Here is a 112,727-nt window from a genome sequence, read left to right as displayed (position 1 = left end):
GGTCCGCCGGCTCCTCGGGCGCCGGCGGCGCGGGCGAGGCCGAGCGCGAGCCGGCCGGCGGCGGGACGGACGCGGGGCGCGAGGCGGGCGGCGGCGCCGCTCCCGGCGGGGGCGCGGGCGGGGACCGCGAGCGGCCGGAGGCGCACGCGGAGGGCGGACGGGACGAACGGGCCGGGGAGCAGGGCGGGGACACCTCGCGCGGCGGCAGGCACCGCGGCGACCCGGACCCGGCGGAGGCGGACCGGGCGGGCGAGGCGGGCGGTGGGCGGCACGCGGACCGCCACGAGGTCCGGCGGGGGGACACGCTGTCCGCCATCGCGGTGGAGTACGGGGTGACCGGCGGCTGGCAGGCCCTGCACGCCGCGAACGAAACGGTCATTGGTGATGATCCGGACTACATACTTCCTGGTCAGATGCTCGATCTGAGTGTCACGAGCCGTTAGGAGCCGGGTCGCGGAGGCGATCTCACGGCCGGTCAAGTGTGACCATCATCTCCCCGTTGGGTCGCAAGTGTCCGACTCGTCCCCCCGCTCGCGCCACCGCTGACCTGCGGCAATAAAGATCAACGCGCGTCAAGCCCCGGCGCGCCGGTGATCTTCTTCGTTCTTGAATCGTTAGCTGCCGTGTGATTAGTGTCCCTGCGCCCGGTGCGATACCGGGCGCCGGAGCCGTAACGCCGAATCCTGCCGACGGCCCCGGGTACCACCACGCGCAGCACCGCAGGCAGGAGCGGGGGACCCAGGCCACGGGCCGGCCGACGCCGGACCGCGGATGCCGCGAAGGACCCGAGGAACGCGAGGGACCCGAGCGGCTTGGGGTGAAGCCCCGGGCGCCGCAAGGCACTCGGGGCCGGGCAACTCACCTGACCCGAACCCGACAGCTCACCTCGCAGGCGTCGGTGAGAAGGAACGTCATGCTGTTCACGGGCAAGGGCCGTCACCGCCGTCCGTCCACACCGGCCCGCCTCGCCACGGCGGCCACCGTCACCGGCGCCGCGGTCGCCATCCCGCTGATCGGCGCCACCGGCGCGAACGCCGCCTCCGTCGACACCTGGGACGCCGTCGCCCAGTGCGAGTCGGGCGGCGACTGGTCCATCAACACCGGCAACGGCTTCTACGGCGGCCTCCAGTTCACCCAGTCGAGCTGGGAGGCGGCGGGCGGCACCCAGTACGCCCCGCGCGCCGACCAGGCCACCAAGGAGCAGCAGATCTCGGCCGCCGAGCAGCTGCTGTCCATGCAGGGCCCGGGCGCCTGGCCCACCTGCGGCCCCCAGGCCGGCCTGTCCGCCGGCGGCCCGGCCGCCGACGTGGACCCCGGCGGGTCGGCGCAGACCCCCGAGGCCCCCGAGCAGGAGCAGCGGGAGCAGCCCGAGGCCGTTCCGCAGTCGGCTCCCCCGGCCCGTGAGGAGGAGGCACCCGCCCCGGCGTCCGGCGACCAGTACACCGTCGAGTCCGGCGACACGCTGTCCCGCATCGCCGACGCGCACGGCACCACCTGGCAGCAGCTGCACGCCGACAACGAGTCCGTCATCGGCGACGACCCGAACCTGATCTACCCCGGGCAGCAGCTGAGCGTCTGACCGGTCCGCACGCCCGGTGCGGCCGGGGCCACCCGGCCGCACCGGGTTTTCTTCACCTTGTAAACAAAAAGATGAGGCGCCTCGCGGGCCCGCTGAGCTGCGCGTTCGGCGTGCCCCCGGGGGCCGGTGGGCCGGGTGAGGGTGGCGTTGTCCCTGGGCGGGGTTAGGCTCAGAGGGCTGAAAACGCCACGGAAGATCCACTCGGACCCAAAGGAGACCCTCGTGCCGTCCATCGACGTCGTCGTAGCCCGCGAGATCCTCGACTCGCGAGGCAATCCCACGGTCGAGGTCGAGGTCGGCCTCGACGACGGGAGCACCGGCCGCGCCGCGGTGCCGTCCGGGGCCTCCACCGGCGCCTTCGAGGCGCTCGAACTGCGCGACGGGGACCAGGACCGGTACCTCGGCAAGGGCGTGGAGAAGGCCGTTCTCGCGGTCATCGAGCAGATCGGCCCCGAGCTGGTCGGCTACGACGCGACCGAGCAGCGGCTGATCGACCAGGCGATGTTCGACCTGGACGCCACCTCGGACAAGTCCTCTCTCGGCGCCAACGCCATCCTGGGCGTGTCCCTGGCCGTCGCGCACGCCGCGTCCGAGTCCCGCGACCTGCCGCTGTTCCGCTACCTCGGCGGCCCGAACGCGCACCAGCTGCCCGTGCCGATGATGAACATCCTCAACGGCGGCGCCCACGCGGACTCCAACGTCGACATCCAGGAGTTCATGATCGCCCCCATCGGGGCCGAGTCGTTCTCCGAGGCCGTCCGCTGGGGCGCGGAGACCTACCACACCCTCAAGAAGGTGCTCAAGGAGCGCGGTCTCGGCACCGGCCTGGGCGACGAGGGCGGCTTCGCGCCGAACCTGTCCTCCAACCGCGAGGCGCTCGACCTGATCGTCGAGGCCATCCAGAAGGCCGGCTACACCCCGGGCCAGGACATCGCGCTGGCCCTCGACGTGGCGGCCACCGAGTTCTACCAGGACGGCGTCTACACCTTCGAGGGCAAGAGCCTCAGCGCCCGCGAGCTGACCGCCTACTACGCCGAACTGGCCGCGGCCTACCCGCTGGTCTCCATCGAGGACCCGCTGAGCGAGGACGACTGGGAGGGCTGGCAGGCCCTCACCGCCGAGCTGGGCGACAAGGTGCAGATCGTCGGCGACGACCTGTTCGTCACCAACCCCGAGCGGCTCCAGCGCGGCATCGACTCCGCCGCCGCCAACGCGCTGCTGGTCAAGGTCAACCAGATCGGCTCCCTGACCGAGACCCTGGACGCCGTCGAGCTGGCCCAGCGCAACGGCTTCAAGTGCATGATGTCCCACCGCTCCGGCGAGACCGAGGACGTCACCATCGCCGACCTGGCCGTCGCCACCAACTGCGGCCAGATCAAGACCGGTGCCCCCGCCCGTTCCGAGCGGGTCGCCAAGTACAACCAGCTGATGCGCATCGAGGAGATCCTCGACGACGCCGCCGTGTACGCCGGACGCAGCGCGTTCCCGCGCTTCCGCGGCTGACAGCCTGCTCCCTGCCCACGTCCCCGCCGTCCGTCCCGTACGGTGGCGGGGACAGGCAACGGTGAAGGCCGGGGCCGCCGACCGGCCCGCGCCTTCCGGACCCGGCGGCGGACCCCGAGGGCGAACAGGGAGGCGATGTGGCCGCGGACCGGGACCGGTTCTCCACCGCCACCAGGCTCAGGGCCCTGGGCGAGCAGGCCGCCGAGCGCGTGTACCGCGCGCAGAACCGGCGGCTGCGCCGCCCGCCCCGGCGCAGCCGGCTCACCGGCCGGGCCGCCGTTCTCGCGCTCGTCGTCTGCACGTTGATCGTCGCCCTCGCGTACCCGCTGCGGCAGTACATCCAGCAGCGCGCCGACATCGACGAGCTGCGCCGGCAGACGGAGGAGGAACGCGCGCGCGTGGCCGAACTCCGGGACGACAAGGCGCGTTGGCAGGACCCCTCCTTCGTGGAGCAGCAGGCCCGTGAGCGGCTGAACTTCCTGCGCCCCGGCGAGGTCGGCTACGTTCTCCCGCAGGAGGAGGAAGCGGCGGACGGCGAGGAGGACGAGGACGGCCGCCGCACCCGCGGCGCGCCCGCCCCCGGGCCCTGGTACGACTCCCTGTGGGAGACCATCGACCGCGCCGACCGCGCCGACCGCGCCGACGGGGCCCGACCGACCCGCTGACCGCGCCGGGACCGCCACGCAGGCGACGGCGCCGAGCACAGACGCCGGAGAGACGAAGACTTCCGTGGAAACCCCGACCCCGACCGACACCGAGGCGATCCGCAGCCAGCTGAACCGGCCGCCGCGCGGCCTGCGCGCGGTCGCGCACCGCTGCCCCTGCGGCAACCCCGACGTGGTGGAGACCGCGCCGCGGCTGCCGGACGGCACGCCGTTCCCCACGACCTACTACCTGACCTGCCCGCGCGCGGCGTCGGCCATCGGCACGCTGGAGGCCGAGGGCATGATGAAGGACATGACCGCCCGGCTGGCCGCGGACCCGGACCTGGCCGCCGCGTACCGGGCCGCGCACGAGGACTACCTGGCGCGCAGGGACGCCATCGAGGTGCTGCCGGGGTTCCCCAGCGCGGGCGGCATGCCCGACCGGGTCAAGTGCCTGCACGTGCTGGTCGCGCACGCGCTCGCGGCCGGTCCCGGCGTCAACCCGCTGGGCGACGAGGCGCTGGCCGCGCTGCCCGAGTGGTGGCGCAAGGGGCCCTGCGTCGCGGTCGGCGGCCAGGACCGGGGCGGGGACGGCACAGGTCCCGAGACCGGTGCGGACACCGACGCGGACACCGATGGAACGGCTTCCCGGGGGGACGACGCATGACGAAGGCCGCCGCGATCGACTGCGGCACCAACTCGATCCGCCTGCTGATCGCCGACGCCGATCCGGTCACCGGCCGGCTGACGGACCTCGACCGGCGCATGGAGATCGTGCGCCTGGGCCAGGGCGTCGACCGCACGGGACGGCTCGCCCCCGAGGCGCTTGAGCGGACGTTCGGCGCCTGCCGGGCCTACGCCGAGGCCATCGCGCGGCACGGCGTCACGCCCGACCGGATCCGGTTCGCCGCCACCTCGGCCACGCGCGACGCGGAGAACCGGGAGGAGTTCACCCGCGGGGTGCGCGACATCCTCGGGGTCGAGCCCGAGGTGATCACGGGCGACCAGGAGGCCGCGTTCTCCTTCGACGGCGCCACGCGCGGACTGGCGGGCCGGGACGGCATGGCACCGCCCTACCTGGTGCTGGACATCGGCGGCGGCTCGACGGAGTTCGTGCTCGGCGACGAGGAGGTGCGGGCCGCCCGCAGCGTGGACATCGGCTGCGTCCGGCTGACGGAACGGCACCTCGTGCGCGACGGCCGGGTCACCGACCCGCCCGCGCCCGAGCAGATCGCCGCCATGACCGCCGACATCGACGCGGCCATCGACCTGGCGGCGGAACGCGTGCCGCTCGGCGGGACGGCGACCCTGGTAGGACTCGCGGGCTCGGTCACCACCGTCGCGGGCATCGCGCTCGGCCTGCCCGCGTACGACTCGGCCGCCATCCACCACACGCGGCTGACCGCGGCGCGGGTGCGCGAGGTCAGCGACCGCCTGCTCGCCGCCACGCACGCCGAGCGCGCCGCGATCCCCGTCATGCACCCCGGGCGGACCGACGTCATCGGCGCGGGCGCGCTGGTGCTCGCCCGCGTCATGGAACGCACCGGCGCGGCCGAGGTCGTCGTCAGCGAGCACGACATCCTGGACGGCCTGGCCCACTACGCGGCGAGCGGGACGCGCTGAGGACCTGCCGCGCCGCGGGTGCGGCGCCGGCCGGGGCGTCACAGGTTCCGGTGGACATCCCGCCGGTCGCCCACCTCGCGGCACGGAGGACGTCACACCGCCTCGCCCTTCCGCTCGGTGAACAGGTCGGCCAGCACCTCCGCCATCGGCACAGTGGGGCCGCCCGCGGCCAGCACCGCTTCGGCTTCGCGCGCCAGCACGATGTCGGCCGCCTCCTCCAGCGCCTCGTAGTCCGCGATCGGCACCACGGCGGCCACCGGGGCGCCGTGGCGCGTGATGACGGTCGGGACGCCTTCCTCGGCCCGGTCGATGTGGTCGGTGAGGTGCGCGCGGGCCTCCCGCACGGTCACGGTCATCTGAGTCATAGGGGTACGCCTTCGCGTGGACATCGGTGTTCGCGGGTGTGTGTACGGCCTTCGGTGGCTCGGGCGCCGGGCCGGGGGCGGCGGCGCGGGCCGCCGTTCCTGTGCGTCGCCCGTACGGTGACATTCTCTCGTGAAGTTTTTCACATGAGGTGCCGCCGGGGTGTCCTGAACCGGCCCCCGCAGAGGCGTTCCGGGCCCCCGCGACACGCTTCAAACCCGCGCGGGCCGGGTTTTCCCGGCCGTCCCGCCGGTGGCGCGCGTCGGGGAAGTACCGGCACGAACCGGGCGCGACCTGCGACGTTGCCGTCCGGGCGGGAACGGGCGCCAGCGCGCATCGGAGGCAAAGGGGCGGATTGTAGCAGAAACGGCCACCTGGCTTGTGAAGCCCCTCACGAGCTGCCCCCCGGGGTCGGGTGGATACTCGATGGCATGAGCACCACGGAGCGTCCCCGCATTCTCGTCGTTGGTGGCGGGTACGTCGGACTGTACGCGGCCCGCCGCATCCTGAAGAAGATGCGCTACGGCGAGGCAACCGTCACCGTCGTCGACCCGCGTTCGTACATGACCTACCAGCCCTTCCTCCCCGAGGCGGCGGCCGGCAGCATCTCCCCGCGCCACGTCGTGGTGCCGCTGCGGCGCGTGCTGCCCAAGGCCGAGGTCCTCACCGGCCGGGTCACCTCCATCGACCAGGACCGCAAGGTCGCCTCCGTCGCGCCGCTCGTCGGCCGGTCCTACGAGGTGCCGTTCGACTACCTGGTCGTGGCCCTCGGCGCGGTCTCCCGCACGTTCCCCATCCCGGGGCTCGCCGAGCAGGGCATCGGCATGAAGGGCGTCGAGGAGGCCATCGGGCTGCGCAACCACGTGCTCGAACAGCTCGACAAGGCCGACTCGACCACGGACGAGGAGGTCCGCCGCAAGGCGCTGACGTTCGTCTTCGTGGGCGGCGGCTTCGCGGGTGCCGAGACCATCGGCGAGGTCGAGGACATGGCCCGCGACGCGACCAAGTACTACCCGAACATCACGCGGGACGACATGCGCTTCGTGCTCGTCGACGTCGCGGACAAGATCCTCCCCGAGGTCGGGCCCAAGCTCGGCGAGTGGGGCCTAGAACACCTCAAGAAGCGCGGCGTCGAGGTGCACCTGAAGACCTCGCTGACCTCGTGCGTCGACGGCCACGTGGAGCTGAGCAACGGGGTCACCGCCGACTCGCACACCATCGTGTGGACGGCCGGCGTCAAGCCCAACCCCGCGGTCGCCCGTTTCGGCCTGCCGCTCGGGCCGCGCGGCCACGTGGACACCACGCCGACGCTCCAGGTCGCGGGCACCGACTACATCTGGTCGGCCGGCGACAACGCGCAGGTGCCCGACCTGGCCGCGCGCGCCGCGGGCCAGGAGAACGCCTGGTGCCCGCCCAACGCCCAGCACGCGCTGCGCCAGGCCAAGGTGCTCGGCGACAACGTGATCTCCGGCATGCGCGGCTTCCCGCAGAAGGAGTACAAGCACGCCAGCATGGGCGCGGTGGCCGGGCTCGGCCTGCGCAAGGGCGTCGCGATGATCAAGCTGGGCCGGATGACCTTCCGCTTCCGCGGGCGGCTCGGCTGGTACCTGCACCGCGGCTACCACGGGATGGCCGTGCCCACGTGGAACCGCAAGATCCGGGTGTTCGCGGACTGGACCCTGGGCCTGTTCCTCAAGCGCGAGGTCGTCTCGCTCGGTGCCATGGAGCACCCGCGCGAGGAGTTCTACGAGGCGGCGGCCCCCGTCAGCGCGGCGGCGGCCGAGCGGGCCGGCGGCGCGTCCGGCGCGAACGAGAAGGCGAAGGCGAAGGCCGGCTGAGGCCGGGAGCGCGGGAGCACGGAAGGCGGGCGGCCACGGGCCGCCCGCCTTTCTCCGTGCTCCGGCTCCGCGCGCACCTGCCCGGCGCACGACGCGTCTCGCGCGTTCCTCCGCTCTCTTTGTGCTGTCTCCTTACGCCAGTTGGCGGTATAGGCGCGGGAATCGACCGGTGGAGGAAGGCGTTGCCCGGGGGCACGATGCCAAGGTGACGAGGATGATTTGTCCTCATTCATGGAGGTGTGTCTGCATGGTTGTCGCCCCTCGGCTCGCCGCGCTGATCGAGCAGCTGCTCGGCACGGCGCTCCCCCTCCGCCTCCGCGCGTGGGACGGTTCCGAAACCGGCCCCCCGGGCGGCCCCGTGCTCGTGGTGCGGCACCGCAGGGCGTTGCGGCGGCTGCTGTTCAAGCCCGGGGAGATGGGCCTCGCCCGGGCCTGGGTGGCCGGGGAGCTCGACGTCGAGGGCGACCTGTACGCCGCGCTCGACCTGCTCCTGGCACCGGTCCAGGCCCACCGCGCCATCCCCGCGCGGCAGCGGCTCGCGGTCGCGGGCGAACTGCTGCGCCTGGCGGGCCCGGTCGTTCCGGTCCCGCCGCCACCGCCCCGCGAGGAGGTGCGCCGCCGCACCGGGCCGCTGCACTCGCCGCGCCGGGACCGGGCGGCCATCAGCCACCACTACGACGTGGGCAACGCGTTCTACGAACTGGTCATCGGCCCCTCCCTGGTCTACTCGTGCGCCGTGTGGGAGGAGGACACCGCGAGCCTTGAGGACGCGCAGGCCGCCAAGCTCGACCTGATCTGCCGCAAGCTCGGTCTGCGCCCCGGGCAGCGGCTCCTCGACGTCGGCTGCGGCTGGGGGTCCCTGGCGCTGCACGCGGCCCGGCACCACGGGGTACGGGCGGTCGGCATCACCCTGTCCGCGGAGCAGGCCGCCCTGGCCAGGGAACGGGTGGCGCGCGCGGGCCTGGCGGACCGTGTGGAGATCCGGGTGCAGGACTACCGGGAGACGGCGGACGGCCCGTTCGACGCCATCGCCTCGGTCGGCATGGCCGAGCACGTCGGCGCCGACCGCTACCGCGAGTACGCCGAACGCCTGCTCGCCCTGCTGCGGCCGGGCGGCCGGCTGCTCAACCACCAGATCGCGCGGCCCCCGGTGGCCGACGAACGGGCCTACCGGGTGGACCCGTTCATCGACGCCTACGTCTTCCCCGACGGCGAGCTGGCGCCGCTGGGCCGCACCGTCGGGCAGCTGGAGCGGGCCGGGTTCGAGGTCAGGGACGTCGAGTCGCTGCGCGAGCACTACGCGCTCACGCTGCGCCGCTGGGTGCGCAACCTTGAGGACAACTGGGCCGAGGCCGTCCGCCTCACCAGTCCGGGCCGCGCACGGGTCTGGCGGCTCTACATGGCCGCGTCCGCCGTGAACTTCGAACGCGGCGGCATCGGCGTCAACCAGGTCCTGGCGGTCCGTCCGACCGCGACGGGCACCTCCGTGCTGCCGCTGCGGCCCCGCGCCTGGACCGAACGCGCGACCGGCCGGGACCGCAGCCCCGACCCCGCGCGCCAGGCGCAGCCGCACTGACGCGCCGGCGCGGAGTCCGGCGACGGGGTCACTCCGCCTTGATCGCCGCCAGCATGTTCAGCCGGGCCGCGTGCCGCGCGGGCCACAGCGCGGCCAGCACGCCCACCAGCGCCGCGAGGCCCAGGAAGATCCCGATCCGGCCCCACGGCAGGATCAGCTCGTACGTCGGCAGGTAGGTGCGCAGCATCTCGCCGACGGCCCAGCCGAAGAACACGCCGAGCCCGATCCCGAGCACCCCGCCGAACAGCGCGATCACCAGGGACTCAAGCCGCACCATTCGTTTCGTTCCGGCCCGTTCCAGACCGACGGCGCGCAGCATTCCGATCTCCTGGCGGCGTTCGAAGACCGACATCGCCAGCGTGTTGATCACGCCCAGGACGGCCACGACCACGGCCATGGCCAGCAGCGCGTACATCACGTTCAGCAGCAGGGTGAACATGTAGGCGATGTCCTCGGAGACGTCGTCCTTGTCCTGCACGAGCACCGCGGGGTTGTCGCCCAGCGCCGCCGCGAGCGCGTCGCGGGTCTCCTCGCTCGGCCCGTCCGCGGTGCGCACCATGACCTGGAAGTCGCTCGGCCGCTCCATGTGCGGGTCGAGGGTCGCGGCGTCCAGGAGGATGCCCTGGATCATCTGGTTGCCCTCGAACAGCCCGGCCACGGTCAGGCTGCCGTGCTCGCCGTCCTCGAACTCGATGGGGAACGTGTCGCCGAGGCCCAGCCCGAGCCGTTCCGCCGTGTCCGTGTCGATGACCGCGCTCTCGCCGCCGAGCTCCGCGAAGGACCCGGACTCGAAGTCGAGGTCGACCAACTCGCCCATCGCGGCGCCGTTCACGCCGTTGACGTACAGCACGGACGTCTCCTCAGCGACGAGCGCGGGGGAGATGCTCAGACCGGTGGCGGCCGTGACCTCGGGGTGCCGGGCCAGCGTCTCCTCCACCTCGGGTGCCAGCTGGGAGAAGTTGGCCATGGAGACGACGTAGTCCGACCGCAGCGACTCGGCCGCCATCCGGTCGACCCCGCGGGCCAGCGAGTCCACGATCACCGTGATCCCGGTGATCAGCGTCAGACCGATCATCAGCGCCGACGCGGTCGCGGCCGTGCGCCTGGGGTTGCGCACCGCGTTCAGGCGGGCCAGCTTCCCCGGGACGCCGAACACCCGCAGCAGCGGCGCGGCGGCGGCGATGAGCGGCCGGGACAGCAGCGGGGTCAGGACGAACACGCCCACCACGAGCAGCGCCGCGCCCAACCCCATCGTCGCGCCGTCGTCGTCGGCGCCGATGCCCGCGACCACGAGCGCGCCGCCGGCCGCGGCGAACAGCGCGCCGATGACGTTGCGGACGATCAGGCGGCGCCCGGCGGGCGCGGCGTGCACGCTGCTCATGGCCGCGACCGGCGGGATCTTCGCGGCGCGGCGCGCGGGCAGGTAGGCGGCGAGCACGGTGACCACGACGCCGACGAGCAGGGACGCGAGCACCGCGGAGCCGGGGACGACCAGCGAGCCCTCGGGGACGGCCACGTCGAAGGTGCTCATGAGGGAACGCAGCCCGGCGGCGATGCCGATGCCGAGCGCGAGCCCCGCGGTGCCCGCGACCGCGCCCACCGCGAACGCCTCGATCAGCACAGAACGCGTCACCTGGCGGCGGCTGGCGCCGACGGCGCGCAGCAGCGCCAGTTCCCTGGTGCGCTGCGCGACCAGCATGGTGAAGGTGTTGGCGATGATGAACACGCCGACGAACAGGGAGATGCCCGCGAACGCGAGGAGCGCCGTGCGCATGCCCGCGGTCTGCGCCTCGATGTCGGCGGCCTGCTCCTCGGCGAGTTCCGCGCCGGTGACGGCCTCCGCGTCGCCGGGCAGCAGCGGCGCGACGGCGTCGGCGAGGTCCCGTTGGGAGGTGCCGGCCTCGGCCGTGAGCGTGATGCGGTTGTACTCGCCCGGCGCGGTGAACAGCTCCTGCGCGGTGGCGGTGTCGAACAGCACGAGCGAACCGCCCGCGGCCACCGTGCCGTCCTCGGTGTCGAAGACGCCGGTGATCGTCTCCTCGCGCACGGGCCCGTCGACGGAGAGCCTGGCCGTGTCGCCGACCGCGTACCCGGTGCGTTCCGCCGTGGCGGAGTCGAGCGCGATCTCGCCGGCCCGCTCGGGCGCGCGGCCGTCGCGCATCGGGTAGCGCTGGTCCGTTCCCGTGCCGTCCCGGCCCGCGTCGTAGTTGCCGCCGCTGGTGTCCCAGCCGGCGCCGACCAGGTCGCCGTCCTTGTCGGCCAGCGCGGCGAAACCGGTGGCCTCGCCGGTCGCCGTCGCCACGCCGGGCAGTCCTGAGGCGGCGTCGAGCAGGTCCTGCGGAAGATCGGCCGCGCCCCCGGGGCCGCTCTCGGCCGCGTCGGTGTCCTGATCGGGCCGAATGGCCAGGTCGACGTGGTCGAGGCCCTCCTCGGAGCTGCGCTGGAACGCCTCCGAGAGCGTCGAGGTGAACACGAGCGTGCCGGAGACGAACGCGACGCCGAGCAGGACGGCGAGGGTGGTCATCAACAGCCTGGCCTTGTGCGCGAGCACGTTGCGCAGGGCGGTTCTGAGCATGGGGCACCTGGGAGGGGGATCGGTCCGGCCCCGACGGGGCCGGTGAGAGGTACAGGGGGGCAGCGCGGGTGGACGAAGGCAGGGGTGGGCCGCGCCGCGGCCGGCGCCGGGCGCGGCGGGGGCGCGCGGCGTTGGGAGGAGCGACGATGTGGAAGGGGGCGAGGCGCGCCGCGCGGGCGCGTGGGTCAGCTGGTGCGCCCCTTGGCGTCGTAACGCTTCATGTGTTCGAGAACGCTCTCCGCCGTCGGGTTCGCCATGTCGTCGACGACGCGGCCGTCGGCGAGGAAGACGACGCGGTCGGCGTAGCCGGCGGCGACGGGGTCGTGGGTGACCATGACGACGGTCTGGCCCAGCTCGCGGACCGAGTTCCGTAGGAAGCCGAGCACTTCGGCACCGGCGCGGGAGTCCAGGTTGCCCGTGGGCTCGTCCCCGAAGATGATGTCGGGCCGGCCGGCGAGCGCGCGGGCCACGGCGACGCGTTGCTGCTGACCGCCGGAGAGCTGCGCGGGCCTGTGCTTGAGCCGGTCGCCGAGCCCGACGGTGCTGATGACCCGGTCGAGCCACTCCGGGTCCGGCTTGCGGCCCGCGATGTCCATGGGCAGCCGGATGTTCTCCAGGGCGTTGAGCGTGGGCAGCAGGTTGAACGACTGGAAGATGAACCCGATCCGGTCACGCCGCAGCTGGGTCAGCCGCTTGTCGCCGAGGCCGGTCAACTCGGTGTCACCGATGCGGGCCGAGCCGCCCGACACCGAGTCGAGCCCGGCCATGCAGTGCATCAGCGTCGACTTGCCTGACCCGGAAGGGCCCATGATGGCGGTGTACTCGGCCTGCCGGAACTCGACGGAGACGTGGTCGAGGGCGACGACCTTGGTCTCACCCTCCCCGTAGACCTTGGTGAGGTCGGTGGCCTTGGCGGCCGCCGCACCGTTCGGGGTGAACGCGGCCGGGGCGGAGAAGGTGGACACGAGCGGGCCTCCTGTCGGGCGTGGGGAGTCGGCGTGTTCCCATCCTTCTCCCCGCCGAACGCCGGGGGATCCCTCCCGATGATTGTTCCGTGGAGTTCTCGCGGGGGACACGGCGGCGCAAGCCGTCATACCTGAGGAGGACCATCAGCCCTGAGTACCTAAGTGGATGCGGAGGGTTGATTTGCGTCATTCCCAGGAGGGTGCCCAAGCCCCCGCGTTTGACGCGGACGGCCTGTGACCGGGCAGTAGCTCTTTGATGAGCCATCAGGGGCTCATAAAATCAGACAACATCGGCCCGGGGCACCGGTGTTCGGGCGAATCCGCCGGATAAGCTCGGACGAGACACTGGCGCGTAGCGCCCGGTACGGCTTGGGATCTGTGCCCGGATGGTGGAATGCAGACACGGTGAGCTTAAAACTCGCTGGCCTTCGGGCCGTGCCGGTTCAAGTCCGGCTCCGGGCACCCCAGAGCATACAGCCGCTGACCAGCCGTAACGGCCACGCTTCGCCCTGAACGACCGCCTCGCTCCCGCCACACCGCCCGCGCAGGGCCCCCGGGCGGGAGCGTTCTGCGTCATGCCTCCAGGGTGGGGCGGTGATCACGTGCGTGGCCTCCGACCTCCGGGCTGAGGCCGGTTCACCTGTGCAGGTGGCGCGCGGTGTTGTCCAGGCGGGTGGTGAAGCCGCCGACGGTGTCGCGGGTGAGCAGCAGCAGTGGCTCGGTGGCGGTGAGGTCGGGTGTGTCGGTGATGCCGCCGACTTTGCGGGTGGTGGTGACGATGATGAGGTCGCCGCCGGGGGCGAGACCGTCGAGGTAGGCGGTGTTGCGTTGGCCGCGCTTGCCGTCGAGGAGGCATTTGGCGGCGCCGAGAACGCCGAGGGTGAGGCAGCCGCCGAGCAGGATTACGGTGGTGCCCCGGTCGAGGATGAGTCGGGTGATGACCGTCAGGTCCGCCAGCAGTTCGCCCTCGGGCGTCCAGCTGGGGGCCAGGCGGATGCCGCCGTGGCCGGAGAAGGTGATGCCCGTGTCCGGGGCGATGTGATACGGCAGCTGCGGGCCGAACTCGGCGTAGAAGCCGTTGCGGTGTGGGGCGCCGAGGACGATCAGGCAGTCGGGGTCGCCGGGGTAGTACTCGCCGGGGTAAAAGTCGCGGATGGCCGCGGTGGGGAACCGCTGGGCAAGCCGGACGCGCACATAGAAGAGTGCGTCGAGGTCGGCGAAGCCGGCGTACCGGGCGTAGGACAGCGGGTCGGTGGGTCGCTGCCGACCGGAGCTTCGAGGCAGGGCGGAGCAGACCACGTGCACGGTGGCCGCGCGGGTGATGCCGAAAAAGCACTCCGTCCCATCAGGTTGTGTCGCAGCGTTTCCGACGGGGGCGGCGTCAGCGGACGGGGGCTGTTCGGCGAGGTAACTGCCGTCGGAGATGAGCAGGGCGAGAGTGTCCAGCGCCTGTCCGGCATGGCGGCGGACGGTTTTGGCCGAGCAGCCCAGGACCCGGGCGAGAGATTCCTGGCGCTCGGTCAGGGTGGGCCATGAGTCCGGCAGCAGGTTGAAGTCGGCGGTGGCGTAGCGGCGCTCGTGCGGAGTCAGCCCGTCGATCGCCCGACGCAATGCCGCCACCAGGCGGGTGGTCTCGCTGGCCGCGGGGGACAGCGGTGGCTGGCGGGCAAGCAGCAGGGCGCGGAGGGAGTCGCTGAGCGTGGTGACTGCCCCGGGCCGACCGAGGGCGGGTCCTTGGCGGAGCCGCAGCAGTTCGGCGCGTACGTCCTGAAGCGAAAGCCGGGGCGGCGGGTTGGCCATGTGTCCAAGGGTTGTCCACGAGGGCTGGGTCTGTCCGGGTTTTGGGGCTACTGGCGGGATGTCGACCGGGTCGGTACGGCAGTGACCATTGCGGAACGCTGCCGCCCAACTCTGGAAGGTGACCTGTGCAATCGGCTCCCACACGACGCGTGGTCAGCACGTTGGTACTCAATCCTGATGAGCTCGGACCCGATCCGGTGCCGGGGATGGACCTGGCGGTGGCGTTGGGGATCGGGCATCTGGAAATCCGTTCGGCCGAGGGCGCCAACGTCCTGGCGCTGCCCGACGACCGGCTGAAGCACATCCGTGCCCTGGCCGACGAGCGGGGCCTCACGGTAGCGGCGCTGGCCTCACCACTGTGGAAGTGGTGTCGACCCGAGGCGACGCCGGGCCGGGTGGACTCCTTCGGCTTCCCCACCCGGGTCCCGCCCCAAGAGCGGCTGGGCTGGATCGAGCGGGCTATCGCCGCCGCACGGATTCTCGGCGCCCCGGTGGTGCGGGTCTTCTCCCACCTGCGCGTGGAGCCGGGGCTGACCGAGCAACTGCTCGGTGACCCGCTGCTGTCCATGGCCTTGGACACGGCGAACATTGCGGGGATTCGGTTGCTGCTGGAGAACGAGCCGGTGTGCACCGTTGCCCACGCCGAGCCGCTGTTGGAAGTGTTGGAGCGATACCACGGGCAGGGGTTGGGGCTGTGGCTGGACGTGGCGAACCTGCACGAGGTCGGCCAGGCCACACCTGCCACGGTGCGGGCCCTGGCCCGGTACGTCGGGTACGTGCACGTCAAGGACTACCGGCCCGTGCCCGGCGGGGGCCGGGTCTTCTGCCCGGCCGGCACCGGATGTGTGCCGTACGGCGAAGTGCTGCCGCTGCTGCACGCCGCCTGCCCGGCGTTGCCGTACGCGCTGGAGACCCACGTTCGTGACACCCCGGCCGACGCCCTGAGCGAGGGTGCCGCCTTCATGCGCTCGGCCGTCCCGGGCGGTGTGGCGTGAGGCGTGCGCTGCTGATCGGGGCCGGGGAAGTCGGCGCCAAGCACCTGGCGGCGTTGGCGGCCACTTCCCGGTTGGTGGTGGCCGCTGTCGCCGACCCGGCCCCGCGGGCGCCGCTGCCATCGGACGTGCGGCTGTTCGCCAGCTGGCAGCACGCGCTGGCGCAGGTCCGGCCCGAACTGGTGGTGGTGGCCGCCCCGCCCGGCATCGCGCTGGCCGCCGCGAGGGACGCCGCCGAATCGGGCGCGGCGGTGCTGGTGGAGAAGCCCGTCGTCACCAGCCCCGGCGCCCTGACGCGACAGGCCGGGGACGAGCGGGTTTTCGTCGCCTTCCAGCCGCACTTCGCGCCGGGCGTCGCCGCGCTGCTGGCCGCCCCGCCCCCGGTGGTGCGGGCCGAGGTGTACCTGTCCTGCCGCCGCGACCCCGCTTACTTCCGGGACTGGCGCCGCACCCGGGCGGGTGCCGGGGGCGTGCTGCACCAGCAGGCCATCCACGGCCTGGCCCTGGCCCTGCGGCTGATGGACGCCCCCGTGACCAGGGTGGACGCCGATGTGGAGCACCGCCGGGGCTTGGCCGAGACCGAGGACTACATCGCCGCCGACATCACCCTGGAGGGGAACCGACTGGTCCGCATCGACGCGCGGGTGGCTGCCGCCGAAGGGCACCGCCACGAGGTGCTGCTGCACACCGCCGACGGGGGCCGTCTCGTGGTGCGCGGCCGGAATCTGGAAGCCGGACTCGGCGCGCTGACCGCCGCGCCGACCCACCACGAACTGCGCATGCGCATGTATGCCGCGGTGCTTGAGGCCGGCGCCGGGGGCGCGGCCCATCCCTGTCTGTTCCCGCTGTCGGCGCTGCGGCGCCCACTGGAGGTGATCGACCGTGTCTACCGCGACGCGCGCGTGGTCCGGGCCGCGGACGCCGCTGCCGCATGAGCTGCCCGCCGAGGTCGTCGAACGCAAGGGCATCGGCCATCCCGACACCCTCGCCGACGGGATCGCCGAGCTCGCCTCCATCCGCTACAGCCGGCACTGCCTGGACGTGGCGGGGGCGGTGCTGCACCACAATCTGGACAAGGTCGCCGTGCTCGGCGGCCGGGTCGCGTTCACCGACGTAGGTGGCACGTACGACCGGCCGCTGCGAGTCGTCTTCGGCGGCCGGATCTCTACCAGCTTCGCCGGGAGGGCGCTGCCGGTGCGGGAAATTCTTCAGCAGGCGGCCGTCGACCAGCTGCGCACCGCCCTGCCGGGCTTCGATCGGGTGACACTGGAGGTGAGGCACGAGACGACGGATTCCTCCAAGTTCACCCACTGGTTCGCCCCCCGCTCCTTGGCGGACCTCCCGGAACGGCCGAAGGCGTTCTCCAACGACACGGCCTACCTTGTCGGTTCGGCTCCGCGCACGGCCACGGAGACCGCGGTGCTGCTGGCCGAGGCGTGGTTCCGGCGCCATGTGTGGGCGGGCAGCGACATCAAGGCCCTCGCCGTCCGTGACGGTGACGCCTTCACCATCACGGTGTGCGTGCCCGCGCTCGCAGGGCACCTGACTACCTCGGCCGAGTTCGATGATGCGGTCACCGACGCGTCGCGGGAGCTGGCCGAGCTGCTTCGAGAGCGGCTTCCGGGCCGGGTGGCGGTGGTGTGCAACACCCGCGGCAGTCGCACCGGGCCGCTTTCCGGGCAGTACTTCACGCTGTCGGGCTCCGCCGTCGACTACGGCGAGGACGGCCTCGTGGGCCGGGGAAACGCCCGCACCGGCGTGATCAGTGGTGCCCATCTGGCGGGCAACGAAGCGGCGTTCGGGAAGAATGCGGCCTACCACGTCGGCAAGGTCGGCGGCTGGCTCGCCGACACCGCCGCCCGCACGGTCGCCGCCGTGTTCGGCCCGTGCCGGATCGCCTTGCTGTGGCGCAACGGCGCCCGGTACGACGAGCCCGCCTCGATCGAAATCACCACCGCGAAGGCGGCGCCACCCGGCGAAGCGGAGGAGTTGGTGCGCACCGTGCTGTCCCGTACCGACTGGATGGAGGATCTGCTTACCGGCCGGTATCTGCCCGCCATCGAACCGGTCGAGGATCTACTGGCCGACCTCGACCGGGCGGTTGGATGAGCGTGCACCGGCTCGTCACCGGCCATGTCTCCGCCCACCTCACGCTGCCCGACGGCCTGGACACCTCGCCCGCGCGGGCGGCCGGCTCCTCCCTGCCCGGCGGCTGGCACCTGGAACCGGCCCCGGCGGGGACGGCGGCTGTGGAGGTCACCGTGGGCACGCCGACCCTCGCTGCGGACGTGGACACTGTGCGCGTGACGCTGCCCCGCCCGGCGGTGGAGGCGGAGACGCTGGCGTACGTCACCTACACCGCGACCGAGCGCGCCCGCCAACAGCAGCACAGGGTCACCGTGCACGCCACCGCTCTGATCGCGCCCGGCGGCCGGGCCGTGCTACTGCTCGGCGACAAGGGCGCCGGGAAGACGTCCACCGCGCTCGCGCTCGCGATGCGTGGCTGGGTCCACGCCGGAGACGACCTGGTCGTCCTCGGAGAGATGGGCGACGGCCTGGCGGTGTGGCCGGGCAAGCCCACCGCCGCCGTCCGCGACCCGGCCCAGCCGCTCGCGCCGAAGCCTCAGTACGCTCTGGAGCCTTTTGCCACCGCCCCGGCCCCGCTGGCCCACGTCGTGCGCCTGGCCGTTCACCCTGCGCTCACCACGGCCGCGCTGACACCGGCGGTGCCGCTGCCGGTGAACGAGCGGCTGCGGCTGCACGAGCTGCTGGCCCGCTACATCTCCGGCCTGCCCACACCGCTGAACGGCGTCACCTGCATCCCGTACGGGCCGGTGTGGCCGCTGGACACCCCCGAACTCGCGTGCTGGCGCCACCATCTCATCGGCCGGCTCGCCGAGGGCCGGTTCGACTACCTGTACGCGCCCGGCCCCGAGACGGCCGCCGACCTGCTCATCAAGGAGGCCGACGCCGGATGAACACCGCCGCGATCCTCCCCAGCCGCAACGAGCCGACCACCATCGCCGCCGTCACGCGCGCCGTCGACACCGCCTTCGGCGAGACGGGCGCGGTCATCGTCCACGCCGACTCCTCCGATGCCCCGGCCACCGCCGAGCACTTCGCGGCCACCGCCACCCGGGCGGCGAAGGTGCCGCTGACCGGCCTGGTGCGGGGCAAGGGCGCTCAGATCCTGGCCGCCGCCCGCCGCCCGGAAATCGCTGCCCTCGACGCGGTGCTGATCGCCGACACCGACACCCAGGGCCCCGACCCTGCCGTCTACGCCGCGCTGCTGGACCGCGTACGGGGCGGGGCCGCCGTGGCGGTCGCCGACTACCCGCGGTACTGGGACGAGGCCAACCTCACCAACCACCTCGCCCGGCCGCTGATCGCCGCGGTCACCGGCCACGACGTCCCCCAGCCTCTCGCCGGCGACCTCGCTCTCTCCCGCGCCGCCATGGCCGCCGCCCTGCGCGCCGTCGAGGTCCTGCCCGCCCAGGTGTCGGCGTGTGTGGACGGGTACGGCATCGACGCGTTCCTGCTGCTGTCCGCCGCCACCGTGGGGCCCGTCGTTTCCGTGCGGGTCGACGGCCCGAAGCGGCACGCCGGCTCCTTCCCGCACCTGCCGGCCATCTACCACCAGGCCGTGCCCGTCCTGCTGCACCTGACCGCCACGTGGAACCCGCAGCCGGGCCCTGCGGGCCGGGCGCAGGCGCTGTACCGGGTCGCCGACCGGCCGGTCGAGCCCGACCGCCTCCGAACCATGGTCACCACCTTGGCAGGCTTCGGCCCGTACCCGGCCGGATACGATGACCACGCATGGCCGCTGCCCGCCGCAGGCGCCTGGCGCGCCGTCAAGTCCGCCACTCCGGCCTTGGAAGCGGCCCGACGGCTGTGGCCGCACTACCTCAAGCGCGTGACCGACTGGCTCACCGGCGGACAGCACGCCTCCACCAGGCAGCGGGCCGAACGGCTCGCCGCCGCGCACGCCCGTCTCCACACCGCCGTCCTCACTCCCGCAGGAGCCTCGTGATGACCGCCCCGACCTCCGGCTTCTCCGCTTTCTCCCTGGAGCCCTTCCCGGAACTCCAGCCAGGCGACGACCTCGCAGGCGCCATCACCGACGTCCTCACGCGTACCGGCACCGAACTGGAGGACGGGGATGTGGTCGTCGTGGCCTCCAAGGTCGTGTCCATCACGGAGAAGCGGTATGTCGACCTGGCCAGCGTCGCCCCCGGCCCCGAGGCCGTGGAACTGTCTGGCCGAACAGGCAAGCCCGCCGAGATCGTGCAACTGATCCTGGACGCCTCCAGCGAGTACTTCCTGGCCACCGAGACGGGTCCGATCATCGCCCGGCACACGCTCGGCCACCAGCTCACATCGGCCGGGATCGACCGCGCAGGCACCGAGGGCGCCTGGCTGCTGCCGGTGGACCCCGACGCCTCCGCGCGCGCCCTGCGCGACACCCTGACCACCTACACCGGCGCAGATGTCGCGGTCGTCATCGCGGACTCCGACGGCCGCGCCGACCGGCGCGGCGCCACCGTCATCTCCATCGGCGCCGCCGGGATCGCCCCGCTGCGGACGACCGAGCACGGCGGCAAGAAGCAGGAGGAGACCCTCACCGACCTGGTCGCCGCCGCCGCGGGAATCATCCTCGGCCAGCGTGGTCGCGGCGCCCCTGTCGCAGTCCTGCGCGGCATCAACTACACCTCCAGCAGCGACGCCGGCGTGGCCACGATGCTCCACCACCGGCCATGAATCTGTCGCTCGGCCTGCTCACCCCAGCCCACCGGCGCGCCCTGACCTCGCTGTCCCATAGCCACGTCCGACCCGAGAGCGAGGTGTAGCTGGGTCTGGGCTTCGGCCTGGAGATCGGTGCACCGCCCTGGGGGCCGGGCTGAACGGGGGACGGTCCGTTCTCCCAGGTGGTCGGCCGATCGCTTCGGACGGCGAGGCACGAGGGCCGCAGCGGACTCTACGATGGGCCGGTGACCGAGACGCTGCCCCCCGCGGGCATCGAGCTCTTCGAGGTCGAACGGGTCTTGCTGGCCGAAGCCGCGGAGCCGCCGGTGTCGACCCGGGACGCCGAGGCCCGGGACCGGGTGTGGGACTTGGCGGTGCGGGCCAACCCTGCTCTCTTCGACGGGCCCGTGGTGGCATGTGCCGGGCTGGAGCCGGGGCCGCGCGTCCTGCGGCTGTCGTGGGTACGTGTGACGTACCGGCATTACGCTTTGCGTCGCGTTCCCGGTGCCACCGCGCTGCCTTCGTTGTTCGTGAACGTGATTCAGCCGGCTGACGACGGCCGTGTGCTGGTGGCGAGGATGTCGCCCTCCACGGCCACCCCGGGCCGCTGGCAGCTGCCAGGGGGATCGGTGGAGCCTCCCCAGGGCGGGGCGCTGCTGGACGAGTCGGCACTGGCCGGCCAGGCCGCGCGGGAACTCGTCGAGGAGGTGGGGATCAGCGTGGCTTCCGAGACCCTGAGGCTGTGGGTGGTCACCCGTGGCAAGCACAGCAGCGTCGGCCTGACCTACCTGGCGCCGCCCCTTCCCGAGGCAACGCTGCGCGCTACGTTCACCGCTGCTGCGGCAGCGGAGCGCGCCGAGGGCCGTGAACCTGAGCTCGACGGGCTTGCCCTGGTGCGTTCACCGGACGAACTGGCCGGTCTGCCCGGGCCGCACGCCGACTACCTGGAGCCGGTCGTCCGCCGTTTCTCCGGGCGCAGCTGAGGTCAGACGAGCGCTTCCCGGCTACGGGTCACGTCAGGCGCCAGGCACCTCGGGCCATACAGCTGCTGACCAGCCGTAACGGCTCCACTTTGCTCCCGCCACACCGCCCGCGCAGGGCCCCCGGGCGGGAGCGTTCTGCGTCATGCCTCCAGGGTGGGGCGGACGCGTCTGGTCACAGGCGGCCCCGAGCCGGCTCCGGCCATCGGCCGGGTCGGGGCCCTCGCCGACTACCGTGGTGGGGCGGCGCAAGGGGGACGCTCGGGGCGGGAGCCGGCTGACGGCCCGTGCAGCCCGTGGGCCGCGGCTTCGTGACGTCGGACGGCAGGGGCTGATGGTGTATGAGCGGGAACCCCGGAACGGCTCGAATCCGCGGGCGTTCCGCCGAATCGCCGTCCACGGCCCGGCTCGTGGGGCTCGACCTGGCCCGCGGGCTCGCGGTGATCGGGATGTTCACCGCGCATCTCGCACCTGACCCCGCCTACGGCGGCGGCGCGGCGTTCTTCGCGGAGCTGAGCAGGGGACGTTCCTCGGCGCTGTTCGCCGTGCTCGCGGGCGTGACCCTGGCCTTTCTCACCGGCCGCACCACCCCGAGGACCGGAACGGCGGGAGCGCGCGCCGCCGCCGGGGTCGTGATCAGGGCCGCGGTGCTGATCGCTTTGGGCACCCTGCTGACGCGGATGGACACGCCGATAGCGGTCATCCTCCCGTACTACGGGCTGTGCCTCCTGCTGGCCCTGCCCCTCGCCCGGCTGTCCGCGCGGGCGCTCGCGGTGACCGCCGCGGTCGCGGCGCTCGCGGGCCCGCAACTGCTCTTCGTGCTGCGCGATCTGACGTACACGGAAACCGGCGGGCTCGCCGACTGGGCCGGAGCCGTGGACGAACTCGACCCGCTCAGCGGGGTCGAGGGGGACGGCCTCATCGACCTGCTGATCACGGGCAACTACCCCATACCCGCCTGGCTGCCGCTCGTCCTCGCGGGCATGGCGCTGGGCCGCCTCGACCTCGCCTCGGCGGCGGTGCGCGCCCGGCTCCTGCGCGTCGGCGCCGCACTCGCGGTCCTCGGCTACGGAGGCTCGTGGCTCGCGATGCAGCTCTTCCCCGTCATCGTGCGGACCACCGGCGCGCCGAGCGCCTGGTGGTCCGAGGCCGGGTTCACGCAGCCGGGCGACGACCCGGCCTGGCTCCTGGTCGCCGCCCCGCACACCGAGACCACACCGGCGACCATCGGCAACGCGGGAGTCGCGATCTGCGTGATAGCCGCCGCGCTCCTGCTGCTCGCCCGCCGCCCGGACGCCCGCCGCCCGGCCGCCCCCCTGATCGCGATCGGCAGTATGTCGCTGAGCGCGTACACCGGCCACCTGCTGGCCATCGAGTTCTTCATGGCGGGCGAACTGGACCGCCGACTGCCCGTGCTGGCCGTCTTCGTGGCCGTCACCGCGGTCTGCGCGCTGCTCTGGCGGCCGTGGTCCCGTCGCGGGCCGCTGGAGTACCTCATGCACATCCTGACCGGCCCGGTGCGCGAACGGCGGTCCGTTCCGGGATGAACGAGGAGGCGGAAGGCGCCGCCCCGGCCCTTGCACGGCAGCGCTCGCCGGGCCCGCCACGTCACGCTTCGTGGAGTCCCGCCCACTTGGCGAGTATCGCGAGTTCCGGCTTCGACCGCCGGTGCAGCGACACCAGGACGCGCAGCACCTCCCGGGCCATGGGGTGAATCCGCGCCATCTGCGGCGCCGCTTCCCGTGCGCGGAGCAGCGACTGGAGCGCCTCGTCACGGTCGCCCGCCGCCAAGTGGGCGCGCGCCGCGTCGATATGAAGGTGCCCGATACGGGTCGGCGCGAGTCCCGGGAGAGAGACGCCGACGAGGTCGCCCACTATCGCGACCGCGCGGCGCGGGCGTTCCAGCTCGATGTGAGTGGCGAGTTCATGCAGCACGACGTTGCCCGGGCCGAACGTCAAGTTGTGCCGGTACACGTCGGCGTCGCGGAGGCGCCCGGCCAGTCGTTCGGCCTTCTCCAAGTGGTACCTGGTGGTGGCCTCGTCCCGTGCCCGGGAGGCCAGGGTGACGGCGCGGAGGTGCAGCGACCCGGCGGCCACGACACCGGCGACGCTGTCGGTGGCGGTGGCACTCATGGCGGTCAGCGCCCGATCGGTGACGGCGAGCCCTTCGAGGTAGTCGCCCGCCGACTGGTAGCAGCCCGCCTCCGTCCAGGCCGCGGCCAACTGCGCGACGGGTGTCCAGCTCTGGTGGGCCGCCCACTCCTGCCGGGCGGCCACGAGGTCGGCGAGATCCGGGTACCCGAGCCGGTGGGCGACGGTGAACGCGCAGCTGTAGGCATCGACCAGCAGTTCCCAGGCCGCTGGGTCCTGTGTGTCGTGTGCGTGTGCGACGGCCCGGGCGATCAGTCCGGGCAGTACCGGGAGGAGGCGCGCGTAGTCGGTCGACGCGCGCATGCGGGAGGCGGCCTCGATGTCGGCGGTCAGCCGGTCGGCGCGCACTTCGGTGACGGCCGGGTGCCGGTGCCGTCGGACGGCTGAGCGCAGGGCGTCGATGAGTTGGGGGTCGGCGGATTCGGCGTAGGGCTGGCCGTAGAGGACGGTGAGGGGGACGCCGAGCGCGGCGGCGATGGAGGCGGCGACGGCTGGACGGCATGCCCGGTCGCCGATCTCGATCTTCGCGAGAAGGGACTTGGAGATCTTCGCCCGGTTGGCCAGCGCCTGTTGCGAGAGTTCCCGCGCCTTGCGCTGGACGGCGATGTTCCCCCCGACGGCGGTAGGTGCTGTGGCGACCTGCATGCCCTGAGTGTTCCCCACAACGCCGGGTGCGCGTCCTGTATCCGGGTGTGACCGGCGGGCGGTCGTTCGACGGGCGGAATCCGATCCCGTCGGTTCCGGTCGCGGAGGGTCGGGCGTCGGGTCGGGCGAAACGTTCGTCGTGTGCCGCGCGCCTCTACGCTGTGGCGGTGATCAAGTGCGTGGCGTTCGACATCGGCGAGACGCTTGTCCGCGACGACCGGTACTGGGCGGCGTGGGCTGACTGGCTCGGCGTGCCACGGCACACGCTGTCCGCTCTGGTCGGAGCCGTGGTCGCACGCGGCGAGGACAACGCGGAGGCCGTCCGACTCCTGCGGCCGGGCATCGATCTGAACGCGGAATACGCGGCACGCGAGGCAGCAGGACACGGCGAGTCGCTGGAGGAGAGCGATCTGTACGACGACGTGCGGTCCGCTCTCTCGGCGTTGCGCGGCCTCGGCGTACGCGTGGCCGTGGCGGGCAACCAGACGTCACGGGCGGGGGCATTGCTGCGAGGACTGGCCCTGCCGGTGGACGCGGTCGCGGTGTCCGGGGATTGGGGGGTGGCCAAACCCCATGAGGACTTCTTCCGCCGGGTGGTGGATCTCGCGGGGGCGGAACCCCGCGAAGTCCTCTATGTAGGTGATCACCCGGCGAACGATGTGTTTCCCGCGCGCGACTCGGGCCTGTTGACGGCCCACCTGCGGCGCGGCCCCTGGGGGCACCTGTGGGCGGATGCCCCGGACGTGCGGGCGGCGGCGGACTGGTCGATCACCGGACTGAACGAGCTGGCGGACATCGTCACGCACGCGTGAACGGCCCCGGCGTCCGCGCGGGTCCGTGTGGGCGCGGATCACACGTGTGAGAGCTGCCAGTCCCGCGCCCGCTCGTCCAGCTCAGCCGCCCGGCGAGCACCGCGGCGCAGTAGCGGGCCCAGCGTCCTGCGCATTCCCGAGACCGCGTCTGCCGCACGGGAGGACCGCACCCCGTCCAGCATCGTCAGTGCTCTGTCCCATGTCGCGCATGCCTGCTCGACGTGGCCCTGCCGCGCCTGCTCCCGCCCCTGGGCGGCGATGGTCAGAGCCGTGATCCGGGTGTATTCGGGGGACGGGCGGGAGCGGGCGGAGATCGCGTAATGCCGTTCCGCTGCCGCGTGATCCTTCATGGCCACCATGGTTTTCGCGCTGTGCGAGCTGATGCAGGCGCGGGCCGATCCCCACAACGCGGCCCAGTGCGGCAGTTCGGCCTCGTCGCCGCGGAGGACGCGGTCCTGGGCTTGGCGCAGTTGGGCGGTCGCCTCCGGACGGCGCCCCGCGTTCGCCAGTGCCCGCGCCCGGGTGACCTCGAACAACGCCAGGGTGCAGGGGTCCGCGCGCCGGGCGCGCTCAAGCGCGGCGTCCGCCAGGTCGAGCGTGTGTTCCGGGCGCCGGATGTCCATTCCGTTGTGCGCCAGGATGCGCAGGATGAACGCCTGATGGAGATCGTCGCCGGCTTCCTTCGTCAATTGGTACGCCTGGAGGTAGTAGCGCTGCGCGAGGCTTATCTAGAGTTGTCAAGCGAACGCACAGGTAGATAGCCCATACCTCTGTCTGTTACGTGAGGCACGTTCCCCTGCGGGGCGCACCCCCGAGCGGACTGGCACCCCGCATGGAGGCAGTCGCCGATCAAGGACCGATCAGTGAGTAGCCCTCGGGCGCGGCTGTCACTCACGGCGGGTCCTGAGCACCTGTGATGGAGGCAGGGGCCGCGGCGCACTCCCTGACTTGGGCGATTACGGCCGGGCGCGCTGTCTCCGCTGGTATAAGGGAAGGATGACTACTCGGGGTGGGATTCGGTCGATCACCGTTAACAGGTATGAGGATGCTGCGGATCAGATGCTCCAACGGACTGCGGCTGAGCACGGTGACCGCTTGATGCTCAAGGTTGGCTTGGCGGATGCTATCGACATTGACGGTATGGACGATCTGAGCGGACGGGCCAAATCGTACGCTCTACGTGCTCATCTGGACTTTCTCATGGTCGACACCGCCACGGGTTTGGGCCGCTTCGCTGTGGAGTTGGATGGCAGGCAGCATTGGAACGACCATAGGACTCGCGAACGGGACCGACTCAAGAATGATCTGTGCGCTCGCGCCGGTCTGCCGCTACTGCGAATCACCAGTAATTTTGCACGAAAGATCGGATGCTGGCCAGTGCTGACCTATCTGACAGATGCCTTCTATCTGTCGGAGTCCTTCCATGAGACTCAAGAGCGCGGGGATATCCCCTTCGATGAGTCGTTTGACATACAGAATTTCTTTGAGTTTGACGCCAGCGGAAGGGTGACGTTCCGCGCGACGGATCTCCGAGTCCGCCAGGCACTTCGAGAGCACTGCTATGCCGGTCGTCTTCCTGCCCCGTGCCCGGATCTCTTCTGCACCAAACTGGTGGACGAGGGAGCCGTCCAGGCCCACGCCTGGATGTCTGTCGCCCCCGACCGATATCTAATCAGCAAGGTGGAAGTCAGAGACTTTCAATTCCCCGGAATTGCTCCGTTCGAACTGCTTGAGCAGCTCGCAATGGGTGAAATTGGGGAATTGGTAGATCAGTGGTTCCGGGGAGAAGGCGTGGCCCAGAATGGCAGAGACCTTGGCAAGGCTGTGGGCGAAGTCCAGGAAGCGATCGATGCTGTCGGGAGAACGGAACGCATCGTCTATGGTCCGGCATTGAAAGCCGGTGATACCAGCGCGGTTCTTCGGTTCCCTTCCGGGAATCTTCATCTCCCCTACGGGGGCAATGTTAGTGCGGGAACATACGGAGATTAGCCACTCCTCCCTCCCTCTCGTTCGGAGTGCAAGTATTGCTTGGCCGCCCGCGAGCGCTTCAGGTAGCGGTGCTGGAAGAACAAGGTGGCCGGTCAGGCAAGATTGCGGACCGGCCACCTTCGTTCACTCGGTCCGGTATGTGTTTTCCGCGCGGATCATTCTGCGGAGGCTGGTGCGGGTGGCCCCGAGATCTTCCTCTGTCTCGGCGAGCTTTGCCTCAAGCTCAGCCTTTTCCCGTTCAAGGGCGTCCCGCTCAGCGATCAGCCGTTGGTTCTGCTGGGTCAGCTCGTTGATCCGGGCGATCAGGTCGCCAGCGGCCACTTGGTCGAGCTGCTGGCCGAGTTGACGTTGCAGGGCGCCTTTGAGCTTATCTCGCTCGGCCCGCAGCAACGCGATTTCCTGACGAGCCAGCTCCAAGTCGGTCTTCAGGCCGCTTGCGCTGACCGCAGTGCCAGCAAGGCGACCACGCTGAACTCGGGCGGCTTGCTTGTCTCTTGCCGTTTGGATGTGTTCGCGTACTCCATCGGCATAGACGAGCCAGTTCGACACTCCCGCGGTCTTCGCCACTGCCGCGAACGTCACCGGCTGGTCGCTGCTGACCATGGCATCGACGGTCTCGAGTACCTTGGCTCGCTTGCGGCGGCTGTCGCGCCGACGGGAGTCGACGAGGACTTCGGCGGGGGTGCGCTTGACGCTCATGCGCCGGGCTCCTGACGCTGGATGACGGTCAGTGGCAGCGTGGTGCGGCCGTTCGCGGCCCGAGTCTTGCGAAGAATCTTGCTCGCTTCCTCGATCTCGGCCCGCTCGGCGGGGTCCAGCTTGTCCATCTGTTCCTTCATCTGCTCGGCAACGTCCTTGAATGACGCCACCTGTTCGGCCATGTTGCGCACGACCCATTCCTCGGCGTCCATGGCTTCGGCGGTTTCCCGGTCGGCCTTCAGCGATCGGATGTGGTCCTCGATCGCGGGCAGGTAGGAGGGATCGGGACGGTAGAAGCCGCATCCGGCACACTGGAAGCGGATCGGGCAGGCATGTCCTCCCGCCTTGACGTTGCTAGGCTCGACGCAGCCTCCGAACGGGACCGCGACGGAACGTCGCTCGTAGGAGATGTTGGACGCCATTGGGGCCGGGAGTCCGGAGCGGTCGACGACGTGCAGTCGCATCGTCTTCACGGCCTGCCGCTTCCTCTTCAAGGACACCTTGTAGTAGCCCATGGTGGTCGAGGCGTCTCGGTGATCCATAAGCTCTTTGAGCACGTCAAGTTGAGTGCCCGCGTCCGCATGTCGCTGGGCGTATGAATGCCGGAAGGCATAGGGATAGATCAACGAGCGGTCGAATGGCAGCGGGGTGCCGTCCTTGTCTAGGACCTCCGAGTCCAGGTGCGGGATCGCGTCGGCCCACTGACGAATCACCCTGGAGATCGCCAGTGTGGGGATGTACCTATCGGCGCTTCGATCGGTCGGGGCAGGGAAGAGATAGCGGCCACCGTGCTCGCTCCGCGGCATCCGCCTGCGCACGTCGAGCCAGTCCTGGACGGTCTTCACGGTGCCGGAGTCGATCGGGAGCCGGCGTCGCAGGCGTTTACCTTTGTGGTTGTCCCAGATGAGGTTGTAGTCGCCGTCAATGTGCTCCAGGCAGTCCACCTTCAGCGATGCGATCTCGCGAGGGCGGCGGCCTGTGTCTCGCAGCAGCATGTAGATCGTGCGGAACAGCTTCCTGATGTCAGCGGGCTCCAGAGCACCGTAGGTTGCCCCATCTGCCAACTGATCGATGTGGGCGTCGAGTTGACGGATTACGGACTCGGGTATCGCCTTGCCGATGTCGTCCTCGTTCGGATCGTCCTCGACGATCCGGTGCGAACTGTGGCGGGAGAATCCGCCGGGAACGTCATCCATCAGTCCGGCCTGGCGGCCGAATTCGAGGACCTGCCAGAAGCCCGTCAGCAGGCCGCTGCGGTACTTACTGGTGTACTCGGTGCCGTCAGCCCTGTTCAGGGTGCTGAAGTAGTCGGCGATCGCGGTCATGTCGGCGAACTGCATGGCCGAGGCGTCCATGCCCTCGCCGGGGCGTACTGACAGTGCCCGCGAGGCGTGCGTGCAGGCGGTGAGCCGGACCGACAGCCGATGCGCGGTGGGACGGGTGCTGCGGGCCCACTCCATGGTCACCTCCCGGAGCCAGGGCTGCCGGATCTGGGTGAAATCGATGGTTCCTGAGCGTCGGCGTCCTCGCTTGGTGGCGGAGGCGATGCCCAGTGCTGCGACGTCCCAGACGGGACGCTGGGTGGGGTCGATGCCGTTGAACTCGTCGAAGGCGATGCGGAGGTAGCGCAGTGTCTGGCCGCAGAAGTGAATGCCGTTGGTCTGGCCCTCGATGGCCTGCATGACCTCCGCCTCGCTCGCGCCCAGGATCAGGCTCGGGAAGCTGGTCAGTCTCGTGGCGAGTGACCGGATGACCCGTGGTACGACTCTTCCGGCGATGGCGTCACGCCGTTGCAGGCCGAAGAGTATCTCCAGCCGCACCGCTGGGCTGAGCCCGGCCAGGGAGAACTGTGCTCCCGTCAGATACGGGACCGCGGTCACCGCCCAGGTCTCCGCCGGCACCGGTTCCGGGGACTGGGACATCGCCTTCTTCCACCGCTCGTAGTGGGTGCCGCAGAGGCCCGAACTCACGACACCGTCCAGCGGGCAGCCGCTGACGATGCAGGACGGTGCGGCGTCCAGGCCCGGCACCCTGGCGGCCCATTCGACGAGATTCTCGTCCGTGTCTGCCAAGGCATCGCGGCGGAATACCCGGTGCCAGCGGGCATGATGGGAGCGGCAGAGCCCTCGGCTGGCGGCCGAGCGGCGGCACCGGTTTGCGCTGATGCCGGCGATGCACTGGCTTGGCCGGGTATAGACAAGGTATCGCTGCGGGTCGCGGCTGTAGCTGGCGTCGAACTCCGCCTCGCTCATACCGCTGTCCTGCAGAGCCTCCTTGCAGAACTGGCACCTGCTGTGCGGGGACGGAAGCACCGTGAGACATGAGGGAGTGCAGCACTGATAGGCGGCGGTGTGCGGGTTGTCCAGGTCGCCGGTGAACAGCCAGGTCGTGCTGTCCCACTCGCCATCTCGCCAGGCCGGGTCGATCTTCCCGGCGAGGAAGATCCGCCACTGCTCGAGCCGGTCGTCGTCCGCAGGCCGTGAGGGGATGGGGGTAATGGACGCGAGGCTGCTGTTCACGCCTTCACCTCCTGGCGGCGCTTGGCCGCGAGACGGTCGACGGCGGCTCGCTTGTCGGCCTCAGTGGCGTGAACGTACGGATCCATGGAGGAGGGCGAGACATGACCGAGGAGGTTCTGCACGACATCGCGGGGGGTGTCGCTGCGGATCCATCGAGTCGCGGCAGTGTGCCGCAGCATGTGCGGGCGAGCCGCGAAACCCGCCTTGACCGCCAGGCGGTCGAACAGGTCCTTGGCGTTGGGGTAACTCATGGGCTTGCCGAGCGGGGCCCGGAAGAGGTTGACGAACACCATGTCGCAGTCGGCGGCCTCGGGTATATGCTCCCGCTCATAGGAGTACTCGGCGTAAAGCGACGCCAGGTTCTCATCCACGGGAATCCACCGCGGCATACGGGACTTGGCCAGGGCGCCGTTGGCATTCTGCCGACGCCGGACGTGAATATGTGGGCCGAGCACCTGGCAGCCCAGCGAGGCCGAGGTGGACAGCAGATGCATATCCTGCCGGTGCAGGCCCAGAGCCTCACCGATCCGGATTCCGGTAGCCCCCAGCAGACAGACGAGGAAGCGGTCGCGGGCCCGGGTCGTGACGTTGACCAGCTGCTCGAACTGCTCGTCGCTCAGCCATTCATAGCCCGGCACCGCGACGTTGAACTTGATGGTCTTCGCGTTGATGACGCGGTACTGGCCGTCCTCACCCGCGCTGTACCCCGGAGGCAAGAACGACAGGTACTTCTCCTCCGACAGCATCGCGGCCGTCTCCGGCCGAACCCACCCGTTCGGGACGCCGAACCGCAGGAACTCACCGACCGTGGTCAGGATCTGGTTCGCCGTCGTCCTCGAGCGATGACGCGGCTCCGTTCGCTTCTGGCGCCCCAGCGACGGCAGTGGCTCCTCCACCAGCCAGTGCAGGAAACGGGACAGCGCAGCGAAGCCCGGCGCGGCCCAGTCTAGGCCGTTGGCCGCACAGTACGTCAGGTACAGCGCGACCCGGCCCGCATACACGCGCTCCGTGTTGATCGAGCGGTCCCGTGACCGCAGCGACGCCAAATAGGCACTCGCCTCCGAGTGCAGCTCGTACTCGTCGGACGCGATGACCCAGCGGACGGAACCATCGGCAGAGACAGCCTTCTCGGCCTTGAAAGTACGCGCAGGAGCGTACGTAACAGACGTGCCAAACACCTAGCAGATACCTCTCAGGAACAGAGTCACAGGCACACGATTCTCATGTGCCTCAAGAGTCCTAAGAGCTATAGATAACGAGGCCGTGTTCACCGGCGTCGTAGGCTTTCCAGCCGCACAGGTAGGCCACTTCGGCGGCGCTGCCGAGCATCGCCGCGCGGTCCGCCTCGCGTGCGTAGCCGGCGCGGCAGAGACGGGCGACATCGCTGGTGAGGTACTGGACCACTGCGGCGCGGCCGTGCTGTCCGCCGTGCCGCTCGTCGATGCGGGTGTACATCTCGGTCATGTCCCGGACGGCCTCGATCTCCGCCCGCCCGGCGCGGTACGTGCTCGCCCGCTGCTGGTACTCGACGGCCTGCTCGGCGCCGAGCGGCAACGCGGCGGCTGCCACGCTGTAGGCGGCCCCGGTCAGTATTCCCCGGCGCTCGATGTCAGCCGCTCCGAGACGGCGCAGCATGGCAACGGGGTCAGATCCCAAGCGCAACCCCAGTTGTCCCGGGGGCTGTTGATCTGGGCCGTGCGCCAGGCCGAGATCGGCCGGGTCCACGTGCCGCCCGAGCGCCCTCGACAGGGCCTCGGCCACGTAGGAGGCGGTTCTGGGTGTCGGCGGTCTGCCTGCGACCCAGTGGGCGACGGCTGAACGGTTGGTCTTCAGGGCGTCGCCGGACTCGGCGGCGATCGCGCGTACCGCGCGGGCCAATGCGTCGTAACTCAGTTTGGATTCTGCGAGTGCTGTTCGAAGCGCCTCGTTGGGCGCACGCCTGTTCGTCACCATGTGTGCACGCTCCTGAGCAGGGCGTTGAACGGGTTGAACGGACTCGCCTTCGTCACGGCTGGTCATGCCCAGCTTACGCCCGGTTGCATCGGTGCCGTTCCGGTCAAGACGACGTACAGGAGACTGATGTGACGATCCATCGCCCAGGTTCACGGTCTGTGCCCTGGTGGGTGATCCCCGTGAACGCCACGTGCTTGACCGACGCGGCCGTGCCGCTCGATGTGTCGAAGCGTGCCCGGTGACCCCGGCCGGTCGTGCGCGGCATCGGCGTCGTCCGTGCCGCCTGGCCCGGGCCGTCGCGTGGCTCGGTGCGCGCGCCTGTGAGCCGCTGATCGCGGTCACCTGCGGTGTCCTCTTCTTTCTGCCTGTCGCCCACTTCGTTCTCGCCGCGTAGGAGCATGTGGTGTCCACATCCGGATGTCTTCACCGCGGTGAGCTGGTGTTGCGGCGGGACGGGAAGCACTGTCCGTCGTGCGGTGCCCTGATCTACCCGGCGGATGTCTGCATCGGCCTCCGGCCGCCCCCGCCCTCGCCCGCGCCCGTTTCGGGTGAGGAGGGCGGGCGGTGAGGGGGGTGGTCGTCGCCGTGGAGATCGACGCCCGCACGGTCGCCGTCGGGGACCAGGTCATGATCGGGGGACAGGGCTTCGTCGTGCGGGACCTGACCGCGTTGGGGGCGGGGCGCAAGCGGCTTGAGTTCGAGACGGGCGAGACGTTCGTCATGAACCGCGCGACGGTGCTGTGGGCCGCGCGCCGCCATGATCCCCGCATTTCCCGGGGGCGCCCGGGAGGGCCGTCGCGTAACTAAAATGCTCACTCTTCGCCGCTCGTCCATACCCCTGGAGCGATGATGCGTCCCGACAGGTTCCAGCAGTTCGCCATCGACGCCTACCGGGGCGCGGGGCTCCAGGCCGAGGCGTGGACCGAGGGCACCAAGCGCCCGTTCGGGGTCGTGGTGACGCTGCCCGGAGGCGCGCGGCTGTGGCACGCGATCACCGTGCAGTCCGCCGAGGGGGAGCGGTACGACCAGGACGAGCAGCCGGTCGAGAAGGAGGCTCCCGCGCCGGTGCCCGTTCCCGAGTTGGGCGCCGGGCGCGTGCGCCTGGGCGTGCTTGAGGAGTACCTGGCGGCGCTGTTGACCAACACCGGGTCGCCCGAGATCGCGAAGACGTGGCGCTACTCCGACCGGGAGCAGGCGGGCACGACGCCGGGGCTCGGCGTGGAGTTCTGGAGCGGGGCGCGGGCGTATGCCCCGTTCGTGCTCGCCGCCCGGGCCGGCGGGTCGCCCGGTGCCCCGTTCGACCTGCCCGCGGAGGTGTGACCCGGCGGTCGTTCCGCGCCGTCCTGGCCCCGGGTGGGCGGGGCGCGTGGGGGTGATCGTTCGAACGGGTCAGCGGCCTCCCGGGGGAGTGCGGCGGGGAGACGTGGGGAATGCGCGGAAGCGTGTCGGTGTTCGTCCTGGTGAGGGCCGCGGCGGCCGGAGGGGCGGGCTCGTTCACCGGCCGTGCGCGACGGCCCGTTGACAGCTCTATGAAAGAGGCCGATCGGGAACCGGCGCACCCCTTTCGCTCGTTTCTACGAGTGCACTACCGTGCGGTCTTTGCGAACGCATTACTCTGGTAGTCAAGGTCGTGCCGTGCGGCCATGGAGGAGTGAGATGAGGAGCAGCAACCCGGTCTTCACGCGTCGGGGGTTCACTCGGGACGGTGGCTACGCCGGCTTCAACGCCGCACCGCAGCCGCAGACCGGGAATCCGTACGCGGGGAGCCCGTCCAACCCCTACGCGCAGCCGGGGAACCCGTACGCGCAACCGCAGGCGGGTCCCCACGGCGGTGCTGTGCCGCCCGTCGCGCCCCCGCGCGCCGGTGTGATGACGATCGACAGTGTCGTCTCCCGCACCGCGATCACCCTGGGCACCGTCGTCGCCGCCGCCGCGGTGGCGTGGATCACGGACCTGCCGCTCGCCCTCGGTTTCGTGTTCGCGCTCGTCGCGCTCGGCCTGGGCCTGTGGCAGTCGTTCAAGCGTGAGGCGTCGCCCGCGCTGATCATGGGCTACGCGGTCGCCGAGGGTCTGTTCCTCGGCACCATCAGCAGCGCGATCAACGCGGTGGCCCCTGGCGCGGCGATGCAGGCCGTGATCGGCACGATGGCGGTGTTCGCCGGTGTGCTGTTCATGTACAAGCAGCGGATCATCCGGGTCAACGCCCGGTTCACCAAGTTCGTGCTGGCCGCCGCGGTGGGCTTCCTGCTGCTCTCGCTGGTCAACCTCGTGGTCGCCATGATCGGTGGCGGCAACGGTCTCGGCCTGCGTGACGGCGGCCTCGGCATCCTCTTCGGCATCGCCGGTGTCGTGCTCGGCGCCTGCTTCCTCGCCCTGGACTTCAAGATGGTCGAGGACGGCATCGCCTACGGCGCTCCCGAGAAGGAGTCCTGGCTGGCCGCCTTCGGGCTGACCCTCACCCTGGTGTGGATCTACCTGGAGTTCCTGCGGCTGGTCGCCATCCTTCAGGGCGATTGACGTCCTCCCGCCGCCCGGCCGTAGGGGCGCGGGCAGATGAGGACGAGGGGCCCCGGCGGAGCAACGCTCTCCGCCGGGGCCCCTCGCGTGTGCGCGGGGCACGGGAACGCCCTTGCGCCTCAGGGGGTCCGGCGCCGCGGGCGTTCCCGCGCCGGGCGCGCGCCCCGCGCGGTCCGGCGTGCGCCTCAGACGCGCGCGCCGGGGGCGGGCGTTCCCGTGCCGGGCGCCGTGGGCGGGGGGTGCCGGGGTGTCAGGTGAGGTCGGCGCGCAGCAGGTCGAGGGCGGCGGTCAGCTCCTCGCCGGCCGCCGCCGGGTCGGCGGTCGCGGTCTCGCGCAGCGCCTGCGCCAGGTCGTGCCCCGCGACGGCGACCTGGTCGCCCACCGAGTAGATCCCCGCGTCCGGCAGCTGTCTGACGGGCGCTCCCGGGCGTTCGAGGCGCTGGGCGCGTTCGGCCAGGGCTCTGGCCAGTTCGAGTCCCCGCGCTGCCGCGCCGCGCCGCAGGCGGCTCTCCGGCAGCGTGCGCAGCCGGTCCGCCGCCGCGTCGACGGCCGCGTCGAGCGCGGCGATGTCCGGCGCGGTCATTCGCCGCTCGAATGCGTGGTGGCGACGACGCGGTCGGCCAGCAGGTAGACGCTGTCCTGGCCGCAGGCGAACGTCAGCGCGTAGGCGCCCGAGACGCCTGAACCGCCCATGAGCACCGGCTGTTCGCCCGCCCGCACGGCCGTCGCGAGGCGTTCCGCGGCCTCCTGGTGGCTCGGCGACAGGCACAGGGTCGTGCCGTCGGCGAACAGGAAGAGGTCGAGCGTGCCGAGCGGCCCGTGGCGCACGTCCGCCAGCGGGGTGCGGGCCTCGGCCAGCCGCGAGAGCCGGTCCGCGGTGTGCCGGTGCTCCTCGCTCTGCGGCCGGCCGGGCGCGTCGCGGCCGGCCGGCTCGCCCGACAGCGTGAACCCGGGGTGGGAGGGGTGCCGGCGGCGGGCCGCGGCGAGTTCGGCCGCGTCGCCGTCCTCGGAGGAGTCGCGCGCCGGCTCCCCGCCGTCGCCCGGCTCGTCCCCGCCGCAGCGCGGCGCGGCCGGGGTGCCGTCGCGGCCCGTGGCCGGGAAGCCCGAGTCGCTGAGCAGGTAGCGTTCGAGGAGCGCGTCGAGCAGCTCCTCGTCGGCGTCCGCCACCTCGTAGCCGAGGCCGCGGCCGGCGAGCAGCGCGCCGGGGCCCTCGCCCTCGCGGGCCTCCTGTTCGGCCCAGTAGGCGCGCGCCTCGGCCAGCTCGCGCTCCCGTTCCTCCTCAAGCGCCTCCGCGACCGCGCCGCGGATCTCCTCCCGCGGGACGGGCCTGGCGGCCGGCACCGTGCGTCCGGCCAGCTCGCCGCGCAGCGTCGCCAGCTCGGCACGCAGCCGGCGAACGGTGTGCAGGGCCAGCGCACCCAGGACGACGGCGGTGCCTGCGGCCACCAGCAGAATGACGGATATGGCGCTCACGGACTCGCTCCCAGTGTCTTGGTCCCTGACTTCTTATCTCAGGTTTCCTGGGCGCGGCCACGGCGTGCAGTGCACAACGTCACGAGCCGGGCAGGTCTTTGGTCGGCAGCGCGCCATCCGCAGGTCTCTGACCTGCGACTTCGCGGGCGTTGCCGGGATGGATCACATCCCGGGCCCGCTTCGGTCTCGCCCGGATATACCGGGTGAGCTGGGTCACTTCCGGCCCGTGTGCCTCACGTACCACGCTCAGGACAGTCGTTCGATCACCATGGCCATGCCCTGCCCGCCGCCGACACACATCGTTTCGAGGCCGATCTGCTTGTCGTGCCGTTGCAGGGAGTTGATCAGCGTAGTCGCGATCCGGGCCCCCGTCATGCCGAACGGGTGACCGACGGCGATGGCGCCCCCGTTGACGTTGAGGCGGTCGAGGTCGAGGCCCAGGTCCTGGTAGGAGGGGATCACCTGGGCGGCGAACGCCTCGTTGATCTCGGCGAGATCGATGTCGCCGATCGTCATCCCGGCCCGGTCGAGCGCCTGCCGCGTCGCCGCCACGGGCCCGTACCCCATGATCTCGGGGGAGAGCGCCGAGACGCCCGTGGACACGATCCTGGCCAACGGCGTGATCCCGAGGGCGCGCGCCCGGGTGTCGGACATCACGACGAGCGCCGCGGCGCCGTCGTTGAGCGGGCAGCAGTTGCCCGCGGTGACCCGCCCGTCGGGGCGGAAGACGGGCTTCAGCGCGCTCACCGCCTCAAGCGTGACGCCGGGGCGCGGCCCGTCGTCCGCCGTCACCACCGTGCCGTCCGGCGCGGTGACGGGAGTGATCTCGCGCTGCCAGAAGCCGTCGGCGATGGCCTGCTCCGCGAGGTTCTGGGAGCGCACGGCGAACGCGTCCATGTCCGCGCGGGTCACGTCCATGGCCTGGGCCAGGTTCTCCGCGGTCTGGCCCATGGCGATGTAGACGTCCGGGAGTTCGCCGTCCTCGCGCGGGTCGTGCCACGTGGGCGCGCCGCCGGTGGCGCGCGCCTCGGTGCGCGCCTGGGCGGACGCGAACCGCGGGTTCTGGGTGCCGGGTATGCCGTCGGACGAGCCGCGCTCGCGCCGGGAGACCATCTCGACGCCGGCCGAGACGAACGCGTCGCCCTCGCCCGCCTTGATCGCGTGGAACGCCATCCGCGTGGTCTGGAGCGAGGAGGCGCAGTACCGGGTGACGGTGGCGCCCGGCAGCCGGTCGAGCCCGAGCTGCACGGCGACCACGCGGGCCAGGTTGTGCCCCTGCTCGCCGCCTGGCATGCCGCAGCCGAGCAGCAGGTCGTCCAGCTCCTCCGGGTCGAGCTCAGGAACGCGGTCGAGCGCGGCCCGGACGATGGTCGCGGTCAGGTCGTCGGGGCGGAAGTCCTTCAGCGAGCCCTTGCGCGCCCGGCCGATGGGGGAGCGGGCGGCGGAGACGATCACTGCTTCTGGCACGGAGGACCTCCCGGCGGCGGTGCGCGGCATCCGCGCGGTGGGTCCGCGCGGCACTGACCTTCGAAGTTACCCGCAAGTAGGGGAGGTGTCACGTGCCGGCTCCTGCGGGGGCGCGTCCTCGGCCGCGGGCAGGGGGCGCCTGCGCCGGCGGTGCAGCATCGCGCCCAGCGCTCGCCGCCCCGCGCCGGCGTCCGGGGTCGGGCTGTCCGCCGCGCTCACTTCCGTGCCTCCCTCCGTGACCGCGCGCGCCGCAGCGTCCGCGACGGGCAGCAGCCGTTCGCGGCGGGCGGCCTCGTCCCGTTCCTCGGCGGGCCAGGCGCCCACCGCGGCGCAGAGCGTGGGCAGGATCGCCATCGCCGCCGTCTGGTAGCCCTCGGCCGAGGGGTGGTAGCGGTCGGGGCCGAACAGCTCGCGCGGGTTCGCCGCGAACTCCGGCCCCAGCAGCGCCCCCAGCGACACCGTCCGCCCGCCCAGCTCGACCACCGCGATGGTCTGCGCGGCGGCGAGCTGGCGGCACAGCCGCCTGGCGACCCACCGCAGCGGCTGCCCCACCGGCTCGACCGAGCCGAGGTCGGGGCAGGTGCCGACGACCACCTGGCAGCCCGCCGTGCGCAACCGCGCGACCGCCTCGGCCAGGTGCTTCACCGAACGGGCCGGCGGCACGTGGCCGGTGATGTCGTTCGCCCCGATCATGATCACGCTCACGTCAGGCACCGGCGCCCGGCCCGGCTCGGTCAGCAGCAGCGACACCTGCCGTTCCAGATCCGCGGAAACGGCCCCCGGCAGGGCGACGCTGTGCAGCTCGACCGGGCGTTCCGACACCGCGGCGAGGCCCGAGGCCAGCAGCGCGCCCGGCGTCTGGCCCGCGCGCCGCACACCGAGGCCGGCGGCCGTGGAGTCCCCCAGCATCGCCAGCCGCCACGGCGGTCCCGCGCAGGCCGCGAACGCAGTGCCGTACACGCCGTCCGTGAGCGGCGGCTCCCCGGCGGCTGCCCGGCCGACGCGACGGCGGGCGTACCGCATCTCGGTGAAGATCAGCCCGGCCGCCGCGCCGCCGAGCACGCTGATCCCGCCGCCCCCGTAGGCCGCGGCGGTCGCGATCCTCCGTGCCACCCTCGCCCTCGACATGACCCGCTCCCCGCCTCCCGTGGTCCCGCGCCTCCACTTGTGTGGTGCCCAGCACGGGAGGTCCCGCAACGCAATAGGGTGCTGTCCGGCAGGCGGACGAACCCGCCCCTGATATGCGGAGACCCAGGTGCAGTTTCACGAGTCGATGATCGATCTTGTCGGCAACACCCCTCTGGTCCGGCTGACCAGTGTGACCGAGGGCATCGAGGCCACCGTGCTCGCCAAGGTTGAGTACTTCAACCCCGGCGGCTCGGTGAAGGACCGGATCGCGCTGCGGATGATCGAGGCCGCCGAACGGTCGGGCGAACTCCGGCCCGGCGGCGTGATCGTCGAGCCGACCTCGGGCAACACCGGCGTCGGTCTGGCGATCGTCGCCCAGCGCAAGGGATACCGGTGCATCTTCGTGTGCCCGGACAAGGTGTCCCTCGACAAGATCAACGTCCTGCGGGCGTACGGCGCCGAGGTCGTCGTGTGCCCCACCGCCGTCGACCCCCAGCACCCCGACTCGTACTACAACGTGTCCGACCGGCTGGTCCGCGAGACGCCGGGAGCCTGGAAGCCCGACCAGTACAGCAACCCCAACAACCCGCTCTCGCACTACGAGACGACCGGGCCCGAGCTGTGGAAGCAGACCGAGGGCCGCATCACGCACTTCGTGGCGGGCGTGGGCACCGGCGGCACCATCAGCGGCACGGGCCGCTACCTCAAGGAGGTCAGCGGCGGCCGGGTGCGCGTCGTCGGCGCCGACCCCGAGGGCTCGGTGTACTCGGGCGGCTCGGGGCGCCCCTACCTGGTCGAGGGGGTCGGCGAGGACTTCTGGCCCACGGCCTACGACCCCGAGGTGGCGGACGAGATCGTCGCCGTCTCCGACCGCGACTCGTTCCGGATGACGCGGCGGCTGGCCCGCGAGGAAGGGCTGCTCGTCGGCGGCTCGTGCGGCATGGCCGTCGTGGGCGCCCTGGAGGTGGCCAGGCGGCTCGGCCCCGACGACGTGGTGGTGGTGCTGCTCCCGGACGGGGGGCGCGGCTACCTCAGCAAGATCTTCAACGACGAGTGGATGGCCGACTACGGCTTCCTTGAGGACGGCGGCCCGCAGACCCGGGTCGGCGACGTCCTGCGGCGCAAGGACGGCGGGCTGCCGTCCCTGGTGCACATGCACCCGGACGAGACGGTGGGGCAGGCCATCGAGGTGCTGCGCGAGTACGGCGTCTCGCAGATGCCCGTGGTCAAGCCGGGCGCCGGGCACCCGGACGTGATGGCCGCGGAGATCGTCGGCTCCGTCGTCGAACGAGAGCTGCTCGACGCGCTGTTCACGCAGCGGGCCGCGCTCGACGACCCGCTGGAACGCCACCTGTGCGCGCCGCTGCCGCACGTCGGCTCGGGCGAGCCGGTGGCCGACCTGATGGCGGTCCTCCAGGAGGCCGACGCGGCGGTCGTGCTCGTGGACGGCAAGCCGACGGGTGTGGTGAGCCGGCAGGACCTGCTGTCGTTCCTCGCCTCGGAGTAGGCCGGCCGGCGCCCTCGGGGGCGCGTGCTCTCAAGGCGCGCCCCCGGCGGTGGGGCCGGTGTGAACGGGCGGGACCGGTGTGAACGGGTGAGGCCGCTGCGGCGGGCCGGGCGAACGGGGCCGGGGCGCCGGGTCGGACGCAGGTCGGGCAAGCGATCCCGAAGTGTCACGGCTGGGCAACGCGTCGTTAACACCGGCCGTGCAGAGTACAGATGTCGGCACCAAGGACCTCCGGAGCGGCTCCCGGACCTCCCTGGTCGCCCGGACACGAGGCCCCGACCCGGCCCGTGTCCCCGCGGGGACCGCCGTCGTCCCGCCCCTGGTGACTTCACCGGGGTGCGGCGGTCCCCGCCAGTATCCTTCCGGCCCCGGCGGCCGGCCCGCGTTCCCCGGCCGGGCCGCCGCGGCGGCCCGGCCGCGGCGCGGCCCCCGCGGCCGTTCAGTCCCAGTCGTCGGCGTCCCGGCCCTGACGCAGCAGGCCGCGCGCGGCGTAGCAGGCGTTGACCCCGACGATGCCTCCCCAGCACACCAGCAGTCCGGCCAGGCCCGTCTGCACCGCGGCGATGGCCGACAGCGGGATCGCCAGCACCAGCGAGAGCGCCGCGAGACCGAAGGCCGGCCCCGGGCTGCGGCTGTCGTCCGTCCCCTGCGTCGGCCGCCCGCCGCGCGCGATGACCATCTGCTGCTCGGCGAGCTGCCGCCGCACCCGCTTCTCCACGGTGGTGTCGATGCGTTCCTCGACCTTCTCCAGGAACGACTCGACCAGCTCGGACTCGTAGGCCTCACCGAGCTCTTTGCGTGTCTGCACGACGGCGTCGAGATCCCTCCGGAGGCCGGAGTCACGATTCAGCTCGGATTCACGACCACTCATCATGGACGCAACGGTAGGCGCTGCCGGGCGCGGGCGGCACTGGGGGTAGCCCCCCATTTCGCTGCATAGGATGATGCGGATGAGTGAGGCGAGCGCCCGGCTGGCCCGGCTTTTCGAGGGCCACCGGCTGACCCCGACGCAGCGCCGCATCGCGCAGTGCCTGCTCCGCAGGCCGCGGGAGGCGCCGTTCCTGTCCAGCGTGGAGCTGGCCGGGCTCGCGGGGGTGAGCCAGCCGTCGGTGACCCGCTTCGCCGTGGCCCTGGGGTTCGACGGGTACCCGGCGCTGCGCAGGCGGCTGCGGGAGTGCGTGGGCGAGGACCGGGACGAGCGCGGCGACCGGGAGGACGCCCCGGGCGGCGACCGGGCGGCCGGGGGCGGCGGTGCCCCGCGGGCGAACGCCTACCAGCGCGCCGTCCTGGCCGAGATCGACCACCTGCGGCAGCTGGCCGCGGCCCTGGCGGACCCGGCAGGCGTCGAGGCGGCGGGCCGGCTGCTCGCCGCGTCCCGGCCGCTTCCCGTGCTCGGCCTGCGGGCCGCGGCGGGCGAGGCGCACGGCTTCGCCTACTTCGCCGCCAAGGTGCACCCGGACGTGCGGCTGCTCGACGAGGGCGGCTCCGCGCTCGCCGACCGCATCGAGGCCGCGGCGGACGCGGGCGCGAGCGCGCTGCTGTGCTTCGCGCTGCCCCGCCACCCGCGCGAGGTCGCGGACGCCCTGGCCGTGGCCAGGGCGGCGGGGCTGCGCGCGGTCGTGATCGCGGACAGCGCCCTCGCGCCGGTCGCGGCGCCGGGGGACCTGCTGCTCGCGGCCGGGGTGGGCACCGGCCTGTCGTTCGACACCGCGAGCGCGCCCGCCCTGCTGGCGCGGGCGGTGCTCGAAGCCATGCTCGACGCGCTGCCGGACGCGCAGGCGAGGCTGGAGCGGTTCGACGCCCGCGCGGCCGACCGCGGCATCTTCCTGAATTGAGGGTTTCCCGCCCGGTGCCGGCCCGTTCCCCTGCCGCTGCCCGCGGGGGAACGGGCCGTGCCGCGGCCGTCAGCAGTCGCCGCCGTACTCCGCGACCAGTTCGGCCATCGTCTGCGGGCGGCGCAGGGTGGTGAGCACCGCGGGCCCGTCGCCGTCGGCCGAGTAGCCGTAGACGCCGGGGCGCGGCAGCGCGTTGTAGCCGAACGCGTTGGAGAAGTAGTAGGCGCCCGTGTCGAGCAGCGCCACCAGGTCGCCCGGCTCCAGCTCGGGCAGCGGCCGGTCGCGGGCCACCAGGTCACCGGCGAAGCAGCACGGCCCCGCCACGTCCTGCCGCACCGGCGGGCCGTCGGTCTTGGGGCTGCCGTCGGCGCGGTAGGCGGCGACGCGCAGCGGCCACGACTCGGGAACGAACACGGTGCGCACCGCGACCTGCGCCCCCGCGTGCGTCACGGCGATGGGCCGGCCGCCGGCGGACTTCGTGTACTCGACGCGGGCCAGGATGAAGCCCGACTTGGCGAGCAGGGCCCGGCCGAACTCGGTGACAAGACCGTAGCGGCCGTCGAACAGGCCGGGCACGGTGCGCCGCAGCAGGCGCGCGTAGTCGCGGAACGACGGTGTGTGCTCGTCGGAGGCGAAGTTCACCGGCAGGCCGCCGCCGATGTCGAGGGTGTCGACCTGGCGCCTGCCGGCCGCCGCGTTGATCTCCTCGGCCAGCTCCCAGGTGGCCAGGACGCCGGCGGCCATCCGCTCCAGCGGCATGCCCTGCGAACCCACGTGGCAGTGCAGCCGCGTCAGCCAGGGGCGGTCGGCGAACGCGCGGAGCACCCACGCGCGGGCGCCGGGATCGCCCAGCGCGACGCCGAACTTCGAGGTGGCGGTGGCCGTACTCATCGCGTCGATGGCGCCGCCGCCGACCTGCGGGTTGACGCGCACGCCGACCGGCCCGGCCGGTGGCCGGCCGGCCGTGAGCGCGTCGAGGCGGGCCAGCTCCTGCGGGTTGTCCACGTTCAGCGCGATGCCGAGGGCGAGTGCCTCGGCCAGTTCCGTCGGCGTCTTGGCGGGGGAGTCGAGGACGATGCGGTCGGGGGCGAGCCCGGCGGCGCGGGCCAGGGCCAGCTCGCCCGGGCTCGCGACCTCGCAGCCGATGCCGAAGCCGTCGAGCAGCCGCAGCACGGGGACGAGCGAGCCGGCCTTGACGGCGAACGTGTGCAGCACCGGCTGCTCCGGCGCGGTCACCTCGTCGAAGGCCGCGCGGAGTTCGGCCGCGGCGTCGCGGACGCCCTGGAGGTCGAGCAGGGCGGCGAGCGGTTCGTGGTCGGTCAGCGGATGCCGGGCGAGCAGCGCGCGCACGGCCCGGTCGCGTCGGGTGGGCGAAACCATGCCCCAAGCCAAACACGCGCGGCGCCCGGGCGGCCACGGTGCTGTTGACTGAAAATATTCAGCACCTAGAGTGAATGAATGGCTCTCACCGGGGAGGCTGGCCATGACAGGACCTCGACCCGTCCGCGCCCCGCGCGGCACCGCGCCGACCGCGCGCGGCTGGCCGCAGGAAGCGGCCCTGCGCATGCTCCAGAACAACCTGGACCCCGAGGTCGCCGAGCATCCCGACCAGCTCGTCGTCTACGGCGGAACGGGCCGGGCCGCGCGTGACTGGGCGTCGTTCGACGCGATGACCGCCACGCTGCGCACGCTCGGACCCGACGAGACGATGCTCGTCCAGTCGGGGCGGCCGGTCGGGGTGATGACCACGCACGAGTGGGCGCCGCGGGTGCTGATCGCGAACTCCAACCTGGTCGGCGACTGGGCGAACTGGGAGGAGTTCCGCCGCCTCGAACGCCTGGGGCTGACCATGTACGGCCAGATGACCGCCGGTTCGTGGATCTACATTGGTACCCAGGGCATCCTCCAGGGGACGTACGAGACGTTCGCCGCGGTCGCGGCCAAGCGCTTCGGCGGCACGCTGGCCGGGACCGTGACGCTGACCGCCGGCCTCGGCGGCATGGGCGGCGCCCAGCCGCTGGCCGTCACCATGAACGGCGGTGTCGCCGTCTGCGTCGACTGCGACCCGCGCGCGATCGAGCGGCGCATCGCCCACGGCTTCCTCGACGTCCGGGCCGACTCGCTGGCCGAGGCGATGGACCTGGCCGCCGAGGCCAGGTCCGCGCGCCGGCCGCTGTCCATCGGCGTGCTCGGCAACGCGGCCGAGGTGCTGCCGCACCTCCTCGCCACGGGCGCGCCGGTGGACATCGTCACCGACCAGACCAGCGCGCACGACCCGCTGGCCTACCTGCCCGTCGGCGTCGACTTCGCCGGCATGGCCGACTACGCCGCCCGCGCTCCCGAGGACTTCACCCGCAGGGCCAGGGAGTCGATGGCGCGGCACGTGGAGGCGATGGTCGGCTTCCAGGACGCCGGCGCCGAGGTCTTCGACTACGGGAACTCGATCCGCGGCGAGGCCCGGCTGGCCGGCTACGACCGCGCGTTCGACTTCCCCGGCTTCGTGCCCGCCTACATCCGCCCGCTGTTCTGCGAGGGCAAGGGGCCCTTCCGGTGGGCGGCGCTCAGCGGGGACCCCCGGGACATCGCCGCCACCGACCGCGCCGTCCTCGACCTGTTCCCCGGGAACGAGTCGCTGGCCCGCTGGATCACCCTGGCCGGGGAACGCGTCCGCTTCCAGGGCCTGCCCGCGCGGATCTGCTGGCTCGGCTACGGAGAGCGGGAACGCGCGGGCGAGCGGTTCAACGACATGGTCGCCGCCGGTGAGCTGGCCGCGCCCGTGGTCATCGGGCGCGACCACCTGGACTGCGGCTCCGTCGCCTCCCCCTACCGCGAGACCGAGGGCATGCGGGACGGCTCGGACGCCATCGCCGACTGGCCGCTGCTGAACGCCATGGTCAACGTGGCCTCCGGCGCCTCGTGGGTCTCCATCCACCACGGGGGCGGCGTCGGCATGGGCCGCTCCCTCCACGCCGGCCAGGTCACGGTGGCCGACGGCACCGCCCTCGCGGGGCAGAAGATCCAGCGCGTGCTGACCAACGACCCGGGCATGGGCGTGATCCGGCACGTCGACGCGGGCTACCCGGAGGCGGAGGCGGTCGCCGCGGAACGCGGTGTCCGCGTCCCCATGCGGGAGGCGCCGTGACCGGCCGGGCCCGCCGGGACGATGTGCCGGTGGGTGTGCCGGCGGAGGCACCGGCGCCCGCGCCCGCCGCGGGCGCGGGAGCGGACGCCTTCCGCGCCATGTGGGAGGAACTGCGGCCGATCGGGCGCGAGGCGTCGACGGGCGGGTACCGGCGGTACGCCTGGACGGCGGCCGACGGGGAACTGCGCGCCTGGTTCCGCGACCAGGCCGCCCGGCGCGGCCTGCGGTACGAGGTGGACCGCAACGGCAACCAGTGGGCGTGGGCGGGCGACCCGGCGGCGGGCGACGCCGTCGTCACCGGCTCGCACCTGGACTCGGTGCCCGACGGCGGCGCCTTCGACGGGCCGCTCGGCGTGGTCTCCGCGTTCGCCGCGCTCGACGTGCTGCGGGAGCGCGGCGCGGTCGCCGCCCGCCCGGTCGGCGTGGCCGGCTTCGCCGACGAGGAGGGCGCCCGGTTCGGTGTGGCCTGCCTCGGCTCCCGGCTGTCCTGCGGGCTGTTCGACCCGGACCGGGCGCGCGGGCTGCGCGACGCGGACGGCGTGCCGCTGCACCGGGCGATGGAGCGGGCCGGCCTCGACCCGGACGCCATCGGCCCCGACCCGGAACGCCTGGCGGGCATCGGCGCGTTCGTCGAACTGCACGTCGAGCAGGGCCGCGCGCTCGCAGGTCTCGGCCGGCCCGTCGGCGTGGGCTCGGTCATCCGCCCGCACGGCAGGTGGCGGTTCGACTTCCGCGGCCGGGCCGACCACGCGGGCACCACCCGCATCGAGGACCGCCGCGACCCGATGCTCACGTACGCCCACACGGTGCTCGCCGCCAGGAAGCGGGCCCGCCTGGCCGGCGCGCTCGCCACGTTCGGCAAGGTCGACACGGAGCCGAACGCGGTCAACGCCGTGCCCGCCCGCGTCACGGCCTGGCTCGACTGCCGCGCCGACGACCCCGACGCCCTCGACGCGCTGGTGGCGGAGATCGGGCGGTCCGCCGCCGAACGCGGCGAACGGGACGGTGTGTCCTTCACCCTCACCCGGGAGTCGCACACGCCGGGCGTGGCCTTCGCGCCCGGGTTGCGCGACGACATCGCGGCCCGGCTCGGCGGCGCCCCCGCCCTGCCGACCGGCGCGGGACACGACGCCGGCATCCTCGCCTCGGCCGTCCCCACCGCCATGCTGTACGTACGCAATCCGACCGGCGTCTCGCACGCACCGGACGAGCACGCCGACGAGGCCGACTGCCTGGCCGGGGTGACCGCGCTGGCCGACGTACTGGAGGGCCTGGCGTGCCGCTGACGGAGCAGACCTACTGGGCCGAGTACGCCTGGCTCGGCGGACCGGTCGAGGCCGGGGTGGTCATCGCCACCTCCCCCGACGGCCGCATCAGGTCCGTGACGCCGGGCGCCGGAGGGCCGCCGGCGGGCTGCGTCCCGCTGCGCGGCCTGACCCTGCCCGGCCTCGCCAACGCGCACAGCCACGCGTTCCACCGGGGCCTGCGGGCCACCGCGCAGGCCGGCGGCGGCACCTTCTGGACGTGGCGGCACGCCATGTACGAGCTGGCCGCCCGGCTCGACCCCGACCTCTACCGCGCGCTGGCCCGCGCGGTCTACGCGGAGATGGCGCTCGCGGGGGTCACGTGCGTCGGCGAGTTCCACTACGTGCACCACGCGCCGGGCGGCACCCGCTACGGCGAGAAGACCGCGATGGGCGAGGCCCTCATCGCCGGCGCGGCGGAGGCCGGCATCCGGATCACGCTCCTCGACACCTGCTACCTCTCCGCCGGCTTCGGCCGCGACCCGGAAGGGGTGCAGCTGCGCTTCTCCGACGGCGGCGCGGACGCCTGGGCCGAACGGGCCGCCGCCCTGCGCGGCGACGCCACCACCCGCATCGGCGCCGCCGTCCACTCCGTCCGCGCGGTGCCGGCGCGGGCGCTGGAGACCGTCGCCGCCTGGGCGGCGCTGCGGGACGCCCCGCTGCACGTCCACCTCTCCGAGCAGCCCAAGGAGAACGAGGACTGCCTGCGCGCCCACGGCCGCACCCCCGCGCGGCTCCTCGCCGACCACGGTGTACTCGGACCGCGCACCACCGCCGTGCACGCCACCCACCTCACGCCCGAGGACATCGCGCTGCTCGGGGAGAGCGGCACCGCGGTCTGCCTGTGCCCCACGACCGAGAGCGACCTCGCCGACGGGATCGGGCCCGCCACCGGTCTGCGCGCCGCCGGCAGCCCGCTGTGCCTGGGCAGCGACAGCCACGCCGCGATCGACCTGCTCGGCGAGGCCAGGGCACTCGAACTGCACGAGCGGCTGCGCACCGGGACCCGCGGCCACTGGAGCGCGGACCAGCTCCTGCGGTCCGCCGCCGAGCACGGCCACGCCGCGCTCGGCTGGCCCGAGGCCGGCCGCATCGAACCCGGCGCCCTGGCCGACCTCACGACCGTGGCGCTCGACAGCGTCCGCACCGCGGGCGCCCCGGCGCGGATGGCGCCGTACACCGCCGTGTTCGCCGCGACGGCCGCCGACGTGCGGCACACCGTCGTCGGGGGCCGGCACATCGTCAGGGACGGCGTCCACCAACTCGTGCCCGAGGTCCCGCGGGCCCTCGCGGACGCCGTCGGAGCCCTGCGCGCCGCCCGGTGAAGGACAGCTCGCAGGACAGAAGCCCGCAGGACAGGAGCCGCCCGTGACCCAGCCCCCCACCGCCGCGACCGGAGCGCCCGAACCCGGCGGTGCGGACGGCCCGGCGGCGGCCCCCAGCAGCCGCGCCCACCCGGCCCGCAGTGCCCACCCGGCCCGCAGCACGGCGGTCACCAACATCGGTGTCCTCATCACCAACGACCCCTCCCTCGGTCCTGGTCCCCTCGGCCCGGTGCGGGACGCGGCCGTCGTCATCGAGGACGGCCGCGTCGTCTGGACCGGCACGACCAGTAGAGCACCCGCCACTGACAGTCACCACGACGCGGGCGGCCGGGCGGTCGTTCCCGGCTTCGTCGACTCCCACGCGCACCTGGTGTTCGCGGGCGACCGCACCGCCGAGTTCCACGCCCGGATGTCCGGCCGCCCCTACACGGCGGGCGGCATCGCGACCACGGTCGCGGCCACCCGCCGCGCCACCGACGCGGAACTGGACGCCAACCTCGCCGCGCTGCTGCGCGAGATGCTGCGGCAGGGCACCACGACGGCGGAGACCAAGTCGGGCTACGGCCTCACCGTCGAGGACGAGGCGCGCGCCCTGCGCGTCGCCGCCGCGCGCACGGACGAGGTGACCTACCTCGGGGCCCACGTCGTGCCGCCCGAGTACGCGGGCGCGCCGGACGACTACGTCGCGCTGGTCACCGGGCCGATGCTGGACGCCTGCGCGCCGCACGCGCGGTGGATCGACGTGTTCTGCGAACGCGGCGCGTTCGACGCGGACCAGGCGCGGGCCGTCCTCGCCGCGGGCCGGGCGCGCGGGCTCGTCCCGCGCGTGCACGCGAACCAGCTCGGCCCGGGCCCCGGCGTCCTGCTCGCCGTCGAGGCCGGGGCCAGGTCGGCCGACCACTGCACGCATCTGACGGACGCCGACATCGACGCCCTCGCGGCGAGCGGCACGGTGGCGACCCTGCTGCCCGGCTGCGAGTTCTCCACCCGCGCGCCCTACCCGGACGCGCGCCGGCTGCTCGACGCGGGGGTCGTCGTCGCGCTGGCCACGGACTGCAACCCGGGCTCGTCGTTCACCAGCTCCATGCCGTTCTGCGTGGCCGTGGCCGTCCGGGAGATGGGCATGACGCCCGACGAGGCCCTGTGGTCCGCGACCGCGGGCGGCGCGGCGGCCCTGGACCGCGCCGACATCGGCAGCCTCGCGCCCGGGGCGCGCGCCGACCTGGTCCTGCTCGACGCGCCCTCGCCCGTCCACCTCGCCTACCGGCCGGGCGTGCCGCTGGTCGCGGCCGTGTGGCGCGCCGGCCGGCGCGAGGCCTGACCGCCGCGCGCCCCCGGGCTCAGCCCGGGGCGCCCTCGGCCGCCGCGGCCCACGCGCGGGCCAGCTTGTACTCCTCGGCGTGCAGGGCCTCGCCCGCCGCGATGACCCGGGGGCGCAGTTCGGGCCGCGTGGTCAGGGCCAGGAACAGGAAGGCGACGCTCACCTCGTGGTCCGGCCGGTCGATGACCTCGACGGGGTCGCCCGCCCTGATCACGCCCGGCCGGATCACGCGGAAGTAGGCGCCGGGCGCGGCGTCCTGGGTGAACCGCTTGACCCAGCCCTTCTCGCCCAGCCAGTCGCCGAACGTGCGGCACGGGATGCGCGCGGAGGTGGCCTCGATGACCAGCTCGCCGCCGACGCGCCAGCGTTCGCCGATCCGCACGTCGCTGACGTCGATGCCGCCGGTGGTGAGGTTCTCGCCGAAGACGCCGTTGGCCAGGCTCCTGCCCAGCGCGGCCTCCCAGCGGTCGAGGTCCTCGCGGGCGAACGCGTACACCGCCTGGTCGTCGCCGCCGTGGTGGCGGCGGTCGCACACCATGTCGCCGGCGAGGCCGCTGCCGCCGACTCCCTTGGGGCCCGGCGCCGCCACCTCGACGGGACCGGCGAAGGGCCGCTTGTCGATGCCGGTCAGGCCGCTCGGCGCGTCGGTGTACGCGTCGGCGCCGCCTCGGCCGAGGTTGACGGACAGTACGGTTCGCAGCATGCCCGCACGATAATCGCCCCTCGCGGTGGGGCGCCACGCCGTTAGCGGCGCGAAGCGCGCGGGCGGAGCGGGCGCGCCGGGCAGCGCGCCCGCTGCGCGCCGCCGGTCAGTCGGCCGGGGGCAGGTCGAGCACGGCCTTCCCCCGCACTTTGCCCGCCGCGAGCGCCGCGGTGGCCTCGGGGGCGCGGCTCCACTCGCCGCGCCAGCCGATCTGCGGGTCGAGCTCGCCCGCGGCCACCAGCCCGCCGAGCCAGGACAGGTCGTCGCCGAGCCCTTCGAGGTCCTGGAGCAGGAAGAACGTCGAGATGCTGCGGTTGTCGCCGAGGGACCCGTAGAACGCCTTGAACGGGAACGACTCGCCCTGCCCCGCGCTGTGCCCCATGGCGATCAGCGTGCCCTCGCGGACCAGCGTCGCGAACGCGGCCGTCATGTGGTCGCCGCCGACCGTGTCGATCACGCCGTGCACAGGACCGGTCAGGCCTGCGATGCCCTCGGTGCCGAACACGACCTCGTTCGCACCGAGTTCGCGCAGCGTCGCCTCCTTCGACGGATCGGTGGTCGAGGCGATCACGTGGGCGCCGCCGCGCGCGGCGAGCTGGATCGCGAACCGGCCGAGGCCGCTGCCCCCTCCCGTGATCATGACCCGCCGGCCGAGCAGCGGGCCTATGCGGTGCAGGCCGCGCAGCGCGGAACCGGCCGCCACCGGCAGGGTGCTGACGGCGGCCGAGGTCGGCGCCCCCGGGCACGGCGCCCAGCAGGGCCGTGTCGACGGCGCGCAGCTCCGCCCACCCGCCGCTCGCCGCGAACGACACCACCGGGGTGCCCACCGCGGGGCCCGAGCCGTCCGCCGCGGCGCGTACGACCACGCCGGCCGCGTCCCAGCCGGGCACCGTTCCGCTCTCGCCCTCGGGCAGGGCGGCGATGACCTCGCCGTAGTTGACGGAGAACGCGGCGACCCGGATGAGCGCCTGGTTCGGCCCGGGAACGGGGTCGGGCACCTCCGTCAGGCTCAGGTGCTCCGGGCTGTCGTGGTCGATGGTCCAGGCGCGCATGCGTCTCATCCCTCTGTCGGGCCCCGGGGCCGGGCCGGCGGACGCGGGCCCGGCCCTGAGGCGCGTTCCGGCAGCGCGCACCGGCCGGTCCCCCGGCGGTCCGCGCGGCATCGCCGAGAAATATGCCAGTCACCGGCATAAGTCGGCAACAGGCACTTGCCTGGCGCTGGCTCATTGCTCGCGGGTAGACTCCGCGTCGTGAACGACGGACCGCATTCCGGACGCGGCGGTACCGAGGCCGCCGGCCTCGGCCTGCGGGAGCGCAAGAAGCTCCGCACGCGGCGCGCCCTGGTGGACGAGGCGCTGCGGCTGTTCACGGAGAAGGGGTTCGCGGAGGCGACGCTGGACGAGCTGGTCGACGCGGTCGAGGTCTCCCAGCGCACGTTCTTCCGCAACTTCGGCTGCAAGGAGGACGTCGCGCTCGCCCCGGAGAAGGAGCTGTGGGCCGCCTACGTCGCGGACATCGAGAGCCGCCCGCCCGGGTCGGCCCGTCCCGTGGACTTCGCGGACGCGCTGTTCGCCGCGGTGCGGGACATGGCCGAGGGGTGGGAGAGCCGGTTCCTCGCCAGCCGCGCCCTGTGCGACAGGACCCCGGCGCTCGTCGCGCACAGCCTGCGGCACTGCGCGGAGGTGACCGACCACCTGCTGAACGTGCTCGCGGAACGCCGCCCCGGCGCGTTCGCTGAAGGCGGGCAGGGCACGGCGGGGGCCGCACCCGGGGGCGCGGCGGACCGGGCGGCCGTGGACCGGGCGGCCGTGGACCCCGAGGCGCGGCTGCGGTTGTTCCTGCGGCTCGAAGCGACGCTCGCCGCCTGGCGGTGGGCCGTCAGGGAATGGTCGGCGCAAGGGGCGGCGGCGGACCGGGAGGCGCTGTACGGGCACATGCGTGCCGCGTTCGCCGCCCTGCCCGATCCGCCTGGTCCACCCGACCCGTCCGGCCCGCCGGATGGCGACCGCCGGGCCGGCGCCTGACCGCACGGGCCCCGTACCGAGGTACCGCGCGGCGCCGGGCCCGCGCGCCCGATCCGCGCCCCGGCGCGCGCATGGGGAAGGGCCCGGCACGGCGCTCGGAGCGCGCGTACCGGGCCCCGCGGACCGGTGCTCCCGGCCGGCGCGTGCCGGCTCGGTGCCGGGGCGCCTACTCCTCCACCATCAGGCCGCGGCGCAGCTTGCCGAGTGTCCTGGCCAGGAGCCGGGAGACGTGCATCTGCGAGATGCCGAGCTCCTCGCCGATCTCCGACTGGGTCATGTTCGCGACGAAGCGCAGCGAGAGGATCGTCCGGTCGCGCGGCGCCAGCTCCGCGATGAGGGGCTTGAGGGACTCGATGTACTCGATGCCCTCAAGGCCGTGGTCCTCATATCCGATGCGGTCGGCCAGCGTGCCCTCGGTGTCGTCCTCCTCGGGCTGCGCGTCCAGCGAGCTGGCCGTGTACGCGTTGGACGCGGCCATGCCCTCGACGACCTCGTCCTCGCCGATGCCCAGCCGCTCGGCGAGCTCGGCGACGGTGGGGGAGCGGTCCAGCTGCTGGGCCAGCTCGTCGCCCGCCTTGGCCAGGTCGAGGCGCAGCTCCTGGAGCCGCCGGGGCACCCGGACCGACCAGGAGGTGTCGCGGAAGAAGCGCTTGATCTCGCCGACGATCGTCGGCATCGCGAACGTGGGGAACTCCACACCGCGGTCGGCCTCGAACCGGTCGATCGCCTTGATCAGACCTATCGTGCCGACCTGGACGATGTCCTCCATCGGTTCGCTGCGGGAGCGGAACCGCGACGCGGCGAACTTCACCAGCGCCAGGTTCAGCTCGACCAGGGTGTTGCGTACGTAGGCGTACTCGTGCGTGCCTTCGTCGAGGGTGCGCAGCCGGTTGAAGAGGCTCTTCGACAGGGCGCGCGCGTCGTCCGGCGCGACCTCCGCGTAGGGCGGGATCTCGGGCAGTGACGCGAGCACGTCGTCCGCCGCCGGGTCAGTGGCGGGGGAGGACGCGGCGTCGGCTGTGGTGACGCCGGAGCGCGGTTCGTGAGTACGAGGGGCCGGTGACATGTGTGTGTCCTCCGTAAGTGTCTCGGCATATGGCTGCCGAAGCCGTGACGTGCACTGCGGGGTGCGGCGCCTCCAAAGCCGGCTGGGAAAGTGACGCCTCTAGACCTACCGGTCACAAAGCGGCCATGGCAAGTCTGCTACGCACTAATTCCGAATAATGTCCGGGTTGTTCGGCTGTCGGGCGGTCGCCCTTCGGGCTAAGGTTTCGAACCTAGCCAGGAACGAGCTCCGATATGAAGGGGGCTGCATGGACCGTGGGATGCCGGACGAGGCGAACCGGCGACGCCTGGCGGTCGATGTGCGTCGCACGGACTCGGGAGCGGTGATCACGCCGGCCGGAGAGCTTGATCACCACTCGGCCGAATTGCTGCGCGAATCGCTCGATCAGTGCGTTGCCGACGGCCGTTTCCGGATCGTTATTGACTGTTCGCGGTTGGAGTTCTGTGACTCCACCGGGCTCAATGTGCTTCTCACCACACGTGGTGAGGTCGAGGAGGCGGGAGGGGAGGTCCATTTGGCCGGAATGCGACCAAATGTCGCCCGCGTCTTCGAGATAACGGGCGCCGGGGCGGTCTTCACCCTGCACAAGAACCTCGATGACGCGCTCGCGGCACTGCCCGCGGACTGATCAGCACACCGGCCTGCTGTACGCGGTGGCCGTGGGCGGGTCACACTATTGCCTGGATCGGACGGGTGTGGTCACCGCTCGGCAGGGCAGGAGATCAGTCACGCCGGATCACAGACAGGTTCGGCCAGGGCCAGGCCGGCCAGCGGCGTTGCGGTGAGGGGAGGCGCGCATGGGTACCACCCGGCCCTATCCGGCAGGCGACCAGAACCCGGAGCAGCAGGCGTCGGCGACGGTGGCCGACGCCATGCTCCAGGTGCGCAGGCTCCGGCTCGCCGGGGCTCCCGGCGTGGTGTCCCGGGCCAGGGAGTTCACGCGTGCGGCCCTGCACGACTGGGACTGGCTGCCCGCCGCCTCGGAAGAGGTGCGGGCGGCGGCCGAGGACGTGCTCCTCGTCGTCTCCGAGCTGGTCACGAACGCCTGCCTGCACGCGGGCGGACCCGATGAGCTGCGGATAGGCCGGGGCGCGAAGCTGCTGCGCGTGGAGGTGCTCGACCGCGGCGACGGCGTTCCCGCGCTGCGCACGGCCCGACGGCCGGGGCGCCCGGGCGGGCACGGCATGTTCATCGTGCAGCGCCTCTGCCTGGACTGGGGAGTGACGCACGAGCCGGGGGCCGAGGGCAAAACGGTCTGGGCCGAGCTGGCCGCCCCGCCGGACGCCTGACCCGAGCCGCCGGACGCCTGACCCGGACCCGCAGCGGCCCGCCCGCGCCGCCCCGCCGGCCGTCACCCGCCGCGCCCGGCGCGGGCCGCCGACCGCGCGCCCCTGGCGCGCCCCTGCTCCGCGCAGCGCGTTCGCCGCGCCGTGCCCGCCCGCGCCACGGGTCCCGTGCGCCGGGGTGCTGCCGCGCGGTCGCACGGACCGCCCCCGCCGCTCAGCCGCCTGCGTCTACCATCGGGCCATGACCCGAGTACTGCTCGCCGAGGACGACGCGTCCATCTCGGAGCCGCTGGCGCGGGCGCTGCGCCGCGAGGGATACGAGGTCGAGGTGCGCGAGGACGGGCCCGGCGCGCTGCGGGCCGGGCTGCGGGGCGACGTCGACCTGGTCGTGCTCGACCTCGGCCTGCCGGGCATGGACGGGCTCGAAGTGTGCCGCCGGCTGCGCACCGAGGGGCTCGGGCTCCCCGTCCTCGTGCTGACCGCCCGCGCCGACGAGGTCGACACCGTCGTCGGGCTCGACGCGGGCGCCGACGACTACGTGACCAAGCCGTTCCGCCTGGCCGAGCTGCTGGCCCGGGTCCGCGCCCTGCTGCGGCGCGGCGCGGCGGAGAGCGCTCCCGCGCCCACCGTGCACGGCATCCGCATCGACGTCGAGTCGCACCGCGCGTGGATGGGGGAGGACGAGCTGCACCTGACCGCCAAGGAGTTCGACCTGCTGCGGGTCCTGGTGCGCGACGCGGGCCGGGTCGTGACCCGCGAGCAGCTGATGCGCGAGGTCTGGGACACCACCTGGTGGTCCTCGACCAAGACCCTCGACATGCACATCTCCTGGCTGCGCAAGAAGCTCGGCGACGACGCGGCCAACCCCCGGTACATCGCCACGGTCAGGGGCGTGGGGTTCCGGTTCGAGAAGAGCTGACGGGCATGGGGTACCGGTTGTGCGCCGGAGGCTGATCAGCTCCACGCTCGCGGTGGTGCTCATCGTGATCGCGGTGTTCGGCGTCTCCCTGTTCGTCGTGGAGACCCGCACCATCACATCGAGCGCCCGCGACCGCCTGGAGGCCGACGCCGCCCGCGTGCTCGCGGAGGTCGAGAGCCGCATCGCGGCGGGCGAGCCCGTCACCGAGGAGGAGCTGCGCGGCTCCGCGCCCGCCGACCGGCACGTGCGCATCCAGCTGCCGGGACAGCCGCCGGTGCTGCTCGGGGAGCCGCCGGACGGCGACGCCATGCGCGCCGAGCAGAGCGGGGGGCGCGGCGAGCACGTCAGCGTCGAGCAGCCGAGCAGTGTGGTCAGCGACGAGATCGGCCGGATGCTGACGATCCTGCTGATCGTCTCGCTGCTCGCCGTGGCCGCCGCGGCCCTGCTCGCGGTGCGCCAGGCCCGCCGCGTCGCCGCCCCGCTCACCGACCTGGCCGAGACGGCCGAACGGCTCGGCTCCGGCGATCCGCGCCCCCGCCACCGCAGGTACGGCGTCGCGGAGCTGGACCGCGTCGCGGACGTGCTCGACGCCAGCGCGGAACGCATCGCCCGCATGCTCACCGCGGAACGCCGCCTCGCCGCGGACGCCTCCCACCAGCTGCGCACGCCGCTGACCGCGCTGTCCATGCGCCTTGAGGAGATCATGACGACCGAGGACCGGGACACCATCAAGGAGGAGGCGGCCATCGGCCTCGCCCAGGTGGAACGGCTCACCGACGTCGTCCAGCGGCTGCTCACCAACTCGCGCGACCCCAGGCTCGGCTCCGCGGTCGGCTTCGACCTCGACGAGGTCGTCGTGCAGCAGGTGGAGGAGTGGCGGCCCGCCTACCGCAGCGCGGGGCGCGCCATCGTGCACTCGGGGCGGCCCGGCCTGCGCGCGGTCGGCACGCCGGGCGCGGTCGCGCAGGTGCTGGCCTGCCTCGTGGAGAACTCGCTGATGCACGGCTCCGGCACCGTGGCGATGCGCACCAGGACCACGGGCAACCAGGTGGTCGTGGAGGTCACGGACGAGGGCCCGGGAGTGCCGGGCGAGCTGGGCTCCCGCGTGTTCGAACGCACGGTGAGCGGCCGGAACTCCACGGGCCTCGGCCTGGCCGTGGCGCGCGACCTGGCGGAGGCGGACGGCGGGCGGCTCGAACTGCTCCAGCAGCGCCCGCCGGTGTTCGCGCTGTTCCTCAGCCGCGAGGCGGAGCAGGGGCAGGCCGCCACCTGAGCGCCGCGTGACCGCGGCGGGCGCGTCCATCCGGCGCGTTCACCGGCTCACCGCGCGCGTTCACCGGCTCACCGCGCGGGTTCGTCCGCGGCCCCCCGGCCGGCGGGGACGGCCGCCGCGGGCGGCGGCCCGTCGGCCTCGGGCAGCCGGAACACCCACGTGCGGTAGGACCAGAAGCGGAACAGCGAACCGATGCCGAGCCCGATCACGTTCTTCGCGATGTTGTCCGCGAGCGGCGAGGTGAAGCCGAAACCGTAGTGGGACAGCGCGAGCACGCCGTTCTCGATCACCATGCCCACGCACGAGAACAGCAGGAACAGCCCCGCCTCGCGCCTGCGGCCCGACTTGTCGCGGTGCCGGTAGGTCCAGTAGCGGTTGCCGACGTAGTTGGTGCAGATGGCCGCCGAGGTGGCGATCACTCCTGACCGGATCGGGGCGAGACCGAACGCCTGACTGCACAGGTTGAACACCGCGACGTTGACGAGGAAGCCGAACGCCCCGACCGTGCCGAACTTCGCCAGCTCGCGGGCCACGCCGCGCAGGCGCGCTTGCGGCGTGCGGCGCTCGTTCATCCCGCCATGCTAACCACGCCGCCGCGGCGGCATAACCGCCTCGCGCGTCCCGGCCGACGGGCCGCGCGGGGGCGGCGGCTACGCTGGGTGCGTGACATTTCCCGTGGTCGGCATGGTCGGGGGCGGTCAGCTCGCCCGGATGACGCATGAGGCGGGCATCCCGCTCGGTATCAGGTTCAAGCTGCTCAGCGACTCGCCGCGGGACTCCGCGGCCCTCGTCGCCGGTGAGGTCGTGGTCGGCGACCACCGCGATCTGGACACCCTGCGCGCGTTCGCGAAAGGCTGCGACGTGATCACGTTCGATCACGAACACGTACCCACCGAACACCTCCGGGCGCTCGAAGCGGACGGCATCGCGGTCCGTCCCGGCCCCGACGCGCTCGTGCACGCGCAGGACAAGGCCGTGATGCGGGCCCGCCTCACGGCGCTCGGCGTGCCCTGCCCGCGCCACCGCGTCGTCGAGGACCCGGCCGACGTGCGCCGTTTCGCCGAGGCCGAGGCCGGCGGCTTCCCCGTCGTGCTGAAGACGGCGCGCGGCGGCTACGACGGCAAGGGCGTGTGGGTCGTCGGCTCGGCCGAGGAGGCGGAACGCGTCACCGAGCCGTTCCTGGCCGGGGTGCCCGTGCTGGCCGAGGAGAAGGTCGACTTCGTGCGCGAGCTGGCCGCCAACGTGGTGCGCTCCCCGCACGGCCAGGCCGTCGCCTACCCGGTGGTGGAGTCCGTGCAGGTGGACGGCGTCTGCGACACCGTGATCGCGCCCGCGCCCGGCCTGCCGGCGGCCACGGCGGTCGCCGCCCAGGAGCTGGCCCTGACGATCGCGCGCGAGCTGGGGGTGACCGGGCACCTGGCGGTGGAGCTGTTCGAGACGGCGGACGGCCGGGTCCTGGTCAACGAGCTGGCGATGCGCCCCCACAACTCCGGCCACTGGACGCAGGACGGCGCGGTCACCTCGCAGTTCGCCAACCACGTGCGCGCCGTCCTCGACCTGCCGCTCGGCGACCCGCGCCCGCGCGCGCCCTGGACGGTCATGGCCAACGTGCTCGGCGGCGACTTCCCCGACATGTACCCGGCCTACCTGCACTGCATGGCGCGCGACCCGGGGCTGAAGATCCACATGTACGGCAAGGACGTGAAGCCGGGCCGCAAGGTCGGCCACGTCACCACCTACGGCGACGACCTGGCCGACGTGCGGGAACGCGCCCGGCACGCCGCCGACTACCTGCGAGGGATCATCGACGAATGAGCAGCGCCCAGCCCTCTTCCCCGGAGTCCCAGCCGCCCCGGCCGTCCCAGCCGCCGCGCGTCGGCATCGTCATGGGCTCCGACTCCGACTGGCCGGTGATGCGCGCCGCGGCGGACGTGCTGACGGAGTTCGGCGTCCCGCACGAAGTGGACGTCGTCTCGGCGCACCGCATGCCGCGCGCGATGGTGGCCTACGGCGAGGAGGCGGCGGGCCGCGGGCTCAAGGCCGTCATCGCGGGGGCCGGCGGCGCCGCCCACCTGCCCGGCATGCTGGCCGCGCTGACCCCGCTGCCCGTGATCGGCGTTCCCGTGCCGCTCACCCACCTCGACGGGATGGACTCCCTGCTGTCGATCGTGCAGATGCCGGGCGGGGTGCCGGTCGCGACCGTGTCCGTCGGCGGCGCGAAGAACGCCGGGCTGCTGGCCGTGCGCATCCTCGCCGCCCACGACGAGGACCTGCGCGCGCGCATGCTCGACTACCAGGACGGGCTGCGGCGGCAGGCCGAGGAGAAGGGGCGCCTGCTGCGCGCCGCCGTGGTCACCGGCGGCCAGGAGTGACGGCCGCGGCGGACCCCGCGACGCTGGCCAGGGCCGCCGAGCTGCTGGCGGAGCACCCGGTGTTCGACGGCCACAACGACCTGCCGTGGGCGCTGCGCGAACAGGTCGGCTACGACCTGGACCGCCGGGACATCGCCACCGACCAGGGCGCCCACCTGCACACCGACCTGCCGCGGCTGCGCGCCGGCGGCGTGGGCGCGCAGTTCTGGTCGGTGTACGTGCGCACCGACCTGCGCGGCGACGCCGCGGTGAGCGCCTGCCTGGAGCAGATCGACGTCGTGGACGCGCTCATCCGGCGCTACCCGGACCACCTGGGGCGCGCGCTGACCGCGGACGACGTGGAACGGGCGCGGGCCGAGGGGCGGGTCGCGTCGCTGATGGGGGCCGAGGGCGGCCACTCCATCAACAACTCGCTGGCGACGCTCCGCGCGTTCCACCGGCTCGGCGTCCGGTACATGACGCTGACGCACAACGACACCATCGACTGGGCCGACTCGGCCACCGACGAGCCGCGGCACGACGGGCTGAGCGCGTTCGGCGAAGAGGTGGTCCGCGAGATGAACCGGGTCGGCATGCTCGTCGACCTCTCGCACGTCGCGCCCGCCACGATGCGCGACGCGCTGCGCGTGACCGAGGCGCCCGTGATCTTCTCGCACTCCTCGGCGCGCGCTGTGTGCGACCACCCGCGCAACGTTCCGGACGACGTGCTGGCCGCGCTCCCGGGCAACGGGGGTGTCGCGATGGCGACGTTCGTGCCGAAGTTCGTGCTGCCGGGGGCCGTGGACTGGGACCGGCGCGCGGCGGAGAACCTCGCGGCCCACGGGCTGCACCCGCTGGACACGACCGAGCGGGGGATGGCGGTGCACCGGGCGTTCGAGGCGGAGCACCCGCGCCCGCGCGCCACGGTGGCCACGGTGGCCGACCACCTGGACCACATGCGCGAGGTGGCCGGCATCGACCACGTCGGGATCGGCGGCGACTACGACGGAACGGCGTTCCTGCCGGACGGCCTCGAAAGCGTCGCGGGGTACCCGCGGCTGGTGGCCGAGCTGCTGGCGCGGCGCTGGTCGGCGGCCGACCTCGCGAAGCTGACCTGGCACAACGCGGTCCGCGTGCTGCGGGACGCCGAGGCCGTGGCCCGGGACCTGTCGGCCCGGCGGGGTCCGTCGCTTGCGACGATCGGGCAGCTGGACGGCGCCGGGGCGGCCGGTTCCTGAACGGGCGGTGCTCGAACGGGCGGTGCCTGAACGGGCGGTGCGGGCCGTTGGCGCGCCGGCGGCGTGCGCGGTTCGCGGCGCGGTCGTGCGCGGGGGAGCGCCGGGAAGCGCCGGGGCGTGCGATCTCCCGGCCTGGCGCTGGCATTTCGGGCATAGCGCCTGTTTCGGGCTGGCTCCGGATCCCGTGACCGAGTTCACTCGGCCCCGGGCCCCGTCGTCGCGCCGAATGGCGGCGGGGTGCTCGCGGGGCCGTCAAGTGCCCCTGGCTCAGGGCGAGTTGACGCGCTGTGACCCGGGGCGGCGGTCGCCCTCCGTGTGCCGGCGGGCGCGGAGGGTGCCGGGGGCGTGCCGGTGGGTATTTTCCGTCACACGGCTTGTGCCCGGACTTTCTTGTCCTGCCCGAATTCTTCGGCTTACCGTTCTGCCCGCGCCGCATTCGCGGCGTTCCGCGCCGGACGCCGAATCCTGTCACCCGGTCGTGGAAACGATGCACTTCCGTGTGACAGGAGCGGGGGACCCACTCTTCCGCCGGGGCGCGGCCCGACCGCGCACCGGCTCGGGGTGAAGTCACCGCCGCGTCCGGGCCGCCGTGCCCGGGGGCGACGGTGGCCGGGCATCTCCGGCCCGAACCCGACAGCTCACCTCGCAGGCGATGGAGAGGAGCACACCTATGTCCGCACGCGGACGTCACCGCCGTCAGCGGGTACGGCGCATCTCCCGCATCTCCCTGGTGCTCACGGCCGGCGGTGCCGGCGTGGCCCTGCCGCTCGCCGCGGCGGGCACCGCGAACGCCGCGCCCGCGGCGCACGCCGCCCCGGCCGCCGAGACCGCGGGCGACCGCGCCGCGGCCCTCGCGGCCCCCGTGGCCGCGCAGCCCGCCGAGGCCGAGCAGGTCGCGTCCGCCGGGACGTACACCGTCGCCAAGGGCGACACGCTGTTCCACATCGCCACCACCGAGGACGTCGACGGCGGCTGGGAGGCCCTGTACGACGGCAACCAGGACGTGATCGGCGACAACCCGGACCTGATCAAGCCCGGTCAGGAACTGTCGCTCGACGTGGTCGGCGGCGCCCCGGTCGCCCAGTCCGCCCCCGCCCCGCAGGCCGCGGAGCCGGCGCCCGCGCCGGAGCCCGAGCCCGCTCCCGAGCCGGCGCCCGCGCCGGAGCCCGAGCCGGCCCCGTCCGCCGGCTTCACCTCCCCGGTCGACGCGCCGCCGAGCACCGCCTACCGCGTGGCCGGCTCCTCGTGGTCCTCCGGCTACCACACCGGCGTCGACTTCGCCGTCAGCACGGGCACGCCCATCAAGGCCGTCGCCTCGGGCACGGTCGTCACGTCCGGCTCCGGCGGCTCGTACGGCAACGAGATCGTCATACGGCACGACGACGGCCACTACTCCCAGTACGCGCACCTGTCGTCCCTGGGCGTCTCCGTCGGCCAGACCGTCGCGGCCGGCGAGCAGATCGGCCTCGCCGGTTCCACCGGCAACAGCACCGGCCCGCACCTGCACTTCGAGGTGCGCACCGGTCCCGGCTACGGCTCGGACGTGGACCCGCTGGCCTACCTGCGGGCCAACGGCGTGACCATCTGACGCCGCTCCTCCCCGCTCAGGGCCCCGCACCGCGCGGGGCCCTGACGCGTTCCCCGACCCCGAGTCCTCCGGACCCGGGGCCGCTGCCGCGCGGACGCGTCCGGCGGAACGTTCCCCCTGTCAACGTCCCTCAGGCCCGGCCGAACGGCGAGGTCAGTGGCTCAGCCGCTGGTAGGCGCGGATCGCGAGCGTCGCGAACACGGCCGTCAGCAGCACCGGCCAGCCGATCGCGAGCAGCATCGCGTTCTCGGCGGCCCAGGAGCCGTTCGCGGGCAGTCCCGGGTTGCCGAACAGCTCGCGGATCGCGGTCACGGTGGCGGACAGCGGGTTCCACTCGGCGATCACGCGGATCCAGCCGGGCAGCAGTTCGGGCGCGACGAAGACGTTGGACACCGCGGTCAGCGGGAACGCCAGCGGGAAGACGATCGTGCTCACCGTGTCCGCGTTGGGCACCACGAGCCCCAGGTAGATGCCGATCCACGTGATCGCCACCCGGAGCGCGAGCACGAGGGCGACGGCCAGGAGCGCGTGCCCGATGCCGCGGTGCCACTCCCAGCCGACCAGCAGCCCGCAGACGACGAGCACGCTCATCTCCAGCAGGGCGCGTGCCAGGTCCGCCGCGCTCCGGCCGGTCAGCAGGGCGGAACGCGCGACGGGCATCGACCGGAACCGGTCCACCACGCCCCGCCCGGCGTCCACCGCCATGGCCGTTCCGGTGGCGCCCATGCCGTAGAGCATGGTCATCGCGAACACGCCGGGCAGCAGGAACTCCCGGTAGTCCCCGCCGCCGGGCACGGACATGCCGCTGCCGAAGACGTAGCCGAAGACCAGCACGAACATGATCGGCAGCGCGAAATAGAGGACCACTTCCTCCGGCGCGCGCACCAGGTGCGCCATGTTCCGCCGGGTCATGATCCAGCCGTCCGCCGCCGCGAGCCGCGCGCGCCTCATGCCGCCGCCTCCTTCCGCCCGGGCCGCTGGCCGGTCAGGCGCAGGAACGCCTCGTCCAGCGTGGGCCGCCTGGTGCCGATGTCCTCCACGGCTATGCCCGCCTCGTCCAGCGCCCTGACCACGCCGGTCAGCGCCGCGACCCGGTCCGTGACCTGCGCGCCGACGCGGCGGGTGTCCCGGTCGATCTCGGCGGCGGCCCGGCACACGCGGGTCACGACGGCGGCGACGGACGGCAGCTCCGCCTCGTGCCTGGCGACGATCTCGACCCGGTCCCCGCCGATGCGCGCCTTCAGCTCGTCCGCCGTGCCCTCGGCGACGACGCGGCCCGCGTCGACCACCGAGATGCGCGCGGCGAGTTGGTCGGCCTCCTCCAGGTACTGCGTCGTGAGCAGCACGGTCGTGCCGCCGGCGACCAGGGAGCGCACCGCGTCCCACACCTGGTTGCGGCTGCGCGGGTCGAGTCCCGTGGTCGGCTCGTCGAGGAACAGCACGCGCGGCACCACCACCATGCTGGCCGCCAGGTCGAGGCGGCGGCGCATGCCGCCCGAGTACTGGCCGGCGTTGCGCCCGGCCGCGTCCGTCAGGCCGAACGTGTCGAGCAGTTCGTCCGCGCGCCGCCGTGCCGCGGCGGGGCGCAGTTTGAGCAGCCGTCCGAACATCACCAGGTTCTGCCGGCCGCTCAGCTGCTCGTCGACGGCCGCGTACTGGCCGGTGAGCGCGATGACGCCGCGCACGTCGGCGGGCCGGCGCGCCACATCGATCCCGCAGATCTCCGCCCGGCCCGCGTCGAAGCGCAGCAGAGTGGTCAGGGCCCGCACCGCGGTGGTCTTGCCGGCGCCGTTCGGGCCGAGCACCCCGTGCACCGTTCCGGCGCGCACGGTGAGGTCGAACCCGTCGAGCGCCCGTTTCTTCCCGAATTGTTTGCGCAGCCCCTCGGCCACGATCGCCTGTCCGGTCATCTCGCCACTTCCATCCCCGTTGTCGTACGGCAGCGCGTCGCGCGCCGCGGCAGAAACTGTGTACGGCGTAAACTTCGGTGTACACGGTACACAGTTTTAGGATGCGGTCAAGCGCCGATCGAGAGCCGACCGGGGTGGGTGAGGGAGGACGATGACTGCCGAACGGACCGGGGCGCGGGACGTCGAGACGATGATCGACCTGCTCTGGCGCACCAGGCCGCCCGGCAGCAGGGGGCCGCGCGGCGCGCTGAGCCTCGACCGCATCGTCGAAACGGCCATGGAGATCGCGGACGCGGACGGCGTCGGCGGCGTCTCGATGCGCAAGATCGCCGAACGACTCGACGTCACCACCATGTCCCTCTACCGCTACATCCCGCGCAAGGAGGACTTGCTCGACCTCATGTTCGACGCGGTGATGGGGAAGCCGGACACCGGCGCCTGGCCCGAGGACTGGCGCGGGCGTCTCACCTGCTACGCCCTCGACGCCCGCGCGACGATGCTCGCCCGCCCTTGGCTGTGCGACATCCCGCTCAGCGGCCCGCCGCTCGGGCCCAACAACCTCAGCTGGCTTGAGGCCGCCCTCGCCTCGCTCGACGGCACCGGCCTGAGCGACGGCGACATGGTCGGACTGATCATGATCCTGACCAACTACGTCCTGTCCGACGTGCGGCAGGTCGTCTCCATCAACCGCGCCGTGCCGCGCACCGGGTTCACCTACGAGGAGTGGGGCGAGATCTACGGCAGGACGCTGGCCACGCGCATCGACCCCGCCCGGTTCCCCCACGTCGTCCGCGTGGCGACCTCGGGCGTCTTCGGCCCGGAGGCGGCCAGCGGGGACGAGGACTTCATGTACGGCGTCGACTTCCTCCTCGACGGCGTCGAGGCCCTCGTCCGCCGCGGCGACGCACCGGACTGAGCCGTCCGGCCGGTCCGCGGGACTCCCCGGTGGCTTCGCGATTGGAAACGCCACCGGCGGGGTACCCGGGCGCCATGTGGCTGCTGAGACCCCCCGGCGTGTACGCCCCGCAGGACGACACCTCGCTGCTGAGGGAAGCGCTGCTGCGCGAACCCCTGGCACCACGCGCCCGCGTCCTCGACGTCGGCACGGGCACCGGCGCGCTGGCGCTCGCCGCCGCGCGCAAGGGGGCGGCGCACGTCACGGCCGTGGACGCGTCGCGGCGGGCCGTGCTCACCACGAAGCTGAACGCGCTGCTGGCCGGCCTGCCCGTGCACGTCAGGCACGGCGACCTGTTCCGGCCCGTCCACGGGCAGACGTTCGACCTGGTCCTCGCCAACCCGCCCTACGTCGTCTCGCCGCGCGCGCGGCTCCCGCGCCGCGGCCGGGCCAGGGCCTGGGACGCGGGCGAGGACGGCCGCGCGGTGCTCGACCGCATCTGCGCCCAACTGCCCCTGCTGCTGCGGCCCGGCGGGGTCGCGCTGATCGTCCACTCGGCGCTGTGCGACCCGGACCGCACCGTGGCGCACCTGGCCGCCGGCGGTTGCAAGGCGGAGGTCGCCGACCGGCGGCTGATCCCGTTCGGCCCGGTCATGTCGGCGCGCGCCGACTGGCTGCGCGGCCGGGGGCTCATCGGGCCCGACGAGGACCGGGAGGAGCTGGCCGTTGTCCGCGCAGAACGTCCCGCCTGACGCGCGGAACGCCCCGACCGGCGCGCAGGACGCCCCGACCGGCGCGCAGGACGCCCCGACCGGCGCGCCGGGCACCCCGCCCGCCGGGCCGGGCGGCGCGTCCGCTGCCCCGGGCGCTCCCTCCGGGGCGCCGCGCGAGGCCCGGCGGGTCTCCCAGGAGCCCGGCGGCCCTGTACTCATCGAGGGGCCCGTCGAGTTCGTCCTCGACGACGGAACGGTCGTCCGCTCCGACCGCCCCGTCGTCGCCCTGTGCACGTGCCGCCGCAGCCGCCGCTTCCCGTTCTGCGACACCAGTCACCGCCGCAGGAGCAAGCCGCTCCGGCGCACGCCGGGGCGCGAGCCGGGGAAGGCAGCGCGCGTGCCAGGAGAAGATGAATCACAGGGGAGCGCGTAGCGCGGAACGCCCCGCCTCCCACGCCTCGATCAGCCGTTCGCCGAGCCGGTCCTCAAGCCAGACGGTGGCCCCGACCCCGAACGCGACATCCCGTTCGAGCTCCGGCTCGTCCGCGAGCAGGCCGCCCACGACTTCCCGCCGCATCATTTGCTCGTGCACCGCGTCCGCCTCGACGTGCTCGGTGTAGAAGCCGACCGCCGCGGGCCCGGCCCCGACCCGTTCCATGCCCTGCGCGATCCGCCGCGACCCGGGCGACGACGTGATCTCGACGGTCGCGAAGTGCCCGACGAGCGCCCCCCGCAGCGCACGGTGCAACCCGAACATCGACATGAGGTTCACCGTGGCGAGCAGCTCGGCGGTTCCCGACTCCATGTAGTGGCCGTACCGGGTGTCGAGGCCCAGGTCCGCCATCAGGTCCGCGTACAGCCGCACATGCATGCGGTCGGGGTGCCCGCCCCCGTACTCGTCGTACTCGACCGCGACGAACCCCGCCTTCGCCCGGCCGGTCAGGCGCGGGATCACCCAGGCGTGCGGATCGCCCTCCTTGAGGTGGTACAGCGAACGCAGCGCCGCGTACTCGCGCACCTGCTCGATCCCCGCGCGGTCGCGCAGGAAGTAGGAGACGCCCGTGCCGTTCACCGGTTCGACCAGCAGCTCGTCGAGCAGCCCGGCCGCGTCCTCGCGCGCGGGAACGTCCGCGCGCAGCGCCCCGAGGAAGCGCCGTTCCAGCGCGCCGCGCAGCGCCAGCAGCCGGGGGTCCCACTCCCAGGCGTCGTCGACCCCCTCGATGCCCCGGTAGTGCAGCTCGTAGCAGAGGTAGAGCGCCAGGTGCAGGTCCTCGCCGTAGGGCGCGGCGCCCTCCGCGTCGACCCCGCGGAACGGGTCGGCCCCGGCCTCGCCCGGCCGCAGGCCCAGCACCCGCACCACCGCCGACGACAGCTCGCCACGTCCAGCCGGCATCTTCATCTCGACTTGCTCCCTCCCGTACTCATCCCGCGCCGGGGCTTTCCTTCCGGCGCGCGGAACCGGCGGCCCGAGTACCCGCGTTCCCGCGCCCCGAACCGCCCGGCGCGCCCCCGGCCCGCGCTCAGGGCGCGGCGGCGGGGACGCGTTCCGCCGGAATCGCCGCGTCCCGCGCCGGCGAAGCGACAGGTCAGGGGAGCGCTCCCATGATGATCGTGAACATGTCGATTTTGCTCGCCGACGATGCCTTGTCAGTCCAGTGGAGGCCGCCCTATTCTCCCAAAAAGAAAACGCTTTCCAGGCGTTCTCATGGAGGTGACGACCATGAGGGGCCTGGCGCGGCTCCGGTTCTGCGAGCCGCTGGCCACCTGGCGCGCGCCGCATCCGGGGTAAGGGCGCGCGTCCCGGAAGGAAAGGTGCACGACGTCACGACGGAGTCGTTCCGAGCCGCCCATCGCGGACCCCGCGACGACGGCTTCGCGTGGCGAACGGCCGGCCGTGCCGCCGGTTCCCGTCGCCGCCACCCCGGCGGCGCGACGGTGGCAGAGGCATGACCGGGCGACGTTTTGAAAGCGCTTTCCCGCGCACTTCGCGGCCGGTTCCGGCGACCCCGGACGTTCATGCCGCGTCGGCTCCGGCGCCCCGGCCGGGCCCGGGCGAAGCGGTCCCCATCCGGCACCGCGCTCCCGCCGGGCCGCCCGGGCGACCCACCCGGCGGCGGGCCGCCGGTCCCGGCGTTCCCGGGGACGGCCGCGGTGCGCGGCGACACCCCCTCGTACTCGACGACGGAAGGCGAGCGGATACATGAGACGAATAGCCTCGCTACGGCTCTACGCCGTGCTGGCCCTGATGGCCGTCGTGGCCGCGACCGGCGTGGTGCTGTCGATGCCCAAGGCGTCGGCCGCCACCGGCAGCGCCACCGGATACGCCTCGCAGAACGGCGGTACCACCGGCGGCGCGGGCGGGCAGACCGTCCGCGCCACCACGGGAACCGCGATCCACGCGGCCCTGTGCAACCGGGCGAGCAGCAGCACCCCGATCATCATTCAGGTCGAGGGCACCATCAACCACGGCAACACCAGCAAGGTGTCGGGCGACAGTTGCAGCACCGCCGCGGGCGTGATCGAGCTGAAGCAGATCAGCAACGTCACGATCGTCGGGGTCGGCAGCGGCGCCACGTTCGACCAACTGGGCATCCACATCCGTGAGTCCAGGAACATCATCATCCAGAACGTGACCATCAAGAACGTCAAGAAGTCGGGCTCGCCCACCTCCAACGGCGGCGACGCCATCGGCATGGAGAGCGGCGTCCGCAACGTCTGGGTCGACCACGTCACCCTGGAGGCGTCGGGCGGGGAGTCGGAGGGCTTCGACGGCCTCTTCGACATGAAGAACGACACGCAGTACGTGACCCTGTCCTACAGCATCCTGCGCAACTCCGGCCGCGGCGGGCTCGTCGGGTCGAGCGAGAGCGACCGCTCGAACGGTTTCGTCACGTACCACCACAACCGCTACGAGAACATCGACTCCCGCACGCCCCTGCTGCGCGGCGGCATCGGCCACATCTACAACAACCACTTCGTGGACATCCACGAGTCCGGCATCAACTCCCGGGCGGGCGCCCGTGCCCGGGTGGACAACAACTACTTCGAGGACTCCAAGGACGTGCTGGGCACGTTCTACACCGACGAGGCCGGCTACTGGCAGGTCAACGGCAACACGTTCGACAACATCCAGTGGTCGAGCCGCAGCGGCGACACCAACCCGGCGGGCCCCAACCCGCAGTCGAACACCTCCGTCAGCATCCCCTACTCCTACAACCTCGACTCCGCCGCCTGCGTGCCCGACGTCGTGAACCGGACGGCGGGCGCCAACACCGGCCTGCGCGTGTCGGACGGCAACTGCACGCCGCAGACGCCCGACCCGACCGAGCCGGAGCCGGAGCCGACCGACCCCCCGACCGAGCCGGAACCCGAGCCGACCGATCCCCCGACCGGGACCAACCTCAGCATCGGCGCCGGCTCCGACGGCAGCAGCAAGGCGAGCGGCACGAGCTACGGCGACGTGCGGGACGGCGACATGAGCACCTACTGGTCGCCGAACGGGTCGACCGGCTCCGTCTCGATCAAGTGGGACTCGGCCACCACGGTGTCCAGGATCAACATCCGCGAGGCCGCGGGCGCGACGGGCAACATCGGCTCCTACCGGGTCCTCAACGCCGACACCGGGGCGGTCCTCGCCTCGGGCAACGGGGCGGGTGTGGTCTCCTTCCCCGCGACGTCGGTGCGCAAGATCACGTTCCAGATCACCAGCTCGTCCGGCACGCCGAGGATCGCCGAGTACGAGACCTACGCCGGTTAGGCGCGGGCGCGCCGCGCCGCCCGCCCCGGGTCCGCAGACCCCGGATCCCGGCGGCGGCGAGCGCGCCCGGTGCCGCGCGGTCCACCGCGCGGCACGCACGCGAGCGGCCCCCGGCACCACGCCGGGGGCCGCTCGGCCGCCTGGCCCGTCGCCTGGCCCGCGACCTTGCGGAACGCCGCCGCGACCGCCCGGAGCGCCGTTCGGCCCCCGGCACTGTCGGACCCGGCGGGCATCCTGTCCTCCATGGACGCAACCGGACTCCGGCCGCCGCGCGACCGGAACGACCTGCTGACGGTGCTGCGCACGGGCCTCGGCCTGATCGGGGCCGCCGCCTCCCGGCCGCGCCACCGGCTCGTGGGCACCGCCGCGGCGGCCTTGCAGGGCGTGGACCTTCCGGTGGGCGACGTGGACCTGCTCTTCGCCCGGCGCCGGGACGTCGACGCCGCCGCGGCGGCGCTCGCGCACCTGCCGTGCGTGGCGCCGCCGCGCTGGATCGAGGTCTCGCGGCAGTACTACGCCTGCTACGCGCTGAACGGCGTCGGATTCAGCTTCAGCACCGTGGAGCAGGCGGGCGACGAGGACGGGTGGGAGTGCAAGGGCCCGGGACCCTGGCGGCACTTCGTCACGGCCGACTGCGACGGCCTCTCCGTCGACTGCGTGCGCCTTGAGCTGCGGCTGACCACCGAGTTCCTCCGCGACCGCCCCGACCGTTACCGCCCCTTGCTCGACCACCTCCGCGCCCGCGGCGCGGACCTCGCGCTCCTGCGGCGGAGCCTGGCCGCGCGCGGCATACCCGAGCCCCTCGCCCGCCTGACCCGCGACCTCCCGCCGGCGGCGGACCGGCGGGGCGGAGCGCCGGGCAGGTCACCGGCGCTCTGAACGGCGAACGCGCGGTGGCGGCGGCGCCAGGTCGCCGCCGCACCGGTCCAGCCCAGTCCTCAGGGAAGCAGGGGGATGTTGTGGACGCTGACGTCGGGCTCGCCGTCTCCCCACCGGCAGGCCCTCGTGCCGTCGAGCTCCTCCCGGCAGGCGTCGGCCCACCGGATTCCGACGATCTCCCAGGTGTCGGACCCGTCCTCCTCCCCGTCGTTGTTCGGCTCCGGGTACCACCGCTCTGACCAGGCCTGCGCGCCGTCCTCGCACAGCGTGACCTGCCCCGGGTCGATGTGGTGGTGACCCGTGGGTCCCTGGTCGACCCTGAAGTCGGCGCGTGCCACGGCGCACAGGCCGTCGTCCAGGGTGTCGTGCAGGTAGAACTGGAGGTAGTGGCCCTCGGCGTCCTCGCCGTAGTGGACGATCGCGTAGGCCCCGTCGTCCTGGAAGTTGATCGTCCGCGTCTCCCGGATCTCCGCGTGGGCGGCCGGTGCCGTCAGCAGCGTGGTGGCCACCAGGGCCACCGGGATACCGAGCCAGCGCAGCAGGCGGTGGCCCGACCACCGTCGCGGCACGTGGCGTGCAAAGGCTGTCCTCACTCTTGCCTCCCGAATGTGGCGTCGTGCCCGATGCCGCCGGAACGCACCCTTCTCGAACGGCCCGAGCGTGTCGCGAACGGCCCGAGCATGGCGGGACTCCGCGTCGGGCCCCAGCCTTTCGACCGTCGTCGCATGCCTTGACGGGAGCCCGGCCACCGGCCTGCTCCGGGCCGGTGCACCGCGGGCGGCCGGCATGGGAAACGGGGCCGCCCCCACCGATGCGGGGCGGCCCCGTCCGTCCTGGCCGGGCCGCACGGGCCCCGCCCCGGGCGAGCGTCAGGGGAGGTTGCGGGCCATCACCACGCGCTGGATCTGGTTCGTGCCCTCGTAGATCTGCGTGATCTTCGCGTCCCGCATCATCCGCTCCACCGGGTAATCCCGCGTGTAGCCGTAGCCGCCGAGCAGCTGGACCGCGTCCGTCGTGATCTCCATCGCCGCGTCGGACGCGTAGCACTTGGCCGCCGCGCCGAAGAAGGTCAGGTCGCCGTCCATCCGCTGGGACTTCGCCGCCGCCGCGTAGGTCAGCTCGCGGGCCGCCGCCAGCTTCATCGCCATGTCGGCCAGCATGAACTGCACGCCCTGGAAGTCCCCGACCGGCTTGCCGAACTGCTTGCGCTCGCGCACGTAGCCCTTGGCGTAGTCGAGCGCGCCCTGGGCGATGCCGAGGGCCTGGGCGGCGATGGTGATCCGCGTGTGGTCGAGCGTGCGCATGGCCGTCGCGAAGCCCGTGCCCTCCTCGCCGAGCATGCGGTCGGCGGGGATGCGCACGTTGTCGAGGTACACCTCGCGGGTCGGCGAGCCCTTGATGCCCAGCTTTTTCTCGGGGGCGCCGAACGACACGCCCTCGTCGCCCTTCTCGACCACGAACGCGGAGATCCCGCCGCGCGTCCGCTTGTCCGGGTCGGTGACGGCCATCACCGTGTAGTAGTCGCTGACGCCGGCGTTGGTGATCCACCGCTTGACGCCGTTGAGCACGTAGTGGTCGCCGTCCCGCACGGCCCGCGTCTTCATGCCGCCCGCGTCCGAGCCCGCGTCCGGCTCGGAGAGGCAGTAGGAGAACATCGCCTCGCCCTTGGCCAGCGGCGTCAGGTACTTGGCCTGCAACTCCCGCGATCCGGACAGCATCAGCGGCAGCGAGCCGAGCTTGTTGACGGCGGGGATCAGGGACGAGGAGGCGCACACGCGCGCGACCTCCTCGATGACGATCACCGTCGCCAGCGCGTCGGCCCCCGCCCCGCCGAACTCCTCGGGTACGTGCACCGCGTGCAGGTCGTTGCTCACCAGCGCGTCGAGGGCTTCCTGGGGGAAGCGGGCCTGTTCGTCCACCTCGGCCGCGAACGGGGCGATCTTCGCCTCGGCCAGCGCGCGTACCGAGTCGCGGAGCATGTCGTGCTCCTCCGCCGGGCGGTAGAGGTCGAAGTCTGCGGCTCCTGCCACGTGTCTCACTCCCTGCGAGCGACGATGCTAATGACTGTTAAGTAACATGCCATCCTAGGGCGAGGGAACCCGCACTGGCGCGTGAGCTTCCCGACAGCCGCCGTCTATGCTCGTTCCCATGGCTCCGAAGATCGCAGTGATCGGACTCGGATATCTGGGCGCGACCCACGCCGCCGCCATGGCGGAGCTGGGGTTCGAGGTGCTCGGCCTCGACATCGTCCCCGAGAAGACCCAGGCGCTCTCCCGCGGGCAGACGCCGATCTACGAGCCGGGGCTCGAAGACCTGCTCGCCCGGCACGTGGCCGGGCTGCCGGGTTCTTCCGGCCGGCTGTCGTTCACCACCTCCTTCGCGGAGCTGGCGGAGTTCGGCGACATCCACTTCATCTGCGTCAACACCCCGCAGAAGCCGGGCGAGTACGCGTGCGACATGAGCTATGTCGACAGCGCGGTCGAATCCCTCGCCCCGCACCTGACCCGGCCCGCGCTCGTGGTCGGCAAGTCGACCGTGCCGGTCGGCAGCGCGAGCCGCCTCGCGCGCCGCATCGCCGAACTCGCCCCCGCGGGCGAGGCCGCCGAGCTGGCGTGGAACCCGGAGTTCCTGCGCGAGGGCTTCGCCGTCGAGGACACCCTGCGCCCCGACCGCATCGTCGTCGGCGTCGCCGGCGGCGGGGGAACGGCGGCCACGGGCGGCGAGAGCCGCGCCGAGTCGCTGCTGCGCGAGGTCTACGCGAAGCCGGTCGCAGAGGGCTCGCCGTTCATCGTCACCGACCTGCCGACGGCCGAGCTGGTCAAGACGGCGGCGAACGCGTTCCTCTCCACCAAGATCTCCTTCATCAACGCCATGGCCGAGGTCTGCGAGACCGCGGGCGGCGACGTGCTCAAGCTCGCGGAGGCGCTGGGGCACGACGACCGCATCGGGCGCAAGTTCCTGCGGGCCGGGATCGGGTTCGGCGGCGGCTGCCTGCCCAAGGACATCCGCGCCTTCATGGCCCGCGCGGGCGAGCTGGGCGCGGCCGAGGCGCTGTCGTTCCTGCGCGAGATCGACGCCATCAACATGCGGCGCCGCGTCTACATGGTCGAGCTGGCCAGGGAAACGCTGGGCGGCTCCCTGCTCGGCAAGCGCATCGCGGTCCTCGGCGCCGCGTTCAAGCCGGACTCCGACGACGTCCGCGACTCGCCCGCCCTCAACATCGCGGGCCAGCTGCACCTCCAGGGCGCCGAGGTCACCGTCTACGACCCCAAGGCGATGGAGAACGCCAAACGGGTCTTCCCGACCCTGCGCTACGCCGACGGTGTCACCGAGGCGGCGCAAGGGGCGCACGCCGTGCTGCACCTGACGGAGTGGCGGGAGTTCCGCGAGATCGACCCGGCCGCGCTCGGCGACGTCGTCTCGGAACGGCACGTCCTGGACGGCCGCAACACGCTGGACCCCGTGCTGTGGCGCAAGGCCGACTGGACGTACCGGGCACTGGGCCGGCCGACGGCATAGCGGGCCACATCGGTTTGGCCCCGGCGGTTCCGGCAATCGTTTCTTCCATGCCGGACAGCACACCAAGCGAGGGCCGGGCGCCCGCCGCGGCCCCCGGGGGCGGTACCGAACGAGGCCCCGAGGGCGGCACGGAACTCAAGCGGGTGATCGGCCCCGGGCTGCTCCTGCTGTTCATCGTCGGGGACATCCTCGGCACCGGCGTGTACGCCCTCACGGGCAAGGTCGCGGCCGAGGTGGGCGGCGCGGTGTGGCTGCCGTTCCTGCTCGCGTTCGTCGTCGCCATGCTGACCGCGACGAGCTACCTGGAACTGGTCACCAAGTACCCGAGGGCCGGCGGCGCCGCCGCGTACACCAACCGGGCGTTCGGCATCCACTTCCTCACCTTCATCGTCACGTTCGCGGTGATGTGCTCGGGCCTCACCTCGGCGTCGAGCGCGTCGAAGGCGTTCGCCGCCAACCTGCTGTCGGCCCTCGGCGTCGACGGCGACCACGCCCGCGCCACGATGATCATCGCGCTCGCCTTCATGGCGGGCATCAGCCTGATCAACCTGCGCGGCGTGGGCGAGAGCGTCAAGGCCAACGTCCTGCTCACCATCGTCGAGCTGACCGGTCTGATGATCGTCATCGCGATCGGCGCGTGGGCCGTGTTCCAGGGGAACGGCGACTTCTCCCGCGTCGGTGAGTTCGACACGACGGGCGAGGGAACGGCGTTCGGCGCGGTCACGGCGGCGACGGCCCTCGCGTTCTTCGCCATGGTGGGCTTCGAGGACTCGGTGAACATGGCCGAGGAGACCAAGGACCCCGTGCGCATCTTCCCGCGCGTCATGCTCATCGGGCTCACGATCACCGGCGTCATCTACGTGCTCGTCGCGGTCGCCAGCGTCACCCTCGTGGCCCCGAGCGAACTCGGCGAGGGCGAGACGCCCCTGCTGAAGGTCGTCGAGGCGGGCGCGCCCGGCTTCCCGCTCGACCTCTTCGCGTGGATCACGATGTTCGCGGTGTCGAACTCGGCGCTCATCAACATGCTGATGGCCAGCCGCCTCCTCTACGGCATGTCCCGCGAACGCACGCTCCCAGCGCCGCTCGGCCGGGTGCTGCCGCGCCGCAGGACGCCCTGGGTCGCGATCGTGTTCACCACCCTGCTCGCGTTCCTCCTCATCGGCTGGGCCGACCTCGACTCCCTCGGCGGCACGACGTCCCTGCTGCTGCTGTGCGTGTTCGCGGTCGTGAACGTCGCCGTCCTCGTGCTGCGCCGCGACCGCGTCGCGCACCGGCACTTCAGGGCGCCCACCGCGCTGCCCGTCATCGGCGCCGTGCTGTGCGCCTACCTCGCGGGCCCGCTGGCCGGGCGGCCGGCGGACGACTACCGCATCGCGGGCTGGCTGATGGTCGTGGGCCTGGTGCTGTGGGCGGCGGTGTGGCTGGCCAACCGGGTGCTCGCGGGCCGCCGGCGCGCGGGGTGAGGCCGGGGGAGGTGAGGGCGGGGGCGCGGGCCGTCGGGTGAGGGAGGGGGGAGGGGCGCGTTCCGTGCCTTGCCAGGGGTGGGCCCCGGCTCTAGAGTCCGCTGCGGCACGTTTGGGAGCGCTCCCCTTCACGGACCCCCGCCCAGGGGCCCCACCCGCAGGAGGAGCAACATGACCTTACGCATCACCTCACGCGTCCGCGCCGTGGTCACCGCGCTCGCGGTCGCCGCGGGAACGCTGACCGCCACGGCCACCGGCACCGCGCCCGCCCTCGCGAACGTCCAGATCTGCGACCAGTACGGAACGGCCGTCGTCGGCTCGTACATCGCGCAGAACAACCGCTGGGGCACCAGCGCCACCCAGTGCATCGACGTGACCGGCTCCGGGTTCCGCATCACCCGGGCGGACGGCAGCGTCCCGACGAACGGCGCGCCGAAGTCGTACCCGTCGCTGTTCAACGGCTGCCACTACACCAACTGCTCACCCGGCACCCGGCTGCCCCGCCGGATCGACTCGATCGGCAGCGTGCCGAGCAGCATCACGTACAACTACGGCGCGGGCAGCGGCGCAGTGTACAACGCGTCGTACGACATCTGGCTCGACCCGACGCCGAGGACGAACGGCGTCAACCGCACCGAGATCATGATCTGGTTCCACCGCGTCGGCCCGGTCCAGCCCATCGGCTCGCGCACCGGCACGGCGAACGTCGGCGGGCGCACCTGGGAGGTGTGGACCGGGAGCAACGGATCGAACGACGTCATCTCGTTCGTCGCGCCCTCGGCGATCAGCAGCTGGAGCTTCGATGTGAAGGACTTCGTGAACCAGGCGGTCAACCGGGGCCTCGCACGCCAGGACTGGTACCTGACCAGCGTCCAGGCCGGCTTCGAGCCCTGGGTGGGCGGGGCCGGTCTCGGCGTCGACTCGTTCTCGGCCACCGTGAACTGAGCGGGACGGACCGCGGGCGCGGGGCGCACGCGCGGACTCTCTGCGCGGGGCGCACGCGCGAAGCGCGCCGGGCCGGGAAAACCGGGTGATTCCGGCCCGGCGCGCGTTCCACAATGGCGCATGCCGACCACCGACCACTGGCCCATGCTCGCCCTCCGCGTGACCACCCCGCGCCTCGAACTCCGCCTGCCGGACACCGACGAGCTGGCCGTGCTCGCGGATCTCGCGGCCGAGGGGCTTCACCCGCCGGAGGAGATGCCGTTCCTGGTGCCGTGGACCGACCAGCCGCCGGCCGAGCGGGCCCGTTCCGTGCTGCGGTACCACTGGCTGCGGCGGGCCGACTGGAGCCCGGAGAACTGGTCGCTGCAACTGGCCGTGTTCGTCGACGGCGAGCCGGCCGGGGTGCAGGACGTGTACGCGCGCGACTTCGCGGTGCTGCGCGAGGTCGGCACGGGCTCGTGGCTGGGGGCGCGGTACCAGGGCAAGGGCATCGGCACCGAGATGCGGGTGGCGGCGCTGCACCTGGCGTTCGCCGGGCTCGGCGCGGTCGAGGCGGTCTCGGGCGCGTTCGACCACAACGCCGCGTCGCTGCGCGTGTCGGAGAAGCTGGGCTACGAACGGGACGGCGTCCAGCGGTTCGCGATCCGCGGCCGGCCGGCCACCGAGGTGCGGCTGCGCCTGTCGCGCGAACGATGGGAGGCCGCGGCCCCCGCGTTCGACGTGCCCGTGGCCGTCCACGGCCTCGCCCCCTGCCTCCCCCTGCTCGGCGCGGCGCCCGCCGAGGCGTGATCGCCTGCGCGCGGTGGTCGGCGCGCGGCGCCCGGCCGAGGACCTGCGAGGATGCCCACCAGCACGGCTGATCGTCCGCGACCTGAGGGGTACCGCATGACCACGGTGATCGACATCGACGCCCGCGGCGCGCAGCACTGCGAGACGACCGCTCTCGGGGTGCTGCTGCGGCACCAGGGCCTCGACCTGTCGGAACCGATGCTGTTCGGACTCGGCTCCGGTCTGTCCTTCATCTACTGGGACAGCAAGAGCATCGGCTTCCCCTTCCTGGGCGGGCGGGTCAAGCCCTTCGAGCTCACCAGGAACCTGGCCGCTCGGCTGGGACTCGAACTGGAGGTCCGGGAGACTACGTCCCCCCGCAGGGCGTGGGACAACGTGGCCGCGCCGCTCGACGCGGGCCGCCCCGTCGGGCTGCAACTCGACAGCTACCACCTGGACTACTTCGGGACGAAAGTGCACTTCGGCGGTCACGTCGTCGCCATGTACGGCTACGACGACCACGACGCCTACCTCGTGGACACCCAGCAGCAGGGGGGAGCGGTGTCCACCAGCCTGGACGGCCTCGCCCGGGCCAGGGCCGCGCGCGGTCCGATGACCGCGCGCCACCGGTCCTTCACCCTCACCCTCCCGGGGGACCCGCCCGCTCCGCGGGAGTGGATCGTCGGCGCCGTCGCGGACTGCGCCGACGCCTTCCTCACTCCCCCCATCTCCAACCTGGGCCACCGGGGCATAGCGAAGGCCGCCACCCTGGTGCCCACGTGGCTCCGGCGGACCGACGCACCGGAACGCGACCTGCCGCGGGCCGCCGCCATGATGGAGAACGCCGGCACCGGCGGTGCCCTGTTCCGCAACCTCTACCGCGACTTCCTCGCCGAGTGCGCCGAGCACCTCGACTGTGGCGTACTGCGCACCGGCCACGCCCTGTACGCCGAGGCGGCCACCCTGTGGACGCAGGCCGCGGCACTCATCGCGGAGGCCGGTACCTCGGGCGACGCGCGGTGCCTGGCGCGGGCGGGCACGGTCATCGGTGAACTCTCCCGCGTGGAACGCGAGGCCATGGAGGCGCTGCGGACCGTTCGGGAGGCGGCGTGACGAGGGGCGGGAACCGGGCAGCGGCCGCCCTCAGCGAGCCCGGCCCGGTCCGGGATCGGGGGTTTCGGCGGCTTCCGCGGCTTCGGCGGCCGGAGCGTGCGGCGGGCCGGTGATCACGGCGGTGACGCGGGTGCCGCGCGGCAGCGCGGGGGCGGTGTCGTAGACGCAGTGCAGCATCTTGGCGACGTAGCGCGGCTCGACGGCCAGGCCGTGGCGTTCCTCGAACGCGCTGGCGAACGCGGTGAGCGCGGCGGGCAGCCGCGCGTAGCCGCCGCCGTGGTGCGTGTGGCTGATGTGCCAGTTGGGGAACGTCCGGGCCCAGCCGGACCGGTGCAGCCGGGTCACCTCGTCCTCCAGGTAGCCCGCGCCGCCCTTGAGGACCGCGACGCCCCAGGCCCGCGCGCCCGCCGGGAGGGCGGCGGCTATGCCGGCGAGCGTGCCGCCGGTTCCCACCGGGCAGCACACGAGGTCGCGCGGCCCGAGGCCGGGCAGTTCCTCGACGAGACCGGCCGTGCCGCGCGCGGCGAGGGCGTTGCTGCCGCCCTCGGGAAGTACGTAGCAGCGGCCCCAGCGGCGTTCGATGCGGCGGCGGGTGGCCGGGTCGTCCAGGTGCGCGAGCGTCTCGCGGTAGGTGCGGCGGTCCACGAACGCCAGCTCCATCCCGTTGCGCTCGGCCTCGGCGAGCGACCAGTTCCGCGGGGCGTCGGCCAGCTCGTCGCCCCTGATCACGCCGACGCTCGCCAGGCCGCAGGCAGCGGCGGCGGCTGCGACGGCGTGGATGTGGTGGGACCAGGCGCCGCCGAACGTGAGCAGCCGGGTGTGGCCCTCGTCGAGCGCGGCGCGCAGGTTCGGGACCAGCTTGCGCCACTTGTTGCCCGATATCCCGCCGGGTGCGATCAGGTCGTCCCGCTTGAGCCGCAGTTCGATGCCCGAGTCGGCCAGGTCCGGATCGGTCAGCGTCACGAGGGGGGACGGCAGGGCCGCGGGTAGCACCATCGGAGCAAGTGTACGAACGCGCTCGGGAGCGCGCCGTACCGCGCCGTACCGTGCTGCCCCGCGCCGGTCAGGGCCGGTCAGCGCCGTTCCATGCCGGTCAGCGCCGTTCCATGCGGGGCGCGCGCCCGGCGCGGAACGGCACGGACGCGCGGCTACCGGCCGTCGTCGGACGGGCTCGGCTCCGGCGGTCGCGGGGCCTCGGGCGGCATCGGGCCACCGTCGTGCTTTCCGCCGTCCATGGCCGGGTGGACGAACGGCACGCCGCGCCAGCCCTCCGCGTCGGGCGTCCGGGACGCATAGGTCTCGACCGTGGCCGGTCCGGCCTGGGCGTCTGTCTCCGTCATGGCGTTCTCCTTGTCTCTGTCGGTTCGTCTCTGTCCGCGTTCCGGTCGGTGATCCGATCCGGCCCGGGTGCTCCGTGCGGGCGGCCCGCGCGCCGGTCGGGGCCGGGGAAACGGAGGGCCCGCCGAGCGTTCCGGCAGCGCGGGAACAGCGCGCGATCGCGCTGCGGGCCCCGGGCCGCGCGGGTGGCGGGCAGGGGAGAACGTACCGCCGCGAACCGGCGGGCGGGGCGCGGCGAAGGCCGAACAGGAGGCGGGCGGAAGCGGGCGGGGTCAGGCCGGGGCGTTCCCCGTCCGGCCCGGAGACCGCGAAGCCCAACGGGGACCCGGCCGTGCGCGCGCTTCGGTCGTGTGCGGTGCCGGGGAACCGGTCAGGGTGTGCGTCGTTTCGCGCGATAGGCGCGCATCTTGGAACGCGCGCCGCACAGTTGCATCGAACACCAGCGGCGGCGGCCCGCCGGGCTGTGGTCGTAGTACGCCCAGCGGCAGCTTTCCGCCTCGCACGCCTTGAGGCGCTGCCACGTTCCGTCGGCCTCCGCAGCGGCGACGGCCGCCGCGACGCGGGCCGTCAGGGCCCGCGCGCCGCTCAGACCGGCGGCCGGGTGCAGCCGGGCGGCCCCGGTGGCGGCATCGACGCGCAGGACCAGCGGGGCGTCCGCGAACAGGTCCGCCAGGTCGGCGGCCGTACTCGCCGGCATCGCGCGCCCGGTGTGCGCGGCGCACGCGGCGCGCAGCGCCTCGCGCAGGCGCGTCACGGTCGGCACGTCGTCCGGCGCCAGCGCGACCGAGGCGTCGCGCGCGAACGCGTCGAGCCCGTCCGGCGCGGTCAGCGCGTCGCGCCCCGCCTCCAGGTCGACCGTGTTGATCAGCGTCTCGACGAGGACGAGGCCGCTCGGCGTCGTTCGCTCTCCCATGTCCCTTGCAACGTTACCGGCGAACCGCCATGATGAGGTAACCGTTACTGGTTGAAGCGCTATACAGGTAACGCTGCCCTGATGGTTCACGAGGAAGACGAGGTGCCATGGCTGTCGCCACGATGGGAGTAACCGTTCTCGACTGCCGCAATCCGCGCGAACTCGCGGAGTTCTACGCGGCGGTGCTCGGCTGGCGGATCGACGACGAGGAGGAGGGGCGCTGGGTGGAGCTGATCGGCCCGCACGGGCGGCAGCTCGCGTTCCAGGCGTCCCCTGACCACCAGCCGCCGCGCTGGCCCAGCACCGAGATGCCGCAGCAGTTCCACCTCGACCTGGACGTGCCGAGGGACCAGCTCGAAGCGGCGGAGGCCGAGGTGCTGCGGCTGGGCGCGACCCTCCTTGAGGGCGACAGCGGCGGCACGCGCGACTGGCGCGTCTACGCCGACCCGGCGGGCCACCCGTTCTGCCTCTGCGTCCGCTGACCCCGGGGCCGCGCCGCCAGAAGCCCGTGCCGAACGCCGCAGCCCGGAGCGGGTAACGCCCCCTCCGGGCCGCGCCGTTCGGCACGGCGCGCAGCGGGGGCTGCGGAAACACCGCCCGGGTCACTCGACGGGCAGACCCCGTTCCCGGCGACGGTCGAGGACAGAGGAGACGCCGACCAGGGGCAGGCGGCCGTCCAGCGCGGCTGCGGTGCCGTGGCCTGTGCCGAGTCGCCGCCGTGGGTGGGGAATTCGTGTCATCCCTCTTTCGAGTGCCGTGCCGTGTCCAAGGGGGGCGTGTACACGTGGAGCGGGCCGCATGTCGCCGCCGTTGTGGGGCGTTTCCGCAGCGCTCGGCGCGGTTGACGTGCGCGTCTGCCGCCTGCGATGTTCTGGCCCGGTCACGAAGGGGTGAGGCAGGTGGAGTTCAATCACGAGGGCCCGCATCCGGCGGACTTGCTGGCCCGTCACATGCGACGTCTCCGCATGGCGCGCAAGCTGTCTTTGCGCGATCTGGCCGGTGAACTGACCTACCAGTACGGCTATCTCGGTCGGGTCGAACGGGGCGAGCAGGCGCCATCGGCCGCCCTCGCTGCGGCGCTCGACCGTTTCTTCGAGACATCGGACCTATTTGCCGATCTGCTGGAGATGGCGCAGGACCTGTCCATTCCGGACTACGGGCAGGGCGTCCTCCGCAACGAACCGAAGTCCGAGCGCATCCAGGTCTTCACATCAAGCCTGGTGCCGGGGCTGCTTCAGACGGAGGAGTACGCGCGTGAGTTGTTCCGTGCCTCCATGCCGTGGGAGTCGGACGAGCAGGTCGAGGAGCGCGTCGCCACCCGCATGCGCCGCAAGCGCATCTTCGAACGCGCGGAACCGCCCTTCTTCTGGGCGATCATGGACGAGGCGGGTCTCAAGCGGCCGATAGGGGACGCCCGGTGCATGCGTGATCAGATCTCCTCGCTTCTCGAAGCTTGCCGACCGCAGCACATGATGGTGCAGGTGCTGCCCTTCAGCCAGGGGGTACACCCCATGATGGGCGGCAGCATGAGCCTGCTGACCCTGCGGAACGGCTCCTCGCTGGCCTACACCGAGGGGTTCGCCGCCGGGCAGGCGGCGGAGTCGCCTCGGCAGATCTTTGAGCTGACCCAGTTGTTCGACGTGGCGCGTTCGAAGGCGCTGCCGGAGCGCGAATCGCTCGACCTTATCCGTGAGTACCTGAGAGAATACGAAGATGCAGCAGATGCGTGACATGCGTGCGGTCGCCGCTTGGCGGAAGAGCTCCTACAGCAACGGGCAAGGTGCCGAGTGTGTGGAGGTGGCGGACGGCCTGCCTATGGTGCCGGTGCGGGACTCCAAGTGCGCGGAGGGCGCGGTGCTGGCGTTCGGCCCGGTGGCGTGGTCCGGTTTCGTGACCGCGATCAAGCACGGCGGCCCCACCACCTGAGCCCGGACGTCCACGCGGCCACGCGCCCGATCACGTTCAATAAGCGGGTACCGACAGGGAGATGGCGGCCTGGCTCGCATCGAAAGCCTGCGTGTCAAGAACTACCGCGCGCTGCGGGATCTGCGGCTGTCCGACATCACGCCGTTGACCGTGGTCATCGGCCCCAACGGCAGCGGGAAGTCCACACTTCTCGACGTCTTCGCTTTCCTGTCCGAGTGCTTCGACGACGGGCTGCGACGCGCATGGGACAGGCGTGGGCGAGGGAGAGAGCTCCGTTCCCGTGGCGCTGAGGGGGCCGTGGAGTTCGAGATCACGTACCGGGAGCCCGGTCTCACCCCCATCACTTACCAGCTGGCGATCGACGACGGACGGCGCGGGCCCGAGGTCGTCTCCGAATCGCTGCGCTGGTGCCGGGAGCGGGTGCATGGGCGACCGTGTACGTTCCTCGACTTCAAGCGCGGCAAGGGGACGGTGATCGCCGGTGACATTCCCGAGGAAAGCGGCACAAAGGGCGGTGAAGAGCTGGACTCGCCGGATCTTCTGGCGGTGAGCACGCTCGGTCAACTGGCCGCGCACCCGCGCGTCCGTGCGCTCCGCCGGTACATCACCGACTGATATCTCCCCAGCGGCACCTTCCGCGACAGCCGGGGCATTCCGGAGGCCGGCCCTCAGGAGAGGCTGTCGAAGTCTGGTGACAATCTCCCCAATGTCATGCAATTCCTGGTGGAACAGGGCGGGGCGCGGCTCGATCAGCTTCTGGGAACCCTCGCCCTGCGGGTACCGCAACTGGAGAGGGTGGCAACGAGGCCGCTGGACGACGGCCGCTTGCTCCTCCAGCTCAAGGATGCTCCGTTCGACGATCCGGTCCAGTCCCGCTGGGCATCGGACGGCACGCTCACCATGCTTTCCTACCTGGTCGTCCTCCACGCTGCCGAGCTGCCCTCCCTGGTCGGCATCGGGGAGCCGGAAAAGCACCTGTACCCGGCACTCCTGCCCGAGCTGGCGGAGAAGTGCCGGGCGGCGACCGAGCGTAGTCAGGTGATTGTTTCGACCCACGCCCCCTTTTTCGTGAACGGCATTCGGGCCGACGAGCTACGTATCCTGCATCGCGAGCGCGACGGCTACACGCGCGCCTTCCGCGTGTCCGACAGCGAGCGGGTCCGCGCGATGCTCCAGTCCGGGGCCGCACTGGGTGACTTGTGGATGGAAGGCCATTTCGATGTCGGTGATCCGCTCAGTCGGAGAAGCCGGTGAGCGGCCGTACGATGGGCTTCCCCTTGAAGGCCGAGGGGCGAGGCGTCGTCGACGGGCTCGGGCTCGGTGGTTGAGGGCCCCGCGGTCCTGCCGTCTGAGCCCGAACGTCCACGCGCCCGTCACCTGAACGGTGACGGGCGCGCGGTTGGGGGCCGTCAGCGGCCGACCGTCACCTCTTCGTCGTTCCTCAGCTGCGTCATCAGCTGCTCGTACTGGGCCTCGTCCCACAGCACGGCCGAGCCGGCCGGGGTCTGGTAACCCGGGTCGGCCACCGGCATGTTCATGCGCTCCGCGCCGCGCATGGCCCAGAACATCGCGCGCAGGTCCCACAGGCTCATGTCCTCGTCCACGATCAGCGCGTCCAGGCTCGCGTTCATCGTCGGGACCAGCCGGAACGGGTTCAGCAGCGTCGAGGGGGACGCCGCCTGGTCGGCGAGGGTGCCCAGGAACTCCTGCTGGTTCTGCGTGCGCCCGAGGTCGCCCTCGGCCTCCTGGTAGCGCTGGCGGTTGAAGGCGAGCGACTCGGCGCCGTTCAGCCGCTGGCAGCCGGCCTCGAAGTCGGCGCCCGAGTTCCGGTCCTGGACCGGCTCGTCGAAGCACATCTCGACGCCGCCGAGCGCGTCCACCACGCTCGCGAACCCGCCGAAGCCGATCTCCGCGTAGTGGTCGATCCGCAGGCCGGTGTTGTACTCGACGGTGCGGACGAGGAGTTCGGCGCCCTCGATCGAGTAGGCCGCGTTCAGCTTCTGCTGCTGCGCCGGGATGCGGTCGCCCGAGACCGAGCCGGTGAACTCCGGGATGGTCACCCACGAGTCGCGCGGGAGGCTGACCATCGTGTTCCCGTTCTCACCGACGTGCAGCAGCATGATCGTGTCCGTGCGCTTGCCCTCGGTGCTGCCCGTGCGCAGCTCCTGCTGCTCCTCCTCGGTCAGCCCCTCGCGGCTGTCGGAGCCGACTATCAGGTAGTTCGTGCCCCGGCCCGGCTCGGGCCGGTCCTCGACCGAGGCCAGGTCGACCTCGCGGCGCAGCTGGCCGTCGGCCCAGAAGTACGTGGCGATCGAGGTGACGAGCAGCACCACGACGAGACCGAGCGCCGTCAGCCCGATCCGGCGGCGCAGGCTGCGCCGGGGGCGGCGCGGCGCGGCGCCGTGGCCGCCGTCACCGTAGGGGCCGTACGGGTCGTGCGGGGGCTGCGGTGGCCCCTGGGGCGGCGGCGCCGCGCGCCGCGCGCCCGCGCCCCGGTACACCTGGCCCTCGTTGTACCCGGAGTCGTAGCCGGACCGGCCGCGGCGCGGCGCGCGGGGCTGCGGCTGGGGCTGTCTGGGTACCTGGGGCATCACCCGGGCCCCCTCAGGGCGGGCGCTGCCGCTGCCCCGTCCGTAGCGGTCCCGGTCGCGGGGCTGGTCGTCGTCGGTCCACCCGTCGGGCCAGTCGCTCATAGCAGGCAAGTCTGCCCGGCGCGCGTGATCAACGGGGCCCCGGGGCGGGGAATGTGGCAGACCTGATGCAATACGCGGGCGCGCGCGAGGGGCGCTTACGCTGGCTTTATGGCCGAACTTCCCGAAGCGTCCGGACTCCCGGGCAAGCCCACCGCCGCCTCGCGCACCACGCTCTCGCACATCATGACGCAGAACGACGTGAACCTGCTCGGCACCGTGCACGGCGGCGTGATCATGAAGCTCGTCGACGACGCGGCGGGCGCCGTCGCCGGGCGGCACTCGGGAGGCCCGGCCGTCACCGCGTCGATGGACGAGATGGTCTTCCTCGAACCGGTCAAGGTCGGCGACCTCGTCCATGTGCACGCCCAGGTGAACTGGACCGGCCGCACCTCGATGGAGATCGGCGTCAAGGTGCTCGCGGAGCGGTGGAACGAGTCGACGCCCGCGACCCGGGTCGGCACCGCGTACCTGGTGTTCGCCGCCGTCGACGAGGAGGGCAAGCCGCGCCCGGTGCCGCCCGTCGTGCCGGGCGACGACCGCGACCGCCGCCGGTACCAGGAGGCGGAGATCCGCCGCACCCACCGGCTGGCCAGGCGTCGCGAGATCCTGGAGTCGCGGCAGCGGCCCCTGTGACCGGCGGTCCCGCCGCCCTTCGGGGCCCGGTCAGGCGCGGCCGTGCCGCGCGCGCCACTCGCGCAGGACGTGCGCGGTGTCGAAGGGCGCCAGGTTCAGCGGCGGGCCTTCGAGCGGGTGGCGGATCGCGGCCCGGATCTTCTCGTTGACGTCCTCGATGATCCGCTCCGCCTCGCGCTCGCCGCGCGCCGCGAGCGCGGCGGCCAGCGCGTCCTCGGCCTCCTTGCGCAGGGCGAGGGACGGCGGCAGGTAGGACAGCTGCTCCTCCGCCATCTTGCCCCTGACCCACCACAGGTCGTCGTACGGCTGGTCGAGCGCGGGGAGCGGCTTGCCCGCGCCCGGCAGATCGCGGAACTCGCCGCGCTCCTCGGCCTCGCGGATCTGGCGGTCGACCCAGGTTTCGACGGGCAGCCCCGGCGGCTTGCGTTCGGTCATGGCGTGGACCCCCATCCGGACGGAACGGCGCGAGCGCCGTGGCGCGGGACGGGCACCGTGCGCCGGGCGCGTTCCCGAGGATAACGAGGCGGGCGGGACCGGGGGAGAGCCGCAGGCGTGGCAGGGAACAGGGCGTTCAGAGGCGGGCGATGTTGGCGTGGCGCTGCCGAGGGGCGCGGCGCGCCGGGGCCACGCCGGTCAGCAGGACCAGCCGGGTCGCGCGGTAGCGCTGACCGGCGTACGGCGCGAGCAGTTCGAGCATGCGCGCGTCGTCCGCGCCGTCCTCGCCGCCGAGCGCGTACCCGACGATGCGGGGCAGGTGCAGGTCCCCGACGGTGACGGCGTCGGGCGCTCCGGTGGCGCGTTGCAGCGTCTCGGCCGCCGTCCACGGGCCGATCCCCGGCACGGCCTGCAACCTGGCCAGCGCCTCGGGCAGCGCCATCGCCGCCGCCTCCTCCATGCGGCGCGCGACGCGCACGGCGCGCACGACCGCCGCCGACCGCTTGCCGTCCACGCCCGCCCGGTGCCAGTCCCACGACGGGATGCGGGCGAACGTCCCCGGGTCGGGCATCACGAACATCCCAAGACCTGCGCCCGGTCCCGGCGCGGGCTCGCCGAACCACTTCAGCAGCCGCCGCCACGACCGGTACGCGTCCTCCGTGGTGACGCGTTGCTCCAGAATCGACGGGATCAGCGATTCGAGCACGAGCCCGGTCCTGATCAGGCGCACGCCGCGGTGGCGGCGCAGCGCCTCGGCGACGAGCCGGTGCCTCGGTACGAACGCGTCGGGGTCGTCCTCGGCGCCGAGCAGCGCGGGCAGCCGGTCGAGGAGCCAGTCCGCGCCGGGGCCCCACGCCGTCGCCTCGATGTCCGCGCCCGCCACGAGACGCAGCGTCGCCGGGCCCTGCGGGGTGCGCGTCGCGCGCCACACCGCGCGGTCGCCCTCGGCGCGGAACGCCGGGTCGTACGGCCCGCGCCGCAGCACGAGCAGGCTGCGGCGCAGGTCGTACGGGTCGGGCGGGGTCCACGTGCGGCCGGGCATGACGGGCAGGCTACTCGCCGGTGCGCCCGCCGCCGTCACCCGCCCGGGGCGGCCGGGGCCCGTCGTTCCTCGTCCGGAGCCCGGGGGCGCGGCGCTCAACGGTCACGGGCCCGGCGGTCAACGGCCCTGGGCGCGTGCGGCGGCCTCGCGCACCGCCGGCAGGTCGCCGTACAGCCCGTCGCCCGGGCAGTCGGTGGCCGTACCGTCGCGGTGGCCAGAGACGTTCATCATGCGCAGCGTCGTGCCCGCCGGGTGCGTGCCGCCGCCCGAGGTGCGGTCGCGGGAGCCGAGCGGATCGCCGCCGTACAGGCCGAGCTTCCAGGCCGCGAGCGCGGCCAGGGCCTCGCGCACGGCCGGTCCCGGGGGCGTCGCGTCGTGGCTGCCGAGGACGGCGACGCCCATGCTGTTGTGGTTGAAGCCGAGGGTGTGCGCGCCGCGCACGGGTTCCGCGACGCCGCCGGCCCGGCCCTCGTAGATCGTCCCGCACGCGTCGACGAGGAAGTTGTAGCCGATGTCGCGCCAGCCCTGGCTCTCCACGTGGTACCGGTGGATGCCGCGCAGGACCGCGGGCGTCTCGGCGCACGTGGGCGCGTTGCTGCCGGCCGTGTGGTGCACGAACACGGTCTTCACGCTGTCGGTGTACACGGGGCCGCCCCCGCCCAGGCTCTCGTCCGCGCCCCAGCCGGCCCGGGAGGTGACGGGCGGGCGCGGCGCCGTGTGCCCGTCCGCCGCGGCGGGGCGTTCGCGGTGTTCGGTGGCCGGACCCGGCTCGGTGGCGGGCGGGGTGGCGCCTGAGCCGTCGCCCGGGTCGACCAGTTCGAGCCGCAGCCCGGCGGGCAGCGCGGGCGCGGGGTCGCCCGCGCGCGGCACGACGCGCACGCGGACCGCGTCCGCGAACCCCGTCCACAGCGGCGCGGTGCCGCCGCGGACACCGGCGTCCCCGGCCTCGGCCGAGTCGGCGTCGGGCGCGTGGGCCGGCCGCGGGTCGAGGTCCTGCCACGCCGACCACTCGCCGGTGGCCACGGCCCTGGTCATGACCCGGACGGTGCCGGGCGGCCCGGCCGCCGGGTCCTCCCAGAGCACCCCGAGCAGGGCGAACGGCCGGGTCTCCGTGGCGGGCAGCCCCCGGGACCCGGGCGGTACCTCCTCCGACTGCCCGGTCGCGGCCGGGTCGCCCGCCACGCGGGGCGCGGCGTCGAGCGGCAGGAGCGGGAACGACTGCACACCCCCGGCCGCGGGGCGGGCGCCGCCCCCCGGTTTCGCCGCGTGAACACCCGTGTCGGCGCCCGGAACGCCGGTGTCCGCCGCCGGAACCGGCGTGGCCGCGGGGCTTGCGGCCACCCCGCCGGGCAGGAGCAGGCCGGCGGCGAGCGCCCCGGCGCACACGGGCAGGGCGCGCGGCGCGAGGCGGGAGGCCCGGGCGCGGCCGTGAACCCGAGCACGGTCACGAACGACACGAAACGTGCGAAAGGTGCGCATGCCCTGATCCTGGGCATGGCGGGCGCCACCTGTCCATCGGTGGAGTAGTCGGATCATCGCCCAGGGTGATGAATCGGGGCGTCCCCGGCGGGCGTACGCTGACGCCGATGAACATCCACGACCGCATCCCGGCCGACCTGCTGCGTTCCACGCTCGCCGTGGACGCCGCGCGGCCCCTGCTCACGTTCTACGACGACGCGACCGGCGAACGGGTCGAGTTCTCCGCCGCGACGCTGGCCAACTGGGTGGCGAAGACCGCCAACCTCATCCAGGACGACCTGGCCGCCCAGCGCGGCGACCGGGTCGTCCTGCTGCTGCCGGCGCACTGGCAGACGGCCGTGTGGGTGCTGGCCTGCTCCGCCGCCGGGGTGGTCGCCGACATCGGCGGGGACCCGGCCGCCGCGGACGTCGTGGTCAGCGGCCCGGAACGGCTGCCGGAGGCGCGCGCGTGCGGCGGCGAGCGGGTGGCGCTGGCCCTGCGCCCCCTCGGCGCCCGGTTCCCGCAGCCGCCCGAGGGGTTCACCGACTACGCGGTGGCCGTGCCGGGGCAGCCCGACACGTTCGCCGCCTACGACCCGCCGGGGCCCGGCGACCCGGCGCTGGCCGTCGACGGCGCGGAACTCGCCGGTGATGTCGTGGTCGAACGCGCCCGCGCCGACGCGGCGGAACGCGGCCTCGCGCCCGGCTGCCGGGTGATGTCCCGCATGGACTACGGCAGTTGGCGCGGCCTCTCGGAAGGCTTGCTCGCGCCGCTCGCCGCCGGCGGCTCCGTGGTGCTGTGCCGCAACGCCGACGGGCTCGACGCCGCGGCGCTCGCCGCGCGCCGGGAGAGTGAGCGCGTCACCCACTTCGCCGCCTGACGGTGGCCGGGGGCGGCGGGCGCCCACAGGATCGTCACCATGACGGTGCCGCGACAGATCTCCCGCCACCGGCTCGTCGCCCCACCCGGCCCATCCGGCCGGCGGCGGCCGTGCGCCCCCCGTCGCTGGCCGCGGCGGGTGGCCCTCGCCGCCGCCGTGCTCGTCCTGATCGTCGCCGGGGTCGGCCGGCTCGCGCTTCACGATCCGGACGCCCCCGCCGTCCCGAACGGCCCCGGCGGGCCGGGCGCCCCCGGCGGACCGGGAGCCGAGCCCGCGCGCCTCGCGCCCTCCCTCCCCGACCTCGCGCCCGCCCCTCCCGACCTCGCGCCCGCGCCCGCCACCTTCGCGCCCGCGCCCGCCGCCTTCGCGCCCGCACCCGCGCTTGCCGCCCGCGCTCCCGCGTCGACACACAGCGCACTCGCGCCGACACCCGCCGTTCACGCGCCCTTTCGCGCGCTCCCGTGAGAGCGCGCGCGGGCGCACGCGCCGCACGCCGCGGCAGGCCGTTCGACCCGTGCCGCCGAAGCCGCAGCCGGGTCACGGCCTTTGCTCGAAAAGACCATGCGAGAGTAAAGAGCAAGACGGTAAAAGCCCCAAAAAGGGGAAGTAGCCGGAGGATTAGCCTCCTTGTCGGAGGTGGAATGCGTCACCGGGAGGACGATGGCCGGAACCTGGGGGCTAGTGTGAGCCGTCTGATCCTCTAGTAGGCACACGGAGGGCGCACGGTTACGTGGAAGCTCATGGACGCGGGGGAGCGGGCGACATCGATCCCGCGGATCAGTGGGTGTTCAATCCGGACACCGGCAACTACGAGCTGCGCCTGCCCGGCGCGCGACAGCCGGCGCCGGGTGAGCAGCCCGGGCGGCAGTCGCCCCCGCCCGGCCGCGGGCAGGGTTCGGGCGCGTCCGCGCCCGACGGCCGCCCGGCCGCCGGACGCGGCACGCCGCCGCGCCAGCGCAGCGCGCCGCCGTCCCGCCCGGGCGAGCGCGAGCCTGCCACGGACCGGCCCGTTCCGCCGCAGCGCGACCGCCGCGCCAAGGGCGGCGGTGGCGGCAGGAGCCGCCGCAAGACGAAGAAGCGCGGTCGCGGCCGGAAGGTCCTCGTCTGGGGCGGCGGCTCGCTCGCGCTGCTCCTCGTCGGGCTGGCCGGCACCGCCTGGTACGCCTACAACCGGCTCAACGGCAACATCAACAAGGTCGAGACCGGCATAGACAACGACTACAGCGCGAACGCGCCGATCAACGTCCTGTTCATCGGCACCGACACCCGCGACGGCTCGGGCAACGAGAGCTACGGCGGCGACGCGAGCGAGGGCGCCGACACCACGATCCTCATGCACTTCTCCGAGGACCGCACCCACGCCACCGGGCTCAGCATCCCGCGCGACCTGATCACGGACATCCCGGACTGCGAGGTCCACAACGAGGACGGTTCGACCCGGACCATCCCCGGCACGCAGGGCGCCAGGTTCAACCAGAGCATGGGGACCGACGGCCGCGACCCGACCTGCGTGTGGCGCACGGTCGAGGAGCTGACCGGCGTCGAGATCAACCACTTCATGATGGCCGACTTCAACGCGGTCAAGGACCTGTCCACCGCGGTCGGCGGCGTCGAGGTCTGCCTCACCGAGCCCATCGACGACCCCAAGTCGCACCTCGAACTCCCCGCCGGACGGCACGTGCTGGAGGGCGAGGACGCCCTGGCGTTCGTGCGCACGCGCTCCTCGATCGGCCAGGGCAGCGACCTGAACCGCATCGAGCTGCAACAGCAGTTCATGGCCTCGATGGCCCGTGAGATCACCGAGAGCAACGTGCTCACCAGCCTCGGCAGCTTCTGGGACCTCGCGGACGCCGCGACCAGGGCGCTGACCGTGGACTCCGGCATCGGCAGCATCGAGGACCTCTACGGCCTCGCCTCCGAGGTGCGCAGGGTGCCGATGTCCGACATGAGCTTCATCACGCTGCCGGTGCTCGACAACCCGGACGAGCCCGAGGACGCCAAGGCCACCGTCGTCGTCGACGAGGCCCGCGCCGAGCCGATCTTCCAGATGCTCCAGCAGGACGTCTCCATGACGGCCGAGGAGGAGGAGAGCGGCGAGGAAGGCGGCGAAGGCGGAGGCGGCGAGGACGCCGAGCAGGCGAACGACATGGTGCCTGCCGCCGAGGTGCGCGTCGACGTCTTCAACGGCGGCGACGTGCTGGGCGCCGCCCAGGAGACGCTGGACTGGCTCCAGATCCAGCAGGGCGTGCCGCTCTCCACCAACGGCGGCAACGCGCCCGCCCCCCAGGAGACGACGACCCTGGAGTACGGCCCCGACCAGGCCGGCCAGGCGGCGCGGCTCGCGGAGATGATGGGCCTGCCGGACTCCGCGTTGCAGGAGCAGTCCGCCGACGCGGGCGACGCGCCGATGGTCCTCATCCTCGGCGACGACTTCAGGGGCGCGGGCAATCCGATCGAGGTCCCCGCCGAGCGGCCCGAGGACCTGCGCAGCATCGAGGCGGACAACGAGAACGTCTGTGCCTGAGGGGAACGCCCGGGGGAACGCCCCGCGCGGGCGCGGATGAACGAACAAGACGACCGGGGGGTACCCGTGCGGAGCAGCGGTATACGCGGCGAGGACGACGGCCGCTCCGCGCCCGGGGAGCGCCCCGCCGCGCGCCGGGGCGGCAGACGCAGGAAGGCCGGCGGGCCCGCCCCCGGCACCCCGCCCGGCTCAGCCTCCGCCCCCGGCGCGCCCGCATCAGGGCCCGGGGGTGTTCCGGGTCCGCGTCCCGTTCCGCCCGCCGAGGGCGTTGCCGAACCGAACGGGCCCGCGCACGACGCCGCGGCGCAGGGCACGCCCGGCCAGGCGGACGCCCCCGCGGCGGCCGAGCCGTCCGGCGGCGGAGGTGCGGGGCGCGCGGGCAAGCGGCCCGTTCCCGTGTGGCGCCGGATCCTGGTGTGGACCGCGGGCTCGCTGGCGTTCCTCATCGCCGCGGTCGCCGTCGCCGGCTACCTCTACCTGGAGCACCTCAACGGCAACATCACCAGGAGTGACCGCACCGCGGGCGGCAGCGACCTCAAGCCGCCCGAGCCCAACGCGGACGGCCAGACGCCGTTGAACATCCTGCTCCTCGGCTCCGACTCGCGCGAGGGCGAGGAGAACCAGGAACTCGGCGGCGCCCGCGACCTCGCCGGCGGCCCGATCCGCGCGGACGTGCAGATGCTGCTGCACGCCTCGGCCGACCGCAGCAACATCAGCCTGATCTCGATCCCGCGCGACACCCAGGTGCCCCTGCCCGAGTGCACCGACCCCGAGACCGGCGAGGTGCACCCGGCCGAGGAGTCGGCGTCGATCAACACCGCGCTGTCCAACGGCGGTCCCGGCTGCGTCGTCGACACCTGGCAGGACCTGACCGGCGTCTACATCGACCACTTCATGATGGTCGACTTCGCCGGCGTCGTGGACATGGCGGACGCGGTCGGCGGGGTTCCCGTGTGCGTCGACGCCAACGTGGACGACCCCAAGTCGGGCCTGCGCCTTGAGGCCGGCGAGACCGTCATCGAGGGCGAGCAGGCCCTCCAATGGCTGCGCACCAGGCGGGGGTTCGGCGACGGCAGCGACATCGGGCGCACCAAGGCGCAGCAGCTCTACCTGAGCAACATGGTGTCCGAGTTGCAGTCGAGCGCGTCGCTCACCGACCCGGCCGAGCTGATGCGCCTGGCGGAGGCGGCCACCGACGCGCTCACCGTCGACCACGAACTCGGTTCCGTCCAGGCCCTGTACGACCTCGCGGGCGACCTGCGGCAGGTGCCCAACGACCGCATCAACATGGTGACCCTGCCCTGGATACCCGACCCGGCCGCGCCGAACGTGACGATCGTTCCCGACCCGAGGCGCGCCGAGGCGCTGTTCGCGCTGCTGCGCGACGACATACCGCTGGACGACCAGGACGCGGAGCCCGCGGAGCCCGACGCGAGCGATGAGCCGGGGAGCCCGGCCCCGACGGCGGACCCGCCCGCCGAGGTCGAGGTCGCCGTGCGCAACGGCACCGGCACCGCCTCCTTCGCCCCGGTGCCGGGCCGGGCCGGCGTCATCACCGACGAGCTGCGCCGGCTGGGCTGGACCGCCGCGGCCACCGACGCCACGCCCGCCTCGGCGGAGACCACGGAACTGCTCTACCCGGAGCTCGACGACCAGGCCAACGCCGAGGCCCTGGCCGAGGCGCTCGGCCTGCCGGGCAGCGCGGTCCGCACCGCGTCCGACGTCGACCGCGTCACCCTGGTGATCGGCGCCGACTGGCGGGAGGGCGCGGGCTTCCCCGAGCCGGACCCGGCCGACCCGGCGGGGGAGGCGGAGCCCGAGGAGCCGGCCGTGGAGAGCGAGGACATCCTGTCCGGCCGGAGCAGCGACTGCATGGAGGTCAACCCGCTCTACACGTGGTGACCCGCCACGCGGCGGCCCACCGCGCGGCGGGCCGCGTCACGCGCGGGTCGCGCGTCAGGTGGTGACCGGCTCGCGGCGGCTCGCGGCCACCTTGCGGGCCAGCTTGCGCGGGCTGGTCAGGAAGCCCCAGCCCCACGCCATGTGCATCGTCGCCAGGGCCAGCGGGATGCGCGCCCTGGCCCCCGGCGGCAGGCCGCGGCCCGCGGGCAGCGAGCCCAGGACGATCGCGGCGACGTAGCCGCCCGGCACGACGAACGCCCACGGCGTGAGCACCGCGCCCGCCACCGTGCCCGCCGCGATGGCGAGCACGGCGGCCGGCGGCGCGAGATAGCGCGGGTTGATCGACCCGGCGTGGTAACGGGCCACCACGCGCCGCCAACGCCCGTAGTTCCGGTACTGCTTGCCGAGCGCCCGCATCGAGGGCCTGGGCCGGTAGGACACCAGCAGCTCGGGCGAGAACCAGATCAGCCCGCCGGCCTGCCGGATGCGGTAGTTCAGCTCCCAGTCCTGCGCGCGGATGAACTCCTCGTTGTAGCCGCCCTGTTGCTCCAGGACCTCGCGGCGGAACACCCCCAGGTACACCGTTTCCGCCGCACCGGCCGCGCCGCCGGTGTGGAACGCCGCGTTCCCCACGCCGATCTTCGACGTCATCGCCGCGGCGACGGCGCGCTCCCAGTCGTTCTCGCCCTCGGCGTGCATGATGCCGCCGACGTTGGCCGCGCCGGTCTCTTCGAGCAGCCGCACGGCGGTGGCGATGTAGTTGGGCGAGAGCATGCCGTGCCCGTCGACGCGCACCACGACCGGGTGCCGCGAGGCCGCGATGGCGGCGTTGAGCCCGGCGGGCGTGCGGCCCGTCGGGTTGGGAACGGTCCGCACCCGCGGGTCCTCCGCGACCAGCTCGGCCGCGATCTCGTCCGTCCGGTCCGTGGACGGGCCGAGGGCGATCACCACTTCGATCTCGCCGGGGTAGTCCTGTCGCAGGATGTGCCGTACCGAGTCGCGCAGATGCCGCTCCTCGTTCAGCACCGGCATGATCACGGACACGGCGTCAGTCGGAATGCTGCTCACCGGCTCACGTTACCGCGATCGGGGGACCCGGGCGCGCGCCACCCCAGGGCCGTAGATCGTATGGCCATACGGTGACCGCGGGAGGTGTCCGCATGCACGCTCGACGCGACGGCCGCCGCTGGGGGCTGCGCATCGCGACCGCGCTGGCCGCGCTGGTGCTCACGGCCAGCGGCGCCGGCCACGCGATGGTCACCTCGGCGGAGAACGGCGTCCACCGGGTCGACCCGTTCCGCGGCCTCCGCGAGCGGCCCGAGGCCGGGGCGGGGCTCAACATCCTGCTCATCGGCACCGATTCACGCGAAGGCCTCACCGCGGAGGAACGCGACAGGTACCACGTCGGGGACGCCTCGTGCCGGTGCGCGGACGCCGTGCTGCTGCTGCACGTGTCCGAGGCCCGCGACCGCGCCACCGTCGTGAGCCTGCCGCGCGACTCCTACGCCGAGCTGCCCGCGCACGACTTCGCGGACTCGGGGGAACGGCACCCGGCGCACGCCGACAAGCTCAACGCCGCGCTCTCGCACGGCGGCCCGCCCCTCATGGTCAGCACCGTCGAGGGGCTGACGGGGCTGCGCGTCGACCACTACGTCGAGGTCAGCTTCGTCAGTTTCATGCGCGCGGTGGACGAGGTCGGCGGCGTGCGGCTGTGCAGCGCGCGCCCGTTGAAGGACAGTTACTCGGGGCTCGACCTGCCGGCCGGCACCAGCAGGCTGGACGGCGCCGAGGCCCTCGCGTACGTGCGGGCCCGCCACCTCGACGGCGGCTCGGACTTCGCCCGCATGGAACGGCAGCAGCGCTTCCTGGCCGCGTTCCTCGACGAGGCCGTCAGCAGCGGCGTGCTGCTCAACCCGGCGAAGGCCGGCGCCACCGCGCGGGCGCTGCTCGGCTCGGTGCGCGCCGACCCCGGCTTCGGCGCCGAGGAGATGCTCGCGCTCGCCGGCGTGCTGCGGCACTTCGAGACCGCGCAGGCCCGTTTCACCTCCGTGCCCGTCGCGGACACCGCGCGGCACGTGCCGGGGCTCGGCTCGACGGTGGTGTGGGACCGGGAGGCGGCGGGCCGCCTGTTCGCGGCGCTGCGCGTCGACGGCCCGCTGCCGGAGCCGCCGCGTCCCGAGGGCGCGGGCGGCACGCCGGGACCGGCGGCCACGGCCCGCGCGGACGAGATCACCTGCTGAGCGCGGGCACCCGGGCGCCACGCGGCTCACCGGGCGCCCGCGGGTCAGCGGACGGTGATGAACGCGTCGGCGGCGCGCGGCGGGCGGGGGCGCGGGGGCGCGGCGGCGTGGCCCACGGCGACCGTGCCCATCGGGTCCCAGTCCTCCGGCAGGCCGAGCGTCGCGCGCACCACGTCGCGGCAGAACATCGTCGAGGAGACCCAGGCCGAGCCGAGCCCCTCCCCGGCCAGGGCCACCAGCAGGTTCTGCACGCCGGCGCCCGCGGCCACCACGAACATCTCGCGTTCCGCGGCGGCCCGGCGCGCGTCCGGGTAGTCGTGCGCCCCGTCCGCGACGAGGCAGGGCACCACGAGGTAGGGGGCGGCCCGCAGCACCTCGCCGCGCCGGACGCGGCGTTCGATGCTCTCCTCGGACTTCCCGTCGCGCCGCAGGTCCGCGATCCACGCCTCGCGCATCGCGTCGAGCAGCGCGGTCCTGGCCTCCGCCGATTCGAGCAGCACGAACCGCCACGGCGTGGTGTGGTGCGGCGCGGGCGCGGTCACCGCGGCGGCCACCGCCCGGCGCACGGCCGCCGGGTCGACCGGCGCGTCGGTGAACTCCCGCACCGTGCGGCGCAGCGTCACCGCCTCGCGCACGGCCTCCGAGGTGCCGAGCCTGAACATGTCGTCGGCGGCCGGGCGGATCAGGTCGCGCCCGGTGCCGCCCGCCGCGACGACCCGGTGGCCGAGGCCGCGGACGACGGCGACCGGCAGGCCGTCCGTCTTGCCCTTGACCAGTTCGCCCGCGGCGGCGATCTCGTCCGCGACGGCGGTGATGGTCACGCCGAGCGGGTTGCCGTGCGGGTCGGTCCTGCCGCGCAGGTCGTCGAGCACCTCGACGCCGGCGGCGCCGATCGCGACGTCCGTCTGCCCCTCGCGCCAGGGCCGGCCGAACGTGTCGGTCACGACCACCCCGACCTCGACGCCCAGCAGCGCGCGCAGCCCGTCCCGTACGCGGGCGGCCGAGGCGTCGGGGTCCTCGGGCAGCAGCAGCACCGTGCCCGGCGGGGTGTTGGAGGCGTCGACCCCGGCCGCCGCCATCACGAAGCCGTGCCGGGTCTCGACGATGCGGGCGGGACCGCGCCGCGCGACGACGCGCACGGTCTCCGCGTCGATGGCCTCCTCCCGGTCGTCGGCGCGCAGCACGCGGCCCTCCGCCTTGCTGAGGATCTTCGAGGTGACGACGAGGATGTCGCCGTCGACGAGCCCGGGCAGCCCGGGAGCCGTGGCGGCCTCGGCGATCAGCTTGGCCGGCTCGTCGCCCGGCGCGACCTCGGGCACGCCCGGCAGGGCCCACACCCGGTAGGCGGGGGGCGCGGCGGCGTCCGGAGCGGTCATGCGGCCCTGACCTCCTCGGCGAGCGCGAGGGCCTCGCGCGCCATCGCGGCGGTGGCGTCGAGGTCGGTCATCAGCAGGGGAACGGCCCGGCAGCGGATGCCGTCCGCCTCCACCGCGCCGACGGCGTCCGCGTCGACGGTGTCCACGAGCCAGCCGTCGAGCAGCCCGGAGCCGTAGTGCTGGGCGACGGCCGCGGCGGTCGCGGGCACGCCGACGGCGGCGAGCACCTTGTCGGCCATGCCGCGCACCGGGGCGTTCCCGATGATCGGGGACAGGCCCACCACCGGCACGCCCGCCTCGGCGATGCCCTCGCGCACGCCGGGCACGGCCAGGATGGTGCCGACGCTCACGACGGGGTTCGAGGGCGGGAAGATGATCACATCGGCCTCGGCGAGCGCTTGGAGCACGCCGGGGGCGGGCGTCGCCTGGTCCGCGCCCACCGGCACCACGGCGTGCGCGGGCACCGAGGCGCGCATGCGCACCCAGTACTCCTGGAAGTGCACGGCCTTGCGCCCGCCCTCGCCGTCGTCGACGACGACGTGCGTCTCGACCCGGTCGTCCGTCATCGGCAGCAGCGTCACGCCCGGCTCCCAGCGGCGGCACAGCGCCTCGGTCACGGCGCTGAGCGGATAACCCGCCCCGACCATCTGGGTCCTGACGATGTGGGTGGCGAAGTCCCGGTCGCCCAGGCCGAACCACTCGGGGCCGACGCCGTAGGCGGCCAGCTCCTCCTTCACGGCGAACGTCTCGTCCGCCCGGCCCCAGCCCTGCTCCTCGTGGATGCCGCCGCCCAGCGTGTACATCACCGTGTCGAGGTCGGGACACACCTTCAGGCCGAACAGATGGATGTCGTCACCGGTGTTGCCGATGACGGTGATGCCGGCCTCGGGGGCGGCGCGCCGCAGGCCGCGCAGGAAGCGGGCGCCGCCGATACCGCCGGACAGAACCACGATGCGTTGCATGCGGCCCAGTCTGTCAGCAGGCGAGGGAGTCCCGGGGCACGGGTTCCGCGCGGGACCTGGGGTGCATGCGCATCTCGGTGAGCCCGGGGAAGTAGACGTGCAGGCTGACGGCCGGGGCGAGCGAGACGTTGACGACCTCGTGCACGGAGCCGGGCGCGAGCATCCGCAGCGCACCCGGCGCCAGCACGCGGCTCCCGCCGCGCGCCTCCTCGGTGAGCGCGCCGTCGAGCACGGTGTACAGGCCGGTGGAGGCGCCGTGGTCGTGCCGCCCGCTGCCCTGCCCCGGCACCCAGCTCAGCAGCCACACCTCGTACCCGGGGCCCGTGCGCAGCCGGTGGTACCAGCGGCTGGCCGCGTCGTACCGCACCAGGGGCGCCCAACACGCGCGATCACCCGCGAGCGCGGTGGCCAGGGCCGCGAACTGCGCGACGGTGGACGGGTGCTCGGGAACGGGCGGCAGCAGGTGCGGCAGCGCCAGCGGGTCGCCGGCGATCGCGTTGTCGTTGTCCATGGAGTGGAGGTGTCGCCATCGGTCGGTGCGGATGGGCGCCGCGGCGGAACGGCCGCCGCGAGCGGGCCCGGGCGCGCGCCCGGTGCCGGGGACATTCTTCCACCCCGTTTCACCACTTCGCGCCGTACGGGCCGAGGAAAGGTTTATGCGGCTGATTCACGGACAGAAGGGCACCCACCGCGGCGCTGTCCGCGGGCCCGAGGGCCGTTGCCCGTCCGTGATCCGGCTGTGATCCTGATCGCTGTCCCGCATAGGGCGCAACAGATCCGGGGACTCGTTCGTCCTTCACGGGTGCGGGCGGCACGACCCGAGGCGATCCGTAGGGATATGTGGGGAGGTGGTGGAAGTGGAACGGGATTACACGGCAGCAGACCGTGGCCAGTGGTGTGACTTTGTGTCGATTTGAACACTTTCCGTGCGCTTGTGGTGCCACAGGGTGAATCATCGGGTGAATAACAGATCGTGGCTTGACTGCCAGTGAGCACCCCGCCTGTAATTTCACTCGTGTCGTTCGAGCGGTATCGATAACAGCGGCATCACGGGGAAGCAAAGAAGACGAGGGGCGCGCATATGACCGAGCTGTTCCAGCAACTGCTGGTCGATCAGGCGGACGAGGAACTGGGCTGGCAGGAACGCGCCCTGTGCGCCCAGACCGATCCCGAGTCGTTCTTCCCCGAGAAGGGCGGTTCCACACGCGAGGCGAAGAAAGTCTGTCTCGCCTGCGAGGTGCGGTCCGAATGCCTCGAATACGCGCTCGCGAACGACGAACGTTTCGGCATCTGGGGCGGATTGTCCGAGCGTGAACGCCGACGTCTCAAGAAGGCCGCTGTCTGAGCACGGAGCGACAGCAGGTGACCGGCCGCTGACCGCATCCGCGTCGGCCCGGCGGGCGCTAGTGTGGTGCGCTGTCCGAGACGTCGCCGCGCGGCGGCACCGTCCACACCGTCCAGCGAGAACCGGGGCCAGCACCTCGATGTCCGTGCACAGCCAGCCGGCGGCGACCCAGCAGGCCGCCCATCCCGAATTCCCGCGGCACGTCGTCACCGCCGTCCTCGTCTCGCACGACGGCGAACGCTGGCTCCCCGAGGTCCTGAGCGGCCTGCTCGGCCAGGAGCGGCCGGTCCAGGACGTCATCGCCGCCGACACGGGAAGCGCCGACGCCTCCGCCACCCTGGTCGCCGAGGCCATCGGCGCGGACCGGGTCCTGCACCTCGCCCGCCGCAGCGGGTTCGGCAGCGCGGTCGCCGAAGCCGCCCGCACCGCCCCGGTCCTGACGCCGGAGGAACTGCCCTACCTCAAGCGCCGCAGCGCCTGGGACCCCGTCACCCGCACCTGGGACACCAGCACCTACGACCTGCCGGAACTGCCCTTCGGCGAGCCCGTCCAGTGGCTGTGGCTGCTCCACGACGACGCCGCCCCGGAACCGGACGCGCTCGCCGAACTGCTCAGGCAGGCCGACGCCACGCCCTCCGCCGCCATCATCGGCGCCAAACTGCGCGGCTGGTACGACCGCAAGCAACTCCTCGAAGTCGGCGTCTCCATCGCCAACAGCGGGCGCCGCTGGACCGGCCTCGACCGCCGCGAGCAGGACCAGGGGCAGCACGACCAGGTGCGCGCCGTCCTCTCCGTCTCCACCGCCGGCATGCTCGTCCGCCGCGACGTCTTCGAACAACTCGGCGGATTCGACCGCCGGTTGCCCCTCATGCGCGACGACCTCGACCTGTGCTGGCGGGCCCAGGCCGCGGGGCACCGCGTCCTCGTCGCGCCCCAGGCCGTCCTGCGGCACGCGGAAGCCGCCTCGCGCGAGCGCCGTTCCATCGACTGCGCCGGACGCCTCGGCGGCAACCCGCACCGCGTCGACAAGGCCGCCGCCGCCTACACCCTGCTCGTCAACGCCCGCGGGCGCGCGCTGCCCTGGATCGTCTTCCGGCTCGTCCTCGGCACCCTGCTGCGCGTCCTCGCCTACCTCGTCGGCAAACTGCCGGGCCGCGCCGTCGACGAGGCCGCGGGACTCCTCGGCACCCTGCTGCGCCCGGGACTCGTGCTCACCGCGCGGCGCCGCCGCGAACGAGCCGCCGCCGGCGGCGACCCCGGCGACCTCCGCCCGCTGTTCCCCCCGCCGCTCGCCACCGTCCGCACCACACTCGAACAGGCCGCGGGCGGCCTCGCCAGGCGCTCCGAGACCGCGACCGCGCCGGCCGGCCGGCACGGGGCCGTCGAGTCGGGCCCCTCGGACGACGAGGCCGACTCGCTCGAAGTCGAGCAGTTCGCCCGCCTCAGGCGCCTCTTCCGCCGCCCCGGGCCCCTGCTCTTCCTCGGCCTGCTCCTCGCCGCGCTGGTCGCCTGCCGCGACCTCATCGGCACCGGCGCCCTCTCCGGCGGCGCGCTGCTGCCCGCCCCGGACGACGCGGGCGCCCTGTGGGACCGGCACTTCGGCACCTGGCAGCCCATCGGCACCGGCGGCACCGAGTCCGCGCCGCCCTACCTCGCGTTCCTGGCGCTGCTGGCCACGGGGCTGCTCGGCAGCACGGGCCTGACGATGACGCTCGCCCTGGTCGCCTGCGTGCCCCTGGCCGGCCTGAGCGCCTACTTCACCTCGCGCCCCCTGGTCATGTCCCGCGTGCTGCGCGCGTGGGCCGCCGTCGCCTACGCGTTCCTGCCCGCCGTCACCGGCGCCCTGGCCGGCGGCCACCTCGGCACCGCCGTCCTCGCCGTGCTGCTGCCGCCGCTGGCCCGCACGGCCGTCCTGGCCGCCGGCTACGCCACCCCCGGGGGGCGCGGCTCCTGGCGCGCGACATGGGCGTGCGCCCTGCTGCTGACGGTCGCGACCGCGTTCACACCCGTCATGTGGCCGCTGGCCGTTCTGCTCGCCCTGCTCGCCCTCGCCCTGCCGCTGCCCTTCGACCCGGCGCTGGTCCGGGCCAAGGCGCTGCGGACGGCGGCCGTGCTGCTCACCCCGTTCGTGCTGCTCGGCCCGTGGTCCTGGTCGGTCCTGCTCAGCCCGGGCGACTTCCTGCGCGAGGTGGGCCTGCCGTTCGACACGGGCGACGCCACCGCGTTCCAGCTCCTCAACCTCAACCCCGGCGGCCCCGGCACCCCGGGCACCTGGCTGCTCATCGGCATCGTGCTCGCCGCGCTCGGCGCGCTGCTGCGCGGCGAACGGCGGCTGGCCGTCACCACCGCGTGGGCCGTCGCCCTGGTCGCGTTCGTCTTCGCGGTCTGGTCCGACGGCGAGGGGTGGGCGGGCCCGGCCACGCTCGTCAACGGCATCGCGCTGCTCTCCGCCGCCGTGCTCGGCGCGGACGGCGCGCGGTACCGGGTCGCCGCGCAGAGCTTCGGCTGGCGGCAGCCCGTCGCCGTGGCCATCGCGGGCGCGGCCGCCGCGGGACCGCTGCTCGTCGCGGCCGGCTGGGTCATCGGCGGCGCGGACGGCCCGCTGGAGCGCACCAGCCCCGTGCAGGTCCCGGCGTTCGTCGCCGAGGAGAGCCGGGGGCAGGACCAGGCCCGCACGCTCGTCCTGGCAGGCCGCGACGCGGTGGCCGACGGCTCGGCCGCGGCCGTCGACTACAGCCTGGTCCGCGGCTCCGGCGCCCGCCTCGGCGACGCCGACCTCGCCGAACTGCTCGGCCCCGACGACGGGTTGAGCCGGGTCGTCGGTGACCTTGTGGCGGGTTCAGGCGCCGACCAGACCACCGCGCTCGCCGCCTTCGGGGTGCGGTACGTGCTGGTGCAGGACGGTTCGCCGCCCGGGCTCCAGCGGGTGCTCGACACCACCCCGGGACTCCAGCGGCTCAGCCAGGAGGAGGGCGCGCTGTGGCGCGTGGACCGCGAGGTCGCGCGCGCCATGATCGTGCCCGCGGAGGAGCAGGGCGGCGCCGCGGCGGCGGTCGCCGTCCCCGCCGGCGCGGTCGAGATCCACACCGACGTGCCCAACGGCGAGGCCGGGCGCGTGCTGCGGCTCGCGGACGCCGCCTCCGACGGGTGGCGGGCCACCCTCGACGGACAGGAACTGCCCGCCGTGACCGTGGGCGGCTGGGCCCAGGGCTTCGAACTGCCCGCGGGCGGCGGGCGCCTCGACGTCGTGCACGAGGCGCCGTTCACCCACACCCTGTGGACGTGGGCGCAGGGCTTCGGCCTGCTCGTGCTGACCGTGCTCGCGCTGCCGGGCCGCCGCCGCGAACTCGACGACGACCTGCCGGACGAGCCCGAGCCCGAGGCCGCGCCCCAGGGCCGCCGCGCGCGGCGCCAGAGCGCCGCTCCGCCCGCGCGCGCCCACGCCGCGCAGCGCGCGGGCGAGCCGGCCGCGCCGGGTGCCGAGCCGCAGGACGGGCCGGACGAATCGGTCGGGCCGGACGGGCCTCCGGCCCCCGCGCCCGGCGTTCCCCCGCAGGCGGCGCCGTACGCGGCGGCGCCCCCCGGCCCCGCGGAGCCGGGCGGGGGCTCGTGGGGCGGTGACCCGGACGCGTGGCCCGGCCCCTACCAGGAAGCGGGCGGCTACCAGGGGACGGGCGGGTACCAGGAAGCGGGCGGATACCAGGACCAGGGCGCGTATCCGGGCCACGACCAAGGGAGTTGGCCGGGCCAGGGCGCCTACCAGGGCCAGGGCGCCCCCCACGAGGGCGCGGCCCCCGGGCAGGTCCCGCCGCAGCAGTACCCCGCCTGGGACGGCCGGACGCATGACCAGGCCGGGCAGCCCTACGACCACAGGACCGACCGCGGCGACGGGAGCAACCAGCGATGAACCGCGCACCCCTGTCCCTCCTCGCCGTCGCCGTCGCGCTCACGGCGGTCACCGGCGTGGCGTTCCTGCGGCCGGGCGAGGGCGAGGCGGCGCCCGTGGCCGACCGGGCGCCCGTTCCCGTCGAACGCACCGTGCTGACCTGCCCCCGGCCCACGGGAGCCGAGTCGGGCTCCACCGTGTACACCGCGTTCACGCCGCCCACGGACGGGGCCGCGGAACGGGACGGCGAGGACGCCGGCGAGGACGGCGAGGACGCAGGGCCGAGCGCCGCGCTGCTGCCCGCGCCCGAGTACCTGCCGGGCGACGAGGAGGACGGCGGCGAGGAGGACAACGGCGCGGCGGGCGGCGGGGAGGCGGAGCCGGTGGTGCCGCTCACCGAGCCGGGCGCCCCGGTGTCGGCGCGCGTGGACGACGCGGACGCCCCCGCCCTCAGCGGCACGGCGGAGCAGGAGCTCGCGCCCGGCTGGACCGTTCAGCAGACCACGGTCGTCGGCTCGGGGCCGGGCAGCGGCGTCCTCGGCACCGCGTGCCAGGCCCCGGACACCGAGTTCTGGTTCGCCGGCGCGAGCACCGCCGAAAGCCGCTCCGACTACCTGCACATCACCAACCCGGACCGGGCCGCCACCGTCGTGGACATCGTCCTGCACGGCGCCGAGGGCCCGTTGGACTCCGAGGCGGGGCAGGGCCTGACCGTGCCGGGCGGCGCCACCCTCCCGGTCCGCCTCTCCACCGTCAGCCCCGAGCCGCAGACGAACGTCGCCGTCCAGGTCACCGCGCGAACGGGGCGGATCGGCGCCCAGATCGAGGCCGTCGACCAGCAACTCGGCGCCGACTGGCTGGCACCGGCCGCCGCACCCGCCGGCGGCCCCGCCGTCCTGCCGGGCATCCCCGCCGGAACGCGTTCGGTGCGCCTGGCCGTGTACGCGCCGGGCGGCGAGGACGTCACGCTCGACGTCGGCCTGGCCGGGAGCGGCGGAACGATCACCCCCGCCGGCTACGAGACGATCACCGTCCCCGCGGGCACGCTGACCGCGATCGACCTGGAGAACGTCACCAGGGGCGAGCCCGGCTCCCTCGTCCTGACCCCCGCCGAGGGCTCGGGCGGCGGGCGCGTCGTCGCCGCCGCCCGCCTCACGATCGGGGACGAGGACGAGCAGGAGATGGCGTTCGTGCAGGCGACCGGGCCCGTCGGCACCCGCGCCTCCGCCGCGGGCAACACCGCGTCCGGCACCGCGCTCTCCCTCTTCGCCCCCGGGGACGCGGTCGAGGTCGAGGTCACGTGGTCGGCCGGCGCCGAGGGCGGCGAGAGCGTCAGCGAGACGCACACGATCGACGGCCGCACCACCCTCACCCTCGCCCCCGAACCGCCGGAGGGCACCGAGGGCACGTTCGCCGTGACGCTGACCCCGCGCGGCGGGACGCTGTACGCGGCCAGGACCCTCGCCGTCGAGGAGGACGGAACGGCCGGCTGGACCGTCCAGACCCTGTCGGACGACCGGTCGACCGTGGCCGTTCCCGAGACCGCGCCCGACCTGTCCATCCTCATGGACTGAGGGCGGGGTCCGGGCCCGCGCCCGCCCGCGGGCCGCGGAACGTTCAGTCCTCGCCGTAGCCCGGGTCGACCGACTCGGGGGCGAGGCCGAGCAGTTCCGCCGCCTGCTCCACGACGACCTCGTGCACCAGCTGGGCGCGTTCGTCCCCGTCCCTGGCCCGCAGCTCCACCGGGCGGCGGTACACCACGATCCGGTCCGGCCGCCCGGCACCCGCGCGTTCGAGCCCGCCGAGCGGCACGCCGTCCCCCTCGTCCGCCGCCTCGTCCTCGCGCGGCAGCCACGGCACCTCGCGCACCGCGAAGTCCACGCCCGCCAGTTGCGGCAGCCTGCGCCGCAGCCGGTCGGCCGAATCGCTCACGAGGGAGTCGAAGGTGTCCGCGCGGCTGAGCGCGAGCGGCACCTGCGGCGGCGCCACGGGACCGCGCATGCCGCGGCCGTGCCGGTCCCTGCGCCGATGACGGTCGGCGGGGCCCGGCGGGACTGGGGGGACGCCGCTGGAAGTGTCCATCGCCCACGACGATAGAGGACGGGCGGCCCGCGGGTGAGGACTGCGCGCGTCAGCCCCGCCGCCGCGGGACAACCCCGAACCAACAGACGAATGCGGACACCGCGGGCGCAGGTGGGACGACACGGCAGGGTGACGCCGGGCCGAGTCGTCGCGACCCGCTCAGGAGTGCGGTACGGTCCAACATCGTGAGCCCCGTACGTCGCTGTTCGCGCACCGCGTGCGCCAGACCCGCCGTCGCGACGCTTACGTATGTGTACGCGGACTCCACGGCTGTCCTCGGGCCCCTGGCCACCTACGCCGAGCCGCACTGCTACGACCTGTGCGCCGAGCACTCCGAGCGGCTGACGGCACCCCGCGGCTGGGAGGTCGTCCGGCTGGCCGTGGACCCCGCCGCCGCCCGGCACACCTCAGACGACCTGGAAGCGCTGGCCGATGCCGTGCGCGAGGCCGCGCGCACGCCGCCGCGCCAGGAGCCGCCGCCCACGCCGCCCGTCGGCGCCGACCCCATGGAGGTCGCGCGGCGCGGGCACCTGCGCATCCTCCGGTCGCCCGACCCCTGAGGCCCGGCCGGTACATTGAGGGCGAGCGCTCACGTCAGCACCGCCCATCCACCGACCTCAAGACAAGGGGTTACCGTGCCGGATCTGTCACGGATCGTGAAGGCCTACGACGTGCGCGGGGTGGTTCCCGACCAGTGGGACGAAGACCTCGCCGAACTGTTCGGCGCGGCCTTCGCCGAGGTCACCGAGGCCACCGCCGTCGTCATCGGCCACGACATGCGCCCGTCCTCGCCCGGCCTGTCCCGCGCGTTCGGCCGCGGCGCGGCGGCCCGGGGCGCGGACGTCACCGAGATCGGCCTGTGCTCCACCGACCAGCTGTACTACGCGAGCGGCGCGCTCGGACTGCCGGGCGCCATGTTCACCGCGAGCCACAACCCCGCCGAGTACAACGGCATCAAGATGTGCCGGGCCGGGGCCGCGCCCATCGGGCAGGACAGCGGCCTCGCGGAGATCCGCGCCCTCGTCGAGCGCTGGGCCGATGAGGGCGCCCCCGAGCCCGTCGCCGACCGGGGGAGCATCGGGCAGCGGGACACCCTCGACGACTACGCGGCCCACCTGCGTTCCCTCGTCGACCTCACCGGCATCCGCCCGCTCAAGGTCGTCGTCGACGCGGGCAACGGCATGGGCGGGCACACCGTCCCGACCGTGCTCGCCGGCCTCCCGGTCGAACTCGACGCACTGTACTTCGAACTGGACGGCACGTTCCCCAACCACGAGGCCAACCCCCTCGATCCGGCCAACATCGTCGACCTCCAGGCCCGCGTGCGCGCCACCGGCGCCGACATCGGCCTGGCCTTCGACGGCGACGCCGACCGCTGCTTCGTCGTCGACGAGCGCGGCGAGCCCGTGCCGCCCTCCGCGATCACCGCCCTGGTGGCCGCCCGCGAGCTGGCCAAGGCCCCGGGGTCCGCCGTCATCCACAACCTCATCACCTCCTGGACCGTGGCCGAGGTCGTCCGCGAGAACGGCGGCACCCCGATCCGCACGCGCGTCGGCCACTCGTTCATCAAGGCCGAAATGGCCCGCACCGGCGCGATCTTCGGCGGCGAGCACTCCGCGCACTACTACTTCAGGGACTTCTGGAACGCCGACACCGGCATGCTCGCCGCCCTGCACGTCCTGGCCGCGCTCGGCGAGCAGCAGGGCCCGCTGTCCGAACTGGTCGCCGCGTACGACCGCTACGCAAGCTCGGGCGAGATCAACAGCCGCGTCGACGACCAGGCGGGGCGCGCCGCCGCGGTGCGCGCCGCCTACGCCGACCGGGAGGGGGTCACCCTCGACGAGCTCGACGGCCTGACCGTCACCTCGGCCGACTGGTGGTTCAACCTCAGGCCCTCCAACACCGAGCCGCTGCTGCGGCTCAACATCGAGGGGCGCGACACGGCCACCGTCGAGAAGATCCGCGACGAGGTGCTCGCGCTCGTCCGCGCCTGACGCGGCCCTGGCACGTCGTGCCGCCGTGGCGTCCCTCCGGGTAGGGTGACCAGCGACAGTCACGCACCGCGGGAGGGACGCCCATGCCGCTCGTCGAGGCCGCTCTGCTCGACATCCTCGCCTGCCCCGTCTGCCACGCCGCGCTGCGCGAGGAAGGCGACGAGCTGCTGTGCACCGGAGACGGCTGCGCACTGGCCTACCCGGTGCGGGACGGCATCCCCGTCCTGCTGGAGGACGAGGCGCGCCGCACCGGCTGAGTTCGCGCGGCCCACCGAGACCCATGACCGACGAAACGTTCCTCGACGCCCCCGACGCCCTGGCCCGCGCGGACTCCGGCGGGCTCCTGCGGGCCGTCGCCTCCTCCGGCGCCCACGTGCGCACCGCGGCCCGCGGCGCCGAGGAGTCACCGCTCGGCCGGCTGACCCCCGAGGGCAGGCCGGGCACCGTCCTCGTCGCGGGCACGGGACCGGAAACGCCGCTCGCCGCCGACCTGCTCGCCGCACTCGCCGGTGACACCGTCCGCGTCACGCGGCTGCGCCCGGCGGGGCCGCTGCCCGCGCCCGGCGCCCTCACCTGGCACCTGCCGCGCTGGGCCGGGCCCATGGACCTGCTCGTGGTCCTCTCGGCCGAGGGCATCGCGCCCGGCCTCTCCCTCCTGGTCGAGGCCGCCCACCGGCGCGGCTGCTCCCTGGTGTCCGTTGCCCCCGAGGGCTCGCCCCTGGCCGACGTCACCGCGCACCGCCGCGGCCTCGGACTGCCGTACGCCCCCGCGCCGTTCGCCCGGACCGCCGGGCACCCGGCCGCCCCAGGGCCCGCCTGGGCCCTGCTCACCCCGGTGCTGCTCCTCGGCGACAGGCTCGGCCTGTTCGGCGCGCGCGCCGCCGAGGGCCAGGGCGGCTCACCGGGCGGGAACGGCCCTCGGGGCGCGGCGGACAGCACCGCGGTGGCCGCCCTGGCCGACCGGCTCGACACGGTCGCGGAACGCTGCGGACCCGCCGTCAGGACCCACGACAACCCGGCCAAGACCCTGGCCGTCGAGTTCTCCGCCACGCTGCCGCTGCTGTGGAGCGAGGGCCCCCTCGCGCGCGCCGCGGCCCGGCACGCCGCCGCCACGCTGACCGGCCTCGCGGGCCATCCCGCGCTCACCGCGCAGCTGCCCGAGGCGCTGACCGCGCACGGCGCGCTGCTCGGCGGCGGGCCGGGCCGGGAGGGCGCGGCCGACGACGACTTCTTCCGCGACCGCGTCGACGAGCCGGCGCCGCTGCACCCCCGCGTCCTGCTGCTCAGGGACGGCTCGGCCGGCGCCGGGGACGAGGACGGCGGCCCGCAGGCGGGGCCGGGCGGCGCGGCGGAGCCGGACGGGGCCGCCGCGGCGGCGCGCGAACTCGCGTTCGCCCAGGGCGTCGCGTTCGGTGAACTGCGCGCGGCCGACGACGGTGGCGGCCCGCTTGGCGCCGTGGCCGAACTCATCGCCCGGCTCGACTTCGCCGCCGTCTACCTGGCGCTCGGCGCCGGCGCGTAGCCCGGCGCTTCGCGCGCCGGGCGCGCCCGCCCGGGCGACCGCGCGCCGACCCACGCACCCACCCGCCCGCTCCGCAGAAAGACCGCCGCGACATGGACCTGCTGGACAACACCGTCAAGACCTACGCCTGGGGCTCGGTCACCGCCATCCCCGAACTGCTCGGCACCGAGCCCACCGGCGAGCCGCAGGCCGAGCTGTGGATGGGCGCCCACCCCGGCGCGCCCTCCCGCGTGGACCGGGGCGCGGGGCCCGTCTCCCTCGCGGAGGTCATCGCCGCCGACCCCGCCGCGGAACTCGGCGGCGCCACGGCCGAGCGGTTCGGCCCCCGGCTGCCGTTCCTGCTCAAGCTCCTCGCCGCCCAGAGCCCGCTCTCCCTCCAGGTCCACCCGGACCGGACCCAGGCGGAGGCCGGCTACGCCGACGAGGAACGGCGCGGCGTCCCGGCCGACGCCCCGCACCGCACCTACAAGGACGCCAACCACAAGCCCGAACTGATCTGCGCGCTCACCCCGTTCGAGGGCCTCTGCGGCTTCCGCCCCGCCGCCGGAACCGCGGACCTGCTGGACGAACTCGGCGTCGACCAGCTCAAGCCCTACGCCGACCTGCTGCGCGCCCGCCCCGAGAGCGGGGCGCTGCGCGAGGTCTTCACCGCCGTGCTGACCGCCGACCCGGCGGCCGTGGCCGACACCGCGGCGCGCGCCGCCGAGGCCGCGGACCGGCTCGCCACCGCGCGCCCCGACCATCCGCACGCCGCCGCGTGCGCCGCCTACGCCTCGCTCGCGCGCCACTACCCCGGGGACCCGGGCGTCGTCGCCGCCATGCTCCTCAACCACGTGCGCCTCGCGCCCGGCGAGGCGCTGTTCCTCGGCGCCGGGGTTCCCCACGCCTACCTGCACGGACTCGGCGTCGAGATCATGGCGAACTCCGACAACGTGCTCCGCTGCGGGCTCACCCCCAAGCACGTCGACGTCCCCGAACTCCTGCGGATCGTGCGCTTCGAGGCCGGCGACCCCGGGGTGCTGCGCCCGGCCCAGGAACAGGGGGGCGAGGAGCGGTACGCGACGCCGATCGACGAGTTCCGCCTCTCCCGGTACGTGCTCACCGGCGAGCCCGGGGAGCCGCTGCCCACCGGGGCCGCCCAGGTCCTGCTGTGCACCGGGGGCCGCGTCACCCTGCGCGCCGAGGACGGCGGCGACCTGGTCCTCGACCCGGGCCGTTCCGCCTACGTGCCCGCGGGTGAACGGATCGTCCCGGCGGGTCCCGGCACCCTGTTCCGCGCCACGACCGCCGGGTGAGGCCGCCGGGTGAGGCCGCGGGACGGTGACGCGAAGCCGTCCCCGGGGCACCCGCGGCCTTGAGGGGCACCGGGGGGCGCGGTGTAAATTCGGAGTGGAAGTCGACGTCGCTGCTGATGGCAGTCGGGCGGCCCGCGGGCGAGCCCGGCCGAGGGGTAAGAAGGCCCTCCGACGGACTGCGAGGCTCCGGACGCACCGCGCTCGCGCGGCGCGCCCGCAGTCGCATCATGTCCGCCAACGCTCACCATCGAGGAGCAGTCGTCATGACAACGAGCGCCACCCACGCTCAGGACTTCAAGGTCGCCGACCTCTCACTGGCCGCCTTCGGCCGCAAGGAGATCACCCTCGCCGAGCACGAGATGCCCGGGCTGATGGCGATCCGCGAGGAGTTCGCCGCCGCCCAGCCGCTGGCCGGGGCGCGCATCACCGGCTCGCTGCACATGACCGTGCAGACCGCCGTGCTCATCGAGACCCTCGTGGCCCTCGGCGCCCGGGTCCGCTGGGCCTCCTGCAACATCTTCTCCACCCAGGACCACGCCGCCGCGGCCATCGCCGAGGCCGGCATCCCGGTCTTCGCCTGGAAGGGCGAGACGCTCGAAGAGTACTGGTGGTGCACCGAGCAGGCGCTGACCTGGCCGGACGCCCCCACCGGCGGGCCGAACATGATCCTCGACGACGGCGGCGACGCCACGCTCCTGGTCCACAAGGGCGTGGAGTACGAGAAGGCGGGCAGCGTCCCCGACGTCGCCACCGCGGAGAACGACGAGCACCGGGTCATCCTCCAGCTGCTGACCCGCACCCTCGCCGAGGCGCCGCAGAAGTGGACGCGGGCCGCGTCCGAGATCCGCGGCGTCACCGAGGAGACCACCACGGGCGTGCACCGCCTGTACGAGATGTTCCGCGAGGGGCAGCTCCTCTTCCCCGCCATCAACGTCAACGACGCCGTCACCAAGTCGAAGTTCGACAACAAGTACGGCTGCCGCCACTCCCTGATCGACGGCATCAACCGCGCCACGGACGTCCTGATCGGCGGCAAGGTCGCCGTCGTCTGCGGCTACGGCGACGTCGGCAAGGGCTGCGCCGAGTCCCTGCGCGGGCAGGGCGCGCGCGTCATCGTCACCGAGATCGACCCGATCTGCGCCCTCCAGGCCGCGATGGACGGCTACCAGGTGGCCCGCCTCGACGACGTCGTGGAGACCGCCGACATCTTCATCACCGCCACGGGCAACAAGGACATCATCCGCGCCTCCGACATGGCCCGGATGAAGCACCAGGCGATCGTGGGCAACATCGGCCACTTCGACAACGAGATCGACATCGCGGGCCTGGCCAACACCCCCGGCATCGTCAAGGACGAGGTCAAGCCCCAGGTCCACACGTGGACGTTCCCCGACGGCCACACGATCATCATGCTGTCCGAGGGCCGCCTGCTGAACCTGGGGAACGCCACCGGCCACCCCTCGTTCGTGATGTCCAACAGCTTCGCGAACCAGACGATCGCCCAGATCGAGCTGTTCACCAAGCCCGACGCGTACCCGACCGGCGTCTACACCATCCCCAAGCACCTGGACGAGAAGGTCGCGCGGCTCCACCTGGACGCCCTCGGCGCCCGGCTGACCGAGCTGACCAAGGAGCAGGCCGACTACATCGGCGTGCCCGTCGAGGGCCCCTACAAGTCCGAGCACTACCGCTACTGACCGGCCCGCCGCCGCCCGGCCGCCCCGCGCGGCCGGGCGGCGGCCCCGACCCCACCGGCCCACGCCATGCCCCGCGGCACCTACCGCCACCACGACCCGCACGACGGCACGCCCCTGGGCACCGAACGGTTCCAGTGCGCGCCGGGACCCACCGGCTGGCGCTACGTCTCCGGTGTCGCGGGACCCGACGGCACGGACAGCGGCTCGGTCGACCTCACGATCGACACGCGCGGCCGGCCCGTCCGGCTCGAACTGCGGGCCGGCGGCTGGCAGGTGCGGGGCGCGGCGCTCAACGGCGTGACCTGGGTGCGCATGGCCGCCCGCACCGGCGAGGGCGCGGAGGAACGCAACGCGCCCGCCCGCGCGTTCACCGGCCCGTCGCCCGCGTTCCTCGTCGCGACCGCGCGCCTGCTGCGCCTGCCGGAACCCGGCGCCCACGCCCGCGTGCGGCTGGTCGCGCTCGCGCCCCCCGCCCTGGCCGCCCGCACCGCCACCGAGCGGTGGACGCTGACCGGCCGGGACGTCCACACCTCCGACGGCGCCGAGCTGACCGTGGACACCTACCTGATCGACGACCTCGACACCGGCGAGCGCCGCACCGCGCACCTCGCGGGCGACGTGGTGCTGTCCGCGCCCGGCATCGAACTCGCCGACCTCGACGCGCCGCCCTCGGCGTTCCCCCAGGAACCGCAGGACCCGGACGCCGCGGCGGACGTCACGACGGAGGAGTGAAGCCCGTCGCGGGACCCGGCGGCGGGTCAGCCGCCCGCTGCTCCCGGTCCCGCGCCCCGTCCCGCGGCACCCCGGCCCCCGGCGCTTCCCGCGGCACCGGGCCGCCCGGCGGCGCGAAGCCGCCCGGTGCCCCGGGCTCCGGCGCCGCCAGGACCTCGCCAGGGCCGGGCCCGGCCTCCGGCGGAACGGCCGTCGGAACGGCCGGACCCTGCGGCGCCGCAGCGGTCGGCGCACCGGCCCGCTCCCCGAAGGCGCGCTCCGCCTCGCGCCGCTGCCGCTCGGCCGTGACCGCGCTCAGGTAGGCGGCCGGGTGCAGCCCGGGCGGCGCGGGCGTGCCCACCCGCGCCACCACGTCATCCGCCAGCCGGACGCCCATCGACCAGGCCACCTGCGGGTCGAGCCGGTCGAGCCGGGTCAGGTACTGCCGCACGGCCAGCCACAGCCCGTCGGGCACGCGCGACAGGTCGAGCCCC

General features: G+C 73.5%; 103 protein-coding genes, 1 tRNA gene, 2 pseudogenes and 2 riboswitches (2 of these 108 cut by a window edge). Of the genes and pseudogenes, 67 read left to right on the top strand and 39 right to left on the bottom strand.

The features are described 5' to 3' along the window. The 6 genes from LC193_RS28975 to LC193_RS11215 form a co-directional block, all read left to right on the top strand. Positions 1 to 443, top strand: the end of a protein-coding gene (locus LC193_RS28975) for a transglycosylase family protein (RefSeq protein ID WP_318842146.1). The gene continues 481 nt to the left of window position 1, outside the view; the window shows 443 of its 924 coding nt (coding positions 482-924); its start codon lies off the left edge, out of view; it ends in the stop codon at positions 441 to 443. Positions 444 to 765: 322 nt separating this feature from the next. Then, positions 766 to 910, top strand: a riboswitch (cyclic di-AMP (ydaO/yuaA leader). Between the two features lie 3 nt (positions 911 to 913). Continuing rightward, on the top strand, positions 914 to 1,579 hold the full coding sequence (locus LC193_RS11235; protein WP_226073757.1) for a transglycosylase family protein: 666 nt from the start codon (positions 914 to 916) through the stop codon (positions 1,577 to 1,579). A gap of 222 nt (positions 1,580 to 1,801) precedes the next feature. Beyond that, positions 1,802 to 3,082 carry a phosphopyruvate hydratase gene (gene eno / locus LC193_RS11230; RefSeq protein ID WP_226073755.1) on the top strand — a complete coding sequence of 427 codons (1,281 nt, stop codon included), beginning with the start codon at positions 1,802 to 1,804 and terminating at the stop codon, positions 3,080 to 3,082. 137 nt (positions 3,083 to 3,219) lie between these two features. Continuing rightward, positions 3,220 to 3,747, top strand: coding sequence for an FtsB family cell division protein (locus LC193_RS11225; protein WP_226073753.1), 528 nt, complete (start codon positions 3,220 to 3,222; stop codon positions 3,745 to 3,747). Between the two features lie 64 nt (positions 3,748 to 3,811). Then, positions 3,812 to 4,393 (top strand): DUF501 domain-containing protein, encoded by a 582-nt coding sequence (locus LC193_RS11220; protein ID WP_226073751.1) that lies wholly within the window; start codon positions 3,812 to 3,814, stop codon positions 4,391 to 4,393. Further along, positions 4,390 to 5,349: a Ppx/GppA phosphatase family protein gene (locus tag LC193_RS11215; protein WP_226073749.1), complete on the top strand. Its 960-nt coding sequence runs from the start codon at positions 4,390 to 4,392 to the stop codon at positions 5,347 to 5,349. The genes LC193_RS11220 and LC193_RS11215 overlap by 4 nt, the downstream gene beginning before the upstream one ends. Before the next feature lie 92 nt (positions 5,350 to 5,441). Here LC193_RS11215 and LC193_RS11210 read toward each other — a convergent pair whose 3' ends face one another. Continuing rightward, a complete protein-coding gene (locus tag LC193_RS11210; protein WP_226073747.1) occupies positions 5,442 to 5,714 on the bottom strand; it encodes a type II toxin-antitoxin system Phd/YefM family antitoxin in 273 nt (90 codons plus the stop codon). 429 nt (positions 5,715 to 6,143) lie between these two features. Here LC193_RS11210 and LC193_RS11205 point away from each other — a divergent pair, with 429 nt between their 5' ends. After that, entirely contained in the window at positions 6,144 to 7,550 is a 1,407-nt protein-coding gene (locus tag LC193_RS11205) for an NAD(P)/FAD-dependent oxidoreductase (RefSeq protein WP_226073744.1), read from the top strand. A gap of 247 nt (positions 7,551 to 7,797) precedes the next feature. Beyond that, the gene (locus LC193_RS11200; RefSeq protein ID WP_226073742.1) at positions 7,798 to 9,126 is read left to right on the top strand and encodes an SAM-dependent methyltransferase; all 1,329 of its coding nucleotides are present in this window, start codon (positions 7,798 to 7,800) and stop codon (positions 9,124 to 9,126) included. A gap of 28 nt (positions 9,127 to 9,154) precedes the next feature. On the opposite strand, the gene LC193_RS11195 is transcribed toward LC193_RS11200, so the two are convergent. Together LC193_RS11195 and LC193_RS11190 are read right to left on the bottom strand one after the other, a co-directional pair. Further along, positions 9,155 to 11,701: an ABC transporter permease gene (locus LC193_RS11195; protein WP_226073740.1), complete on the bottom strand. Its 2,547-nt coding sequence runs from the start codon at positions 11,699 to 11,701 to the stop codon at positions 9,155 to 9,157. Between the two features lie 185 nt (positions 11,702 to 11,886). Then, on the bottom strand, positions 11,887 to 12,666 hold the full coding sequence (locus LC193_RS11190; RefSeq protein ID WP_226073738.1) for an ABC transporter ATP-binding protein: 780 nt from the start codon (positions 12,664 to 12,666) through the stop codon (positions 11,887 to 11,889). Positions 12,667 to 13,046: 380 nt separating this feature from the next. On the opposite strand from LC193_RS11190, the gene LC193_RS11185 reads away from it, so the two are divergent. Beyond that, a tRNA-Leu gene (locus LC193_RS11185) sits at positions 13,047 to 13,128 on the top strand. Positions 13,129 to 13,302: 174 nt separating this feature from the next. Here the strand turns inward: LC193_RS11185 and LC193_RS11180 are convergent. Further along, positions 13,303 to 14,466, bottom strand: a complete 1,164-nt coding sequence (locus LC193_RS11180) for a hypothetical protein (protein ID WP_226073736.1) — start codon at positions 14,464 to 14,466, stop codon at positions 13,303 to 13,305. A 149-nt stretch (positions 14,467 to 14,615) separates the two neighbouring features. On the opposite strand from LC193_RS11180, the gene LC193_RS11175 reads away from it, so the two are divergent. From LC193_RS11175 to LC193_RS11140, 8 genes are all read left to right on the top strand, one after another. Beyond that, positions 14,616 to 15,461, top strand: coding sequence for a sugar phosphate isomerase/epimerase family protein (locus tag LC193_RS11175; RefSeq protein WP_226073733.1), 846 nt, complete (start codon positions 14,616 to 14,618; stop codon positions 15,459 to 15,461). Then, positions 15,458 to 16,393 (top strand): Gfo/Idh/MocA family protein, encoded by a 936-nt coding sequence (locus tag LC193_RS11170; RefSeq protein WP_226073731.1) that lies wholly within the window; start codon positions 15,458 to 15,460, stop codon positions 16,391 to 16,393. Before LC193_RS11175 ends, LC193_RS11170 begins: the two co-directional genes overlap by 4 nt. Next, the gene (locus LC193_RS11165) at positions 16,341 to 17,567 is read left to right on the top strand and encodes a methionine adenosyltransferase (protein WP_226073729.1); all 1,227 of its coding nucleotides are present in this window, start codon (positions 16,341 to 16,343) and stop codon (positions 17,565 to 17,567) included. Before LC193_RS11170 ends, LC193_RS11165 begins: the two co-directional genes overlap by 53 nt. Continuing rightward, positions 17,564 to 18,436: a hypothetical protein gene (locus tag LC193_RS11160; protein WP_226073727.1), complete on the top strand. Its 873-nt coding sequence runs from the start codon at positions 17,564 to 17,566 to the stop codon at positions 18,434 to 18,436. Before LC193_RS11165 ends, LC193_RS11160 begins: the two co-directional genes overlap by 4 nt. After that, positions 18,433 to 19,488, top strand: coding sequence for a glycosyltransferase family protein (locus tag LC193_RS11155; RefSeq protein WP_226073725.1), 1,056 nt, complete (start codon positions 18,433 to 18,435; stop codon positions 19,486 to 19,488). Before LC193_RS11160 ends, LC193_RS11155 begins: the two co-directional genes overlap by 4 nt. Next, on the top strand, positions 19,488 to 20,216 hold the full coding sequence (locus tag LC193_RS11150) for a coenzyme F420-0:L-glutamate ligase (protein ID WP_226073723.1): 729 nt from the start codon (positions 19,488 to 19,490) through the stop codon (positions 20,214 to 20,216). Before LC193_RS11155 ends, LC193_RS11150 begins: the two co-directional genes overlap by 1 nt. 230 nt (positions 20,217 to 20,446) lie before the next feature. Then, on the top strand, positions 20,447 to 21,184 hold the full coding sequence (locus LC193_RS11145; protein ID WP_226073721.1) for an NUDIX hydrolase: 738 nt from the start codon (positions 20,447 to 20,449) through the stop codon (positions 21,182 to 21,184). A gap of 338 nt (positions 21,185 to 21,522) precedes the next feature. After that, the gene (locus tag LC193_RS11140; protein WP_226073718.1) at positions 21,523 to 22,728 is read left to right on the top strand and encodes a heparan-alpha-glucosaminide N-acetyltransferase domain-containing protein; all 1,206 of its coding nucleotides are present in this window, start codon (positions 21,523 to 21,525) and stop codon (positions 22,726 to 22,728) included. Positions 22,729 to 22,789: 61 nt separating this feature from the next. Here LC193_RS11140 and LC193_RS11135 read toward each other — a convergent pair whose 3' ends face one another. Then, on the bottom strand, positions 22,790 to 23,977 hold the full coding sequence (locus tag LC193_RS11135; protein ID WP_226073716.1) for a helix-turn-helix domain-containing protein: 1,188 nt from the start codon (positions 23,975 to 23,977) through the stop codon (positions 22,790 to 22,792). Between the two features lie 170 nt (positions 23,978 to 24,147). On the opposite strand from LC193_RS11135, the gene LC193_RS11130 reads away from it, so the two are divergent. Continuing rightward, entirely contained in the window at positions 24,148 to 24,789 is a 642-nt protein-coding gene (locus LC193_RS11130) for an HAD family hydrolase (RefSeq protein WP_404819530.1), read from the top strand. A 38-nt stretch (positions 24,790 to 24,827) separates the two neighbouring features. On the opposite strand, the gene LC193_RS11125 is transcribed toward LC193_RS11130, so the two are convergent. Next, positions 24,828 to 25,478, bottom strand: coding sequence for a hypothetical protein (locus LC193_RS11125; protein WP_226073713.1), 651 nt, complete (start codon positions 25,476 to 25,478; stop codon positions 24,828 to 24,830). A 307-nt stretch (positions 25,479 to 25,785) separates the two neighbouring features. Between LC193_RS11125 and LC193_RS11120 the strand changes: the two genes are divergently transcribed. Then, positions 25,786 to 26,778 carry a DUF2726 domain-containing protein gene (locus tag LC193_RS11120; protein ID WP_226073711.1) on the top strand — a complete coding sequence of 331 codons (993 nt, stop codon included), beginning with the start codon at positions 25,786 to 25,788 and terminating at the stop codon, positions 26,776 to 26,778. Positions 26,779 to 26,901: 123 nt separating this feature from the next. On the opposite strand, the gene LC193_RS11115 is transcribed toward LC193_RS11120, so the two are convergent. The 4 genes from LC193_RS11115 to LC193_RS11100 form a co-directional block, all read right to left on the bottom strand. After that, entirely contained in the window at positions 26,902 to 27,477 is a 576-nt protein-coding gene (locus tag LC193_RS11115) for a DUF6262 family protein (protein ID WP_226073709.1), read from the bottom strand. Beyond that, positions 27,474 to 29,996 carry a tyrosine-type recombinase/integrase gene (locus LC193_RS11110; RefSeq protein ID WP_226073707.1) on the bottom strand — a complete coding sequence of 841 codons (2,523 nt, stop codon included), beginning with the start codon at positions 29,994 to 29,996 and terminating at the stop codon, positions 27,474 to 27,476. The genes LC193_RS11115 and LC193_RS11110 overlap by 4 nt, the downstream gene beginning before the upstream one ends. Next, a complete protein-coding gene (locus LC193_RS11105; protein WP_226073705.1) occupies positions 29,993 to 31,174 on the bottom strand; it encodes a tyrosine-type recombinase/integrase in 1,182 nt (393 codons plus the stop codon). Before LC193_RS11105 ends, LC193_RS11110 begins: the two co-directional genes overlap by 4 nt. A 61-nt stretch (positions 31,175 to 31,235) precedes the next feature. Then, a complete protein-coding gene (locus LC193_RS11100) occupies positions 31,236 to 31,949 on the bottom strand; it encodes a hypothetical protein (protein ID WP_226073702.1) in 714 nt (237 codons plus the stop codon). Positions 31,950 to 32,513: 564 nt separating this feature from the next. Here LC193_RS11100 and LC193_RS11095 point away from each other — a divergent pair. The 3 genes from LC193_RS11095 (at position 32,514) to LC193_RS11085 (ending at position 34,466) form a co-directional block, all read left to right on the top strand. Continuing rightward, entirely contained in the window at positions 32,514 to 32,756 is a 243-nt protein-coding gene (locus LC193_RS11095) for a hypothetical protein (RefSeq protein WP_226073700.1), read from the top strand. Between the two features lie 39 nt (positions 32,757 to 32,795). Beyond that, positions 32,796 to 33,269 (top strand): hypothetical protein, encoded by a 474-nt coding sequence (locus LC193_RS11090; protein ID WP_226073698.1) that lies wholly within the window; start codon positions 32,796 to 32,798, stop codon positions 33,267 to 33,269. A 336-nt stretch (positions 33,270 to 33,605) separates the two neighbouring features. Next, the gene (locus LC193_RS11085) at positions 33,606 to 34,466 is read left to right on the top strand and encodes a Bax inhibitor-1/YccA family protein (RefSeq protein ID WP_226073697.1); all 861 of its coding nucleotides are present in this window, start codon (positions 33,606 to 33,608) and stop codon (positions 34,464 to 34,466) included. Positions 34,467 to 34,716: 250 nt separating this feature from the next. On the opposite strand, the gene LC193_RS11080 is transcribed toward LC193_RS11085, so the two are convergent. The 4 genes from LC193_RS11080 to LC193_RS11065 all read right to left on the bottom strand — a co-directional run bounded on the left by LC193_RS11080 (position 34,717) and on the right by LC193_RS11065 (position 38,534). After that, positions 34,717 to 35,049, bottom strand: coding sequence for a hypothetical protein (locus tag LC193_RS11080; protein ID WP_226073696.1), 333 nt, complete (start codon positions 35,047 to 35,049; stop codon positions 34,717 to 34,719). Next, on the bottom strand, positions 35,046 to 35,939 hold the full coding sequence (locus LC193_RS11075) for a hypothetical protein (RefSeq protein WP_226073695.1): 894 nt from the start codon (positions 35,937 to 35,939) through the stop codon (positions 35,046 to 35,048). The genes LC193_RS11080 and LC193_RS11075 overlap by 4 nt, the downstream gene beginning before the upstream one ends. 246 nt (positions 35,940 to 36,185) lie before the next feature. Continuing rightward, positions 36,186 to 37,406: an acetyl-CoA C-acetyltransferase gene (locus LC193_RS11070; protein WP_226073694.1), complete on the bottom strand. Its 1,221-nt coding sequence runs from the start codon at positions 37,404 to 37,406 to the stop codon at positions 36,186 to 36,188. Between the two features lie 66 nt (positions 37,407 to 37,472). Further along, positions 37,473 to 38,534 carry an SGNH/GDSL hydrolase family protein gene (locus tag LC193_RS11065; protein ID WP_226073693.1) on the bottom strand — a complete coding sequence of 354 codons (1,062 nt, stop codon included), beginning with the start codon at positions 38,532 to 38,534 and terminating at the stop codon, positions 37,473 to 37,475. A gap of 127 nt (positions 38,535 to 38,661) precedes the next feature. Between LC193_RS11065 and LC193_RS11060 the strand changes: the two genes are divergently transcribed. Further along, on the top strand, positions 38,662 to 40,041 hold the full coding sequence (locus LC193_RS11060) for a cystathionine beta-synthase (protein ID WP_226073692.1): 1,380 nt from the start codon (positions 38,662 to 38,664) through the stop codon (positions 40,039 to 40,041). Positions 40,042 to 40,480: 439 nt separating this feature from the next. Here LC193_RS11060 and LC193_RS11055 read toward each other — a convergent pair whose 3' ends face one another. Next, positions 40,481 to 40,849 (bottom strand): hypothetical protein, encoded by a 369-nt coding sequence (locus LC193_RS11055; protein WP_404819391.1) that lies wholly within the window; start codon positions 40,847 to 40,849, stop codon positions 40,481 to 40,483. Positions 40,850 to 40,985: 136 nt separating this feature from the next. Here LC193_RS11055 and LC193_RS11050 point away from each other — a divergent pair, with 136 nt between their 5' ends. After that, entirely contained in the window at positions 40,986 to 41,876 is an 891-nt protein-coding gene (locus LC193_RS11050) for a MurR/RpiR family transcriptional regulator (protein WP_226078555.1), read from the top strand. A gap of 69 nt (positions 41,877 to 41,945) precedes the next feature. Here LC193_RS11050 and LC193_RS11045 read toward each other — a convergent pair whose 3' ends face one another. Next, complete coding sequence (locus LC193_RS11045) at positions 41,946 to 43,256, bottom strand: type III PLP-dependent enzyme domain-containing protein (RefSeq protein ID WP_226073689.1); 1,311 nt, start codon at positions 43,254 to 43,256, stop codon at positions 41,946 to 41,948. Positions 43,257 to 43,359: 103 nt separating this feature from the next. Between LC193_RS11045 and hutU the strand changes: the two genes are divergently transcribed. The 4 genes from hutU to hutI all read left to right on the top strand — a co-directional run bounded on the left by hutU (position 43,360) and on the right by hutI (position 48,968). Next, positions 43,360 to 45,018, top strand: a complete 1,659-nt coding sequence (gene hutU, locus LC193_RS11040; RefSeq protein ID WP_226073686.1) for a urocanate hydratase — start codon at positions 43,360 to 43,362, stop codon at positions 45,016 to 45,018. A 98-nt stretch (positions 45,019 to 45,116) separates the two neighbouring features. Then, complete coding sequence (locus tag LC193_RS11035) at positions 45,117 to 46,304, top strand: allantoate amidohydrolase (RefSeq protein ID WP_226078554.1); 1,188 nt, start codon at positions 45,117 to 45,119, stop codon at positions 46,302 to 46,304. Further along, positions 46,295 to 47,647 (top strand): formimidoylglutamate deiminase, encoded by a 1,353-nt coding sequence (locus LC193_RS11030; protein ID WP_226073684.1) that lies wholly within the window; start codon positions 46,295 to 46,297, stop codon positions 47,645 to 47,647. The genes LC193_RS11035 and LC193_RS11030 overlap by 10 nt, the downstream gene beginning before the upstream one ends. A gap of 175 nt (positions 47,648 to 47,822) precedes the next feature. Next, complete coding sequence (hutI, locus tag LC193_RS11025; protein WP_226078553.1) at positions 47,823 to 48,968, top strand: imidazolonepropionase; 1,146 nt, start codon at positions 47,823 to 47,825, stop codon at positions 48,966 to 48,968. 19 nt (positions 48,969 to 48,987) lie between these two features. On the opposite strand, the gene LC193_RS11020 is transcribed toward hutI, so the two are convergent. From LC193_RS11020 to LC193_RS29180, 3 genes and pseudogenes are all read right to left on the bottom strand, one after another. After that, a complete protein-coding gene (locus tag LC193_RS11020; RefSeq protein ID WP_226073682.1) occupies positions 48,988 to 49,671 on the bottom strand; it encodes an MOSC domain-containing protein in 684 nt (227 codons plus the stop codon). 106 nt (positions 49,672 to 49,777) lie between these two features. Continuing rightward, positions 49,778 to 50,374 (bottom strand): zinc-binding dehydrogenase, encoded by a 597-nt coding sequence (locus LC193_RS29090; protein WP_318842145.1) that lies wholly within the window; start codon positions 50,372 to 50,374, stop codon positions 49,778 to 49,780. 109 nt (positions 50,375 to 50,483) lie between these two features. Continuing rightward, positions 50,484 to 50,723: pseudogene (locus LC193_RS29180) on the bottom strand (alcohol dehydrogenase catalytic domain-containing protein); the annotation flags it as partial. Between the two features lie 198 nt (positions 50,724 to 50,921). Between LC193_RS29180 and LC193_RS11010 the strand changes: the two are divergent. Further along, on the top strand, positions 50,922 to 51,695 hold the full coding sequence (locus LC193_RS11010; RefSeq protein ID WP_226073680.1) for a TetR/AcrR family transcriptional regulator: 774 nt from the start codon (positions 50,922 to 50,924) through the stop codon (positions 51,693 to 51,695). Between the two features lie 166 nt (positions 51,696 to 51,861). Here the strand turns inward: LC193_RS11010 and LC193_RS11005 are convergent, their stop codons facing one another. Continuing rightward, positions 51,862 to 52,761 carry an RNA polymerase sigma factor SigF gene (locus LC193_RS11005; RefSeq protein ID WP_226073678.1) on the bottom strand — a complete coding sequence of 300 codons (900 nt, stop codon included), beginning with the start codon at positions 52,759 to 52,761 and terminating at the stop codon, positions 51,862 to 51,864. A 247-nt stretch (positions 52,762 to 53,008) separates the two neighbouring features. Between LC193_RS11005 and LC193_RS11000 the strand changes: the two genes are divergently transcribed. The 4 genes from LC193_RS11000 (at position 53,009) to LC193_RS10985 (ending at position 56,239) form a co-directional block, all read left to right on the top strand. Further along, complete coding sequence (locus LC193_RS11000) at positions 53,009 to 53,389, top strand: STAS domain-containing protein (RefSeq protein WP_226073676.1); 381 nt, start codon at positions 53,009 to 53,011, stop codon at positions 53,387 to 53,389. A gap of 169 nt (positions 53,390 to 53,558) precedes the next feature. Beyond that, positions 53,559 to 54,050: an ATP-binding protein gene (locus LC193_RS10995; protein WP_226073674.1), complete on the top strand. Its 492-nt coding sequence runs from the start codon at positions 53,559 to 53,561 to the stop codon at positions 54,048 to 54,050. Positions 54,051 to 54,288: 238 nt separating this feature from the next. Continuing rightward, on the top strand, positions 54,289 to 54,966 hold the full coding sequence (locus LC193_RS10990) for a response regulator transcription factor (RefSeq protein WP_086160198.1): 678 nt from the start codon (positions 54,289 to 54,291) through the stop codon (positions 54,964 to 54,966). A 19-nt stretch (positions 54,967 to 54,985) separates the two neighbouring features. After that, the gene (locus tag LC193_RS10985; protein WP_226073672.1) at positions 54,986 to 56,239 is read left to right on the top strand and encodes an ATP-binding protein; all 1,254 of its coding nucleotides are present in this window, start codon (positions 54,986 to 54,988) and stop codon (positions 56,237 to 56,239) included. Between the two features lie 68 nt (positions 56,240 to 56,307). Here the strand turns inward: LC193_RS10985 and LC193_RS10980 are convergent, their stop codons facing one another. After that, positions 56,308 to 56,811: a GtrA family protein gene (locus LC193_RS10980; RefSeq protein WP_226073670.1), complete on the bottom strand. Its 504-nt coding sequence runs from the start codon at positions 56,809 to 56,811 to the stop codon at positions 56,308 to 56,310. A 112-nt stretch (positions 56,812 to 56,923) separates the two neighbouring features. On the opposite strand from LC193_RS10980, the gene LC193_RS10975 reads away from it, so the two are divergent. The 4 genes from LC193_RS10975 to LC193_RS10960 all read left to right on the top strand — a co-directional run bounded on the left by LC193_RS10975 (position 56,924) and on the right by LC193_RS10960 (position 61,416). Next, positions 56,924 to 58,054: a 5-(carboxyamino)imidazole ribonucleotide synthase gene (locus LC193_RS10975; RefSeq protein WP_404819529.1), complete on the top strand. Its 1,131-nt coding sequence runs from the start codon at positions 56,924 to 56,926 to the stop codon at positions 58,052 to 58,054. Next, complete coding sequence (purE, locus tag LC193_RS10970) at positions 58,051 to 58,611, top strand: 5-(carboxyamino)imidazole ribonucleotide mutase (RefSeq protein WP_264086267.1); 561 nt, start codon at positions 58,051 to 58,053, stop codon at positions 58,609 to 58,611. Before LC193_RS10975 ends, purE begins: the two co-directional genes overlap by 4 nt. Beyond that, positions 58,608 to 59,828, top strand: a complete 1,221-nt coding sequence (locus LC193_RS10965) for a dipeptidase (protein WP_226073668.1) — start codon at positions 58,608 to 58,610, stop codon at positions 59,826 to 59,828. The genes purE and LC193_RS10965 overlap by 4 nt, the downstream gene beginning before the upstream one ends. 478 nt (positions 59,829 to 60,306) lie before the next feature. Then, positions 60,307 to 60,495: riboswitch (cyclic di-AMP (ydaO/yuaA leader) on the top strand. Positions 60,496 to 60,498: 3 nt separating this feature from the next. Continuing rightward, complete coding sequence (locus LC193_RS10960) at positions 60,499 to 61,416, top strand: M23 family metallopeptidase (protein ID WP_226073666.1); 918 nt, start codon at positions 60,499 to 60,501, stop codon at positions 61,414 to 61,416. A gap of 153 nt (positions 61,417 to 61,569) precedes the next feature. Here the strand turns inward: LC193_RS10960 and LC193_RS10955 are convergent, their stop codons facing one another. Beyond that, positions 61,570 to 62,367 carry an ABC transporter permease gene (locus tag LC193_RS10955; protein ID WP_226073665.1) on the bottom strand — a complete coding sequence of 266 codons (798 nt, stop codon included), beginning with the start codon at positions 62,365 to 62,367 and terminating at the stop codon, positions 61,570 to 61,572. After that, on the bottom strand, positions 62,364 to 63,326 hold the full coding sequence (locus LC193_RS10950) for an ATP-binding cassette domain-containing protein (RefSeq protein WP_226073664.1): 963 nt from the start codon (positions 63,324 to 63,326) through the stop codon (positions 62,364 to 62,366). Before LC193_RS10950 ends, LC193_RS10955 begins: the two co-directional genes overlap by 4 nt. 151 nt (positions 63,327 to 63,477) lie before the next feature. Between LC193_RS10950 and LC193_RS10945 the strand changes: the two genes are divergently transcribed. From LC193_RS10945 to LC193_RS29175, 3 genes are all read left to right on the top strand, one after another. After that, positions 63,478 to 64,242 (top strand): TetR/AcrR family transcriptional regulator, encoded by a 765-nt coding sequence (locus tag LC193_RS10945; protein WP_226073663.1) that lies wholly within the window; start codon positions 63,478 to 63,480, stop codon positions 64,240 to 64,242. A 74-nt stretch (positions 64,243 to 64,316) separates the two neighbouring features. After that, a complete protein-coding gene (locus LC193_RS10940; protein ID WP_226073662.1) occupies positions 64,317 to 64,973 on the top strand; it encodes a HemK2/MTQ2 family protein methyltransferase in 657 nt (218 codons plus the stop codon). Beyond that, a complete protein-coding gene (locus LC193_RS29175; RefSeq protein ID WP_404819390.1) occupies positions 64,948 to 65,367 on the top strand; it encodes a CDGSH iron-sulfur domain-containing protein in 420 nt (139 codons plus the stop codon). Before LC193_RS10940 ends, LC193_RS29175 begins: the two co-directional genes overlap by 26 nt. Here LC193_RS29175 and LC193_RS10930 read toward each other — a convergent pair. Next, entirely contained in the window at positions 65,350 to 66,333 is a 984-nt protein-coding gene (locus tag LC193_RS10930) for an iron-containing redox enzyme family protein (protein WP_226073661.1), read from the bottom strand. The genes LC193_RS29175 and LC193_RS10930 overlap by 18 nt on opposite strands. A gap of 801 nt (positions 66,334 to 67,134) precedes the next feature. On the opposite strand from LC193_RS10930, the gene LC193_RS10925 reads away from it, so the two are divergent. Continuing rightward, complete coding sequence (locus LC193_RS10925; protein ID WP_226073660.1) at positions 67,135 to 68,691, top strand: pectate lyase family protein; 1,557 nt, start codon at positions 67,135 to 67,137, stop codon at positions 68,689 to 68,691. A gap of 243 nt (positions 68,692 to 68,934) precedes the next feature. Beyond that, positions 68,935 to 69,570: a hypothetical protein gene (locus LC193_RS10920; protein ID WP_226073659.1), complete on the top strand. Its 636-nt coding sequence runs from the start codon at positions 68,935 to 68,937 to the stop codon at positions 69,568 to 69,570. A gap of 59 nt (positions 69,571 to 69,629) precedes the next feature. Here the strand turns inward: LC193_RS10920 and LC193_RS10915 are convergent, their stop codons facing one another. Together LC193_RS10915 and LC193_RS10910 are read right to left on the bottom strand one after the other, a co-directional pair. Further along, positions 69,630 to 70,163 carry a hypothetical protein gene (locus tag LC193_RS10915; RefSeq protein ID WP_226073657.1) on the bottom strand — a complete coding sequence of 178 codons (534 nt, stop codon included), beginning with the start codon at positions 70,161 to 70,163 and terminating at the stop codon, positions 69,630 to 69,632. Between the two features lie 276 nt (positions 70,164 to 70,439). Continuing rightward, positions 70,440 to 71,549 (bottom strand): acyl-CoA dehydrogenase family protein, encoded by a 1,110-nt coding sequence (locus LC193_RS10910; protein WP_226078550.1) that lies wholly within the window; start codon positions 71,547 to 71,549, stop codon positions 70,440 to 70,442. A 169-nt stretch (positions 71,550 to 71,718) separates the two neighbouring features. Here LC193_RS10910 and LC193_RS10905 point away from each other — a divergent pair, with 169 nt between their 5' ends. From LC193_RS10905 to LC193_RS10885, 5 genes and pseudogenes are all read left to right on the top strand, one after another. Beyond that, positions 71,719 to 73,089, top strand: coding sequence for a UDP-glucose dehydrogenase family protein (locus LC193_RS10905; RefSeq protein ID WP_226073656.1), 1,371 nt, complete (start codon positions 71,719 to 71,721; stop codon positions 73,087 to 73,089). Positions 73,090 to 73,136: 47 nt separating this feature from the next. After that, complete coding sequence (locus LC193_RS10900) at positions 73,137 to 74,552, top strand: APC family permease (protein ID WP_226073655.1); 1,416 nt, start codon at positions 73,137 to 73,139, stop codon at positions 74,550 to 74,552. A 171-nt stretch (positions 74,553 to 74,723) separates the two neighbouring features. Next, positions 74,724 to 75,494, top strand: a pseudogene (locus LC193_RS10895) (GH12 family glycosyl hydrolase domain-containing protein); the annotation flags it as partial. A gap of 123 nt (positions 75,495 to 75,617) precedes the next feature. Further along, positions 75,618 to 76,286, top strand: a complete 669-nt coding sequence (locus LC193_RS10890) for a GNAT family N-acetyltransferase (RefSeq protein WP_226073654.1) — start codon at positions 75,618 to 75,620, stop codon at positions 76,284 to 76,286. 96 nt (positions 76,287 to 76,382) lie between these two features. Next, positions 76,383 to 77,378, top strand: a complete 996-nt coding sequence (locus LC193_RS10885) for a BtrH N-terminal domain-containing protein (protein ID WP_226073653.1) — start codon at positions 76,383 to 76,385, stop codon at positions 77,376 to 77,378. Between the two features lie 30 nt (positions 77,379 to 77,408). Here the strand turns inward: LC193_RS10885 and LC193_RS10880 are convergent, their stop codons facing one another. The 3 genes from LC193_RS10880 to LC193_RS10870 form a co-directional block, all read right to left on the bottom strand. Continuing rightward, positions 77,409 to 78,374 carry a 1-aminocyclopropane-1-carboxylate deaminase/D-cysteine desulfhydrase gene (locus LC193_RS10880; RefSeq protein ID WP_226073652.1) on the bottom strand — a complete coding sequence of 322 codons (966 nt, stop codon included), beginning with the start codon at positions 78,372 to 78,374 and terminating at the stop codon, positions 77,409 to 77,411. A 152-nt stretch (positions 78,375 to 78,526) separates the two neighbouring features. Beyond that, complete coding sequence (locus LC193_RS10875; RefSeq protein ID WP_226073651.1) at positions 78,527 to 78,718, bottom strand: hypothetical protein; 192 nt, start codon at positions 78,716 to 78,718, stop codon at positions 78,527 to 78,529. A gap of 368 nt (positions 78,719 to 79,086) precedes the next feature. Next, positions 79,087 to 79,629, bottom strand: a complete 543-nt coding sequence (locus LC193_RS10870; RefSeq protein WP_226073650.1) for a CGNR zinc finger domain-containing protein — start codon at positions 79,627 to 79,629, stop codon at positions 79,087 to 79,089. Between the two features lie 107 nt (positions 79,630 to 79,736). On the opposite strand from LC193_RS10870, the gene LC193_RS10865 reads away from it, so the two are divergent. The 5 genes from LC193_RS10865 to LC193_RS10845 all read left to right on the top strand — a co-directional run bounded on the left by LC193_RS10865 (position 79,737) and on the right by LC193_RS10845 (position 82,809). Further along, a complete protein-coding gene (locus tag LC193_RS10865) occupies positions 79,737 to 80,111 on the top strand; it encodes a VOC family protein (RefSeq protein WP_226073648.1) in 375 nt (124 codons plus the stop codon). Between the two features lie 417 nt (positions 80,112 to 80,528). Next, positions 80,529 to 81,359: a helix-turn-helix domain-containing protein gene (locus LC193_RS10860; protein WP_226073646.1), complete on the top strand. Its 831-nt coding sequence runs from the start codon at positions 80,529 to 80,531 to the stop codon at positions 81,357 to 81,359. Further along, positions 81,343 to 81,555 carry a DUF397 domain-containing protein gene (locus tag LC193_RS10855; protein WP_226073644.1) on the top strand — a complete coding sequence of 71 codons (213 nt, stop codon included), beginning with the start codon at positions 81,343 to 81,345 and terminating at the stop codon, positions 81,553 to 81,555. The genes LC193_RS10860 and LC193_RS10855 overlap by 17 nt, the downstream gene beginning before the upstream one ends. A 39-nt stretch (positions 81,556 to 81,594) precedes the next feature. Further along, entirely contained in the window at positions 81,595 to 82,170 is a 576-nt protein-coding gene (locus LC193_RS10850) for an AAA family ATPase (RefSeq protein ID WP_318842201.1), read from the top strand. Positions 82,171 to 82,266: 96 nt separating this feature from the next. Then, positions 82,267 to 82,809, top strand: coding sequence for an AAA family ATPase (locus LC193_RS10845; protein ID WP_404819389.1), 543 nt, complete (start codon positions 82,267 to 82,269; stop codon positions 82,807 to 82,809). Between the two features lie 155 nt (positions 82,810 to 82,964). Here LC193_RS10845 and LC193_RS10840 read toward each other — a convergent pair whose 3' ends face one another. Next, positions 82,965 to 84,248, bottom strand: coding sequence for an LCP family protein (locus LC193_RS10840; protein ID WP_226073642.1), 1,284 nt, complete (start codon positions 84,246 to 84,248; stop codon positions 82,965 to 82,967). A gap of 108 nt (positions 84,249 to 84,356) precedes the next feature. Here LC193_RS10840 and LC193_RS10835 point away from each other — a divergent pair, with 108 nt between their 5' ends. Next, positions 84,357 to 84,881 carry an acyl-CoA thioesterase gene (locus tag LC193_RS10835; protein WP_226073640.1) on the top strand — a complete coding sequence of 175 codons (525 nt, stop codon included), beginning with the start codon at positions 84,357 to 84,359 and terminating at the stop codon, positions 84,879 to 84,881. Positions 84,882 to 84,911: 30 nt separating this feature from the next. Here the strand turns inward: LC193_RS10835 and LC193_RS10830 are convergent, their stop codons facing one another. From LC193_RS10830 to LC193_RS10820, 3 genes are all read right to left on the bottom strand, one after another. Continuing rightward, complete coding sequence (locus tag LC193_RS10830; protein WP_226073638.1) at positions 84,912 to 85,316, bottom strand: DnaJ family domain-containing protein; 405 nt, start codon at positions 85,314 to 85,316, stop codon at positions 84,912 to 84,914. 136 nt (positions 85,317 to 85,452) lie between these two features. Next, positions 85,453 to 86,358 carry a DNA-3-methyladenine glycosylase family protein gene (locus LC193_RS10825; protein ID WP_226073636.1) on the bottom strand — a complete coding sequence of 302 codons (906 nt, stop codon included), beginning with the start codon at positions 86,356 to 86,358 and terminating at the stop codon, positions 85,453 to 85,455. A gap of 117 nt (positions 86,359 to 86,475) precedes the next feature. Continuing rightward, complete coding sequence (locus tag LC193_RS10820) at positions 86,476 to 87,582, bottom strand: peptidoglycan recognition protein family protein (protein ID WP_226073635.1); 1,107 nt, start codon at positions 87,580 to 87,582, stop codon at positions 86,476 to 86,478. A 362-nt stretch (positions 87,583 to 87,944) separates the two neighbouring features. Here LC193_RS10820 and LC193_RS10815 point away from each other — a divergent pair, with 362 nt between their 5' ends. The 3 genes from LC193_RS10815 (at position 87,945) to LC193_RS10805 (ending at position 93,123) form a co-directional block, all read left to right on the top strand. Further along, positions 87,945 to 88,697 carry a TIGR03089 family protein gene (locus LC193_RS10815; RefSeq protein ID WP_226073634.1) on the top strand — a complete coding sequence of 251 codons (753 nt, stop codon included), beginning with the start codon at positions 87,945 to 87,947 and terminating at the stop codon, positions 88,695 to 88,697. 784 nt (positions 88,698 to 89,481) lie between these two features. Continuing rightward, positions 89,482 to 91,221 (top strand): LCP family protein, encoded by a 1,740-nt coding sequence (locus LC193_RS10810; RefSeq protein WP_318842142.1) that lies wholly within the window; start codon positions 89,482 to 89,484, stop codon positions 91,219 to 91,221. A gap of 396 nt (positions 91,222 to 91,617) precedes the next feature. Then, the gene (locus tag LC193_RS10805; RefSeq protein WP_226073632.1) at positions 91,618 to 93,123 is read left to right on the top strand and encodes an LCP family protein; all 1,506 of its coding nucleotides are present in this window, start codon (positions 91,618 to 91,620) and stop codon (positions 93,121 to 93,123) included. Positions 93,124 to 93,177: 54 nt separating this feature from the next. Here LC193_RS10805 and LC193_RS10800 read toward each other — a convergent pair whose 3' ends face one another. Next, entirely contained in the window at positions 93,178 to 94,155 is a 978-nt protein-coding gene (locus LC193_RS10800; protein WP_226078547.1) for a glycosyltransferase family 2 protein, read from the bottom strand. A gap of 128 nt (positions 94,156 to 94,283) precedes the next feature. Between LC193_RS10800 and LC193_RS10795 the strand changes: the two genes are divergently transcribed. After that, a complete protein-coding gene (locus LC193_RS10795) occupies positions 94,284 to 95,363 on the top strand; it encodes an LCP family protein (RefSeq protein WP_226073631.1) in 1,080 nt (359 codons plus the stop codon). Positions 95,364 to 95,407: 44 nt separating this feature from the next. Here the strand turns inward: LC193_RS10795 and LC193_RS10790 are convergent, their stop codons facing one another. From LC193_RS10790 to LC193_RS10780, 3 genes are read right to left on the bottom strand one after another with little or no spacing between them, the layout of a single operon-like run. After that, entirely contained in the window at positions 95,408 to 96,739 is a 1,332-nt protein-coding gene (locus LC193_RS10790; protein WP_226073629.1) for a coenzyme F420-0:L-glutamate ligase, read from the bottom strand. Next, positions 96,736 to 97,701, bottom strand: coding sequence for a 2-phospho-L-lactate transferase (gene cofD, locus LC193_RS10785; RefSeq protein ID WP_226073628.1), 966 nt, complete (start codon positions 97,699 to 97,701; stop codon positions 96,736 to 96,738). Before cofD ends, LC193_RS10790 begins: the two co-directional genes overlap by 4 nt. 13 nt (positions 97,702 to 97,714) lie before the next feature. After that, complete coding sequence (locus LC193_RS10780; RefSeq protein WP_226073626.1) at positions 97,715 to 98,212, bottom strand: cysteine dioxygenase; 498 nt, start codon at positions 98,210 to 98,212, stop codon at positions 97,715 to 97,717. Between the two features lie 570 nt (positions 98,213 to 98,782). On the opposite strand from LC193_RS10780, the gene LC193_RS10775 reads away from it, so the two are divergent. From LC193_RS10775 to LC193_RS10765, 3 genes are all read left to right on the top strand, one after another. Further along, entirely contained in the window at positions 98,783 to 99,046 is a 264-nt protein-coding gene (locus LC193_RS10775; RefSeq protein WP_049578918.1) for a WhiB family transcriptional regulator, read from the top strand. A 139-nt stretch (positions 99,047 to 99,185) separates the two neighbouring features. Then, positions 99,186 to 102,953 carry a glycosyltransferase gene (locus LC193_RS10770; protein WP_226073624.1) on the top strand — a complete coding sequence of 1,256 codons (3,768 nt, stop codon included), beginning with the start codon at positions 99,186 to 99,188 and terminating at the stop codon, positions 102,951 to 102,953. Continuing rightward, positions 102,950 to 104,506 carry a DUF5719 family protein gene (locus tag LC193_RS10765; protein ID WP_226073622.1) on the top strand — a complete coding sequence of 519 codons (1,557 nt, stop codon included), beginning with the start codon at positions 102,950 to 102,952 and terminating at the stop codon, positions 104,504 to 104,506. Before LC193_RS10770 ends, LC193_RS10765 begins: the two co-directional genes overlap by 4 nt. Before the next feature lie 43 nt (positions 104,507 to 104,549). Here LC193_RS10765 and LC193_RS10760 read toward each other — a convergent pair whose 3' ends face one another. Continuing rightward, positions 104,550 to 105,014 carry a metallopeptidase family protein gene (locus tag LC193_RS10760; RefSeq protein ID WP_226073619.1) on the bottom strand — a complete coding sequence of 155 codons (465 nt, stop codon included), beginning with the start codon at positions 105,012 to 105,014 and terminating at the stop codon, positions 104,550 to 104,552. A gap of 185 nt (positions 105,015 to 105,199) precedes the next feature. On the opposite strand from LC193_RS10760, the gene LC193_RS10755 reads away from it, so the two are divergent. From LC193_RS10755 to LC193_RS10725, 7 genes are all read left to right on the top strand, one after another. Continuing rightward, the gene (locus tag LC193_RS10755) at positions 105,200 to 105,574 is read left to right on the top strand and encodes a DUF3499 domain-containing protein (RefSeq protein ID WP_218027917.1); all 375 of its coding nucleotides are present in this window, start codon (positions 105,200 to 105,202) and stop codon (positions 105,572 to 105,574) included. A 75-nt stretch (positions 105,575 to 105,649) separates the two neighbouring features. After that, positions 105,650 to 107,008 carry a phosphomannomutase/phosphoglucomutase gene (locus tag LC193_RS10750; RefSeq protein ID WP_226073617.1) on the top strand — a complete coding sequence of 453 codons (1,359 nt, stop codon included), beginning with the start codon at positions 105,650 to 105,652 and terminating at the stop codon, positions 107,006 to 107,008. 83 nt (positions 107,009 to 107,091) lie between these two features. Beyond that, positions 107,092 to 107,265: a Trm112 family protein gene (locus tag LC193_RS10745; protein ID WP_086160236.1), complete on the top strand. Its 174-nt coding sequence runs from the start codon at positions 107,092 to 107,094 to the stop codon at positions 107,263 to 107,265. Between the two features lie 23 nt (positions 107,266 to 107,288). Beyond that, positions 107,289 to 108,530 carry an SIS domain-containing protein gene (locus tag LC193_RS10740; protein WP_226073615.1) on the top strand — a complete coding sequence of 414 codons (1,242 nt, stop codon included), beginning with the start codon at positions 107,289 to 107,291 and terminating at the stop codon, positions 108,528 to 108,530. A gap of 92 nt (positions 108,531 to 108,622) precedes the next feature. Further along, complete coding sequence (manA, locus tag LC193_RS10735) at positions 108,623 to 109,825, top strand: mannose-6-phosphate isomerase, class I (RefSeq protein WP_226073613.1); 1,203 nt, start codon at positions 108,623 to 108,625, stop codon at positions 109,823 to 109,825. 263 nt (positions 109,826 to 110,088) lie between these two features. Then, positions 110,089 to 111,522 carry an adenosylhomocysteinase gene (ahcY, locus tag LC193_RS10730; protein ID WP_226073611.1) on the top strand — a complete coding sequence of 478 codons (1,434 nt, stop codon included), beginning with the start codon at positions 110,089 to 110,091 and terminating at the stop codon, positions 111,520 to 111,522. 66 nt (positions 111,523 to 111,588) lie between these two features. Beyond that, positions 111,589 to 112,254, top strand: a complete 666-nt coding sequence (locus LC193_RS10725; protein ID WP_226073610.1) for a hypothetical protein — start codon at positions 111,589 to 111,591, stop codon at positions 112,252 to 112,254. Here the strand turns inward: LC193_RS10725 and LC193_RS10720 are convergent. Next, positions 112,238 to 112,727, bottom strand: partial view of an RDD family protein gene (locus LC193_RS10720; protein WP_226073609.1) — the end only. The gene runs 515 nt beyond the window's last position; 490 of the gene's 1,005 nt are visible here — the last part of the coding sequence; its start codon lies beyond the right edge, outside the window; its stop codon occupies positions 112,238 to 112,240. The two genes, LC193_RS10725 and LC193_RS10720, sit on opposite strands and share 17 nt — an antisense overlap.

It is taken from the genome of Streptomyces marincola (assembly GCF_020410765.1).
GTDB lineage: Bacteria > Actinomycetota > Actinomycetes > Streptomycetales > Streptomycetaceae > Streptomyces > Streptomyces marincola.
Note: the sequence above shows the minus strand (reverse complement) of the source record. Positions and strands in the feature narration are given on the sequence as shown.

Bases quoted from the DNA above. Each gene is read 5' to 3' on its own strand.
- LC193_RS10775 (WP_049578918.1), top strand. From the start codon at position 98,783: ATGACCGAGCTGTTCCAGCAACTGCTGGTCGATCAGGCGGACGAGGAA.
- purE (WP_264086267.1), top strand. From the start codon at position 58,051: ATGAGCAGCGCCCAGCCCTCTTCCCCGGAGTCCCAGCCGCCCCGGCCG.
- ahcY (WP_226073611.1), top strand. From the start codon at position 110,089: ATGACAACGAGCGCCACCCACGCTCAGGACTTCAAGGTCGCCGACCTC.
- LC193_RS10800 (WP_226078547.1), bottom strand. From the start codon at position 94,155: ATGCCGGTGCTGAACGAGGAGCGGCATCTGCGCGACTCGGTACGGCAC.
- LC193_RS10995 (WP_226073674.1), top strand. From the start codon at position 53,559: ATGGGTACCACCCGGCCCTATCCGGCAGGCGACCAGAACCCGGAGCAG.
- LC193_RS10945 (WP_226073663.1), top strand. From the start codon at position 63,478: ATGACTGCCGAACGGACCGGGGCGCGGGACGTCGAGACGATGATCGAC.
- LC193_RS11035 (WP_226078554.1), top strand. From the start codon at position 45,117: ATGTGGGAGGAACTGCGGCCGATCGGGCGCGAGGCGTCGACGGGCGGG.
- LC193_RS10795 (WP_226073631.1), top strand. From the start codon at position 94,284: ATGCACGCTCGACGCGACGGCCGCCGCTGGGGGCTGCGCATCGCGACC.
- LC193_RS11205 (WP_226073744.1), top strand. From the start codon at position 6,144: ATGAGCACCACGGAGCGTCCCCGCATTCTCGTCGTTGGTGGCGGGTAC.
- LC193_RS10875 (WP_226073651.1), bottom strand. From the start codon at position 78,718: ATGACGGAGACAGACGCCCAGGCCGGACCGGCCACGGTCGAGACCTAT.
- LC193_RS10825 (WP_226073636.1), bottom strand. From the start codon at position 86,358: ATGCCCGGCCGCACGTGGACCCCGCCCGACCCGTACGACCTGCGCCGC.
- LC193_RS11000 (WP_226073676.1), top strand. From the start codon at position 53,009: ATGGACCGTGGGATGCCGGACGAGGCGAACCGGCGACGCCTGGCGGTC.
- LC193_RS11160 (WP_226073727.1), top strand. From the start codon at position 17,564: ATGAGCGTGCACCGGCTCGTCACCGGCCATGTCTCCGCCCACCTCACG.
- LC193_RS11195 (WP_226073740.1), bottom strand. From the start codon at position 11,701: ATGCTCAGAACCGCCCTGCGCAACGTGCTCGCGCACAAGGCCAGGCTG.
- LC193_RS11085 (WP_226073697.1), top strand. From the start codon at position 33,606: ATGAGGAGCAGCAACCCGGTCTTCACGCGTCGGGGGTTCACTCGGGAC.
- LC193_RS10885 (WP_226073653.1), top strand. From the start codon at position 76,383: ATGACCACGGTGATCGACATCGACGCCCGCGGCGCGCAGCACTGCGAG.
- LC193_RS10845 (WP_404819389.1), top strand. From the start codon at position 82,267: ATGCAATTCCTGGTGGAACAGGGCGGGGCGCGGCTCGATCAGCTTCTG.
- LC193_RS10790 (WP_226073629.1), bottom strand. From the start codon at position 96,739: ATGACCGCTCCGGACGCCGCCGCGCCCCCCGCCTACCGGGTGTGGGCC.
- LC193_RS10855 (WP_226073644.1), top strand. From the start codon at position 81,343: ATGCAGCAGATGCGTGACATGCGTGCGGTCGCCGCTTGGCGGAAGAGC.
- LC193_RS10940 (WP_226073662.1), top strand. From the start codon at position 64,317: ATGTGGCTGCTGAGACCCCCCGGCGTGTACGCCCCGCAGGACGACACC.
- cofD (WP_226073628.1), bottom strand. From the start codon at position 97,701: ATGCAACGCATCGTGGTTCTGTCCGGCGGTATCGGCGGCGCCCGCTTC.
- LC193_RS10865 (WP_226073648.1), top strand. From the start codon at position 79,737: ATGGCTGTCGCCACGATGGGAGTAACCGTTCTCGACTGCCGCAATCCG.
- LC193_RS11140 (WP_226073718.1), top strand. From the start codon at position 21,523: ATGAGCGGGAACCCCGGAACGGCTCGAATCCGCGGGCGTTCCGCCGAA.
- LC193_RS11080 (WP_226073696.1), bottom strand. From the start codon at position 35,049: ATGACCGCGCCGGACATCGCCGCGCTCGACGCGGCCGTCGACGCGGCG.
- LC193_RS10880 (WP_226073652.1), bottom strand. From the start codon at position 78,374: ATGGTGCTACCCGCGGCCCTGCCGTCCCCCCTCGTGACGCTGACCGAT.
- LC193_RS10835 (WP_226073640.1), top strand. From the start codon at position 84,357: ATGGCCGAACTTCCCGAAGCGTCCGGACTCCCGGGCAAGCCCACCGCC.
- LC193_RS11050 (WP_226078555.1), top strand. From the start codon at position 40,986: ATGCGGATGAGTGAGGCGAGCGCCCGGCTGGCCCGGCTTTTCGAGGGC.
- LC193_RS10890 (WP_226073654.1), top strand. From the start codon at position 75,618: ATGCCGACCACCGACCACTGGCCCATGCTCGCCCTCCGCGTGACCACC.
- LC193_RS10960 (WP_226073666.1), top strand. From the start codon at position 60,499: ATGTCCGCACGCGGACGTCACCGCCGTCAGCGGGTACGGCGCATCTCC.
- LC193_RS11020 (WP_226073682.1), bottom strand. From the start codon at position 49,671: ATGCTGCGAACCGTACTGTCCGTCAACCTCGGCCGAGGCGGCGCCGAC.
- LC193_RS10745 (WP_086160236.1), top strand. From the start codon at position 107,092: ATGCCGCTCGTCGAGGCCGCTCTGCTCGACATCCTCGCCTGCCCCGTC.
- LC193_RS10870 (WP_226073650.1), bottom strand. From the start codon at position 79,629: ATGGGAGAGCGAACGACGCCGAGCGGCCTCGTCCTCGTCGAGACGCTG.
- LC193_RS10900 (WP_226073655.1), top strand. From the start codon at position 73,137: ATGCCGGACAGCACACCAAGCGAGGGCCGGGCGCCCGCCGCGGCCCCC.
- LC193_RS10740 (WP_226073615.1), top strand. From the start codon at position 107,289: ATGACCGACGAAACGTTCCTCGACGCCCCCGACGCCCTGGCCCGCGCG.
- LC193_RS10830 (WP_226073638.1), bottom strand. From the start codon at position 85,316: ATGACCGAACGCAAGCCGCCGGGGCTGCCCGTCGAAACCTGGGTCGAC.
- LC193_RS11100 (WP_226073702.1), bottom strand. From the start codon at position 31,949: ATGGTGACGAACAGGCGTGCGCCCAACGAGGCGCTTCGAACAGCACTC.
- LC193_RS10925 (WP_226073660.1), top strand. From the start codon at position 67,135: ATGAGACGAATAGCCTCGCTACGGCTCTACGCCGTGCTGGCCCTGATG.
- LC193_RS10760 (WP_226073619.1), bottom strand. From the start codon at position 105,014: ATGGACACTTCCAGCGGCGTCCCCCCAGTCCCGCCGGGCCCCGCCGAC.
- LC193_RS11210 (WP_226073747.1), bottom strand. From the start codon at position 5,714: ATGACTCAGATGACCGTGACCGTGCGGGAGGCCCGCGCGCACCTCACC.
- LC193_RS10905 (WP_226073656.1), top strand. From the start codon at position 71,719: ATGGCTCCGAAGATCGCAGTGATCGGACTCGGATATCTGGGCGCGACC.
- LC193_RS10975 (WP_404819529.1), top strand. From the start codon at position 56,924: ATGGTCGGGGGCGGTCAGCTCGCCCGGATGACGCATGAGGCGGGCATC.
- LC193_RS11090 (WP_226073698.1), top strand. From the start codon at position 32,796: ATGATGCGTCCCGACAGGTTCCAGCAGTTCGCCATCGACGCCTACCGG.
- LC193_RS10770 (WP_226073624.1), top strand. From the start codon at position 99,186: ATGTCCGTGCACAGCCAGCCGGCGGCGACCCAGCAGGCCGCCCATCCC.
- LC193_RS10725 (WP_226073610.1), top strand. From the start codon at position 111,589: ATGCCCCGCGGCACCTACCGCCACCACGACCCGCACGACGGCACGCCC.
- LC193_RS11235 (WP_226073757.1), top strand. From the start codon at position 914: ATGCTGTTCACGGGCAAGGGCCGTCACCGCCGTCCGTCCACACCGGCC.
- LC193_RS11215 (WP_226073749.1), top strand. From the start codon at position 4,390: ATGACGAAGGCCGCCGCGATCGACTGCGGCACCAACTCGATCCGCCTG.
- LC193_RS11120 (WP_226073711.1), top strand. From the start codon at position 25,786: ATGACTACTCGGGGTGGGATTCGGTCGATCACCGTTAACAGGTATGAG.
- LC193_RS10955 (WP_226073665.1), bottom strand. From the start codon at position 62,367: ATGAGGCGCGCGCGGCTCGCGGCGGCGGACGGCTGGATCATGACCCGG.
- hutU (WP_226073686.1), top strand. From the start codon at position 43,360: ATGACAGGACCTCGACCCGTCCGCGCCCCGCGCGGCACCGCGCCGACC.
- LC193_RS11115 (WP_226073709.1), bottom strand. From the start codon at position 27,477: ATGAGCGTCAAGCGCACCCCCGCCGAAGTCCTCGTCGACTCCCGTCGG.
- LC193_RS10840 (WP_226073642.1), bottom strand. From the start codon at position 84,248: ATGAGCGACTGGCCCGACGGGTGGACCGACGACGACCAGCCCCGCGAC.
- LC193_RS10980 (WP_226073670.1), bottom strand. From the start codon at position 56,811: ATGAACGAGCGCCGCACGCCGCAAGCGCGCCTGCGCGGCGTGGCCCGC.
- manA (WP_226073613.1), top strand. From the start codon at position 108,623: ATGGACCTGCTGGACAACACCGTCAAGACCTACGCCTGGGGCTCGGTC.
- LC193_RS11135 (WP_226073716.1), bottom strand. From the start codon at position 23,977: ATGCAGGTCGCCACAGCACCTACCGCCGTCGGGGGGAACATCGCCGTC.
- LC193_RS11150 (WP_226073723.1), top strand. From the start codon at position 19,488: ATGACCGCCCCGACCTCCGGCTTCTCCGCTTTCTCCCTGGAGCCCTTC.
- LC193_RS11065 (WP_226073693.1), bottom strand. From the start codon at position 38,534: ATGTCGAGGGCGAGGGTGGCACGGAGGATCGCGACCGCCGCGGCCTAC.
- LC193_RS10920 (WP_226073659.1), top strand. From the start codon at position 68,935: ATGGACGCAACCGGACTCCGGCCGCCGCGCGACCGGAACGACCTGCTG.
- LC193_RS10815 (WP_226073634.1), top strand. From the start codon at position 87,945: ATGAACATCCACGACCGCATCCCGGCCGACCTGCTGCGTTCCACGCTC.
- LC193_RS11155 (WP_226073725.1), top strand. From the start codon at position 18,433: ATGAACACCGCCGCGATCCTCCCCAGCCGCAACGAGCCGACCACCATC.
- LC193_RS10930 (WP_226073661.1), bottom strand. From the start codon at position 66,333: ATGAAGATGCCGGCTGGACGTGGCGAGCTGTCGTCGGCGGTGGTGCGG.
- LC193_RS11180 (WP_226073736.1), bottom strand. From the start codon at position 14,466: ATGGCCAACCCGCCGCCCCGGCTTTCGCTTCAGGACGTACGCGCCGAA.
- LC193_RS10765 (WP_226073622.1), top strand. From the start codon at position 102,950: ATGAACCGCGCACCCCTGTCCCTCCTCGCCGTCGCCGTCGCGCTCACG.
- LC193_RS11200 (WP_226073742.1), top strand. From the start codon at position 7,798: ATGGTTGTCGCCCCTCGGCTCGCCGCGCTGATCGAGCAGCTGCTCGGC.
- LC193_RS11005 (WP_226073678.1), bottom strand. From the start codon at position 52,761: ATGTCACCGGCCCCTCGTACTCACGAACCGCGCTCCGGCGTCACCACA.
- LC193_RS10990 (WP_086160198.1), top strand. From the start codon at position 54,289: ATGACCCGAGTACTGCTCGCCGAGGACGACGCGTCCATCTCGGAGCCG.
- LC193_RS10910 (WP_226078550.1), bottom strand. From the start codon at position 71,549: ATGCTCCGCGACTCGGTACGCGCGCTGGCCGAGGCGAAGATCGCCCCG.
- LC193_RS11045 (WP_226073689.1), bottom strand. From the start codon at position 43,256: ATGGTTTCGCCCACCCGACGCGACCGGGCCGTGCGCGCGCTGCTCGCC.
- LC193_RS10780 (WP_226073626.1), bottom strand. From the start codon at position 98,212: ATGGACAACGACAACGCGATCGCCGGCGACCCGCTGGCGCTGCCGCAC.
- LC193_RS10950 (WP_226073664.1), bottom strand. From the start codon at position 63,326: ATGACCGGACAGGCGATCGTGGCCGAGGGGCTGCGCAAACAATTCGGG.